Consider the following 100,503-nt stretch of genomic DNA (forward strand, 5'->3'; position numbering starts at 1 on the left):
CCCGCTTCCTCGCCCTGCATGACAAGCTGATGAGCAAGCAGGGGATGCTGACCGAGGCGGATATCAACAAGGCGCTGGCGGCCACCGGCAACGTGGCGCTCAAGCCCGTGCCGAAGGCGACCGAAGAGCTGCGCAACAGCCTGCGTATCGGCACCATTCTGGGGGTGCAGGGCACACCGGCGACCCTGATCGGCAACCAGCTGGTGCCGGGCGCCGTTCCCTATGAGGAGCTGGAGCAGCTGGTGAAGGCCGAACTGGCCAAGCTGGGATAAGGGATGGCAAGCACCAACCCTCAACCCCGTTGGCGACGCTGGGGCAAGGAGGCACTCAGCCTGCTGTTGCTGGTACTGGTCATCTCGACCCTGCTCGATCTGTGGCGCAGCCCGACCCTGCCTGAGGGGGCGATGAGCGCCCCCGTCACTCTGCAGGATGGCACCAATACGGATCTCGCCACCCTGAGCCGCGGCAAGCCGCTGCTGGTCTACTACTGGGCCAGCTGGTGCAGTGTCTGCCGCTTCACCACCCCGACCGTGCAGCAGCTCTGGCAGGAGGGGGAAAACGTGCTGACGGTGGCGCTGCGCTCCGGCAACGCAGAGCAGCTTGGCAAGGGGATGAGCAAGAAGGGGCTCACCTTCCCGACCCACAACGACGAGTCGGGGGATCTGGCTGCCCAGTGGCAGGTGGGCGTCACCCCGACGTTCCTCGTCATCAGGGATGGGACGCTTGTGAGCAGCACCACCGGCTGGAGCTCGAAGTGGGGCTTGCAACTGCGGCTCTGGTGGGCGTCGCTCTAGCCACGCAACAACATTGCCTCAACAGGGCCATCCCAACCGGATGGCCCTTTTTTATGCCTGACATTTTTATCCCGACATCAGGCGGGAAGCTGCATCCCGCGCACCTGCTCCAGTAGGGCAGTTACCGCTATCGAGCGCAACGCATCGGGGGCGTAGCAGAGCCCCACCCGCCGCTTGAAGGAAGAGGCCGCCAGCTCGGCGACCGAACAACCGGGCAAACAAAGCGAACGGGGCAACCAGGCAATCCCCGCCCCGGCGACCACCATAGTCGCCGCCAGTCGCAGCGAGCCCGCCCGCCGTGGATAGAGCGGCGCCTGATTGCCGAGGATGGCGATCAGCCGCAGGTGGGAGTCGTGGCGCGGGCAGGTGACCCAGGGTTCATCCGCCAACGCTGTCGGGGTGAGCGCCCCCTTGCCAGCCAGCGGGTGAGCCGGTGGCAGCACCAGCACGAACTCCTCCTCCAGCAGGGGGATAAAGAGCTCGTCGCCACAGCGCAGGGATTCGCAGCCCAGCCGCACATCGCCACAGCAGCCCTCCTCCAGAGTCAGCAGGATCTCCTCGTGGGCGAGCGCCCCTTGCACCAGCGCCCCCACCACGCCATCGCCAAGGTCTGCCTCAATCCCCACCGTCAGCTCGAGGCAGGGGGAGGTTTCACGAAACTCGCGGGCGAGGGAGTCGGTATCGGCGATCAGCCGCTTGGCACGGGGATAGAGCCGGTGCGCCGCTTCAGTCCCCTCCACCCCGCGCGCCTGCCGCACAAACAGGGTCACCCCCAGCTCATCCTCCAGCGTCTTGATGGTGGTGGAGAGGGTGGGCTGGGTAATGAAAAGGCGGGTGGCCGCCGCCGTGATGTTGCGCTCCTCGAAGACAGCGACAAACGCACGCAGGGTTCGCACATCCATAGAATTCACCTATACCAGACAGTCATAAAAGCCATTTTTCACGGCGACACGGGGCAAATATAGTGGCTTACCTGCCACAAGGCATCCCAATTCTCTATATCAGCGTCTATCAACACAGCCAGGAGCCATCATGCGCCATCTCTCTGTCATCGGCCTCGGGGCCATGGGCTCCGCCCTCGCCACCACCTTGCTCAAGGCGGGCCATCCGGTCACCGTCTGGAATCGCAGCGCCGCCAAGGCAGCCCCGCTGCAAGCGCAGGGTGCGACACTCGCCCCTTCGGTTGGCGCGGCCATCGCCGCAAGCGATATCACCCTTGTCTGCGTCGATAACTACGCCGTCAGCCAGCAGCTGCTGGATGAGGCGAGCGACGCCGTGGCGGGCAAGCTGCTAGTGCAGCTCTCCACCGGCAGCCCGCAGGGGGCCAGAGCGCTGGAGAGTTGGAGCCACGCCCGCGGCGCTCGCTATCTCGATGGCGCCATCCTCTGCTTCCCGGATCAGATCGGCACCAGTGATGCCAGCATCATCTGCTCGGGGGCCATCGCGGCCTTTAGCGAGGCAGAGCCGGTGCTGCGCCTGCTCGCCCCTACCCTCGACCATGTGGCCGAGGCGGTGGGCGCCGCCGCGGCGCAAGATTGTGCCGTCGCCGCCTACTTTGCCGGTGGCCTGCTCGGTGCTCTGCACGGGGCGCTGATCTGCGAGGCGGAAGGGTTGCCGGTGGCCAAGGTGTGCGCCCAGTTCAGCGAACTTTCCCCGATTTTGGGGGGCGATGTGGCCCACCTGGGCAAGACGCTGGCGAGCGGCGATTTCGATCACCCCTACGCCAGCCTGAAAACCTGGAGCGCCGCCATCAGCCGCCTCGCCGGTCACGCCACCGATGCCGGGATCGATAGCCGCTTCCCGCGTTTTGCCGCCGATCTGTTTGAGGAAGGGGTGGCGCAAGGGTTTGGTCAGCAGGAGGTGTCAGCCCTCATCAAGGTGCTGCGGGCACGCAATGGAGCGGCACAATGAACGAGCTGACCAACCAACCCCAAATTGCACTGGTCACCGGCGCCGCTGGCGGGATTGGCCGCCAGCTCTGCATCGGACTGGCCGAGGCGGGTTATCGGGTGATCGCCACCGATCTGGCCCCTCACGCTTTTGACCATCCCGAGATCCACTTTCATCCGCTCGATTTGCGGGATGAGCAGGCCATCGAACGCCTCTTTGCCGAGGTGCGCGCACAACATGGTGGCATCCATCTGCTGATCAACAACGGCGCCATCAGCAAGTTCCACACCCGCTTCGAGGAGCTGAGCGCAGCCCAGTTCGATCAGGTGATGACGGTCAATGTGCGCGGCTCCATGCTCTGCGCCCGCGCCTTTGTGAAGGCCAACCACGGGTTGTCCTATGGCCGCATCATCAATATTGCCTCCACCCGCTGGCAGCAGAACGAACCGGGTTGGGATGCCTACGGCGCCTCCAAAGGGGCGCTGGTCGCCCTCACCCAGTCCCTCGCCAACTCGCTGGCCGACTACCCCGTCACGGTCAATGCCATCAGTCCGGGCTGGATCCAGGCGGAGGATTACCACACCCTGACCGAGGCGGATCATCGCCAGCACCCGAGTGGCCGAGTCGGTCGCCCCGACGACATCACCCGCGCCTGCCTCTTTCTGGCGGATCCCCGCAACGACTTTATCAACGGCGCCAATCTGGTGGTCGATGGCGGGATGAGCAAGAAGATGATCTACCACACCTCTGCCTCCTTCTGGGAGGAGTAGCCCCTGCGGCGGCAGCCTCGCCCCGGCCTGCCGCCCGCCCCCTTCCTGCCCGTTTTTTCATCGCTTTTGCCCCGCCGCCCTTGCACTGGCCAGACCGACTGGCAACAATAGGCACTCAACTGACCCCTCTTCATTTCGCCCGTTAATTGATCGCCCAACTCATCGCGTTGGCGGGCTGTTTCCGTTAAAATGACGGGTTTTTGCCGTGCCTGGTTTGCCAATCCCCACCATCAGGCACTCGCAGCGTGAATCCTATGATGCCAGTGATGCAGGATCTGCCATGAACAACTACTTTCGGGTGCTGGGCGTCAAGTCCAACGCCAGCGAAAACGACATCAAGAAAGCCTATCGTCGGCTGTCGAACCAGTACCACCCCGACAAGCTGCACGGGGCCAGTGAAGAAGAGAAAGAGCAGGCAGCCATCAAGCTGCACCAGGTAAAGCAGGCCTATGAAGTGCTGTCCGATCCGAAGCAGCGGGCCGCCTTTATCAAGGATTTCAACAACGTCATCGTTACCGACCCCGCCTCCGCCATGCAGGAGATGTGGGATCAGTTCTACCCCTGAAACAGCAGGCAGAAAGAGCAACTATGCAAAAGAGATGGGACCAGGCGCGGCTCAAGTCGCTGCAAAGCGATGCCAGCGAAAACATCGAATCCTACCGGGATCAGGACGACCCCAAGGGGCTGGAACAGTTCACCGACCAGATGAAGAGCCTGCTGCTGGCCGATATGAGCATGCTGGAGTTTATGCCCGAGTATCTGCCGCTGGCCCTCTATGGCCGGGTGCAGTTCCCGGCCAAGGCCAAGTCGCAGTGGAACAAGTGGCTCACCAGCGGCGAGCAGCCAAGCTGGGACGAGTTCAAGATGAGCGTCGGCTTCAACAACGCCGCCCTGCCGCTGGTCAAGGCGGTGCGGGCCCAGAGCGAAGATCAGCTGATGGAAGCCTGCGCCGTGCTGTTCCTGCTCGACAACCCGCTGCCGCGCGGCAGCCACCGCGGTGATGACGACTATGAGCTGCGCGACGAAGAAGATGAAGACGGGGAAGATGCCGACGCCGACTACCATGGCGGCAGTGACCGCTATGGTGATGACGACGGCGATCAGGATATGTACGACGAAGTCCGTTTCTAATTGGGGCAAGGCATGAGCAACAGTCTGATAGAAATTACCGCCATCGAGATCAAAGAGCTGGCCGTTATCGAGCCGAAGCAGGCCAGCGAGAAGTTCGAGCTGATCGCCAAGACCATGTCTGACGACCAGCTGGCAGAAGTGATTGAAAACATTGATATCGTCACCCTGACCCAGATTAACGGCCAGCACGATATCTCCTTCCCCTCCATCATCTCCGAGCTGATGACCCCGGAGCGGATCCGTGACATCGTCTGCCAGCAGCCGCTCTATTGGGAAGAGGCGATCAAGAACAACGCCGACGAGCTGCAACAGCACACCTTCGACTTCCTCAACTACCTGATCCGCACCCAGGATAGCGAAGCCAAGCAGCGCGAGATCCTCGAGTGCGTGGCCGAAGATCCGGCCGGTCTCTTCTACCTCGCCATCCCCTTTATCGAGTTCTATCGCGGCGATCGCTATGAAGAGGACGAAGGCTATCGCGACGTGCTGCACGCCGAAGAGGAAGATCTCGAAGAGTCCTTGCGCTACAGCGAGCGCCAGCAGAGCGAGGATGTCCACGACTACGCGCTGGATGACCCGCGCAGCCTCTTGATGCTCATTCGCGAGCTGGCCCCCGAGGTGGAGAAAGCCATCAAGGCGCTGCTGCGCAACGAGCACTCAACCTGGGACGGCATCATCAACAAGTTTGCCGCCGAGCTGGTGATGCAGGCCAAAGAGAAGAACAAGGTCGAGGAAGACGAGTACGGCGACGTCGACGACATGTTCAGCTTTCTGGATTAAGGAGCCCATTCATGCAGTTAGTCATTCGCGATGCCAACCAGGGCCCCTTTCTGACTCAGGTGCTGCGCTTTGGCCGCGACAACGAACTCTTGAGTCAGCAGCAGCTGGCCGCCATCAAGGGCAAGGCGGTGCTGATGAGCCTCAAATTCGCCGACAAGTACTACAACAAGTACAAGATGCACCTGCTGGAGCAGGCGGCCCACGACGTCATCGGCGTGGTGAGCCTCGGCCTGCAGGAGCTCTCGGCGCGGGATCCGGCCAAGGCGCTGGCGCTGCTGCAGGCGCCGGAAGGCCCCATCAAGCCGTTCCAGAAGGGCTGGTCGATGCTCATTACCGTCAGCCCCAAGCAGACTGGCAACAGCCTCTACGGTGATGTGGATGCGCGGCTCTTGGACAAGATCTCGAGCCCCCCCGATGTGGAGGAGTGGCAAGGGTGGCAGGAGTACGAGAAGGCGCTGGCCGAGCACAACAAGAGCCGCCTGATGGAACTCATCGACCAGCACTTCTTCGCCTGCGAGAGCGACCACCCCACCATGGAGGACAAGCTGGCTGAAGCGCTGCTCTACCGCATCCTCTGCGGCAAGGGCAGTGGCGCCGCCCCGCTCAAGGTGAAGCAGGATCTCAAGCGCAAACTGGCGCGGGAGATTGAGCTCGACGAGAACTGGTACGACACTGACTACCTCGCCGCCCAGCTCGCCCTGATGCTGAGCGCGCTGCCCGCCGACATGGCCGCCGCCCTGCGCCAGGAGCTGAGCCCGGGCTTTGTGCCCAATCTGCTCCACACCCTCGGCTTTGTGCGCCAGTACCAGCTGCTGCAAAAAGAGAACGCCTCGCCGGAGAAGCTCGACAACATCGAGATGCGCGCCGGTCTCAAGCACCCGCTGCTCGGCTGGCCGCTCTACCACGACTTCTAAGGCCGCTTTCGCCGCCCATCAGTCGCACCACAACGCCCGGCCCGCCGGGCGTTGTTCTATCCTCCCCTCACCCTCTCCCAAGCAGATAGGTAACACGCGAAAGTCACCCCGGGGCTGTCCCTTCTCTTACCGATATTTATTCACTCAACGCCCGAAGATGAATAAACAACCTGCGATACAACCGCTTGGCGCCAGCTACGTTTCGGGACAACAAAGCGGGACACAGATCCCGCTACAGCGCAATAATCGGCACCAAATAGCCGACTGGATCACATCAACCGTGCCGCAATCGCGTGGTAAGCCGAGCTAAAACCACGGCTCAATCGCGCATAAAAAGGCGGAATAGATCAATAAAAAGCAATTAATCGCGCCGGATTAAATTTCAGGTATGGCTATTTGTACCGCTTGGCCGCTAAATGACAGACCGGCCTTCAGACCAGCATGGAAGCGCACAAGGCTAGCCGGCAGCAGACCGGTACGCTCTCAGGACGAGTTATGACTTTCTTCTCTCACAGGAGACAGACCGTGAGCGCTTCGAATCAACACCCCACCATTCCCCCCGGCTCCGGGGCGCTGTTCTTTATCCAGACCTTCTCGACCCTGGGGTTTGCCGTGCTCTACTCCACGCTGGTGCTCTACGCCACCAAGCGGCTCGGCTTTAGCGAATCCCAGGCCAACGCCATGATGGGGGTCTTCGGGGCCTTCAACTATGGCCTGCACCTGTTTGGCGGTTATCTCGGCGGGCGCTACCTCAGCAACCGCAACCTGTTCGTGATGGGGATGGTGCTGCAGGTGATCGGCTGCTACTTCATCGCCGAGATGGGGATCACCGGCCTCTACTGGGGGCTCGCCATGTTCCTTACCGGCAGCGGCCTCAACGTCACCTGCCTCAATATGATGCTGACCCAGCGCTTCGCCCCGGATGATCACCGCCGCGAGAGCGCCTTCCTGTGGAACTACGCCGGGATGAATCTGGGCTTCTTTATCGGCTTCACGGTGGCGGGCTACTTCCAGCTCACCGAGGATTACCGCACCCTGTTCCTGTTTGCGACGCTGGGCAACATCATTGCCATCATCGCTACCTTCGCCTGCTGGCCGATTCTGGCGGATATCAGCACCCCGCTGCGCCATATCAAAGGGAGCGGCTTCTACCGCCGCATGCTGGCGGGTATCGCCATTCTGGCCATGCTGGTGCCAGCGCTGCGTCTGCTGCTGACCCACGCCAGCTTCAGCGGCAGCTTCGTGCTGATCCTAGGGGCCGTGGTGCTGGTGCTGCTCTGCGTGATGGCAGCCCGCCACCCGGACGCCGCCGAGCGCAGCCGCATGGTGGCCTACCTGATCCTCGCCCTTGGCTCCCTCATCTTCTGGTCGCTCTACCAGCTGGCGCCCATGGGGCTGATGCTCTTCTCCGAGCACAACATCAACCTCAACGTGTTCGGGCTGCGGGTCGCCCCCCAGTGGATCCAGAACATCAACACCCTCGTCATCGTCATCGGTGGCCCGCTGATGGCGCTGCTGTTCAAGCGACTGCGCGAACAGGGGTGGAATATCGACATCCCCTCCCAGTTTGCCGCCTCCCTGTTCTGCATGGGGCTCGGCATGCTGGTGCTACCGCTCGGCATCCATCTAGCGGGGGCCGACGGGCTGGTCGCCTTCAAGTGGATCGCCATCAGCTATGTGCTGCAGAGCTTTGGCGAGCTGCTAATCTCCCCCATCGGTTACGCCATGATTGGCAAGCTGGCCCCCGCCAGCCTGCAAGGCTTGATGATGGGCTGCTGGATGATGGTGACCGGCGTTGCCTCGGTACTGGCGGGCTATGTCTCCGGCGCCATGCCGCAAAATATCGGCAGCACCCCGGTCGCCACCAACCCGGGTTACAGCTCGGTATTCAATATGCTCGGCTGGGGCTCGCTGGCGGGCGGCGTGGTGTTGCTACTGCTGGTGCCCCGCCTGCGCCTGCTGATCGCCTCGAAAATCACCCCGCCACCAGCGGCGACCGCCATTCCTGGCTAATTGGATTCGAGCCAGCCATTTTATTGGCCCCTGCCAATGCGGACGGTTGAATCAGCAACGCGGCTGATAATGCGAAGGGCCCCGCCATCATGGATGGCGGGGCCCTCTCTTTTGGCGGGATGGATGGCTCTTTTTCAGGTTGGCAACCTGGCACCTATTGCGGCGTTTGCCCTATTGTCAGCTTTCCCTCCCCCTAACCCTCTCCCAAGGGGAGAGGGGATCTGCACCTGCCACTCTGTAGCCGTAGCTGTCAGGCTTAGCTATCACGCCATTCCACGGTCACTATCAATGGCTGCGATCTCTGCTCCCACTCTTTGCCATAGATAAGGGGAGAAGGGTCGGGGATGAAGGGAGCAAACCACCGACAAGCAGCAGGACGTTAAAGAAAACAGAGAGAAGTAGGGTCGATTAGCGAAGCGTAATCGTCCGCACCGCAATCCCGGTGGCTATGGACATAGAGAAGAGATCAGCTGGAACACCGGTAGAATTACGGCAACCGGTTTTCGCGATCGTCTGATTACGCTTCGCTAATCAGACCTACAGGACGAATCAAATCAACAGTCTCATGGATATGCCGAGCCAGCTCACACCTTTAGCCCTAAAAGCTTCAGACAAAGCCACACTCGAGATAGAGTATAAAGATAATGAAAATGACCTCATTGATTATTTTCAACACTGGAATGGAACTCACGAGGTAGATAATATGGCATTAAAGTTTACGAGCTCTTTTGATGTTTTGAAAGAACGACTACGTTCTTTAAACGGAACTTGGGATGAAAGCCAACATAATAAAAAAGTATTTCGGCTCGGCCATGGGGTCATGAACTGGTTTGAAACTACAGGCTCTATACAATTCCAAGGGAAAAACCCTGAAAAATATAAACTAGAAACAGAAGTCCCTAATCTATTATACCCTAGCGAAAACCAACAATTAAGTGCATTCCCAAGTGTTTCTGTTGATGCACTCACTGACTCAAGGCCAAATGAAAATAACAACAAAGAATCTCAACCTCTATCTTTAGAGCTTGAGTACTTAACAAAAGGTGTCAATGAGAGTGAGTTAATAATTGGGATTGTCAGCGCAGTAGGTACAGAATACAAAAGAGTAACCGACCCATTGACAGATAGGCTACAAGGGTTCGGTTATACAGTTAAAGATATTCGCGTCTCAAGTATTCTACCTACTTACCATGGTAATACTAACGAGTACGCCAGAATTAAACATTATATGGATGCTGGAGATAGCCTTCGAGAAAAGAGCAGAAACAATGCAATTCTATCTGCAGGCGTTGCCAAAGAAATATCAAAATCGAGAACTACAAACACGTCCAAGACAGCTTATATAGTCAATTCATTAAAACACCCTAGCGAGGTGGAGTTTTTACGAAAAATATATGGTGACGGTTTCTACCTAATTGGAATACATGCAGATGAAAAAAGACGTAGACAACACTTGTGTGAAGATAAAGGTTTAAATCAAAACGAAGCTAATGAGCTCATAAAAATTGACGAGGATGAAAGTGTTGACCATGGACAAAAAACCCGTGATACCTATCATTTATCTGACTTCTTCCTTAACTTAGGTAGTAATAACGATCAAGTAAAAAATGGACTGCAACGTTTTCTGGAGTTGATATTCTCCAACCCATACAAAAACCCAACCTTTGATGAATTTGCTATGTTCATGGCTTTTAACAGTTCTGTTCGTTCAGGAGATTTGTCACGACAGGTTGGTGCTGTAATAAGTAGAGAGCAACAGATTATTGCAACAGGAGCAAATGATGTACCAAAATCAGGCGGGGGATTATATTGGGCTGAGGTAGACCCCAAAACAGGAAAAGTAGAAGATCACCCAGATGGAAAAGACTATATGAGAGAGGGTGATTCCAACAAGCAAGCCCAATCAGAAATAATAGGTGAGATTGCAGTAAATCTTCTAAACAAAGGTTTATTAAAAGAAGAAAACAAACTAGACATCATAAAGATTTTGAAAGATAGTAAAATTTCCGACCTCACCGAATTTGGGCGTGTAGTTCATGCCGAAATGGATGCTTTACTTTCTTGCGGCAGAGCTGGCATTTCCACTAATGACTCAACTATTTATTGCACAACATTCCCTTGTCACAATTGTGCTAAACATATTATAGCCAGTGGTATTAAACGTGTTGTCTATGTAGAACCATATCCCAAAAGTAGAGCTTTAGATTTTCACTCCGAGTCCATTAAATTGATCTCTGAGTTCGAAGACTTAGCTTCATCTAATCAAGATACAGTAGCATTTGAACCGTTTATTGGTATTGGCCCACGTCGATTTCTTGATCTTTTTTCCATGAGTTTAGGTGGTGGTTCCAAACTGAAACGTAAAGATAAAGGTGGTGCGATCTTAGAATGGGACAAATCAAAAGCACCAATTAGATCCCCGCTAATACCAAAGTCATACTTAGAAATAGAAACTGCAGCATCAGAGCTTTGGATGCAAATACATCAATAATCTACACTTTACGCATAAATAGAAGGGAGCGACCAATCGCTCCCTTCTCTATTAATTACCCTTCCTGATTTTCCCCGGCTACCGGTTCAGCACCGGCGGCGGGTTCAATCTCGATGCGATCGACTCGCTGCAAACCGCGGGGCAGCTTGGCACCACGACGGCCGCGCTCGCCGCGGTAGTAGTCGAGATCAGAGGGTTTGAGAGTCAGCTTGCGCTTGCCGGCAAACAGGGTGACCGACTGGCCCTGCGGGATGACGGCGGCCATCACCACAAACTCTTCCCGTGCTTTCACCCGAGCCGACGGAATGCTGATGAGCTTGTTGCCCTTGCCCTTGCCGAGCACCGGCAAGGTATTGAGCGGGAACAGCAGCATGCGCCCTTCGTTGGAGATGGCCATGCAGAGATCGGTCTCTGGCGAGCCAATCTTCTGGGGTGCCATCACCAGACCCCCTTCCGGCACGGTGAGCAGCGCCTTGCCGTTCTTGTTCTTGCCGATGAGATCGTCATAAGTGCAGACAAAGCCGTAACCGGCGTCGCTGGCGATCAGATACGGCTCGCCTTCGTTGCCCATCACCAGATGGCGCACCTCTTCCCCTGCCCCCAGCGCAAAGCGGCCGGTGAGCGGTTCGCCCTGACTGCGGGCGGATGGCAAGGTGTGGGATTCGAGGGCGTAGGTTCTCCCCAACGTGGAGAGGAACACCGCCTGCTGGTTGCTGCGGCCACAGGCGTGGGCCAGATAGCTGTCCCCCGCCTTGTAGGAGAGCCCCTCGACATCCACGTCGTGGCCCTTGGCGGCGCGCACCCACCCCTTGTCGGAGAGAATGACGGTGACCGGTTCGCTGGGAATAAGCTCTTTCTCGGTCAGCGCCACGGCGGTGGCACGCTCCACCAGCGGGGTGCGGCGATCGTCGCCGTACTTCTCGGCATCGGCCAGCAGCTCTTTCTTGAGCAGGGTGTTGAGGCGACGCTCGGAGCCCAGAATGAGCTCCAGCTTGTCGCGCTCTTCGGCCAGTTCGTTCTGTTCGGCGCGCAGCTTGAACTCTTCGAGCTTGGCCAGATGGCGCAGTTTCAGCTCGAGGATCGCTTCGGCCTGGGTCTCGGTAATGTTGAAGCGCTCCACCATCACCTTGCCCGGCTCATCCTCGGTACGGATGATCTCGATCACCTCGTCGATGTTGAGATAGGCGATCAGCAAACCTTCGAGGATGTGCAGGCGAGCCAGCACCTTGTCGAGGCGGAACTGCAAGCGGCGACGCACTGTCTCGCGACGGAACTGGATCCACTCGCTGAGGATGGTCTTGAGGCACTTCACCTGCGGCCGGTTGTCGAGGCCGAGGATGTTGAGGTTAACCCGGTAGTTCTTCTCCAGATCCGTGGTGGCGAACAAATGGGCCATCAGCCCCTCCACATCCACCCGGTTGGAGCGCGGCACGATCACCAGACGGGTCGGGTTCTCGTGGTCCGATTCATCGCGCAGATCGGTGACCATCGGCAGCTTTTTCGCCACCATCTGGGCGGCGATCTGCTCCATGATCTTGGCGCCGGAGGCCTGATGAGGCAGCGCTGTGATGACGATGTCGCCATCCTCCTCGCTCCAGACCGCCCGCTGCTTGATGGAGCCCTTGCCGGTCTCGTAGATTTTGCGGATGTCATCGCGCGGGGTGATGATCTCGGCGTTGGTCGGGTAGTCCGGCCCCTGAATGTGCTGCATCAACGCATCCAGCCCCGCATTGGGGTTGTCGAGCAGCTCGGCACAGGCGTAGGCCACTTCCCGCGCGTTGTGGGGCGGGATGTCGGTCGCCATGCCCACCGCGATACCGGTCACCCCGTTGAGCAGGATGTGTGGCAGGCGGGCGGGCAGCACCACCGGCTCCTTCATGGTGCCGTCGAAGTTCGGCGTCCACTCCACCGTGCCCTGACCGAGCTCCGAGAGCAGCAGCTCGGAGAAGCGCGACAGACGCGCCTCGGTATAACGCATCGCAGCGAAGGATTTGGGATCGTCCGGCGCACCCCAGTTGCCCTGACCGTCCACCAGCGGATAGCGATAGGAGAAGGGCTGGGCCATCAGCACCATGGCTTCATAACAGGCGCTGTCGCCGTGGGGGTGGTACTTACCCAGCACGTCACCCACGGTACGGGCTGACTTCTTGTGCTTGGAGAGCGCCGACAGCCCCAGCTCGCTCATGGCGTAGATGATGCGCCGCTGCACCGGTTTGAGGCCATCGCCGATATGCGGCAAGGCTCGATCCATGATGACGTACATGGAGTAGTTCAAGTAAGCCTGTTCGGTAAAGGTGCGCATTGGCTGGCGCTCTACCCCGTCCAGACTGAGCTCGATAGCATCACTCATGTGATTTTCTCTTTCGGTTCGGGAGCCGCCACAGGGCGACTCCGGCTAAATGCTTGCTGGCCCTGTGCGGGCCAGCCGACGGCTTAGATGATGGCGAGGTTGCCCTTCTCTTCCAGCCACTCACGGCGATCACCCGCCCGCTTCTTGGCCAGCAGCATGTCCATCAGCTGCAGGGTCTCGTCAGCCGCATCCCCTTCACTCTCCCCTGCCGGATCCATGGTGAGCTGCACCAGACGGCGGGTGTTGGGATCCATGGTGGTTTCCCGCAGCTGTTTCGGGTTCATTTCGCCCAAGCCCTTGAATCGGGTCACCATCACCTTGCCTTTCTTCTTCTCGGCTTCGACCCGCTGCAGCACGCCATTCTTCTCGTCCTCATCGAGGGCGTAGTAGACCTCTTTACCGATATCGATCCGGTAAAGCGGCGGCATGGCGACATAGACGTGGCCCTTCTCCACCAGCGCGCGGAAGTGCTTCACGAAGAGGGCGCAGAGCAGGGTGGCGATGTGCAGACCGTCCGAGTCCGCATCCGCGAGGATGCACACCTTGCCGTAGCGCAGGCCGCTGAGATCCTCGGAGTCGGGGTCGAGCCCGATAGCGACCGAGATATCGTGAACTTCTTGCGAGGCGAGCACCTGACCGGCCTCCACCTCCCAGGTGTTCAGGATCTTGCCGCGCAGGGGCATGATGGCCTGAAACTCGCGATCCCGCGCCTGCTTGGCGCTGCCGCCCGCAGAGTCACCCTCCACCAGGAACAGCTCCCCCTGCATGGGGTCGGCGCAGTTACAGTCAGTCAACTTGCCGGGCAGCGCCGGGCCCTGGGTAATCTTCTTGCGCACCACCGTCTTGGCGGCGCGCATCCGGCGCTGGGCGCTGGAGATACAGATCTCGGCGATCTGCTCCGCCAGCTCGGTGTTGCTGTTCAGATAGAGGCTGAAGGCATCCTTCACCACGCCGGAGACAAACGCCGAGCTCTGGCGGGAGGAGAGGCGCTCCTTGGTCTGACCGGCGAACTGCGGATCCTGCATCTTGATGGAGAGGATGTAGGCGCAGCGATCCCAGATATCTTCCGGAGTCAGCTTGACCCCGCGCGGCAACAGATTGCGGAACTCGCAGAACTCGCGCATGGCGTCGAGCAGGCCCTGACGCAGACCGTTGACGTGGGTGCCGCCCTGCGCGGTGGGAATGAGGTTCACATAGGATTCGGCGAGGCATTCGCCCCCTTCCGGCAACCAGCAGAGCGCCCAGTCCACCGCCGATTGTTCGGAGCTGAACGAGCCGATAAAGGGCTGCTCCGGCAGGCAGGTGAACTGCTTGACCGCGTCGACCAGATAATCCTTGAGGCCATCTTCGTAGCACCACTCCAGCTTGATGCCGGTGTTCTTGTCGAGGAACTTGATGGTGAGGCCGGGGCAGAGTACGGCCTTGGCTTTGAGCAGGTGTTCCAGCTTGGTGACCGAGAATTTGGGCGAATCAAAGTAGCTCGCCTGCGGCCAGAAGCGCACCCGGGTGCCGGTGTTGCGACGACCGCAGGTGCCGGTGATGGTCAGCTCCTGCACCTTCTCGCCACGCTCGAAGGCGATGTCGTAGACCTGACCGTCGCGACGCACCGTCACCTCGACCCGATCGGAGAGGGCGTTTACGACCGAAATACCCACCCCGTGCAGACCGCCGGAGAACTGGTAGTTCTTGTTGGAGAATTTGCCGCCCGCGTGCAGCTTGCAGAGGATCAGCTCCACCCCGCTGACCCCCTCTTCCGGGTGGATATCGACCGGCATGCCGCGGCCGTCGTCGATCACTTCGAGGGACTGGTCTTCATGCAGGATCACCTCCAGATTGCGGGCGTGACCTGCCAGCGCTTCATCGACGCTGTTGTCGATGACCTCCTGGCCGAGGTGATTGGGCCGGGTGGTGTCGGTATACATGCCGGGGCGGCGACGCACCGGCTCAAGGCCATTGAGGACCTCAATGGCATCCGCATTGTATTGAGTAGACATGGAGGGCCTTGCGAATTGACGTTTGGAGGGAATCTTAACTGCTAGGCGGGGGTAGAACAAACTCCCCGCACCGAAAGCTTGATCTGGAGAAGAACAAGCAGGGCGAGACCGCCCTTATTGACTCAAACCTGACTATAACCCGAGGAAACGGATGATCTGGGCGGGGTAGCGCTCGAACGCGACAAAGGCGTGGTTGCCGCCGCACTCCAGCGAAAGGCGGGCAAAACGGTATTCATCCAGCGCCTTGCGGTAGTCGAGCACCTCATCCCCCTGCTGTTGCAGGATCCAGAGCCGCTCCGGCGCCGTCACCGGTACCGCCAGTGCCCGCAGCTCATCCATATGTTCAGGCCGCAGTTCGTACTGCTCCCCGGTATAGGGATTGGTCTGGGGGCCAAGGTAGTCACAGAGCAGCTCGTGCGGGCGCACCGCCGGATTGATCAGCGCGGCGCGGCAGCCGTACTGCTCGCTCACCCGGGTCGCCATAAAGCCACCAAGGGAACTACCCACGGCACCGAGCTTGAATTCACTACCATAACGACTCTGCAGATCGGCAATGGTCTGTTCGATAGCCGCCCAAGCCGCCGCCGGCGTATTGGGCTGAGCCGGAATGATCACCTCGATGTCGGGCCGATTGGCGGCCACCCAGGCAGCCATCTGCTGCGCCTTGGCGGAGCCCGGTGAGGAGTTGAAACCGTGCAGATAAAGGAGAACCGACTTCATGGAATGCTCTCCTCAATAACCGGTGGCGTTGGGGTCGGGCACAAACTGTCCCACCGGCAGGCGCCACACCTCGCTGGCCACCCGCCCATCCGGATAGAGGGTGAGATAGCGCCAGCCCGGGCCGGATTCATCCAGCGCGAAGCCGTCGGATAGCGGTTTGAACTGAATGCAGGTGGAGGGGCTGGCAATCAGCCGCACCCCGCGGTGCACCTCGTCAAACTCCTGATGAACGTGGCCGAACAGGATGGTCTTCTGCTGCGGATGACGGGCCAGCACGGCGAACAGGTCATCGGCATTCTTGAGATTGTGCTGATCCAGCCAGGCGCAGCCCACCGGCACCGCCTGATGGTGCAGGGTGATAAGGGCGTGGCGATCAGGATATTGACGCAGGGCACGGTCGAGGGCGGCCAGCTGGTGATCGCCAATCATGCCGTGGGGTTTGCCGCGCACCTGGGTGTCGAGCAGGATCACCTGCCAGTGCTCGCCCACCAGCTGCTTGGATTCGCTGATCCCGGCGGCATGGAGATATTCGGTCATCAGCGGGCTGTCATCGTGATTGCCGGGCAGCCAGTAGATGGGACGGCCCAGGGGCGCCATCATGGAGGCGAAACGCTGATAGGATTCCGGGCTGTGATCCTGCGACAGATCGCCGGTCGCCAGAATCACCTCGTAGGGGTGTTCATTGGCCTGCACCTGTTCCAGCACGGCGGCCAGACTCTCTGCGGTGCGCACAGCCAACAGCCGCCCTTCGGCACTCGCGAAGAGGTGGGTGTCGGTAATTTGCAACAGGCGCACACTGCCGTCCTGCGCCTGGGGGAGCTCTGTTTCCAAAATCACGCTTCTTTTTATTTGTTCAACTGGAGATATTGATCGGGCTGGTACCATGTCTGAGACAAAATTTTAGCCATTCGGCCAGAAACAGATTTACCTGCTCCTTTTCGTCCCGCTGGTGCATCTTTTTATTGGGATAATCATAACGTGGTTGCAAACGGGAAATCTGTTGCGCTGCACACACTTCCGCCATCCGCACATCATGATACAAACGAATCTCTATCTGAGCTTGTAAATATTCGGGCAATTCGGGGTTGTGCTGGCTCAGGATCACCTGATTGGTGAAGCGACTCTCGCCAATGATGGTGAGCTGGAACTGCAGATCGTTGCCGACCCGATAGCGGCGCTCGGCCCCGACTTCCCCATCAGGCGGCAGCAGTTTCATCAACGCCATGTAATTGACCTCGCAGGTACGCTGCAAGGACATCAGATCAGGCACATAGCGCCTGCTCTGTTGCAGGGTCAGCGCCACCTCAGCGATCCGCCAGCCAGCGGGCGCGCAGCTCGCCATGGTTGAGGGCCAACCACTGCAGGGCAATGACCGAGGCAGCATTGTCGATACGTCCCTCTTTGAGCCAGGCGTAGGCCTGTTCGCGGCTCACCACGTGCACCCGGATATCCTCGCCCTCATCAGCCAGACCGTGCAGTCCCTCGGCCTTGCTGGCATCCACCTCGCCCACAAAGACCTCGATCCGCTCGGTGCTGCCGCCCGGGCTCACCAGATAGCTGATGGCATGCTCGCAGCGGGCCACCTCGATCCCGGCCTCTTCCACCGCTTCGCGGCGCACCACCGCCTCGGCGGTCTCGCCTTCGTCGATAATGCCGGCCACCAGCTCCAGCAGCCAGGGGGTCGGACTGGTCTCCATGGCGCCGATGCGGAACTGCTCCACCAGCACGATCTGGTCGCGTACCGGATCATAGGGCAGCAGCGCGGCGGCATGGCCCCGCTCGAACAGCTCGCGCACGATGGGCTGGTTCCAGCCGCCTGCAAATAACCGATGCTGCAAACGATAGACATTCACCTTGAAGAAGCCGTTATATCCAGCTGATTTTTCAATGATTTTCACATCATCGGCGGCGTAATGCCGATCTTGCGGCAAGGGTTGCTGCGACATCCGGGGCTCCCGTCAGCTTGACTTGTATCAGTTTGACCATAAAATCCGAGGAACATGAATGAACGTTCATTCACTCGGCGTGCCATGGTAATGAGGGGTGGATTTTAGCAGCCACAGACCATTTGGCTAGGCACGCGGGGAGAAAACTGCGTCCGGTTCTTGACGTTCCCGTCACCGGACCTGAGACTCTTAGCATTAAATTTTGCTTATAGTAGAGTGATTAAGCTGCAATCAAGCTTGGTCGGTGACAATATTTGCCTCTCCAGCAACCAGTTTGGGTTACTACATAAGGTTAAAACGATCTATGAAAAGAACACTTTTGTCAGTCATGGTGTTGCTGGGCGTCAGTGCCGGTGCCCATGCCGAAAACCTGCTCGACATCTACCAGCAAGCCCAGATCAAAGACCCGCAGTTGCTGCAGTCCAAAGCCGTTCGCGATAAAGCCTTCGAGCAGATCAATGAATCCCGTGCCCCTCTGCTGCCCCAGATCGATCTGGGTGCCGGGCTCAATTATCTGCAAAACAAGAACGATACCCAGAGCAATACCAACGCCAAGGGTGAAGTGACGCTGTCGCAATCCCTCTATCGTCGCAGCAACTGGGTCAATCTGGATATCAGCGAGAAGCAGGCCACCCAGTCAGATGTTGCCTACAACCTCGAAATCCAGAACCTGATGGTGCGCACCGCCAAAGCCTACTTTGATGTGCTCAAGGCGATGGATACCCTGGAGTTCGTCCGTGCCAACAAGGTTGCGGTAGAGCGTCAGCTGGAGCAAACCCAGCAGCGTTTCGAAGTGGGCCTGACCGCCATCACCGACGTCCATGAAGCAGAAGCCTCCCGTGACCAGGCACTGGCTGACGAGATAAATGCCGAAAACTCGCTGGACAACAGCTACGAGACCCTGCGCGAGCTGACCGGTATCGATCACCGCAATCTGGACGTGCTGAACACTGATCGTTTCAGCCCGCAGAAGACCGCCTTCGGCTCCGACAAGTGGCTGGAGCTGGCGCTGGACAAGAACCTGCAACTGCACAGTGCCCGCATCAGCAAGGACATTGCCAAGGAGCAGATTGATCTGGCCAAAACCGGCCATGAGCCGACGCTGGATCTGGGTGCCGGACTGCAAACCAGCAATACCGATTACAAGCTGGATAGCATTCCGGGCGGCAATGACAATCAGGCCAATATCGGTCTGACCTTCAAGCTGCCCATCTACAGCGGTGGCGCCACCAGCTCCAAGGTGAAGCAGGCTCAATACAACTACGTAGCGGCCAGCGAACTGCTGGAGAAGAACTTCCGCTCTGTGCAGAGCACAGTGCGCTCCTCCTACAACAACGTGAACGCCAGCATCGGCTCGGTACGTGCCTACAGCCAGTCTGTGGTCTCCGCCGACAGCGCCCTGAAGGCGACCGAAGCCGGTTACGAAGTGGGTACCCGTACCATCGTCGACGTGCTGGACTCCACTCGCAAGCTGTACGAGGCCAAGCAGAAGCTCTCCGAAGCCCGTTACAACTACATTCTCAATATCCTGAGCCTGAAACAGGCTGCCGGTATTCTGGAAGCGCAGGACCTGGTGGAAGTGAACCAGGGTCTGATGCCTGCCACGGCAAAAGCCAAAAGCTGATAGCCGCTATTGGACATGAAAAAGGCGACCGCAAGGTTAATGCCAGTCAGTTAAGCCTGACTGGCATTGTTTTTATTGGCTTTTTTCACACTATACCTCTGTTGCCTTGGCTTCACGCAGCGGGGGTAACTCCGCTCCCTTCGCTCCGGTAACACAAACTGCTCCGTCTGTTTCTCCAGCTCTGCCACCCGCTTCGGGATACTCCCAGGTGACAGGTACGGCATGCAGCTCAGTTCATGGATGAGGCACACCGATGCCATGTGAAAACTCAGCTGGCTCGCCGTGTATCCCTTCAGACTCGCCGCCATCTTTACCATCTGGCTGCGCAGCAGGTTATACGCCAGCAGCACGCCCCACAGCTCTTGCCGTATCCCCGTCGCCTTCTTGCTGCGCAGGGTCAGCCGGTGTTGTTGCAGGCTGTGCTTCATCTCCCGATAGCCCAACTCGATTTCTCAGCGATGGCTGTAGAGCTCGACAATATCGGCGCTCGGAAAGCGCATCGGGTCGACCATTGAGGTCAACACTTGCCGCTGATGTTGCGGGTCAGCAAGCGGGCTTCCACTGTATCCGGCAGGTGCGGCCACTTCTTCCTCGCCTGTGGGCTGGTTTTCAGCAAGACCAGTGCATCCTGGCGCCCCAGTTTGCGCACCATCTCGTATTGGGTGGCCTTTTTGAGCGGCAGCAACCAGTGCCGCTCACAGCCGGTGGTTTGCCAGGCGTGGAGCAGGCCGAGGGAGTAAAACCCCTTGTCGAACAGGGTGAGCGAGTGGTCCGGTGTGCGCGCGATGAGTTGCTCGGCCAGAACCATCTCGTTGACGGCGCAGCTCTCCATGACGGCTTGCGTGAGCAGGTGGCTGGTCAGCTCCATCTGACAGAGCATGCGCACCTGCGGATAGGCGGTCTCGCCATGCCGGGTACTGGGCTTGGCAAAGGCGGCGGCATTATCCGGGGTATCGGATGTGCGCCACATCACGCCATCGACGGCGAGCAGTTGCAGCCCGGCCCAACCGGGGTGATTAGCCTGCTGGTGCCAGCCTACGGCGGTCTCGTGAAACAGGCGCCCAATGCTCTTGTGGCCAAGCTTTTGGCGAGCTTGCAGGAAGGCGCTGGGGGCAACGAAGGGGCGGTCACCGGGCAAGAGGATATCGAGCTGATTGACCAGCTGGGTCATGGGGGGCGTGGCGGAAGATGGCCATGCCGATGATGGCCCAGACCAGACGCTCCATGGGCATGCGGCGACGGCGCAGGGTAGCGACGCCCTCTTCGCCGAGCAGCGTCATGATGAGCTCGGGAGGAATGAGGTCAGAGAGTGACTCAAACTGGGCAGCATTGCTGGCGTGGAGGAAATCAAGAGCCTGGTCGATACGCATAAAAAATCCGAAACCAATCAACAGGTTTCGGATTTTCACACATCAGGAGGATCGGTCAATGGATCCTTAACTGATCGGCATTATCCCATATCGGGAGCCCTTTTCATTGTTCACCTTGGCGAGCTGCGACCAGCTGTCAGGAGAGCGCCAACCCGATGGAGAGCAGCAGGCTGAACAGAAATGCGCTGATGGCGGTCTTCTTGAGGGAACCGGTCAGCACCTCGCCATCGTAGCTTTCGCGAAGAGTCTTGGCCGCATCGCTGAGAGGCTTCATGGCGGGCAGGAAGATCCACGGCCAGAAACTGGCGGGCTGGATCAGGATAAAGGCGATGGTTGCCAGCAGCGCCGCCCCCAACAGTACCCAGTGATAAGCGATGGCGCGATTGCGGCCAAGGCGCACCGCCAGGGTGATCTTGCCGCTGGCGGCGTCTGTCTCGATGTCGCGCACATTGTTGATATTGAGCACGGCGGTGGCCAGCAGGCCACAGGCGGTGGCGGGCAGCAGCAGATCCCACTCCAGCGTCTTGGTGAAGAGGTAGTAGGAGCCGAGCACCCCTAGCAGGCCGAAGAAGAGGAACACCGAGATATCGCCAAACCCGCGATAGCCGTAAGGGGTCTTGCCGACGGTGTAGGTCACCGCCGCGACAATGGCCGCGCCACCCAGCACCACAAATGCCAAAATCTGCAGCCACTGGCCGCCGAAGGCACAGCCCAGCAGCAGCAGGCCACTGGCCACCGCCGCCAGCGCAGTCAGCCCCATCGCCACGCACATCTGCTTTTTGGTGATAAGACCGGAGACCACCGCCCGCTGCGGGCCGATCCGCTCACCGTTGTCAGCGCCGGAGACCGCATCGCCGTAATCGTTGGCCAGATTGGAGAGGATCTGCAGCAGGATGGCGGTCAGCAGGGAGAGCGCCATGATGGTGCCATCGAAGGCACCACGACTGGCAGCCAGCCCCGAGCCCAGCAGGATAGAAGAGCAGGCGAGCGGCAATGTTCGCAAACGCGCCGCCAGCAACCAAACAGAGAAGGTATTTGTCATTTTGTGATGGCCAAACAATCGGATATTGATCGTGTTAAGGGTTATCGAACCGGATTTGGGTATACTTGGCCCCGGAGAGTGAAGCTCCCGCGGGCGATTTACATGGACGAATGGGCAGATAATATATAGGAAATCATCGCCCTTTGGCATAAACCTACGGCATCCAGCTACCGGATCGCTCGTTACTACCCGGCTCAGACAAGAATCCATGTTGGCTCAGACCCATATCAAGCAACAACTGGACGCCCTGCGTCACAGCAACGTCAGCGGCTTCGTACGGTTGCGAGTGGCGATCGAAATCCGCTCCTTTCTGGGCTGGCTCGCGGCGCAAACCCTCTATCCCCGCATCTACTGGCAGGCCCGTGGAGAGGCTCGTCCCGAGTATGTCGCGCTTGGCGCCATCCATGAACTGACCGAGCCGCACGCCATCAAGCAGGTGTGCACTAACACAGCCAACCAGCATCATGACGACAGCCCTCGCTACTATGGCGGACTGGCGTTCGATCCGGCCCAGTCCGGCTGGCAAGGGTTTGGCCCCTGCCGTTTCGTGCTGCCACGCATCGAGCTGGTGCGCCGTGGCGAGTGCGTCAGTCTCTGCCTCAACCTCTGGCTGGATGAAAACAATCTCGAGGCCGAACTGCAGGCGGCCGAAGCCGCCCTCGATGCCCTGCGCCCGGAAGCCCCGCTGCCCGTTCTGCAAAAGCAGCCCTGGCAGCGACAGGATTGCCCCGGCCCCGCCCAGTGGCAGACGCTGGTGGAGCGCGTCACCGCCCCCGATTTTCAGGCCCACACTCCCAAGGTGGTGCTATCGCGGGAGAGCGTGCTGACCAGTCCGAACCATGATGCGGATATCAATCCCTGGGCCATGCTCGACCAGTGGGCCCGCCACGCCCAGGACTGCTTCCACTTCGGTTTTCAATTCTCCCCCGAGCAGGCCTTTATCGCCTGCTCCCCCGAGCGGCTCTACCGCCGGGAAGATCGCCACCTCTTTACCGAGGCGCTGGCGGGCACCATTCGCCGCTCCGGCGATGAAGAGGTCGATGCCCAACTGGCCGCCGAACTGCTGGCCGACAGCAAGAACCGGCTGGAGAACCGGCTGGTACACGCCGACATCCTCAGCCGTCTGGCACCACTGACCCACGATGCCACCCTGACCGAGCCGCGCATTCTCAAACTGCGGCTGCTGCAACACCTCAAGTGCGATATCGAAGCCGAGCTCAAGCCCGGGGTCTGCGACTGGCAGTTGCTCGACGCCCTCCACCCGACGCCGGCGGTTGGTGGTGCACCTCGCGAGGCGGCGCTCGCCTTTATCCGCGAGTTCGAACCCTACGACCGGGGCTGGTACGCCGGAGCCTGCGGCATGCTGAGTCGGGAGACGTCCGAGTTCTCGGTCGCCATTCGCAGCGCCCGCATTCAGCCGGGCAGCGTCACCCTGTTTGCCGGTGCCGGCATTGTCGCCGGTTCCGAGCCTGTCGCCGAGTGGGCCGAACTCGACAACAAGATCGCCAATGTGCTCTCCCTGCTGGGATAGTCATTCACCCTTTTCACGCTACGAGAGCCCCTATGCCCACCCGTAAAGAGCCTGCCAGCGAAGAGTTTGCCTGCCCCCCGTTTTCGAGCCAGCACGCCACCTTCAACCACGTCTGGTCCTCCCTCTTGCTGGAGGAGCTCTTTCGCCTCGGGGTGCGCGATATCGCGCTGGCCCCCGGCTCCCGCTCTGCGCCGCTGACCATGGCCGCCGCGGCCCATCAGGGCTTTCGTCGTCACTTGCACTTTGACGAGCGCGGCCTCGGCTTTATGGCGCTGGGGCTGGCCAAGGGGAGCAACCGGCCCGTGGCGGTGATCATGACGTCGGGCACCGCGGTAGCCAACCTCTGGCCCGCCGTGGCAGAGGCCCAGCTCACCGGCGTACCGCTGATTATTCTCTCCGCCGATCGCCCTCACGAGCTTATCGACAACGGCGCCAATCAGGCGATCGACCAGCAGGGGATCTTCGGCCGCTACCCCGTCTATCAGCAGAACCTGCCGAGCCCCACCCCGACCATTCCGGCGGCGTTTGTGCTGAGCTCGGTGGATCAGGCGCTGGCCAAACAGGCGCTCACCCCCGGGGTGGTGCACTTCAACTGCATGTACCCCGAGCCCCTTTACCCGGGCGAGCACTATCAGGATTTCTCCAACTATCTGGCCCCCCTCGGCGACTGGCTCGGCTCGCGCAAGCCCTGGAGCCCGTGGCAGCAAAACGAGCCGACCTGCCCACCTCAGGCGGAGTGGGAAACCTTTCGGCAACAGCGCGGCATCGTTGTAGCTGGCCGCATTACCGACCCGAATCAGGCACAGGCCGCCGCCGCGCTGGCGGAGCAACTCGGCTGGCCGCTGCTGGCGGATCTGCAGAGCCAGATCCGCTTCGATAGCCGCAACCTCATCCACATGGATATGGCGCTCAACGACCCTGAATTCGTCGCCGAGCTGGGCCGCGCCGAGGTGCTGCTGCAATTTGGCGCACGGCTTGTCTCCAAGCGGCTCGGCCAGTTCATCAAACACCATTCATGGCAAGATTACTGGTTGGTGGATCCGCAACCGGCGCGGCTCGATCCCGACTACCGGCTGCGCAACCGGCTGCTCTGCAATGCCAGCGCCTTCGCAGCGGCCCATCCGGTCACCACACAAGCCCCTTGGCACACATTGGCCGAGCTGCAACATAACGCCAGCCAGCAGATCGCCGCTGCCTGCGAGGGCTTCTCCGAGCTTGGGGTCTGCCATCGCCTCAATTCCCTTATCGAAGGGCAACTGTTTGTCGGCAACAGCATGCCAGCCCGACTGATGGATATGCTCGGCGAAACGGGCAAGGGGCCGAGCCGGGTGATGACCAACCGTGGCGCCTCCGGCATCGATGGCCTGATCGCCACCGCCTACGGGTTTGCCCAATCAATCGAGCAGGACAGTGATGAGCCCACTACCCTGCTGCTTGGCGATCTCAGCGCCCTGCACGATCTCAATAGTTTCGCCCTGCTCAGCAAGGCGAGCCGACCGCTGGTGGTGATCCTGCTCAACAACGATGGCGGCAGCATCTTTCGTATGTTGCCGGTGCCCACCGAAGGGGAGCTGCTGGAGAGCTACTATCGGCTGCCCCACGGTCTCAGCTTTGAACATGCCGCCGCCATGTTTGGCCTCGCCTATCGGGCGCCGACCACCCTGGCCGAGTTCGAACACGATTACAGCGCCGCCCTCCAACATGGCGTTACCTTGATCGAGATCCGGGTACCGAGCGAGCAGGTAGCCGATGATCTCAAGGCGCTGGGGGCCGCCATCCGTGGCAAATAAAGATGCCAATGTGCCGCTGGTGCTGCTGCACGGCCTGCTGGGGGATAGCGGCGACTGGCAACCGGTGATCGACCGGCTGCCCGCCATCCGCTGCATCGCCCTCGATCTGCCGGGTCATGGTCAGCATCGAGTTCTCAACGTCAGCGACTTTGAGCAGAGCCACCAGTGGCTGGTCGCCGAGCTGGCCAGCCGCAACATTGAACGCTATCTGCTGGCGGGTTACTCGCTGGGTGGGCGACTGGCTCTCTATCACGCCAGCCGCGAGCCCGCCGGGCTGCGGGGGCTGCTGCTGGAGAACTGCCACCCGGGGCTACCAGACAATGAGCGGGCCGCCCGCATCCAGCACGATGAACAGTGGGCGCAGCGCTTTGAGCGTGAGCCCCTGGCTGACGTGCTGGCAGACTGGTACCGGCAAGGGGTGTTTGCCGATCTTGACGATGCGGCCCGGGCCAGCCAGATCGCCCGCCGCCTTGGCAACGACGGTCAGGGCATCGCCACCATGCTGTGCGCCACTTCGCTCGGCAAGCAGCCGGATCTCGCCCCCTGGCTCATGTCGAGCCAGCTGCCGGTCACTTGGGTGAGTGGCAAGCGGGATCACAAATTCCATCAGCTGGCTTGCCAGCTGGCGAACCAGGATCGCAGAATCAACCACTTGGTGCTGGATGGCGGCCATAATCTGCACGCCCATCAGCCTGATAACTTTGCCCGACTCCTCGCGGAGTGGGTCAACCAACAAGAAGAGACGAGTCATGATTGAAGCAATGACGGAAGCTGAACTGTATGCACCTGTTCAACATGCCGGGATTGCTCAACTCCGTGTTCAACTCGGTGCTCAACTGCACTCTCCCAGATCAGAAGGAAAAAACCATGATTGAAGCAATGACGGAAGCGGAACTGTACGCTCCGGTTGAGTGGCAGGATTGCTCCGCCGGTTACGAGGACATCCTCTATCACAAGTCCAACGATGGCATTGCCAAGATCACCATCAACCGTCCCCAGGTACGCAACGCCTTCCGCCCCCGCACCGTCAAAGAGATGCTGCAGGCGCTGGCCGATGCCCGTTATGACGATCAGATCGGCACCATCATCCTGACCGGTTTTGGCGAGAAAGCCTTCTGCGCCGGCGGCGACCAGAAGATCCGTGGCGACTACGGTGGATACCGTGATGACGAGGGGACTCACCACCTCAACGTGCTCGACTTCCAGCGCGACATCCGCACCTGCCCGAAACCTGTGGTTGCCATGGTGGCCGGTTACGCAGTCGGTGGCGGCCACGTGCTGCACATGATGTGTGACCTGACCATCGCCGCCGACAACGCCCAGTTTGGCCAGACCGGCCCGAAAGTAGGCTCCTTCGATGGCGGTTGGGGTGCTTCCTACATGGCTCGCATCGTCGGCCAGAAAAAGGCCCGCGAAATCTGGTTCCTCTGCCGCATGTACGATGCCCAGCAAGCCCTCGACATGGGTCTGGTCAACACTGTCGTGCCACTGGCGGAACTGGAGCGCGAAACAGTGCGCTGGTGCCGTGAAATGCTGCAAAACAGCCCGATGGCGCTGCGCTGCCTGAAAGCGGCGCTCAACGCTGACTGTGATGGTCAGGCGGGCTTGCAGGAGCTGGCGGGCAATGCCACCATGCTGTTCTACATGACCGAAGAGGGTCAGGAAGGCCGCAACGCCTTCAACGAAAAGCGTCGCCCCGACTTCTCCAAATACAAGCGGAACCCCTGATGACACTAGCCCTGTATCGCTATCAACTGCCTTTTACCCAGCCACTGACCTTTCACGGCAAGGTGGAGGTGGCGCGAGAAGGGCTGTTGGTGCGCATCAACGACGGCTGGGGGGAAATTGCCCCCCTGCCCGGTTTCTCGAAAGAGAGCCTGCAACAGGCAGAGGCGGAAGCCCTTGCCACGCTGGCGGCCCTGGCCGCCGGTGACACCCCGAACCCCGTGCTGCCGTCGGTGCAATTTGGCCTCGACTGCGCGCGCCGGACATGGCCCGAGCAGCGCAACCCGCTGCCGGAACCCTATCCCCTCATTCAAGGCTCCCCCCAAGAGCTGCTGCGCAACTGGAAAGAGTGGCTGCACCGCACGCCCGGCAAGGCCAAGCTGAAGGTGGCGCGCTACCCGATGCGTGACGAGCTGGCACTGATCCGCCTGCTGTGCGATCGCCTCCCCTCCCTCAAGCTGGTGCTGGACGCCAACCAGGGCTGGACTCGCGAGGAGGCGTGGACCTTCTGCGGCCACCTCGACCCGAATCGCATCGAGTATCTGGAAGACCCTTGCGCCGACTTTGCCGACATCGCCTTTGTCGCCAACCGCACCGGCATGCCGGTGGCGCTGGACGAACTGCTGGCACAAGGCAAGCCGTGGGAGCCGATCCCGCAACTGCGTGCGCTGGTGCTCAAGCCTACCCTGCTTGGTTCACTCGCCAACTGCGAAGCGCTGATCGCCCGCGCCCGCGAACTGCGGCTCAAGGTGATCATCTCCTCCTGCTTCGAATCGGATCTGGGCCTGAACCAGCTCTTTCATCTGGCAGGCGAATGGGCTCCCGAACAGGCACCGGGGCTGGATACCCGCCGCTGGATGGCAGGCAACTTGCTGGGGGAAAATGGCAAGCCGGAACTGAGCCGACTGGAGCAACTGTATTACCGTGATTGACCCCTCCCGTTCACCCGAACAGACACCTTGCCCGGTACGCCACCGGGCAATCACAGCCCCGAACCGCATTGCCATCCACACCGCCTCGCCTCTCAGTTACCGCCAGCTCGATGCCCGCCTCAACAGCCTGTGCCAACAGCTGGAACAAGCCGGAGTGCGTCGTGGCGATCATCTGGTAGCGGTGGTGCGCGGTGCGCTGGAAGATGTGCTGCTGGCGTGGGCCTGCGTGCGCAGCGGCGTGGTGTTCTGCCCGCTCAATCCCGCCTTTCCTCTCGAAAAGCAGCGCGAGCTGGCGGTACAACTCGATGCAGATGCCTTCTGGTCGGCAGGGGAGATCCCGGCCGGCAACTGGCAGCCCCTGCAGCTCGACTTCACGCGCGAGCTGCCAGCAAGCGAGGAAACATGGCCGCTGGCATCGACCCAGCTCAACAACATGATCCTCACCTCCGGCTCCAGCGGCACGCCGAAAGCTGTGGTGCACCGGCTCTGCAACCACCTGGCCTCTGCACGCGGCTCTGCCACCCTCATTCCCCTCGATGAGAAGTCCGGCTGGCTGCTCTCCCTGCCGCTGTTCCATGTCGGCGGCTACGCCATCCTGTTTCGGGTCTTTCTGGCGGGTGCAACTCTGGTGCTGGATCAGCGTGAACGCTCCCTCAAGGAGCGGCTGGAGTGCCAACCCATCACTCACTTGTCTCTGGTGCCGACCCAACTCTGGCGCCTGCTGGCAGAGGGTTTTGATCCCGCTCGCACCCGCCTGCGCGAGCTGCTGCTCGGTGGCGCCGCCATCCCGCAACCGCTGGTGAGCCACCTCTGCTCCATGGGGCTCAAACCCAAGGTGAGTTATGGTCTCTCCGAGATGGGCAGTCAGGTCTGCACCGCTATCCCCGGCGATGCAGGCATAGTTGGCAAACCGCTACCGGGACGGGAAGTGTGCATCAGGGAGCAGGAGATCTGCGTGCGCGGTGCCACCCTGTTTGCCGGTTACTACCGGGCTGGCGAGCTGGATCTGCCCCTCGATGGCGAAGGGTGGTTTCACACTCGCGACAGGGGGCGCTTCACTGCGGCAGGGGAGCTGCTGGTAGAGGGACGGCTCGATAACCTCTTCATCTCGGGTGGCGAAAACATCCAGCCCGAAACCATAGAGCAGCGACTGGTAGATCATCCCGCTGTCGCCCAGGCGCTGGTGGTGCCGGTACCGAGCGACGAGTGGGGGCAACGCCCCGCCGCCTTTATCGACTGGCACGGCGAGCCGGTTCCCGACTCAGAAATAGCTGCCTGGATCCGTGCCACCCTGCCCGGCTTTATGGTCCCCGACCACTGGCTCCCCTGGCCCGATCTTGGCGGCAATCTCAAGCCACAGCGGAAACAATTTCAGAATATCATTAGGTCGCAATAATTATTCATGCGACAAAAACTGACATCATGGAGCCATCCAAATACACATATGGCTCAAAATAAAATGCTGGTGGTATCAAAATCCTCCTCCTCAGTCTGAATAAGTGAGAACGATTACATAAACGGCCTTTTTTTTGCACATTTTTTGAACCAAATTAATTGGCTGTAGTACCATACCCTCCACCATGCATTTAGTATGAAAGCTAACCATATGATAATAAAAGAAATTGACGATTTATCATTATTTGAACAAAGACTGTGTGGTGGTAAAATGCTCTCCTTGGCAGTAAGACGAGTCACACATGAGTAACAGAATTTATAAAATTGCAGAAGATATCTTTTTCTCCGCTGCAATATTCCGAATCTCGAAAGGGGACAAGGACATCAAGCTCAGCAACAAGGAAGCCGAGCTACTCGAAATGCTGTGTGATGAGGCAGGCACTGTCATTCCAAGAAGCAAACTGCAGGATGCCTTGTGGCCAAATCAGGACAATACCGATACCAATTTGAACCGGCAGATACTCTCGTTGAGAAGAAAGCTGGAATCCTTCGGCTTAATGGATGCGATCGATACCATTCCACGGGTTGGCTATATGTTTTGTGCTCCGATTGAGCTCGCAGGGGAAAGTGAAGAACCAGCACCAGCGGAAGAAATTCATGCGCCGACGCCTTCCCCTGCACCTCAAGCCAGGCGGCAATATACTCGCCGCAAATATGACCGATATTTCAGCCCAAAGCGTATTTTGCTGTTTGCATTGTTGCTGGTCTCGCTGACTTCACTAGCCCTCGTCATTTATAACTATGCAACAGCAAATACACTACGCACTATCAATTTAGGTCAGATTTCTCTCTATATGACCAGCGAGACGGAAAAAGCACTGAATGTGAAAATAGACTCACTGACGCCCTTGATAAAACCTGTTTCACGTAAAGCTGATGAGCAGATTTCAATTCTGGTTGGAAAAGAAGCCATCAGCTATTTTTCCATCAACAATAGCAGCAGGAAATTATCCGAAAATATCTTCCTGTTGCGTAGCGGTCACCCGGTGGCCGAAGAAGTTCAATGCGTTATCACAACCATGAACCAGCAGGGAAATAATGTTTCCAACAACTATTACAATAATCAAGAAACCACTGTCAGATATCACAGAGATTGTCAGGCACCAGACAACTGGGTAGAAATGACCAGAAAGAGTAAATATATTGTGACCATGAACAGAGAAATTGTAGTGGCCACTGTGATAGCCACTGACAATCAGGGAAAGACGCTGTTCAATCTGGATTCTGTTGGAGATCTGGAGCGGGATAATGGCGATATTTCGGTCGAGATAAAAAATACCATTGTCAATTTCATTGACCAGCAGGCGCTGACCAATAACGCTATGGTCGCCACTCTGGTCGCAGCGCTAACGCCCCCCAAACAAAAAGCCAAGTTCATTCAATTGCCCGGAGGTATTTACCTTTCCAGTTATCTAGGTGGCGTCATCACCTGGCCTATCCATGGCAATACAAAAGTCATCCAGCGCAACGACTTCTGAGTTTACTCATAAGCAACGATGAAATTGGCGACGGCAGAATAGTCGCCAGGCTGGATGTTCTTGGCGGTCAATGCCGCTGGATGTCCTTCAACCCTGGCAAAAAATTGCAGCTCATTATCTGCCGCACCACCTAGCAGATAGCCGCGGGAGGCACTACCCAAATTCAGAGGTGATTGAGCCACGTCATACAGGCGGATGCCTGCCCCCTTGGCAATCCCAGCCGTGAATGCCAATCCGCCGCTTAGTTCGGTATCCTGCGAGCCAGTAAAGGTCACCTTGGCCATGCGGAAAATACCCGGCTTGCAATTGGTCAGACGAATGGAGAACGGCACTAGCTCCGCGACTCCGTTGGCATAGAGTTCCTTCACATCAACTACCCCCATCTCGACCTCCTGATCAAGGGATTCAGGAGAAACCACACAGGGCTGTTCGATGATCCTGCCATGGAGATGGACCGTATTGCCAAGCAATTCCAGATCATTGCTGGCACGGGGGGCTGCCGCTACCCCCAACAACGGGTACAGCACCAAGCCTATCCACAATGTCCGTAGCATAAAACATCTCCTCATTGGAACTCGGCAACGATGGTGGCTGTCGCATAGAAATCGCCCGCCGGAATATCTGCACCTGTCGGGGTTACCGGTGCAGCGATAAAGCCCCAATCACCGATATTTCCCTGCATGGAAACCGGATAGAAGGTATTCAATTTCAGCTGAGAACCATCCAGCTGTTTGAATTTTATCCCTAAATCGGAAATAACATTTCCACCTTGATAGCCATCCCGAGTTGTCCGCAGATAGTCTTGACTGAAAGAGGTTGGTTTTCCAGAAATACCAAGATTGATCTTCAAAGCATCCCCTTCGAAAACACCACCACGGCATTGAAATGTCAGAGGAACCGTCTTTTCAAAGTTATTTCCATCCAATCCCGACCCCGGCAAATCACCAAACTCTACTTCAATGGTCTGCCCACCATTGATCACGCACTCTTCTGGTACATATAAAATTGCAGATGTAATCGTAATTCTAGACATTGGCAAATTATTAAAGTCTGTCGTTGTAGCCCCTAGACGGCCATACATCTCTACAACTTGACGATCTGATATTTGCACACCATTAATTATTTGTTTTCTCACGCGAAAAGTTACCTTTCCACGGCTACCGCTTTCGAAATTATTTATTCTTGTCTCTTTCCCTTTAGTACAAGAGTAATTTGGGTAATCGTTACTTTCATTCGGGAATGGGGCTGTAACAAATTTTTTCTTCCAACCGGCTATCCAAATTTCGACTTTCATATCCAAAAAGTCATTCAGTTTTACAAAACCATCACCAACTTGAGGCAAGCCATCCGTCATTGTTGCTTTATAGTACACTGGAGATTGTGGAATGCTTCTATCTGGGCAGGTAACGATACCTGAGTATTGCCCTCCCAAATTCCACTCAAATGCCTTGGTAGTAAAACCAGGTCTGTTTTGAATGTCAGCCTTGTCCAACGATATATAGTAATCATGGGTTGGGTTAGGCGTCACATAGCCATTTGCCAATGCCGTTCCTGCAAACAACATAAGACTTGAACAGAAGATAGAACGTAGCATAAGGCTTACTCGCTCTTCACGGCTTTACAGGCATTGCCTGTGCACTGGTATTTGATATCCATATATCCGCCGTAGTCATTGACGTAACTGATCACAAATTCATTACCCAGTGCTTCCGGGATGGTGACCGTCTGCTCTGACTTGGGGGCAACCATAAAGGCGGAGAAACCCTTGATGGTGGTCCGCTCCTTGCCCTGTGGATGACCTAGGCCCACGTAGGTGATGTAGTAAGGGGTCGGATTGTTGACCTTGAGGGCTTTGCCCTGCTTGGTGATCAGCACCTGATCCTGCCAGACGGCTCCACGCTCCGGCAGAATAGCCTCGGGGCGGTAGAACAGCTTGATCTTGGACTGCACGGCAATCTGCATCACGTTGCTCTTCTCGCTCTTGGGCGGGATCTCGCGCAGGTTGAAGTAGTAGATGGACTCGCGATCCTTGGGCAAGCTATCGATGGCCGGCACACTGGCGATGCGCACGATGGACTTCTGGTTGGCATCCACCCGCTGTACCGGCGGCAGCACCACGAAGGGAGAAGAGATCTTCTGGCCTTGGGCATCTTCAATCCAGGCCTGCGCCAAGTAGGGCAGCTTCTGGTTCTCGTTCTTGATGTTGAGGCTGATGGACTTTGCGCCGCCCGGATAAACGGCACGAGTACGATCCAGCACAATGGCGGCACTGACGTTGAGTGAGGTCATGCCAAGCGCAGCCAGACAGATATAAGAGAGCAGCTTTTTCATCGGTATCCCATTACTTGCAAGTGAGAGTCTTCATCGACAGATCGGTTACTTGTTGCGGCGCCACTATCTTGCACTGGCGGGCCCCGCCCCAGGAGAGTTCAAACGCTTCATTCGGTTTCACCCCGGTCAGATAGACCAGGCCATCTTCATCCACCACCGAGAGCACACGGCCGGAATCCTTGACGACGGTGGCACCAAACGGCGGCACTGAGCCATCGGGTAGTCTGACATTGGCCAGCAGCTTGAACCCTTCCGCAATTTCGAAAGCATTATACCCAATTGCGCCCTCGGTCAGGGTCCCCTGCTTGATGGCATTCATCGCATCGATGTCGTCGCTCAGCTGATCCACATCGACCCGGGTGTCGCTCTTGCGATAGTCGGTCATGTCGCTGATCACCGCGACGCCAAAGCGGTTGGTCACGGCGCGGCCATTGTTGAAAGAGATGCCGGAGGTATTGTCGGTATCCACCATCATACGGGTACCGCCACGACGAGTCGCCTGGTGCAGGGCTGCACCGTGCTGGGTCGCCGTCAGACCGCCACGCAGGCTGGCACCAACCGAGGTGTATTCGCTCTGCACGCTGTAGGCATTGAGACTGACCGCTCCGATGTCGCTGTTGTGGTTGTAGTAACCCCGCGCCACGGCGTGGCCATTGCTCTGCACGCCCGCCCCCAACTGATAGGTATCATCCGGTCGACTGTAGTCCTGATAGGTGGCCAGGTGAGTCACCTTGCCGTTGGAGGACTGTACGCTGTATCCCGCGCTCTTTCTGTCCCCTATTGGCACGCTGAGGGTCAACATGACGCTCTTGTCATCCTCGTAGTTCTCGGTCTTGGTCTTGTAGGCCGACACATAGACGGAAACATCCTTGAAGCTGCCGATGTTCACGTTCTTGTTGATAGTGAGGCCGTAGCGATCCTCTGCCTCGTGATCCCAGTAGGTTCGGTGGGTGTAGTCCAGATAAACAGTCAGCGCCTTGGCTGCATCCTCCGCCCAGAAGGTCTTGTTGGCGGTGATGGTGTAGAGCTCCTTGTCACCCCAGGTGTTGTAGTCATCATTCGAGGTCGTAGTGTTGTTCTCCAACCGATCCTTGTTATTGAGGAACTGCGACATGGTCATGAAGTCATGTTGGGAGAAGCGATAACCCGCGAAGGTGATCGAGCTGTTGTATTCATCAAACTGCTTGGCGTAGTTCACCCGTACCGACTGGCCAATCTTGGTCGACAGGCCCGGCAACTTGGCGATGGACTGGGTCAGGTCGGCGGAAATAGCGCCGAAGGCATAGAGGTCACGACCGATACCCAATCCCATGGAGTTGTATTCACCCGCAATCAGGCTGCCGCCGTACAGCGACCAGGAGTTCGCCACCCCCCAGGAGAAATCACCGGTCACAAAGGCAGGGCCGTGCACATCGTGCACCGAATCCGTCTGTTCGGAAGGTGCACCAACCGCCAGGTTGTATCGGACATAGCCAGGGCGAGTCAGGTAGGGAACGGTTGCCGTGTCTACCTGGAACGAATTGACACTGCCATCTTGCTCCTCTACCCGCACATCAAGGCGGCCGCGCACCGAGCTGTCCAGCCCCTGGATGCGAAACGGGCCCGCCGGCACGTTGGTTTCATAGATGATCCGGCCGGACTGGGAAATTGTGACCTTGGCGTTGGTCTTGGCAATACCGCTCACTTCCGGCGCATAACCCTGCAGACTAGGCGGCAGCATGCGCTCGTCATTGGCCAGGTTGACGCCGGTATAGCGGAAACCATCGATTAACTGGGAGTTGAGCTGCTGCTCACCTACTGTCAGCTTGGCGGCCATGTTCGGCAGCGGACGATAGGCATAGATACGGTTCAGCTCGGTCGACGTCCGCTCATTGTCGCCCCAGTAAGAGCTGGCCTGATAGTCACCCCGCAGACGCCAGGCGCCGTAGTTGACCCCCAGCGTACCATAGCTGCTGATATTGCGATTGGAGTAACCATCGCCTTCGTTGACCTGGGCATTGATGTTGTAATCCAGCATCATCCCCGGGATCCCTTCATCCCATTGCTCGGGCGGAATCCAGTTGGGATCGCTGTACTTCATCCACGCCTGAGGGATGGCAATACGCAGCAAGCCGTTACCGATATCGTTCGAGATCACTACGCCGTCCAGCGCCAACAGGTTGGCACACTGGCCATCGTGCCAGGTATCGATCTTGGCGATAGCCTCGTCGGTCAGCGCCAGCTTGGGGATCACGTCTTGCGGCAGGCAGGCCACCCCACCCTTTCCCTTGCCAGTATCATTCTCGTAGAAAGGGATTTTCTGCAGGGGCAGCTTGTTCTTGTTGACCTCGATCTCGAGGTAGTAGTCGCCGGGCAGGATGTAGCCTTCGTCGGCAAACTGGGAGAGGTCTATCTTGGTCCGATCATCCAGATCGAGCGCATCAATATTAAACTCCGTTTCTGCCCATGCGTGATTTGCCACCGCCATCAGGCCGGACACGCATAGCATAAAAGCCATTTTTGAATAATGTTTTTTTCTCACAGAGTCTGATGTTGAAACGCTCATATTTTCACTCTAGGAATTGCATAAAGGTCTCACGTAATGAGGTATCTACACTAAGCAATTGGTTTGCTTACATATAATTGAGTTCTAACAGCGTCGTACTGTCCGGAAGAAACAGCTGACTGCTGATGAGCCCCAAATTGAATTCCAGATCACTGTTGACGATATCCGAGACAATAAAGCGCTCACCGGATACCTTGTGATATTGGCCGTTATTGAGAATGCCCAGCTCATCGCTCATGGCACCACGCACGGACATGGAAATAAAAGGCAGTGATGCCACCGTCGCCCCGTCAACCTGACAACCGCTGATTTTCAACGTGCCCGGTTGCTGAGCCTGCAGTGGAATGCTGCGCAGCACCTCCAGCGTACAGCCCGATTCGGCTAGTCCATCCGTGAGTTCGCTGGCGTGGACTGATCCCGCCATCATCACCAGCTGCAGCACCATGGCCGCCATCATTGAAGTTTTCATGATTAGGGTTCGATGTGAGGAAACAGAATGTGTGAAGTTGTGGTGGCTCGCACCACCACAACCCTTGTCACACGTTAAGGCACTCTATTACTCGTAGGAGAGAGTAAAGTTGGTCACTGCAGTGAACGCACCAGCAGTCAGCGGATGATCTTTTTGATCGGCATAACCTTTCAATACGGCGCTAAACGGTAGCTCGTTGTCACCGTTAACCAAATTAAACGCAGAGGTCGCAGCACCCAATACAATTGCGGCACCACCCGGAGCAGTCATCTTGATACCGGCACCAGCAGCTTGACCACCACCGATAACCAGCAGGCTCTGATCAACAGGATCCTTGGCACCGCTAAAGGTTACTTTTACAGCGTCAGCGTCTGGGGTGATTTCGCAGTTCTGCAGTTTGATGCTAAACGGCTTGGAGTTGGACTCGCCACCACCTGCAAGCTCTTTTGTGCTGATCTGGCCCATTTCAACTACCTGGTCAACAGACTCAGGGGCTACAGAGCAAGGGGCGTTGATGATTTCACCGTTAAAAGTGACTTTACCGGAACCGGCACCACCAGCAGCAAAAGCGGAGCCGCACAGCAGCATGGAACCAACACCCATAGCAACCAGAATCTTATTAGCTTTCATTCGTTTATACCTACATTAACGTGTGTTGTACTGCATCACTCCAATCATGCTGGAGTCACGATATTAAGCGATGCCGCGATATACTGCACAGCAACTGTTGGCGCTCGTCTCTCATTAAGCCGATGAGAAGTCATGCCAATAATAAACTGTGCCTCTTCAGGTTTATTTAAATAAGCAAAAGCAGCACACCGCATCAGGGGTAGTTCGCGCTACACCTCAACTGCACAACTACATACGTCCTTGTCGTCTGTGCAGAAAGCCGCATTCCGCTTTTGCTTGACGAACAAATTAACGACTCGTTTGATGCACATCAAATACATTTTGATTTGTATAAATTTTTTTATAAACATTTAAAAAACAATAACTTAAACAAACAATGAAACATAAAGCGATATCATGAAATAAATAAAGTTCATATAGAGGACATCTATTGCAATATTGTCAGACTATGAATTTAAAGTCGCACACAAAACTCCAACAAAAACACAACAAAGATAACCTGTCTATTTTTGACAATAGTTATCAACCACTTCATGAATCGCCCCCTAAAGAGGTAATCAGGTAATCAGGTAATCAGGTAATCAGGTAATCAGGTAATCAGGTAATCAGGTAATCAGGTAATCAGGTAATCAGGTAATCAGGTAATCAGGTAATCAGGTAATCAGGTAATCAGGTAATCAGGTAATCAGGTAATCAGGTAATCAGGTAATCAGGTAATCAGGTAATCAGGTAATCAGGTAATCAGGTAATCAGGTAATCAGGTAATCAGGTAATCAGGTAATCAGGTAATCAAATCATTGGCAGCCCACACATAAATATACATCTACTACATTACATATTAATCATAGATATGACGCGCTAATATAGAGGCTTGTCCGCAATATTCACAGGCAAGATTTGAGATAAAAAATAAATATACGTTATTAATTATGCAGACTAACTGTGATCCATCTCTCATGATTTTTAAGCCGATTGATTTCTCAAAGTGGAGTGTTATCATCTAGACATAGAGTAAAGGGCAAACCGATCGAAAGGTCGGGACGCAAAGCCACCGGTCTAAGGGTTTTGATACCTAAGACAGCGGAGCTGCCATCTGAGAAGAGTGATGTTATTGCCGATTTATTACATTACTCTTTGATTGCGTTGCCCTTTTCGTACAACACCTGTGACGAAAAGGACATAGATATGAAAGCTCAACACACCGCCTCCCGTTTAGTTCGCAAGACAGTTTTCTCTGTATGCACCTCCTTGCTGCTTGGTACCGCCTTGTTGCCATCCACAGCTTCTGCGGCTGATGGCACAGTGACGTTTACTGGCACTATCTATGAATCTCCATGTGATTTTTCTGACAGCAGCGTGACCTGCTATTCAGGCATGAACAAGCAAACCATGCCTTTGGCTCACTTGCAGCAAGCCGGCCAAATCAGCTCAATTAGCAGCACTATCAGCTACAAAGTAACCAATGCCAGCAACATGGCGATCGTGACTGTCAGCTATCTCTGATGACTCATCTGTAGTGACGCTGAAATTGGCGCGAAACAGATGAGCAGGTGGTGTTAAAAGCAACTCTTATCAGGTCGCCTGTGCTACCCATACAGGCGGCCAATATCTTTTCATCCCGCCTCCTCACGAACAAATAGCTGGCTTTGCTGATTGAGTCACCAGTCATCATGCGCCCAGATAATGTGGCTTAAGCCACAGGGACATCTCGCTTTTCCTGGTCATTTGCTGCATGTCTCGTGTTGATTAAATGAGATCTGACACGCACTTTACACAACTAACAACTTCGCCAATAAAGTCGCATGTGAGCCCTCACTACGGCAGCAGGAGTTCAAAAACAGCAAGCATATAAATCAACGCTATATCATTGATTTATATGTCATTTAAAAAATCATTGATATTCTTTTGAGTCCCTGTAAATTGCCTTGCGATTACTCGCAAGACAATACACAAACAAGAACAAAGGGATAAAAATGAACCGTTCAGGTACCGGGTGGCTGCTGCTGGCAGGCCCCCTGCTTTTGGCTACATCCTCGGCGCAAGCCAACTACTCCCCCAATGACTGGCGACAGTATCAGCTGACTGGTGAATCGAGCCGGCAACTGGCCGCGCGCATCACCGAGATCACCTACGAGCTCAAGGCGCGCAACAGCAATGCTCCTTACCAGCAGCTCAGGGTCTACCGTCGCTTCGACTGGCAGAGTAGCGATCTCGCCGCACTGGCCGAGCAACAGTGTGGCGAGCCGCAGCTCAAGGTAGATGCGGGCTGGCAGATCCGCTTCGTGCGCTGTGAAGATCGGATTCCTGCGGGCAAGCTGATCCCGGCCAGCAGTTATGACTTCGGTTATGGCCTCAAGCAGGGTCGCTGGGAGCAACTGGCTGGCACGCCGACCGCCAAGCGACAGGATCGTCTGCCGCTGCCGCAAGCCATCATCCTGGGTCAGAGTGAAAGGGAGCTGGATCGCTGCGAACTCAACGCACAAGGCCGCTGCGCAGAGTCGGAGTGGCACTATCAGCCGCAGGATTGGCAGCAGTTGCAGGTACTTGAAGAGACCCCGAGTGAGCGGGATGGCCGGTTGGAGCAGATCTTTTTCCGTCTGCAGCCGGTGGCAGGCAGTCAGGCTGCAGCTCAGGTCAGCGAGATCCACGTCTGGCGCCGCTATCAGTGGCAGCTGGATCAGCTCACGCCTCAGCAGGAGTGTGATGAGCCGCAGGAGCGCAAGGAGGGGAGCAACACCATCCGCTATCGCATCTGTCGTCAGGTGATCCCCGCTGGCAGCGAGGTTCAGGTAACGTTGCAAGATAGCGGCTACCAATACCCGGTCGCCGGCGGCGAGTGGCAGCCCCTGCCAGAGAGCAAAGAGTGGCAGGAGAGTCGGGTGCTCAATCGCCCCATCGTGCTGGCCAGCAAGGAGGAGCAGCTGGAGTGCCGCCGCGCCAACGGTCGTCCCTGCTCCGAGCCAGAGCAGCCCGATGTGGCTCTGCTCGACAGCGATGCCGCCAAACTGGTAGCCGACGTGAGCGGCCAGAACAGCCCTGCCTGGCAGGCGGATTACGGCCACGATGACGCCAAGCTGATGGCGGTGGTTCGCGGCATGCGTGCCCTGCTGGCGGCCAACCAGCCGACCCATCCGGCAATGGACAAGCTGCTCTACTATGTGCGCGCCCATAACTACCATGGCGGCGTTGGCAAGGAGAGTGATCAGGCCGCCCGGGCACTGGCCGGGGTGATGATTGATCTGCTCAACCACCCCCTGCTGCTGGGTGCCGAACCACAGGATCAGGCTGGCACAGTGCTGGAAGCCTGGAGCGTAGCGGCGCAGGGACAACTTGGCCAAGCCGCCTTCCGCCAGAGTGCCGCCCCCATGCTGGCCCAGCTCAACCAGGCGCTCGGCTATGCGGTGCAACATGCGGCACAGATCAATGGCCACAAACCCTGGGCCGATGGCCTGTTCGAGCTGCTCAATCTGGTCGATCAGAGCGCCTCTTACGGTCAGCAGGCAGACTTCAGCGCAGCTGTGCTGCAACAGGAGGCGACATTGCGCCAGAGCCTGCTGCAACTGGGCCTGAGCGAGCTGGCCCTCTGGAAACAGCGCGATGGCTCACGGGATCTGTTTATCTTCAACAACATCCTCGATGCCCATAGCCGTCTCTACCAGATGATGCGCTACCTCCATCACACCAGCCCGGATAAGGCGATTGCCTATCGCCAGCAGTTGGATAGCGATGTCATCGCCATCATGCGCCAGCAGGGGCTGATCCCGGGTGGCCAGCATCCGGCTGCCATGCTGGAAGAGGTCTCCCTGACCCTCTCCAGCTACTACCTCACCTACACGGATCGCACCAGCGAAGCCTGTATCAGCGGCGAGTTCGCCGGGCTTTGTACCCCGATCCGCATGGAAGATATTCTGCCGTTCGAGCACACCTGCTCACCCAGCCTGCGTCTGCGCGCCCAGGATCTGACCCTGGCTCAGGCCGAAGGGATCTGCCGCGAGCTGGGTGATGAAGAGCAGCGCTTCCACCAGCAGATGGAGACAGGCTGGCAACCGGTGGCCGATGATCACAACGAAGCGCTGGAGCTGGTGATCTTCAACTCCTCCGCCGACTGGGGCCGCTACGGCAGCGCGCTGTTTGGCGTCTCTACCGACAATGGCGGCATCTATATCGAGGGGGATCCGGCTCGCCCCGGCAATCAGGCCCGCTTCTTCGCCTATGAGGCGGAGTGGAAACGCCCTGCCTTCCAGGTGTGGAACCTGCGCCACGAGTACGTTCACTATCTGGATGGCCGCTTCAACCAGTACGGCAGCTTCGGCCACTATCCACTCAACCGCACTACCTGGTGGGCCGAGGGGATTGCAGAGTACATCGCCCACGGCCAGTGCTTTGCCCGGGGTCTGGATAACGTGGCAAACCGCCCCGCCAACCAGCGTCCGACACTGGCGGCGATCCTCCACCTTGACTACGACCAGGGTGGCGAGATGGTCTACTCCTGGTCCTATACCGTGCACCGCTTCCTCAACGATACCGGTCGCGGCGCCAGCTGGCTGGCGCTGGCACAGGCGCTGCGCAATCCGGATCGGCAGCAGGCGATGAGCAACTTCGAAGGGGAGCTGGACCGGCTGATCGCCAACGACAGCGATGCCTATCAGGCGTGGCTCGCCCGGGATCTGCTACCCTGGTGGCAAGCCAACAAGGAGTCAGACGCCTGCAAGGGTAACGACTCCACCCACTGATAGACCTTCACCTACCAGAGGGGCTGCCATTGCAGCCCCTCTCTTTATCCTCCCGCTCTCCCGGCCTCTGCTGCGACAACCTCTGCCCGAATGAGGTGCCCGCCCGTTATCAAGCCTGACGCCAGCGGCCGAGTTGTAATAGAATGCCGATAGCCACTCCCAACTTCAGACCCTGACCGCACCGCGCATGAAGAAGTTTGCCAAGATCCTCCTCGCCTGCCTCGTTTTGCTGCTGGCCCTGATTGCCATGCTGCTGGGCTACAGCGAGTGGATCGTCTCGGATGCCCGTCACTACACCTACGATCAGGTAGACAAGGTGCCCTACAACCGGGTTGCGGTGGTGCTGGGGACCTCCAAATATCTCTCCGGTGGCGGCCCCAACCACTACTTCAAATACCGTATCAAGGCGGCGGCCGAGCTCTACAACAATGCCAAGGTGGACTTCATCATCGTCTCCGGTGACAACGCCACCGTGCAGTACAACGAGCCACGCCAGATGCGCCGCGCCCTGATCAAGGCGGGCATCCCCGCCTCCGCCATCTATATGGATTTCGCCGGATTCCGCACCCTCGACTCAGTGGTTCGCGCCAAGGAGGTGTTCGGCCAGGAGCGCTTTACCGTGGTCTCCCAGGGCTTTCATAACGAGCGGGCCATTTTCATCGCCCGCCATTTCGGTATCGATGCGGTCGGCTTCAATGCCGAGGATCCCAGCGCCTATCAGGGGATCCGCACCCGGGTGCGGGAAGTCTTTGCCCGCCTGATGGGGTTACTCGACCTCTATGTACTGGACAAGGGGCCCAAGTTCCTCGGCGCTCCTGTGCCCATCGGTCTGCCTGTGCCTTGCCAGTCACTGAGCACCATCGGCAGCCTGCAACCCTGCCTCAAACAGCCCAAACCGGCGATGGATGAGGCCAAGCCAGCGGCAGTATCTGCCGCGGTTGCCACCGAGTCGGCTACTCCATCTTCCTCGGCCGTGACGGAACAAGTCACGCTAGCTTTATCCGCTGCGGCAACGACTGAGCCGGTCACTCCCGTCACACCCTCGGCAGAAACCACCGCCGAGACGCCCAGCACGGCCTTGCCCACATTGCCGATGACCCCTTCAGCCGCCAGCGTCAGCACTGCCACACCATAAACAGACGACCCGCCAACTGGCGGGTCTTGTTATTACAGCGCGGGTTGTGGCGGTGAGCCTGTACACCCATTCCCTGCGACTAGGTCAGCCTCGCGCCGCCTGATAGCGGCGGGCCACTTCGGCCCAATCCACCACCTGATAGAAGGCTGCGATATAGTCAGGACGCTTGTTCTGGTACTTGAGATAGTAGGCGTGCTCCCACACATCCAGCCCCAGGATCGGGGTATGGCCATGCATAAGGGGGCTATCCTGATTGGCACTGCTCTCCACCTGCAATCTGCCCGCCTTGTCCACCACCAGCCAGGCCCAGCCGCTACCAAACCGGCTCAGGGCCGCCTGAGTGAAGGCCTGCTTGAAGGCATCGAATCCCCCCAATTCCCGCTCGATAGCCAGAGCCAGCTCACCACCCGGCTCACCGCCCCCCTGCGGGCTCATCACCAGCCAGAACAGGGAGTGGTTGGCATGGCCGCCGCCATGGTTGCGAACCGCCCCCTGCAAGGTGGCGGGTAGGGTATCGAAGCGGCGCAGCAGAGCCTCAACCGGCAGTGCGGCCAGCTCGGGCGCCGTTTCCAGTGCGGCGTTGAGGTTGTTGATATAGGTCTGGTGATGACGGCTATGGTGGATCTCCATGGTCAGGGCATCGATATGGGGTTCCAGTGCGTCGTAGGCATAGTTCAGGGCTGGCAGGGTATGGCTCATGATGACCTCTGTTCGGATTAATGGAGCCGGGATGAGGGCTCGCTCTGACACAGGCAGTGACCGAGCGAACGCATGATCCCGGCGTGGCTGCCGTGGCGCTGTACGAACGTCAGCAACTCGGCACGGGTTGTGCGGGTATGGCGCAAAGCAGCCTCTCGCAGGCGAGAGGAGCAAGCGGGGGAGTGACAGGTCGCCAGCAGGCAGTCGTGCACATAGCAGAGCAGGTCGGCGGCGCGATCGGGCAGAGTCATGGCCACCAGCAGATCCGCCAGATTGTGGTGAGCCACAACCAGCGCAGCCACCGCCTCATCGGCGTCATGCCACTGCACCAATTGCTGACGAGCCAGCCAGAGCGCCTGCTGATAATGGGCCAACGCCTGATGATACTCGCCGCAGTCAAACAGCCGGTTGCCCTCTCTGGTCTGCAGTTTCCAGTGATTCATGCTGCTGCCGCCTTCGGTCGACTCGACCCACCCCTTCACCCAGGTTGCTGTCATATGCTTCACACCAACAAATGATAATAATTATCATTACATGAATCATATCCAGGAGACAAGGGGCGTCGGGATCGCAGTAAACAGCCAAAACAGCGCGGCCACTCCTTGGCAAGGAGTGGCCGCTTGAGGCAACCGGTCAGTGGATTCGACCGGCCAATGGCAAGTTAATGGCGGGTCAGATGTTGTTGGCGGGCGAAGGCGGGGCAATCCCCAGCAGCATGTGATCCATCATCCCCACCATGCGCCCTATCTCGGGCTTGGTGATGGTATCATTGGCCCCCAGTTGCAGGGCTTTCTGACGGTTGTCATCGCTCATCAGGGAGGAGAACATCACGATGGGCATCTCCTTGTAGGAGGGGGTATCCCGCAGTCGCTTGAGCAGGTGCATACCATCCATGCGCGGCATCTCCACATCGGTGATCACCGCGTTGACAAAGCCGGTCACCGGCATTCTCTCCTCCTGGGCCAGACGATCGAAATCCGTCATCATCTCCAGTCCCTCTCCCCCGTCCTTGGCCGTGATCACGTTGTAGCCAGCGGTACGCAGGGTGGTCTCGATCATCTTGCGGATAAAGGCCGAGTCGTCCACCACCAGAATGGTCTTGCCCTGGCGCAGCGCCATCATGCGATCGTCGATGAGCACCTTGCGGTCCTGGGTGACGTCGTACTTCTCCATGCTGAGCTCAGGGTTGATATCGGCGATGATCTTCTCGAAGTCGAGGATCATGATGAGGTTGCCATCGCGCCTGACCACGGCCACCACGCAGTCATTCTCCCCCGCTTCCAGAAACTGGCTGGGGGACTCCACATCCTCCCAGGAGACCCGGTGGATCCTGCTGACACTGTCGATCAGAAAACCGTTGGCCATCTTGTTGAAGTCGGTGACGATCACCACCTTGTGGCTGGGGTCGGGGTTGGTCTTGATGCCAAGCCACCCCGCCAGATCCACCAGCGGGATGAGACGATCCCGCAGGGAGAATACCCCCACCATATGACGCTGGGCATTGGGGTAATCTGTGGTCTCAGGCACCCGGATCACCTCGCGCACCTTGGCGACGTTGATCCCGTAATAAGCGGTTTTTTCACGGCCGTCCGGTAGCTGCTTCTTGAGGTGAAACTCGATGATCTCAAGCTCGTTGGTGCCACTTTCGGTCAGGATAGATTTACGCTCTTCCCCATCTTTGGACATCATGGTGACTCTCATTCTGGTTGCGCGGGCAGCAGACCGCTGCGGTTTTCCCTCAGTATAGGAATGGAATTCACCCAACGGCTCGGATCTCGGCAAGATTGCAGCGTTAACCGCTTGATCCCGCAGGCTGGCACGATCGTATCTGCCAATCAGGACAACATTGGCAGATGGAGAAATCCATCATGTACTCACAAGGAGCCTGAGATGAGTGAAGGCATAGTCGTGATTGGCGCTTCTGGCGGTATCGGGGCGGCTCTGGTGACACACTGGTTGGCGGCGGGTGTCGGGCCAGTGATTGCCATCAGTCGTCAGCCCGCACCAGCAGGAGCCTCTTCGCCAGCCCTGCACTGGCTATGTTGTGATTACAGCGATGAGCAGATGGCAACTGCGGTAGCCCGCATCGCGGAGTTGGCACCGAGACCGCACAGGGTGGTGATCTGCAACGGCATCCTGCATCAGGGGGAGATCCAGCCAGAGAAGCGACTCGAAGCAATCAATCTCGATGCCATGACCCGCTTCTACCAGACTAATGCCTTGCTGCCGCTGCGCTGGATCAGCCAGTTGTTACCGCTGTTTGGCCGCGAGCCTTGCACTCTGGCCGTTCTCAGCGCTCGGGTCGGCAGCATTGGCGACAACCGAGCGGGCGGCTGGTATGGCTATCGCGCATCCAAGGCCGCCCTCAACATGCTGCTCAAGTGTGCCGCCATCGAGCTGGCCCGGCGGGCCCCCGGCGTCAAATTGCTGGCTTTCCACCCCGGCACAGTGGATACCCAACTCTCTCGCCCGTTTCACGCCAATGTACCGCCAGGAAATGTGCAGAGTCCCGAGCTGGTAGCCGACCATCTGATTAACCTGATGAACCGGCTGCAACCGGATGGCGAGTTGAGCTTTCTCGACTGGCAGGGCAAACCTATCGAGTGGTAGGGGAACCCAAGAGACGTGCCAGCAGTGCCCGCAACCTCTTGATCACGGCGGGCTTGCCCGCCAGTTGCAACCTCGCGGCCAGCATTCCCCAATCTGCATATTGCCAGATGGCTGCGATCAGCAGATAACGCTCGTCAGGAGTCAGCGAAGCCAGCACATCCAGATTGCGCGCCAGCCACAACTGCAGGCTCGACTGGCTCAGTTCGAACGGCTTGTGATGCAGGGCAAAGCACTCAACCTCATCGCGCTCGAATTCGCCAAGCTCAGCCGCGGTGACGGTGCTGCCTTGCAAACATTGCCATACCAGCTCGGGATCCAATCCTTTCAACTCGCCCGCCAGCAAGGTCGGCAGCTGGCGTACAAAACGCTGCTGCCATTGATTCAACTCGGGCTCATGTTCGGGTTTCAGCGCTTTGAGCAGCAGGGCTGCGTGGCAGCCGCTGGCGGCATCCCGCTGCAAGCCGATGCGCAGTACCGTCAATCCAGCCTTGCGCCAGAAAGGGAGCAGGTCGGCGCTGGCCGAAAAAGCCGAGCCAAGGTAATCGATCCCCGCCTGACGATAATGCTCTTCAAGCCTGCCAAGCAGTAGCGACCCCAACCCGTGGCGATGCAGCTCGGGGTGGATGGCGATACGCATCACCCGGGCGTAGCTGCGTCCCCCCGCCGTTTTGAAACCGGCGTGGGCCAGCAGCGACTGGGGCAGCAGATGGCCGCGCGGACGGCGGCGTCCGGCCCAGATCGCCTCGGCCAGCTCGGGCTCTATTCCCCCTTCCCACGCCACCAAGGCCACACCCAGCAGGCTCGCATCCTGCTCCAGCAGATGGATGTCGAGCTCCGGGCTCTCCAGCAGGGACCTGAGATCGCTCGGCGTGGTCTGGTAGTGAGCCAGCACCAGCAAGCCGAACAGCTGGTTGAGCAACGTCTCGTCGCTCGCCAGCACCTCCTGACTGACCAAACGCCAGCTCGGGCTGGTCGGCGGCAAGGGCGTTGCCACTTCGGCATCAAGCCCCAGCAGGCGGAAAATCAGCGGCTCCAGCGGATCACGCTCACTCCAGCGAATGGGCTCAGAGAGGTGGATCTCCTGCCACTCCGGGGTCTGGCTATCGAGCACACGCTTGAAGCGCAGGTGAAAACCGCGCCCCGTCCCCTCGTAACCATGCTCGGTGGTGGCAAACACAATGCGACTGTGGCGGGCCAGCATGGCCTCGAGCAGCGGGGTCGGAATGGCGGCCGCTTCATCCACCAGCAGCAGATCGGGATTCATCGCCTCGTTCACCAGCCGATCCGGCGAGCAGTAGCTCAGTCCGGTCAGCTGTTCCGGCGTAGTATCTAGCCCGCGAGCGGCGTGGGCAAACAGGGTCGCTACCGTCGCCTGCGAGGGGGCCGTCACCACTATGTTCAGCGAGGGCTGCTGGCGCAGCAGCTCGGCGGCAGCCAGCCCCAGCAAGGCACTCTTGCCGCGACCACGGTCGGCGCTCAGCACCAGCGGCCGACGGCGATGACCATGCAATACCTTGTGGATGGCGGGCAGTGCCCGTGCCTGATCGCAGCTCAGCCTGCGTTCGGGCCCAATCGGTTGCCACGGATGCGAGCAAACCGGCGGCACCAGAGAGAGGGCAGGATCACCTTCCAGCAACCGCACCAGCCGGGCGATAAAGCCGTGGCCGGCCCGGCCCGCCTCCTCCGGCTGGGCCACCAGCCGGATCCGGTCAGGATCCGGCCATGAAGGCCACTCTACTCTTGGCGGCGTCAGCAGCAACAGCAAGCCACCGGCGCATAGAGTGCCCGCCAGCGCCCCGAAGGCGTCGGGGTGAAAGCCGCTGAAGGCGTTGAACACCAGCGTGTCGCACTCCTGACCGAGCCGCTGCAGCGCCTTGGCGGCGGGTTGCGGGGCATAACTCTCGGGCCCGACGCCCAACCAGAAGACGGTCTCGCCGAGCAGGGATTGAGCGCGGGCAATGCACTCGGCCTCCTCCCCCTCCAGCCAGATCAGGCGCCGCTCACCGGTGCGGGCCAGCGCCTCGCGCAGCAGGGTGACCTCTTGCAGAGTCATGAAGCTTGGCTGTCAGCCGGTTTGCGGGGCTCGAACATGCGATCTCCCATCTGATCGATAAAGGTGTGAGCCTTCTGCACCATGAAACGTTCGGCATCGGCCGGATTGGCAAACAGATCGGAGCGGATAAAGCGGTGAGTCTGCAGCACGCCGTCCAGCTCCTTGGTGATGCGCCCTGCCAGTCGGTACTGGCCACCTTCGGCCATGGGCTCCGGATAGATGAGATAGCCGGCATATTCGGTGGGAGTGACTTCCGGCGCCTTGGTCGGCTCGCCCCCGAACAGGGCGCTGAACAGTTTCTTGAGCATGGTGATCTCCTCTGGTTGCCAGCATTGTCCCCAAGGGGTTGCACAGTGGCAAGCAGGGGATCTTATTACCAATAGTTATTTGAACTACGAACCATTCTCATTTAGATTTCATCTCATTCCACAAGAGGTGACCATCATGTACGTCTGTTTGTGCCGCGGCATCACAGATACCCAGATCCGCAAAGCGGTGCAGTCAGGTAAAAGCGAATTCCGCCAGCTCAAGCAGTCGCTCGAGGTGGGCGCCCAATGTGGCAAATGCGTGCGCATGACCATGGAGATCATTGCAGCCGAGCTCGACAAGATGGAGCAGGAGCAACCCGTGCTCTACTACGAAGTGGCCTGATCCGGACACCTCCTTTCTGATGCGACCCGCCAACAGGGTCACCCCTTTTCTCAGGCGAGCTGGCTCGCCAGACCTCTTGTTGTCACTTTTCTGGACTAAGCTCTAACGATCGAAGCCTCAGGCACGAACCAAGGAGCACTGTCGATGAAAGGAGATCCCAAGATCATTGCCCACCTCAACAAGGTGCTGGCCAATGAGCTGATTGCCATCAACCAATACTTCCTGCATGCCCGCATCTACGATGACTGGGGCCTAAAGGCGCTCGGGCACAAGGAGTATCACGAGTCTATCGATGAGATGAAACACGCCGACGAGCTGGTCAAGCGCGTGCTGTTTCTCGAAGGGCTGCCCAATTTGCAGGATCTGGGCAAGCTGCGCATCGGCGAGACCGTCGAAGAGATGCTGCGCTGCGACCTCTCGCTGGAGATGGATGCCATCCCCGACCTCAAGGTAGCCATCGCCTATGCCGAGTCGGTGCAGGACTACATCAGCCGCGACCTGTTCCAGGAGATCCTGGAGGATGAGGAGGAGCACGTGGACTGGCTGGAGACCCAGCTAGACCTTATCGATCGCATCGGGCTGGAGAACTACCAGCAGTCGCAACTGCACCACGGCTCCTGAGCCAGCAGGCCAGCAAGCCAGCAAGCAAAGAGACCCGCCAGCGCGGGTCTCTTTATTTGGGCCGCCATATTTGAGTTGCATGACCCGAAAACTTTTCGACAGGATCACAGTTAATACGCCCGACACAGCATCTGTCATGGCTTTCGATTAGGATACGGCTCTCTTCCAATAACAATGCTACGGACGATTTCCATGGAACAGATTGCACGCGAGATGGCACCCCACAAACGGGTAGCACTGGTGGCTCACGACAACATGAAGACCCCTCTGCTGAACTGGGTGATGCGGCGCAAGGAGGAGCTCAAGCTCCACCATCTTTACGCCACCGGCACCACCGGCACCATGCTCGGCAAGCAGGCACAACTGCCCATCACCTGCCTCTTCTCCGGCCCCATGGGTGGCGACCAGCAGCTCGGCGCCCTGATCGCCGAAGGGAAGATCGATGTGCTGATCTTCTTCTGGGATCCCCTCAATGCAGTACCCCACGATCCGGACGTGAAGGCGCTGCTGCGGCTGGCGGCGGTCTGGAACATCCCGGTCGCCACCAACGAGGCGACCGCCGACTTCATCATGGACAGCCCCCATATGCGGCAAGCGTTCAGCGTGCAGATCCCGGATTACGCCGGTTATCTGAAGGCGCGTACCGAGTGATCGGCTAACCCGTCATACAAGAGGGCCGCAACAAGCGGCCCTCTTTAATTGGGAAAATGCATCAACCAGGGAAACAAATCGACGCTGGCTTATAACGCTCGGGCGAGGATCCGCGCGACCTGATCCGGGTCGATATCCTGCTGCTCACCGAGCGCGGTGCGCCCCACCCGCTTGAGGTTGGAGCAGACCGCCGGAATGCAGCTTTCGCTGAGGCCATAGTCGGCCAGCCGGGTACCCAGTCCCATCTTCTGGAAGAACTGCTCGGTGCGGATGATCGCCTCCTCGATGCGCAGGGCCTTGTCCTCGCGGGTCGAATGCCACACCCGCTCGGCAAACTGGGCCAGCTTGTCCTGCTTCTGGCTCGCCCGCTCACGCAGCAGTGAGGGGAGCACCACCGCCAAGCTCTGGCCGTGATCCAGCCCGTAGAGCGCCGTCAGCTGATGGCCGATGGCGTGAGAGGCCCAATCCTGCGGCACTCCGCAACCGATAAGGCCGTTGAGCGCCAGACTGGCCGCCCACATCAGATTGGCCCGCACCTGATAGTTGGTCGGCTCCGCCAGCGCCCAGGGGCCATTCTCCACCAGCACCTGCAGCAAACCTTCCGCCAGCCGATCCTGTACCTCGCCTCCCACCGGAAAGGTGAGGTACTGCTCGGCGATATGGACGAAGGCATCCACCACTCCGTTACCGGTCTGGCGCGGCGGCAAACTGTAGGTGGTCGCCGGATCGAGCACCGCAAATTGCGGCTGCACCAGCGGGCTTCTGAAGGAGATCTTCACATCCCCGCGGCTCACCACCGAAGTGGGATTGCTCTCGGAGCCGGTGGCTGGCAGGGTCAGCACACAGCCCATCGGCAGCGCCTTGTGCACACTCGCCTGTTTACCGCAGATATCCCAGGGATCATCCCCCTCGTAGCAGGCCGCCGCCGCAACAAACTTGGTGCCATCGACTACCGAGCCGCCACCGACCGCCAGCAGGAAGTCGATGCGCTCGCGTTTCACCTGCGCCACCGCCTCCATCAACAGCTCGAATCTGGGGTTGGCGCCGATGCCGGAGAACTCCTGCCACGTCACCCCCTCCAGCGCCCGGGTCAGCTGCTCATAGACGCCGTTTTGCTTGATACTGCCTCCGCCGTAGAGCACCAGCAGCCGGCTGCCGGGCGGGATCAGTTCGGGCAGGCTGGCGATCTGCCCCTCGCCGAAACAGATGCGGGTCGGATTGGCATATTGGAAGTTGTACACGGCGGACTCCTCGACTGGCTCAATGCGCGGACATTGTGCGCTTGTGGGGAGGTGAGGTCAAAAGAGGTGGCAGAAGCTTGCCCATCGGCGGTCGACACTGGCCCATCTGTGCCGACCGGGCATCTCTCACAACAGTGACGGGATCAGGCGGTTTTGGCCTTATCTGTGGATGAGCTCTTCTTGCCGGTCAGGCGATCCATTGCCTCTTTCAGCATCGCATCTTTCTGCTCGTTGAGCGGCTTGCTCTGCTCCGCACGCTCTTCCGGCGTCAGCTTCTTGTTATCGGCGATGGTCTTGAGCTTCTCTTCGATCTCGTTGAACTTCTTGCGATCGAAACCAAGCGCCTTGTCCACCAGCTGCTGCACCACGCCCCCCTTGTCGGAGCTCATATCCAGCGCCGGTGGCAACTTGTTGTTCTTGGCCAGATGTTCGTAGGTCAGCACCTGCTGGGCCTGACCGGTCATGCGCTGGGTGGAGAGGCTGACCATCTCCTCCCAGCCACCGCCCTGACCGCCGCTACTGGCACTGTTGAGGGTAGCGAGGGCGCGGTTGTTGGATGCGCTCTGGGCAAGCTGCTGGCTGTAGGGTTTGATATCCATGGGGGCTCCAATTCAGTGCGCATCTGCGGCAATGGGCACAGGCTGATCCGGTCACATGGGGCGTCAGGCCCCACCATTATCAATTAAACCAGCAAGTTACAGGCCAACTTGTCAGATAGTGCGAGATCCAGAGATATGGCGGATCTCACCACGTCCCCCACGCAAACTGGCGTCAGAATCATGACTCATCTGCTGCCAGTTCACGCTGTTTTGGCACATTTCGCCGTCCGCGTACCACGACGCCAGAGAAAAGTCAGGAACCGCAGCTCGATCACAAAATAAACAACCACTCGGGAATACAATTTTGGCGCACATCACAACCAGCCAGCCGTGTCATGGATGATCTGTTCGAAAAACCAATAACAGGCAGACCAATCTGCCGTGCTCACTCCGCTGCCAGTTCGGAGTTGCAGCCTCCCCACACCTCATCCCCTCGCCTGACTCTCACTCACCGCAACCCTTCAGGTACACCTATGAAAAAACACACCTTGAGTCTTCTCTCCGCCACCCTGCTCACCCTGCTTGGCACCAGTGCCGACGCCTGTACCGGCCTCATCGTCGGCAAGGGGGCCAGTGCCGATGGCAGCGTGATGATCGCCAGAAACGAGGATTTTGGCGTCAACAACTGGAACAAGTACCTCGCCTTCCGGCCCGCGCAGCAGAACGAGGGCAAACTCTGGAAACTGGGCAACGGGCTGGAAGTGCCGATGCCAAAGGCGTTTTTCGCCTACTCAGCCATTCGTGACTGGGATGCTACGTCCAGCGACCCGGCAGGCAAATATTACGAGGAGCGCGGCATCAACGAGTTCAACGTCGCCATCTCGGCCACCACCAGTGCCGAGGTCAACGACAAGGCCCAGAAAGCCGATCCGCTGATCGAGAAGGGAGTGATTGAAGCCATCATCCCGACCCTGATCCTGCCGCAGGCCAGGGCGGCCAAAGAGGGGGTCGAGCTGCTCGGTCGCTATGTGGAGCAATATGGCGCCGGTGAGGGCAACAGCCTCTATCTGGCAGATGTGAACGAAGCCTGGCTGATGGAGATCGGCTCCGGCCACCACTGGATCGCGGTGCGGGTGCCGGACGACAGCTACGCCATGGTGGCCAACGGCCTGCGCATCCACGGCGTCAATCTCGACAGCGCAGATGTGCTGCACTCGCCTAAGCTGCTGGAATTTGTACGCGAACACAAACTGCTGGATAACGCCGACCCGAAAGAGTTCAACTTCGCCAAGGCGTTCGGGGTGATTGCCGACCCCTACAACGTGGATCGGGAGTGGCTCGGCCAGAACATGCTGACGGCCTCCCACAAACAGGCGACCCGGCAGGCGCAATATCCACTGTTTATGAAGCCGGATGCCCCCATCGCCGTGCCGGACGTGGCCAAGGTGCTGAGCGCCACCTATGACGGTACGCCGCTCGCGGGCAAGGCGGAGCGGCCGATCCGCGTCGATCGCCAGCTGGAATCCCACGTCATCCAGCTGCGCAAGGAGATGCCCAAAGAGCTGCAGGGGCTCATCTGGCAGAGTTACGGCGTGCTGGCCGAATCTGTGATGGTGCCGCTCTACAACACCCTGGAAAACTATCCCCTACCCTATCGCACCGGCAGCGACAGCTACTCCGACGATTCCGCCTACTGGCAGCTCCGCAGCCTGACCGCGCTGGCCAGCTCCGATCCGGACAAATACCTGCCGCTGCTGCGCGGCGTCTGGAGCAAGGAGAGCGCCAAGCTCTACAAGGAGGTGGCGCTGCTCGACAAGAGCCTGAAGCAGGCCTATGCCAGCGACAAGGCTACCGCCATCGGGCTGGCTGCCGACTACTCCTATGGCCAGTTGGAGCAGACCTATCAGATGGCCAAAGCGCTGCGCTACAAGCTGATGACGGATCTCACCAAGCGCACCGAGAAGAAGTATTCAGAGGAAGAGTTCAAGAAGATCATGAGCCTGTGACCGGCTCGCCAACGCAAAGAGGCTCCCAGGGGAGCTAATGCCAGTCAGTTAAGCCTGATTGGCATTGTTTTTATTGGCTTTTTTCACACTATACCTCTGTTGCCTTGGCTTCACGCAGCGGGGGTAACTTCGCTCCCTTCGTTCCGGCAGCACAAACTGGCCCGCTTGTTTCTCCAAGTCAGCTACCCGCTTCGGGATAGTACCCGGTGATAGGTACGGCATGCAGCTCAGTTCATGGATGAGGTACACCGATGCCATGTGAAAACTCAACTGGCTCGCCGTGTATCCCTTCAGACTCGCCGCCATCTTTACCATCTGGCTGCGCAGCAGGTTATACGCCAGCAGCACGCCCCACAGCTCTTGCCGTGTTCCCGCCGCCTTCTTGCTGCGCAGGGTCAGCCGGTGTTGTTGCAGGCTGTGCTTCATCTCCCGATAGCCCAACTCGATTTCTCAGCGATGGCTGTAGAGCTCGACAATATCGGCGCTCGGAAAGCGCATCGGGTCGACCATTGAGGTCAACACTTGCCGCTGATGTTGCGGGTCAGCAAGCGGGCTTCCACTGTATCCGGCAGGTGCGGCCACTTCTTCCTCGCCTGTGGGCTGGTTTTCAGCAAGACCAGTGCATCCTGGCGCCCCAGTTTGCGCACCATCTCGTATTGGGTGGCCTTTTTGAGCGGCAGCAACCAGTGCCGCTCACAGCCGGTGGTTTGCCAGGCGTGGAGCAGGCCGAGGGAGTAAAACCCCTTGTCGAACAGGGTGAGCGAGTGGTCCGGTGTGCGCGCGATGAGTTGCTCGGCCAGAACCATCTCGTTGACGGCGCAGCTCTCCATGACGGCTTGCGTGAGCAGGTGGCTGGTCAGCTCCATCTGACAGAGCATGCGCACCTGCGGATAGGCGGTCTCGCCATGCCGGGTACTGGGCTTGGCAAAGGCGGCGGCATTATCCGGGGTATCGGATGTGCGCCACATCACGCCATCGACGGCGAGCAGTTGCAGCCCGGCCCAGCCGGGGTGATTGGCCTGCTGGTGCCAGCTTGCGGCGGTCTCCTGAAACAGCCGCTCAAGGCTCTTGTGGCCAAGCTTTTGGCGAGCTTGCAGGAAGGCGCTGGGGGCAACGAAGGGGCGGTCACCGGGCAAGAGGATATCGAGCTGATTGACCAGCTGGGTCATGGGGGCGTGGCGGAAGATGGCCATGCCGATGATGGCCCAGACCAGACGCTCCATGGGCATGCGGCGACGGCGCAGGGTAGCGACGCCCTCTTCGCCGAGCAGCGTCATGATGAGCTCGGGAGGAATGAGGTCAGAGAGTGACTCAAACTGGGCAGCATTGCTGGCGTGGAGGAAATCAAGAGCCTGGTCGATACGCATAAAAAATCCGAAACCAATCAACAGGTTTCGGATTTTTACACATCAGGAGGATCGGTCAATTGATCCTTAACTGATCGGCATTACCCATATTGGGCGCCTTTAGGGTCTCTTTACAGCTTGCCTTTGACCAGCCACTTGTCGAGGGCGTTGGCGAAGCGCTGTTTGTCGGCGGCATTGAAGGGGGCGGGGCCGCCGGTCTGCACGCCGGCCGAGCGCAGCTCTTCCATAAAGTTGCGCATGCCGAGCCGCGCCTTGATGGTCTCGCGGGTGTAGATCTCGCCACGGGGATTGAGCGCCTCGCCACCTGCATCGATCACCCAGGAGGCGAGAGGAATATCGCCAGTGATCACCAGATCGCCGGGTTGAACCTGCTGGGCGATGACATGATCTGCCACATCGAATCCCTTCTCCACCTGCTGGGTTTTGATGAAGGGCGAGGGGGGCACCCGCAACCCCTGATTGGCCACCAGGGTGGTGACGACCTGGGCGCGGTGGGCGGCGCGGTAGAGGATCTCCTTGACCGGAATGGGGCAGGCATCGGCATCAACCCAGATGGGCATGGCATGGTTTCCTGTAGTGAAAGCGGATGGAAAACGAGAGCGGCCATGTTAACACAGGCCTCCCCTTCCAGGCGCGGGGCTGAGTCGGCCCCGCCTTTGGTGTAAGCTGGGGCCAGCACATGAAACGAGAAGGAGACGAGATGGATCGGGTGCCCGGTGAAGTGATTTATGCCCTGACCCTGGATGGCAAGGGTGGCATGGCGCCGCTGACGGCGGGAAGCGAAGTCCCGGTGGCACATCCCGGCTGGCTGCATCTGGATTACGGCAATCCCGATTCGGCGCGCTGGCTGTTGCAGACTCCCTTGCTCAGCGAGGCGGCCAGGGAGTCGCTGCTCGGCCAGAGCAATCGTCCCAAGCTGGTGCGGATGGGGGAGACGGTGCTGCTGATCCTGCGCGGCATCAACCACAACAAGGATCACAGGCCCGAAGAGATGGTGGCGCTGCGCATCTTCATCACCCCGGATCTCATCATCAGCAGCCGTCGTCGTCCGCTGCTCTCCGAACAGGATGTCTTCAACCAGCTCAAGCTGGGGGGCGGCGCCGATACCCCGGCCGACTGGCTGGTGGAGATCTGCGATGCCCTGACCGATCGGGCGGGGGAGTTTGTCGAGGAGCTGCACGACAAGATCCTCGATCTGGAGGAGATGGTGCTGATGCGCGACATGCCCGCCAATGGCCGCTTGGCGCTGATCCGCAAGCAGCTCATCATGATCCGCCGCTACCTCTCCCCCCAGCGGGATCTGGTGGCACGGCTGGCCAACGAGAAGATCAGCTGGCTGGATGAGGATGACCGCCGCCGTCTGCTCGATATCGCCGACCGGCTGCGGCGCTGGCTCGATGACCTCGATGCCGGGGTGGCGCGCACCGCTGTGCTGGCAGACGAGATCAACAATCTGATGGCGGAGGCGACCAACCGCCGCGCCTACCAGATGTCGGTGATGGCGCTGCTCTTTTTACCTGCCAGCTTCCTGACCGGTCTGTTTGGCATCAACCTCGGCGGTATCCCCGGGGCCGAGAATCCGACTGCCTTCTGGGTCTTCTGTGGTTCGCTGGTGGCGCTGGCAAGCGGGCTGGCTATCTGGCTCAAGCATCGGCGCTGGTGGTAAGGAGGCATAACCCATGTGGCAATCAATTGGCCTGACCCTGCTGCTGTTGCTGGGTCATACCCTGATCCGGCGGCTGATTCACAAGAGCCTGCTGGCGCTCGGTCAGAGCAGGCAGGTGAGCGAGAACCGGGTGCTCTACGTGGCCCATGTGTTCCACTTCCTGCTCGGCTGCGCCACCTTGCTGGTACTGGCCGGGGTGTGGGGGCTCGACTTCTCCCGACTGGTGGTGCTCGCCTCCTCCTTCTTTGCGGTATTGGGGGTCGCCATGGTCGCCCAGTGGTCGATCCTCTCCAACATCACCGCCAGCATCACCATCTTCTTCGCCTTTCCCTACAAGATTGGCGATCGGATCCGTATCCTCGACAAGGATGATTCGGTCACTGGCGTCATCACCGAGATTGGTCTCTTCTATGTGCGGGTGCGTGATGACAACGGCGATCTGGTCACCTATCCGGCCAACCTGATCCTGCAAAAGCCGGTCAGGAAGCTGGAGGGCAAGGTGGTGGAACCGCTGCAACCGGAATAACAAAAGGCTCCCTCGGGAGCCTAATGCCAGTCAGTTAAGCCTGAATGGCATTGTTTTTATTGGCTTTTTGCACCGCATACTTTTGTGGTCTTGCCTTCACACTGCGGGGATACTCCGCTCCCTTCGCTCCGGCAACACAAACTGCCCCGCCTGCTTATCCAGCTCCGCCACCCGCTTCGGGATACTCCCAGGTGACAGGTACGGCATGCAGCTCAGTTCATGGATGAGGTACACCGATGCCATGTGAAAACTCAACTGGCTCGCCATGTATCCCTTCAGACTCGCCGCCATCTTTACCATCTGGCTGCGCAGCAGGTTATACGCCAGCAGCACGCCCCACAGCTCTTGCCGTATCCCCGTCGCCTTCTTGCTGCGCAGGGTCAGCCGGTGTTGTTGCAGGCTGTGCTTCATCTCCCGATAGCCCAACTCGATTTCTCAGCGATGGCTGTAGAGCTCGACAATATCGGCGCTCGGAAAGCGCATCGGGTCGACCATTGAGGTCAACACTTGCCGCTCCTTGCCGCTGATGTTGCGGGTCAGCAATCGGGCTTCCACCGTGTCCGGCAGTTGCGGCCACTTGTTGCGTGCCTGTGGACTGGTCTTGAGCTGCACCAGCACATCCTGACGCCCCAGCTTGCGCACCACCTCATACTGCGTGCCCTTTTTGAGCGGCAGCAACCAGTGCCGCTCACAGCCGGTGGTTTGCCAGGCGTGGAGCAGGCCGAGGGAGTAAAACCCCTTGTCGAACAGGGTGAGCGAGTGGTCCGGTGTGCGCGCGATGAGTTGCTCGGCCAGAACCATCTCGTTGACGGCGCAGCTCTCCATGACGGCTTGCGTGAGCAGGTGGCTGGTCAGCTCCATCTGACAGAGCATGCGCACCTGCGGATAGGCGGTCTCGCCATGCCGGGTGCCGGGCTTGGCAAACGCGGCGGTATTGTCCGGGGTATCGGATGTGCGCCACATCACGCCATCGACGGCGAGCAGTTGCAGCCCGGCCCAGCCGGGGTGATTGGCCTGCTGGTGCCAGCTTGCGGCGGTCTCGTGAAACAGCCGCTCAAGGCTCTTGTGGCCAAGCTTTTGGCGAGCTTGCAGGAAGGCGCTGGGGGCAACGAAGGGGCGGTCACCGGGCAAGAGGATATCGAGCTGATTGACCAGCTGGGTCATGGGGGCGTGGCGGAAGATGGCCATGCCGATGATGGCCCAGACCAGACGCTCCATGGACATGCGGCGACGGCGCAGGGTAGCGACGCCCTCTTCGCCGAGCAGCGTCATGATGAGCTCGGGAGGAATGAGGTCAGAGAGTGACTCAAACTGGGCAGCATTGCTGGCGTGGAGGAAATCAAGAGCCTGGTCGATACGCATAAAAAATCCGAAACCAATCAACAGGTTTCGGATTTTTACACATCAGGAGGATCGGTCAATTGATCCTTAACTGATCGGCATTACGACCGCAAGGTCGCCTTTTTGTTATCCGTATTTCTGTCGGCTTGCTACCGCCGATAATGAGCCCCGCCAGATTGCGGGGCCAGCGGCGCTTTAGCCGCGCTCGCGGATCGTCTTGATGATGTCGGTGGTGGAGCAGCCATCCTCGAAGTTGAGAACGCGCACCTCGCCGCCATTGGCGGTCACCTCGGCGTAACCGGCGATATCTTCCGGCTTGTAGTCGCCGCCCTTGACCAGCAGATCCGGCAGGATCTCGGCGATCAGACGCTGCGGGGTATCCTCGGAGAAGGGCACCACCCAGTCCACTGCGCCCAGCGCAGCCAGTACGGCCATGCGGCGCTCGGTCGGGTTGACCGGACGACCCGGCCCTTTCAGGCGGCGAACCGACTCGTCGGTGTTGACCGCCACGATCAGGCGATCCCCCAGCTTGCCAGCGTTGGCCAGATAGGAGACATGGCCAGCGTGCAGGATGTCGAAGCAACCGTTGGTCATCACCACCTTCTCGCCACGCAGACGGGCGGCACGAACAGCTACTTTCAGCTGGGCTTCGGACATGACGCCAAAGCCGGTCTCCTGCTCGGTATAGAGGGCGTTGGCCAGCTCGACCGGACTGACGGTAGAGGTACCCAGCTTGCCGACCACGATACCGGCTGCGGTATTGGCCAGCGCACAAGCTTCGTCCAGGCTCTTGCCTGCCGCCAGCGAGGTAGCCAGGGTCGAAATCACGGTATCACCGGCACCGGTCACATCGTAAACCTCATGGGCCTGAGCTGGCAGATGCAGCTCTGGCTGACCTTCGCGGATCAGAGTCATGCCGTTCTCGGAACGGGTGACCAGCAAGGCATCCAGCTCGAAACGCCTGACCAGATCCAGCCCCTTGGCGACCAGCTCCTCTTCGCTCTTCACCTTGCCCACCACGGCCTCGAATTCGGACATGTTGGGGGTCAGCAGAGTGGCACCGCGATACTTCTCGAAGTCGGTCCCCTTGGGATCGACCAGCACCGGAATGCCGGCGGCACGGGCGCGCTGGATCATGCCGGGCACATCGTTGAGAGCACCCTTGCCATAGTCGGAAAGGATCATCACGTCGCTGTTTGGCAGCGCCTGCTCGACCTTGCTCATCAGCAGAGTGGCATCGACGGAGTGGAAGGGCTCTTCAAAGTCCAGACGCAGCAGCTGCTGGTTGCGGGACAGCACCCGCAGCTTGGTGATGGTCGGGAAGTCGGCCAGACGAACGAAATCACAGGCCACCTTGACGCCAGCCATCTGGCCAGCCAAGGCATCGGCAGCCTCGTCCTGACCGGTCAGGCCAAGCAGCACAGCGTGAGCGCCAAGGGCGGCGGAGTTGAGGGCCACGTTGGCCGCGCCACCCGGGCGCTCCTCAATGTGTTCAACCTTGACCACGGGCACCGGCGCCTCGGGGGAGATCCGACCGGTAGGGCCATGCCAGTAACGGTCCAACATGACATCGCCAACGACCAGAACGCGGGCTTTTTCAAAATCGGGCAGGGTGATCTTCATCTGTATCGACTCTCAAAACCTGAAAAATCAGCGGGCGATTTTATCACACTCTTTTATCCGGTGTAGAAAAAGCCGACCGCAGTTGCCGCCGCTGTCACGCTAACCGGACGCAGGCTACCCCTCTGACCAGCACACAGCCATTCGCCCCCGCCCCCCCTTTTCGGCTAGAATCCCCCGATTGTGTTTGCGAACAAGAGATTAGCCATGGCCCATGACAACGCTCCCCGCCTGGAGCCCCGCCTGTTTCATCCCCGTTACTGGGCCAGCTGGTTCGGCCTCGGCCTGCTCTGGCTGCTGACCCTGCTGCCGTGGCGCAGCCAGATGTGGCTGGGCCGTCAGCTCGGTCGTCTCGCCGCCAGGATATTGAAGTCCCGGGTCAAGATTGCCCGTCGCAATCTGGAGCTGGCGATGCCCGAACTGACCCGGGATGAGCGGGAGAAACTGCTTAAGGCAAACTTCGAGAGCGTGGGCTGCGCCGTGTTCGAGGTGGGGATCGCCTGGTTCTGGCCAGACTGGCGGATGCGCAACCTGATGAAGGTGGAAGGGGAAGAGCACGTCATCGCCGCCATGGAAAAAGGTCAGGGCATGCTGCTGCTCTCCTGCCACTTCCTGACGCTGGAACTCAACGCCCGCTGTTTCGGGCTGGTTCGCCCAGGGGTCGGGGTCTATCGCCCCAACACCAACCCGGTACTGGAGTATGCCCAGTACCACGGCCGCTGCGCCTCCAACAAATATCTGGTAGACCGGATGGATGTGAAGGGGATGATCAAGGCGCTGCGCAACGGCGACGCTCTCTGGTATGCACCGGATCACGACTACGGCAGCCACGCCAGCGTGTTCGTGCCCTACTTCGCGGTAGAGCAGGCGGCCACCATCACCGGCACCGCCACCCTGGCGCGGGTGAAAAATACCGTCACCCTGCCCTGCTACAACATCCGCACCAGCGAGGGTTACACCCTGCATATCGGCGCGCCGCTCGCCGACTACCCCAGCGGGGATGACATGGTTGATGCCGCCCGCGCCAACCGCGAGATTGAAGCCGCCGTGCGCAAGGCGCCGGAGCAGTACATGTGGCTCCATCGCCGCTTCAAGACCCGCCCCTCCCCCGAGGATGCCGGTTTCTACTAAACCGCAGCCCCCGACAGGGGATAGCTCGTAAAAACCGACAAACCGCCTGCTGGCGGTTTGTTTTTATCTGCAGTCTGGCCTGCGCGGCAAACAAGCGCTCCGAACATCTGCCGCTCGATAACATCCTGCATGTTGGCGCCCATTCCCATCGGCCAGCAGCAAAAGAGACCTCATCACCAACCGTAAAAACTGAAAGCGGGTTACAAATTTATTGATTCATTGGTAAGCAATGGGGTGTTTCGATAGATCCATCGTCACTACCCGCTGATGAGTAATTGAGTGATTTGTCCCATTCGAATACAAAAACTAAATTTGTGATGCAAATCACCTTTGCATGAAGGAACGGTAAAGCTGAATTAGTGATATCAATCACAAAAAATGGTCATTAAAAACAGAAAAGATCGAAATGTAGCCGAATTACAGCATGGGAATGTGATGTGGGTCACTGGCTATGGAGGGGGTATCGTTGGGTATCTGAGAGTTGGATCACAAGACACCCCGTTTTCAGCCTAATTTGATATCAAGCTGGTAGATTGAAGTTGCTTAGACGACCGGGATGGCGGTTCGGCAAAACCGGCCATCCCGACTACCACTTTTAATCAAACAGGCTTAAAACGGGGTCCCGACATGTTATCACCGGATACCAAAGTCAAGATACAGAATTTTGGACGCTTCCTGTCCAATATGGTCATGCCCAACATAGGCGCCTTTATCGCCTGGGGCTTTATCACCGCCCTCTTCATCCCCACCGGCTGGCTGCCCAATGAAACCTTGGCCAAGCTGGTCGGCCCCATGATCACCTACCTGCTGCCGCTGCTGATTGGCTACACCGGCGGCAAACTGATTGGCGGCGAGCGCGGCGGCGTGGTCGGCGCCATCACCACCATGGGTGTCATCGTGGGAACCGATATCCCCATGTTCATGGGAGCCATGATGGTCGGCCCGCTCGGTGGCTGGGCCATCAAGCGCTTCGACAAGGCGATGGACGGTCGCGTCAAGAGCGGCTTCGAGATGCTGGTCAACAACTTCTCCGCCGGCCTTATCGGCATGCTGCTGGCCATCCTCGCCTTCTTCGTGATTGGCCCCTTCGTCAAGGTGCTCTCCGGCCTGCTGGCCGGTGGCGTCGGCTTCCTGGTGGAAAACCACATGCTGCCGCTCACCTCCATCTTCGTCGAACCGGCCAAGATCCTGTTCCTCAACAACGCCATCAACCACGGCATCTTCTCGCCGCTGGGGATCCAGCAGGCGACCGAGCACGGCAGCTCCATCTTCTTCCTGATTGAAGCGAACCCGGGCCCGGGCATGGGCGTGCTGCTGGCCTACATGGTGTTCGGTCGTGGTGCCGCCAAGCAGTCCGCGGCTGGCGCCTCCATCATTCACTTCTTCGGCGGCATCCACGAGATCTACTTCCCGTATGTGCTGATGAACCCGCGCCTCATTCTGGCGGTGATCGCCGGTGGCATGACCGGGGTCTTTACCCTGACCCTGTTCAACGCCGGTCTGGTCTCCCCTGCCTCACCGGGTTCCATCTTCGCCGTGTTGTTGATGACGCCGAAAGCCTCCCTGATCGGGGTCGCCCTCTCCATCATCAGCGCCACCCTGGTCTCCTTCCTGGTCGCCGCCGTGTTCGTGCGTGCCCAGCAGCCGGAAGCGGACGAGGCCGATGCGCTCGGTGAAGCCACTCGCAAGATGAAAGCCATGAAGGGCGGCAAGCCCGAAACCGCAGCGGCCAAGAAGCCGGGCGGCGAACTGATGGCGGTACGCAATATCGTGGTCGCCTGCGATGCGGGCATGGGCTCCAGCGCCATGGGCGCCGGCATGCTGCGCAAGCGGGTGCAGGCCGCAGGGCTCGATATCAGCGTCACCAACCGCGCCATCGATCAACTCGACGATCAGGTGGACTGGGTCATCACCCATAAGGATCTGACCGAGCGGGCCCGTCGCCATGCGCCGAACGCTCACCATATCTCGCTCACCAACTTCCTCGACAACGGCCTCTATCAGGAGCTGGTACAGAGCCTGAGCCGCGCCGCCAACGATGATGTCGCCAACCCGCAGCTGCTGGTGGCCGCCAACGACGACAGCTACGAGCCGCAAGCAGCCGAAGTCTTTACCCTGAGCCGTCATGACGTGCATCTGGGACTGAAAGCGGACAACAAGGAGGCCGCCATCCTGACCGCAGGCCGACTGCTGGCGGAGCGCGGCTATGTGGCGCCCGACTACGTCAACGCCATGCTGGAGCGCGAACAACTGGTCTCCACCTACCTCGGCGAATCCATCGCCGTGCCCCACGGCACCATCGCCGCCAAGGAGTTTGTGAAGCGTACCGGCATCGTCATTTGCCAGTACCCGGCCGGGGTCACCTTTGGCGAGGCTGCCGATGAGGTAGCGCGGCTGGTGATCGGCATCGCCGCCCGCAACGACGAACACATGCAGGTGATAACCCGCCTGACCAATGCACTGGATGAACCCGGTCTCATCGACCGGCTGGCCAGCACCACGGATCCCCAGGCCTTCCTGGATCTGCTGGGTGCCGAACAGGCTGCGTAATCATCTTTCATCGTCTTTGGTTCAAGAGGTTAATATCATGAAAACATTGCATTTTGGTGCTGGTAACATCGGTCGCGGCTTTATCGGCAAAGTGCTGGCGGATGCCAGCCATCAGGTCACCTTCGCCGACGTCAACGACACCCTAATCGACCAGCTCAACCACCGTCAGGAGTACAAGGTACATGTGGTGGGTGCGGATCAGAAGCTGGACGTGGTGCGCAACGTGGCGGCGGTGAGCTCCGCCGGTCACGAGGTGATCGCCCGTATCATCACTGCCGATCTGGTCACCACGGCAGTGGGCCCCAACATTCTGGACAAGATTGCCAGCACCCTGGCCAAGGGGCTGCAGGCCCGCTTCGATGCCGGCAACCTGACCCCGCTCAACGTCATCGCCTGCGAAAATATGGTGCGTGGCACCAGCCACCTCAAGCAGGAGGTACTCAAGTACCTGCCGGTCGCGTATCATGCCACGCTCGAATCCTGTATCGGCTTCGTCGACTCGGCGGTGGATCGCATCGTGCCGCCCGCCGCGGCTGCCAACGATGATCCGCTGGAAGTGACGGTCGAGAGCTTCAGCGAGTGGATCGTCGACCAGACCCAGTTCAAGGGAGAGCTGCCACAGGTGGCGGGCATGGAACCCACCGACAACCTGATGGCCTTCGTCGAGCGCAAGCTGTTCACCCTCAACACCGGCCACATCGTCACCGCCTATCTCGGCAAACTGCGGGGCTACCGCACAGTGCGCGAGGCGATCGAAGATCCGGTGATCCGCAGCAAGGTGCGCCGCGCCATGGAGGAGAGCGGTGCCGTACTGGTGAAACGCTACGGCTTCGACCCGCGTCTGCACGCCGCCTACATCGAGAAGATCCTGGCCCGCTTCGCCAACCCCTATCTGGTGGACGAGATTGACCGGGTCGGTCGTCAGCCGCTGCGCAAGCTGGCGGCGGGAGATCGACTGGTAAAGCCGCTGCTGGGCACCCTGGAGTACGGCCTGCCGAGCGATCAGTTGCAGGAGGGGATCGCCGCGGCGCTCCACTATCGCAATGCCGATGACCCGCAGGCGGTGGAGTTGCAAGCCCTGCTGGCGGAGCTTGGCCCGGCCAAAGCGTTGGCCCGCGTCACCGGACTGGATGAAGAGAGCGAGGTGGTTCGCGCCATCATCGCCCGTTACGAAACCCTGTAATGACCCTGCTTGCGGCGCATTCAGCCACCACTGATAGCGCGCCAAGCGCTTGAATGGCAAGGGAATGTGCCCCATATGATAAAAACCGGGAGAGAGGCCCACTCTCTCCCTGTCAGCTGGACCCAATGCACCTATGACCACACACCAGGAAGATGAAGTACTGGAACGACTGAACGAGCAGGATGGCCCCCGCGGCTTCTTTCTCGAAGCCGTGACCATCCTGGAAGAGGCGGTCGACTCCCTGATGCGACGCGCGTTCCGTCAGGAGGAGTATGCCGTCAAATACGCCATCGAACCCCTGCTCAACCAGAGCGGCCCCCTCGGCCAGCTGGAGGTGCGCCTCAAGCTCATCTTCGCCCTCGGCCTCATATCACTCGAGCGCTATCAGGATATCGAAGCCTATATCAAGATCCGCGACTTTCTGGTGCGCGACCCCAAGGATTACCGCTTCAGCGACAAGCCGATCCGCGATCTGCTCGACCGCCTGCACGGGGTCAATCAGGGCGGCATGATGAAGCTGGAGCCCCCCGCCAGCGAAGAGGATTGGGCCTTCTACCAGATGCAGCTCAACCGGCTCGATCAGATGGTGCGCTCCGCACTGGTACTGACGCTGGCCGACTGTGTCGGCGAGCTCCACAAGGAGAGCCCCATCTAATCCGGCCCCAAGGCCACCCCATCACCACGGTTGGCGTCTGGCTGGCGCCCTTCACACCACCGCCAGCCATCATGACGCCGACTGTCGCACATCTCCCCATCCCGGCCATGACGCCCGCACCTTCGGGTGTCAATCTGACCAACTTAGCCACTACACTAGCTCCATACTCACTGCCTGAATCGAGGTCTGCATGATTGCCCTCTCTCTGGCCGGGATCGCCCTGGTCTCCGTGCTGGCCCAATGGCTCGCCTGGTCGCTGCGGGTACCCGCCATCCTGTTTCTACTTCTTACCGGCCTGACTCTGGGCCCGGTCAGCGGCCTGCTCGACCCCGATGCCCTGCTCGGGGATCTGCTGTTTCCGCTGGTCTCCCTGTCGGTGGCCATCATCCTGTTCGAGGGGGCGCTGACCCTCCATCTGGCCGAGCTCAAGGGGATCGGCAAGGTGGTGCGCAATCTCTGCTCCACCGGCATGCTGGTCAGTTTCGCCGTCATCGGCAGCGCCGGTTACTTCCTGCTGGGGCTGGACTGGCGGGTTGCCACCATGCTCGGCGCTGTGCTGGTGGTAACGGGCCCTACCGTGATCGCCCCCATGCTCAACGTGATCCGCCCCACCCGGGAGGTGGACCGCATCCTGCGCTGGGAGGGGATCGTCATCGACCCTATCGGCGCCCTGTTTGCGGTGCTGGTGTTCGAGGCGGTACGCCTCGGCAGTCAGGGGGATCTCATCAGCCATACCCTGCTGGCGCTGGGCAAGACAGTGCTGGTCGGCTCCCTGATCGGGGTGGCGGCAGGCTGGCTCACCACCCTGCTCATTCGCAAGGACTGGCTACCGGTCAGCCTGCACAAGTTCGGGGTGCTGGCGCTAGTGCTGGTCACCTTCAGCCTCTCCAACTGGCTCAGCCACGAGTCCGGCCTGCTGGCGGTGACCGTGTTCGGCATCTGGCTCGCCAATCAGGAGGGGCTGGATCTGGAGGAGGTGCTGGCGTTCAAGGAGGATCTCGCGGTCATCCTTATCTCCAGCCTGTTTATCCTGCTGGCGGCCCGCCTCGATCTGGCACAGCTCTGGCAGCTCGGCCCCATGGTGCTGGCGCTGCTCTGCGTGGTGCAGTTCGTGGCGCGCCCGCTCTGTATTCTGGTCTCGACCTGGGGCTCGGATCTCTCCTGGCGGGCTCGCGCCCTGCTGAGCTGGATCGCCCCGCGCGGCATAGTCGCGGCGGCAGTCAGCGCCTCGTTTGCCATCAGCCTGCATCAGGCCGAGATCCCCGATGCCGACAAGCTAGTGCCGCTGGTATTTGCGGTGATCATCTCCACCGTGGTGTTGCAGAGCCTCACCTCGGCACCGCTGGCCAGCCTGCTCAAGATGCGCCAGAGCGCCCCCAACACCTGGCTCATCATAGGGGCCAACTCGGTGGCGCGGGCCATAGGCCGGGCGCTGGCGGATCAGGGGGTGCCGGTACAACTCTGCGATCCCGCCTGGGAGTTCTGCAAACAGGCGCGGATGAGCAACCTCCCCTGCTATTTCGGCAACCCCCAGTCGGAACATGCCGAGCTGCATCTGCCGCTTACCAGCATCAGTACCGTGCTGGCGCTCTCCCCCAATCGCCACAACAACGCCCTCGGGGTGCTGCACTTTGCCCACCTCTACGGCGAGGAGCAGGTCTACTCCCTGCGATCCAGCGAGCAGCACGGCAAGGCCAACCGGGAGAGTGCCACCTTTCGCGCTCGCCAGAACCTGTTCGGCCCCGACATCAACTATGCCAAGCTGAGCGGCTTGCTGAGCCGGGGTGGCCAGATCAAGGCGACCCGCCTGAGCGAGGCGTTCGACTGGGCCCAGTATCAGACCGCCAATCCCGGCGCCATCCCGCTCTTCATCATGGATGGCAAGGGCAAGCCCCAGATCGTTACCGGCCCCGTCACTCCGCAAGCGGGTGAGCTGCTGATCGCCCTGCAGCCGCCCAGGGAGCAGGGCGCCGAATGAACGAAGCCAACCACAATCCGCTGATCGCCCCTCTGCTGGTGCTATTGCAACAGGCGGCGGGCAGCTACAAGGTGCATGAACTGATGGCGGCTCTGCGCCAGCAGGGGGCAATTCCGGTACTGGCCGACGATGAACAGCTGCAGCTGTTTCGGGTCAACTTCCTGATCATGAACGCCCTCTACCAGTTGCAGGCCGAACTCTGGCAAGAGGGGTGGTGGCTGGTGATCAGCACCCTGGATATCCGGCTCGAACCGCTGGCCGGGAATCAGGAGGCCAACCACGGCTTTGCCCTTGGCGAAAATCTGCGTAGCTACTATCTCGACTGGCAGGTGTTCTGGCAGACCGACCGTGCCGAAGTGGAGGCCCTGCTCAACCGCTTCTGGCGCGCTTATGACGGTGAGGGGCACAAAGCCGAGGCGCTGGCCCTGTTCGAGTTGAATGAGGGGGCGAGTCAGGAGGCGCTCCGCCGCCGCTGGCGGGAGCTGGCACTGCAACACCATCCGGATCGGGGCGGCAATGCCGAGACTTTTGTCCGCATCCGCTGGGCATGGGAGGTCCTGCGGGGATGATCCCGTTGCCGCACCACTGTTGCCGCACATAAAGGGCAGGCATAGACTGGAGCTGGATATTCCCCACAGGAGAGCATCATGACAGTCAGTGAACTTCGTAAGCTCTATCAGCAACAGATCCTGCAAGAGGCCGAAATACTCCACGACGTGGCTATTCCCGGCTGGCTCATCGAATTCAGAGGCAAGGATGGCGCCCTCTACGAGCTGACCGACACCCTCGGCTGCCCGGTCAGTTTCGGCACCGTCGAGCAGGCCCGCGAACATCTGCATCAGGTGGCCGACTGCCCGGTTCAGGTGGAGCACCTCTACCGCTTCTTCGAACGCTAGCGCCACCCACCGCACAGTAAAAAGGCTCCCGAGGATAATGCCGATCAGTTAAGGATCCATTTACCGACCCTTCTGATTTGTGAAAATCCGAAACTTGTTGATTGGTTTCGGATTTTTTATGCGTATCGACCAGGCTCTTGATTTCCTCCACGCCAGCAATGCTGCCCAGTTTGAGTCACTCTCTGACCTCATTCCTCCCGAGCTCATCATGACGCTGCTCGGCGAAGAGGGCGTCGCTACCCTGCGCCGTCGCCGCATGCCCATGGAGCGTCTGGTCTGGGCCATCATCGGCATGGCCATCTTCCGCCACGCCCCCCATGACCCAGCTGGTCAATCAGCTCGATATCCTCTTGCCCGGTGACCGCCCCTTCGTTGCCCCCAGCGCCTTCCTGCAAGCTCGCCAAAAGCTTGGCCACAAGAGCATTGGGCGCCTGTTTCACGAGACCGCCGTAGGCTGGCACCAGCAGGCTAATCACCCCGGTTGGGCCGGGCTGCAACTGCTCGCCGTCGATGGCGTGATGTGGCGCACATCCGATACCCCGGATAATGCCGCCGCCTTTGCCAAGCCCAGTACCCGGCATGGCGAGACCGCCTATCCGCAGGTGCGCATGCTCTGTCAGATGGAGCTGACCAGCCACCTGCTCACGCAAGCCGTCATGGAGAGCTGCGCCGTCAACGAGATGGTTCTGGCCGAGCAACTCATCGCGCGCACACCGGACCACTCGCTCACCCTGTTCGACAAGGGGTTTTACTCCCTCGGCCTGCTCCACGCCTGGCAAACCACCGGCTGTGAGCGGCACTGGTTGCTGCCGCTCAAAAAGGCCACCCAATACGAGATGGTGCGCAAACTGGGGCGCCAGGATGCACTGGTCTTGCTGAAAACCAGCCCACAGGCGAGGAAGAAGTGGCCGCACCTGCCGGATACAGTGGAAGCCCGCTTGCTGACCCGCAACATCAGCGGCAAGTGTTGACCTCAATGGTCGACCCGATGCGCTTTCCGAGCGCCGATATTGTCGAGCTCTACAGCCATCGCTGAGAAATCGAGTTGGGCTATCGGGAGATGAAGCACAGCCTGCAACAACACCGGCTGACCCTGCGCAGCAAGAAGGCGACGGGGATACGGCAAGAGCTGTGGGGCGTGCTGCTGGCGTATAACCTGCTGCGCAGCCAGATGGTAAAGATGGCGGCGAGTCTGAAGGGATACACGGCGAGCCAGCTGAGTTTTCACATGGCATCGGTGTGCCTCATCCATGAACTGAGCTGCATGCCGTACCTATCACCGGGTACTATCCCGAAGCGGGTAGCTGACTTGGAGAAACAAGCGGGCCAGTTTGTGCTGCCGGAACGAAGGGAGCGAAGTTACCCCCGCTGCGTGAAGCCAAGGCAACAGAGGTATAGTGTGAAAAAAGCCAATAAAAACAATGCCAGTTAGGCTTAACTGACTGGCATTATCCCGATATGGGAGCCCTTTTTGGTTTTGGCGGGTTTAGCTGGCGCGCGCCACCCTGAGGGGGCGGCGGGAGAAAATCAGGGTATCCAGCAGCCAGATGGCGACCATGGAGGTGCCCACCAGCGGGAAGGCGATCCCCAGCAGGATCAGCAGGGCGATGGCACCGCGCATCGGCGGGAGTTTGGCAGGCAGCGGCGGCGCGGCGAGACGGCCCTGCGGACGGCGGCACCACCAGATCCACAGACCACTCACGGCGCTGGCCAGCACCATCAGGCAGATAAGCAGCATGGCGAGCTGGTGGGGCCAGCCGTAGAGCTTGCCCATGTGCAGCATGACGCCGCTCTCCACCGTCTTGGCGACCGGGCCGTAATCCTGCCAGCGCACATCGGCCAGCACCTTGCCGCTGTATTGATCGATATGCAGGGTGGCGTCGTTGCGCGGATCGTCGGCAAACAGGGCGATGGTGTAGACGCCGGTGGCGCCGACCGGCGGGGTGATGCTGTAACCCGGTTGAACTCCCCGCTCATGGGCGATCTCGACCACCTGTTGCAGCGGGATCCGCTGGCTGGCCATCACCATTCCCTCGTGCTCGCCGTGGTTCATGGCACCGTGATCGTGCCCCTCATCGACCGGCTGCGAGCTGGGCATAGGGGTGTTCTCCACCGCCCAGGGAACGGTCTGCTCGTGGGCCTGATTCAGGCTGCGGGCCAGCGGTGCCGATTTGGGCACCTCATTCCACATGGCGGCCGGGAAGCGGTTCCAGACCGCGGCAAACTGATCGCCCCAGAAACCGGTCCAGGTCATGCCGCTCAACAGCAATAGCAGCAGGAAACCGGCGCCCCAGAAGCCGACCACAGCGTGCAGATCCCGCCACCAGAGGCGTCCGCGCTGGTTCACTCTGGGCCAGAGAATACCGCCCACGCCGGGCCCCTTGCGCGGCCACCAGAGATAGAGGCCGCTGATGAGCAGCACTATCCCCCAGCCGGCAGCCAGCTCGATCAGCCGATCTCCGGTGGTACCGAGCAGCAGCTCTGCGTGCAGAGCGCGAGCGACTGCCTGCAGATTCCACTTGTTATCCATGGTGCCGAGCAGGGCGCCGCTGGCGGGATCCATAAACAGGGTCAGCTCGCGATCCCCCTGATTGACGATGAACTGGGCGCTCTGGTCGGGTGCGGCAGGCGGCAGGTATTTACGCAGGCTGGCATCGGGCATGGTCATCATCGCCTTGGCCAGCAGTTGGTCGGCACTCAGGGTCTGGCTGGCGGGGGCGACCTTCATCAGCTCGGGGTACATCAGGTTGTCGAGCTGGGGTTTGAACAGATAGACGATCCCGGTCAGTGACAGCAGGATCAGGAAAGGGGCGACAAAGAGACCGGCGTAGAAGTGCCAGCGCCAGATCCGTTGGTAATGACTCGAGTCCCTGTTTTTCATTGCACATCCTTGTTGGGGTGCCAAACCTTTCGGCTGGTGGAATGTTTGTGGCGGCGCGGATAATAGCAGTAACGTTTCGTTAACTGCAATCACACATCTTGAGACCGATTCAGTGCGGGATGTGGGTAACATGAGGTGCCGACGGTTTGCTGGATAGGATGATCACGCTTTGGGGAAAGCCTGTTTGCTGCTGGACTTTTCCTTATAAATTATTACCTTGTGGTAACAATTTGCAGGCGATGGTGGTGGTAACGGAATGGGAGCAGTCATGCAGCCACATGGGCAATTTGACATGGAGTGCAGGGGCCAGATGCTGATCTGCCGCCCGAGTGGCCCCTTCAATCTGGCAGGTGCCATGGCCTATGAGGCGCGTTTTCGTCACGAACTGGCCGGATTGATGGATGGCCCCTGGGGGATTGTCGAGGTCGCGACCGAGTTTGAAGCGGCCGGGCCCGAGGTGCTGGCCCGTTTTCGTCGCCAGTTTGGCTGGTGTGCCGAGAGTGGCTGTCAGTTTCTGGCGGTGGTTTTCGTAGGGGGCTTCAAGCGCTATCTGGCGGATAACATCTTCAAGGGGTTACCCTTTCGGGCGGTACGTTACTTCGAGCAGGAGGCTGCGGCCATCCAGTGGCTGGGGGAGCAGCTCAACACCGCTCCCTGTGAACCTGCGAGCGCTTGACGACCCCGCATTCTGGTTGGCTCGGGTTTACTCCAGCTTGATAAACCACTTGTCCCGCTCGTCAACGCAGTCTGGTTCACCCATTTCGAATTCGCGGCAGATCAGCGGCCGCACCTCGTAGATACGGCACATCATGGTGTTGCGGTCGAGGGCGGCGCACCAGCCATCGTCCAGCCGGCGCATGACCGGTATCTCGCCATCCCGTTCCAGTACATAACGGTCCGGCACGCCGGTATCGGTAAAGAGCATCACTTCGAGGCGGCAGCAGCAGGCTTCGCAGTTCTGGCAGCTCACATCGGTTTGGATTGCTTGGGTCATGGTGCCTGTCTTGCCGCATGGCGGCATCGGAGATATGAAACAGGCGCCTGTCAGGCGCCTGTGGTCTGGCTAACAGCTTGCAAAAAACCTTAGCCCAGTTTGCGGGTGCGGTAGCTGCGACCCTTGATTTTGCCTTCCTGCAACCGCTTGAGTGCGGCGCTCGCCACGCTGCGCTTCACGGCGACGTAGGAGTACTGCTCGGAGATCTGGATCTTGCCCACATCGGCGCCGGCAATGCCGCCTTCACCGGTCAGGGCGCCCAGAATGTCACCGGCCCGCACCTTGGTCTTGCGGCCTGCATCGATGGAGAGGGTCACCATTTGCGGGGCGATCGGCTTGATGTCGCGGCCGATGCTGTCGAGATCACCCAGCGGCATCGGAGCCTGCTGGTACTCTTCGATAAAGTTGACGCGCTGGGCTTCGTTCGGCTGATAGAGGCTCAGGGCCAGACCCTGCTGGCCGGCACGACCGGTACGGCCGATGCGGTGCACGTGCACTTCCGGATCGTAGGTCAGCTCGTAGTTGATGACGGCGCCCAGCTCCTTGATGTCGAGGCCGCGGGCCGCCACATCGGTGGCCACCAGAATGGTGGCGCTGCCGTTGGCAAAGCGCACCAGCACCTGATCCCGCTCGCGCTGTTCCAGATCGCCATTCAGCGCCAGCGCCGAGAAGCCCTTGGCGGCCAGATGGTCGGCCACGTCGTTACAGGCGCGCTTGGTGTTGCAGAACACCACGCAGGAGCTTGGCTGGTAGTGACTCAGCAGCCAGGTGAGGGCGTCGAGGCGCTGACCGGCCGGCACTTCATAGAGCTTCTGTTCGATGGCGCTCCCCTCGTGCAGGGACTCCACGCTCACCTCGACCGGATTGCGCTGCACGCCGCGGCTCATCTGGGCGATCCCTTCCGGATAGGTGGCGGAGAAGAGCAGGGTCTGACGCTGCTGGGGGGCATAGCTGATGACCCGGTTGATATCTTCGCCAAAGCCCATGTCCAGCATGCGATCCGCTTCATCCAGCACCAGCGTCTTGAGGCCGGAGAGCTCCAGCGTGCCTTGCTCCAGATGTTTGAGAATGCGACCCGGGGTGCCGACGGCGATGTGGGCACCAAAGCTCAGGGTGGCGGACTGCGGTGCGGTCGGGGTGCCGCCGCACAGGGTCACCAGCTTGACGTTGGGCAGGGCGCGCGCCAGACGACGGATCTCCTGAGCCACCTGATCCGCCAGTTCGCGGGTCGGGCAGAGCACCAGCGCCTGCACTTCAAGGCGGTTTACGTTGAGCTTGGCCAGCAGGCCGAGGCCGAAGGCGGCGGTTTTGCCGCTGCCGGTTTTTGCCTTGGCGATCAGGTCTTTGCCATCGAGCACCAGGGGCAGGCTCTGGGCCTGGATCGGGGTCATCTGCAGGTAACCCAGGCTGGTGAGGTTCTCTTGCAGGGCGGGGGAGAGATTGAGGCTGCTAAATTCGCTGTTGTTCACAAAAGGACTCTATTTCGGAGAAAACGGGGATGCGCGAGCGCTAAGGCCGCGCATCATACCAGAATGTGGCACCGGATGTGGCGGATTTTTGAACGGCTGGCCACGAGGGGCCATGAAAGGTTCATTTGTTGCCAAACCAATCGCGGGCGAGCACTGACAATGTAATAAGGACTATTTTTCAAACACTCATCTAATTATTTATCATGGATAAACGTTTTCTATTTTCAGTATTTTAATATAATAACTGGAAAATATTATGCGAGCAGTTACTGCGCCACAAGGAATGTTGCGAAAATGCTGATTAAATATTTTCAAAGAATATAAGAACGGCGCCACCACTGCTCAACATGATGTTTTTAAAAGGATTTATTTTATCTGTGTTGCGCGATTAATATCAGTTCATTGCACAATTAATTTAAAAACGTTTGTATTATCCTGCCTCCATAATATTGCGCGGGATTGTGATGGCTATCTGATTTTTAAATGTGCAAATGTCTATGATGGCGCCGGTCAAAAATTACAATTTACTCAGGTGCTACAGGTATGGAATACGTTCACTTTGTGCTCGGACTGGTGATGGTCCTTGCTCTCTCTCTGCTGGCTAACCGCCACAACTGGAAACAGATCAAACTGCGTTATATCGGCCAACTGCTGGTGGTCGAACTGGCGCTGGCCTGGTTCATGCTGAACTCTGAAGTGGGTCTGGCGGTGGTGGGTGGCTTTGCGGCCGGCTTCACCAAGTTGATGGAGTTTGCCAAACAGGGTACCGACTTCGTGTTCGGTGGCCTGGTCAACGAAGGGGCCTTCTCCTTCTTCCTGATGGTGCTGATGCCCATCGTCTTCATCTCCGTGCTGATCGGTATTCTGCAGTACATCCGCCTGCTGCCGCTGGTGATCCGCGGTATCGGTACCGTGCTGGCCAAGATCAACGGCATGGGCAAACTGGAATCTTTCAACGCCATCAGCTCGATGATCGTCGGCCAGTCCGAGAACTTCATCGCCCTCAAGAACATCCTGCCGCACCTGAACGAGAAGCAGATGTACACCCTGGCTGCGACGGCCATGTCTACCGTCTCCATGTCCATCGTCGGTGCCTACATGCAGCTGATCGAGCCGCGCTACGTGGTTGCCGCGCTGGTGCTCAACATGTTCAGTACCTTCGTCGTGCTGTCGCTGATCAACCCCTACGAGCCGGATAACTCCGTGACCGACATCAAGGCCATTGCCGAAGGTGACGAGCACCACACGCCGAAGAAAGAGAACTTCTTCGAGATGCTGGGCGAGTACATCATGGCCGGTTTCACCGTTGCCGTGATCGTGGGTGCCATGCTGGTGGGCTTTATCGCCCTGATCGCCCTTATCAACTACCTGTTCGAGATGGCATTTGGCGTGAACTTCCAGTTCGTCATGGGCTACCTCTTCTACCCGATCGCCTGGATCCTGGGTATCCCGAGTGGTGAAGCGCTGCAAGCGGGCTCCATCATGGCAACCAAGCTGGTGACCAACGAGTTTGTGGCGATGATGGATCTGGGCAAGGTGGCAGCCGAGCTCTCTCCGCGCACCGTCGGCATCCTCTCCATCTTCATGGTCTCCTTTGCCAACTTCAGCTCCATCGGCATCATCGCCGGTGCGGTAAAAGCGCTGAACGAAGAGAAGGGCAACATGGTTTCCCGCTTCGGTCTGAAGCTGGTCTACGGTTCCACCCTGGTCAGCCTGCTCTCTGCTGTTATCGCAGGCATCATGATCTGATCCTCTAGTGGCATCCGCTACTGCTTGGGCCCCTGACTTTGTCAGGGGCTTTTTTGTTTCTGGCTCATAGCCGCCAGCCGCACCACCAGCCGGCGACCAGCAGAGTGAGGGTGCAAAAGCCGGTTTCGATGGCGCCGCCGCTGCGCAGCGGCCAGCCCGGCAGGCGGTAACGGCGCTTGATGGGCCAGAAGAGCGGAATGCCTGCCGGGGTGAGCCAGTCCCCCAGCAGATGGCTGAGGTAGCCGACGATCAGGGCATCCTTGACTCCCATGGGCAGGGTGTCCGGCGGCAGGCTCTGGTTCAGCCCCCAGATAGCGGCGGCGACCGCCAGCAGACTGTGGGTGAAGCCACGATGGCCGAACAGCCGCGACAGAGGTTTCGAGATCCACGGCAGGCGCTGCCCTAGCACCGATTTGGGGTGGTCGAGGTCGGGCAACAGGGCGCTGGCCAGCGCGGCAGGGATTGTCTGCCACAGGCTGGCATCGGCCAGTGCCGGAGTGAGCTGCAGTTTGTGGGCGATCAGGGTGCAGGTAACGGAGAAGAGCAGGTGCCCTTGGGCGGTCATGATGATTACGGCGTGGACAAGATGGCGGCGCATCTTACCAGCCTGATAGTTGTGGTCAGCTCTTATTTTAAAAATCAGGATGTTACGGCGAAAAAGCGCCCATATTGGGTAATGCCAGTCAGTTAAGCCTAACTGGCATTGTTTTTATTGGCTTTTTTCACACTATACCTCTGTTGCCTTGGCTTCACGCAGCGGGGGTAACTTCGCTCCCTTCGTTCCGGCAGCACAAACTGGCCCGCTTGTTTCTCCAAGTCAGCTACCCGCTTCGGGATAGTACCCGGTGATAGGTACGGCATGCAGCTCAGTTCATGGATGAGGCACACCGATGCCATGTGAAAACTCAGCTGGCTCGCCGTGTATCCCTTCAGACTCGCCGCCATCTTTACCATCTGGCTGCGCAGCAGGTTATACGCCAGCAGCACGCCCCACAGCTCTTGCCGTATCCCCGTCGCCTTCTTGCTGCGCAGGGTCAGCCGGTGTTGTTGCAGGCTGTGCTTCATCTCCCGATAGCCCAACTCGATTTCTCAGCGATGGCTGTAGAGCTCGACAATATCGGCGCTCGGAAAGCGCATCGGGTCGACCATTGAGGTCAACACTTGCCGCTCCTTGCCGCTGATGTTGCGGGTCAGCAATCGGGCTTCCACCGTGTCCGGCAGTTGCGGCCACTTGTTGCGTGCCTGTGGACTGGTCTTGAGCTGCACCAGCACATCCTGACGCCCCAGCTTGCGCACCACCTCATACTGCGTGCCCTTTTTGAGCGGCAGCAACCAGTGCCGCTCACAGCCGGTGGTTTGCCAGGCGTGGAGCAGGCCGAGGGAGTAAAACCCCTTGTCGAACAGGGTGAGCGAGTGGTCCGGTGTGCGCGCGATGAGTTGCTCGGCCAGAACCATCTCGTTGACGGCGCAGCTCTCCATGACGGCTTGCGTGAGCAGGTGGCTGGTCAGCTCCATCTGACAGAGCATGCGCACCTGCGGATAGGCGGTCTCGCCATGCCGGGTGCCGGGCTTGGCAAACGCGGCGGTATTGTCCGGGGTATCGGATGTGCGCCACATCACGCCATCGACGGCGAGCAGTTGCAGCCCGGCCCAGCCGGGGTGATTGGCCTGCTGGTGCCAGCTTGCGGCGGTCTCGTGAAACAGCCGCTCAAGGCTCTTGTGGCCAAGCTTTTGGCGAGCTTGCAGGAAGGCGCTGGGGGCAACGAAGGGGCGGTCACCGGGCAAGAGGATATCGAGCTGATTGACCAGCTGGGTCATGGGGGCGTGGCGGAAGATGGCCATGCCGATGATGGCCCAGACCAGACGCTCCATGGACATGCGGCGACGGCGCAGGGTAGCGACGCCCTCTTCGCCGAGCAGCGTCATGATGAGCTCGGGAGGAATGAGGTCAGAGAGTGACTCAAACTGGGCAGCATTGCTGGCGTGGAGGAAATCAAGAGCCTGGTCGATACGCATAAAAAATCCGAAACCAATCAACAAGTTTCGGATTTTCACAAATCAGAAGGGTCGGTAAATGGATCCTTAACTGATCGGCATTATCCCACGGGAGCCTCTTTTGTTTCAGCCAATGCAGCGATCAGCGACGGCTGATATTGAGCGGGCCGAAGGTCTGCGCCACCGGCATGATCTCGATGCTGTTGATGTTGACGTGGGCCGGTTGCTGGCTCACCCAGAGCACGGTATTGGCGATATCTTCCGGCTGGATAGCCTCCACCCCCTGATAGACGGAGGCCGCCTTGGCATCGTCACCGTGGAAGCGCACGTTGGAGAACTCGGTGCCGCCGCACAGGCCAGGCTCCACGTTGGTGACGCGAATGGCAGTGCCCGCCAGATCGGCACGCAGGTTGAGGCTGAACTGCTTCACGAACGCCTTGGTGGCACCGTAGACGTTGCCGCCCGGATAGGGGTAGGTGCCCGCGATGGAGCCGATGTTGATGACATGGCCGCGATTGCGCGCCACCATGCCCGGCAGCAGCAGGCGGGTGAGCAGAGTCAGACCGCTGATGTTGGTGGCAATCATCTGCTCCCAATCTTCCAGATCCGCCTTGTGGGCCGGCTCCAGCCCCAGCGCCAGACCGGCGTTGTTGACCAGCAGATCCACCTCGCTCCACTCGGCTGGCAGAGCGGCGATGGCGGCGCGGGTGGCCGCCTTGTCCTGCACATCGAATGCCAGCGGCAGGAACTGTTCGCCCAGCTCGTCAGCCAGCGCAGCCAGCCGCTCTGCACGGCGACCGGTACCGATCACCTTGTAGTCCGCCTGCACCAGCTGGCGGCTGATGGCTTCACCAAAACCGGACGAGGCGCCCGTTACCATTGCAATCATCTGAACCTCCATATCTACACCGATATTGTTATTTATGTTGTTGAAACCAATCTGATTTATTCATCGCTCAATTCACGTCCGGTCGCCTTGCGCCAGACAAATACCACCAGATGGAGCAACAGCAGGCCCGAGCCCCCCAGCGCAAACAACAGGCCGGTGAGGGCGTTGACCGAGGTGTCGGCGCCGCACCACCACCAGACCAGCCAGCCAATCAGGCCGATGACGAAGGTCTGGCCAGCGCAGACCGGACAGCGCCCCAGCTTGGCCCTGATAGCGGTGGCAAGACAGTTGTCGCAGCTCATCCTGCTCCTCGATTCTGCTCGTTCAATATGGTCAGTTGGCCTGTGAAGAGGGCTTGCGCGCCTGAGTGCGAGCCACTCTGCGCCGCTCACGCTCCTCGTCGCTCACCAGCGGCAGCACCAGCCGGTGGGCGTGCTGGTCGCGGCCATAGTAGTCCGCCAGCCGCTGCTGGGGACGAAATCCCAATCCCTGATAGAGCGCCAGCGCCTCTTCGTTGGCGTCCGCCACCTCTAGCCGGATCGCCCCCCAGCCAGCGGCCTTGCCCTCGCGGATCACCTGCTCCAGCAGGCGGCGGGCCCAGCCCAGACGGCGCACCGTCCAGCGGATGGCCAGCGCCTGAATGACCAGCCGATCCCAGCCTCTGTGCTCCAGCAGGCAGAGATAGCCCATCAGCTGATGCTTCTCGTCCAGCAGCAACAGGGTGCGCCCCTTGGCGTGGGCCAGCAGATAGTGCCAGCGGCTGCGGCCAAAGGCGACTTCGGGAGGAAAACAGTAGCGTTCCAGATTAACGATGGCGCCCAGATCATCGGTTCGGGCCGCACGTACGGTCAACACGGGGAGTCCTTGTTCGGTTATTTATCCTCAGCACCAAAAATGCGACTTGTATCACAAGTTACCAAGGCGTCATATTAGGCACTGTAACCTCTTGTTTCCCCTCGCGCCATTGTCGTGCTTGTCGGTGCATCGAAGCCCACTGGGGATCCTGCCTGTTCAGGCAGTCTGATCTGTGGAGCCGAAAATATGAGTACCTATGTCATCGTCGAAGAGCTGGGCGACTGGCCTTGCCATGCCGATTATCTGCTGACCGCCCGCACCTATCTGCAACATGGCGTGCCGACCACCGGCGGCCGACCCCGCATCATCAACCTCTGCCGCAATCTGGAACACCTTAGCGCAGGCTACTACTGCTCACTGCTGGCCCAGGCCCGCGGCCACCACTGCCTGCCGGGTTTGCAGGCCATCAGCAGACTGCAACCCCAGCAGCCACCGGTCAAGCTGTGGCGCAAGGCACAAGGGTGGCTGGCCCAGCAGAACGAGGACAGGATCCGGGTGCGCGCCATCTTCGGCCAGTGTGAACAGAGCGAGCTCGCGGGGCTGGCCCGCTACTACTATGGCCTGAGCCAACTGCCGCTGCAGGAGCTGACCCTCAAGCGCGGCCGCCACGGCTGGTCGGTGCGCCAGCAGCAGAGCCTGTCGCCGCTGGAGCTGAGCCCAAGCGAGAAAGAGCTGATGCTGCACCACGCTCAGGCGCTGGTGGGGACCGGTGATGAGGAGCAGGCGGCGCCGCTCTACCAGCTCGCCATTCTGGTCGACCCCGATGATGGCCGTGCCAGCAGTGACGGGCTGGCGCTGGAGCGCTTTATCCGGGCTGCCGCCGCCCAAGGCATCCGGGCCGAGATCCTGCCACCGTCGGCCATCGAGCGGCTGCCGGAGTTCGACACCCTCTGGCTGCGTGCCGAAACCGCAGTCGGCCACTACACCTTCGAATTTGCCCATCGCGCCGAACAGCTCAAGATGCCGGTGATCGACAGCTCCCGCGCCATCCTCGCCTGCAGCAACAAACTCTATCTCTACGAGCTGATGGTGCGCAGCGGCGTGCCCATGCCGCCCACCATGGTGGTGACCCGCCGCGGCCGCCACCATGTGGACGAGCTGGTACAGCGGCTCGGCCTGCCGCTGATGGTGAAAGTGCCCGACGGGGCACAGGGGCGCGATCTCGCCATGGCCAGCGACGAGCAGCAGCTGGCCCGGCTGCTGGACGAGGGGCTGGGCCGCTCCGCCCTGCTGCTGGTGCAGAGCCGGATCCCCGCCGAGTTCGACTGGCGCATCGGCTTTCTCGATGGCTCGCCGCTGTTTGCCTGCCGCCGCTACCGGCCCGAACCCGGCAACCGCATCCGCCGCCGCAAGCACCCCCTCGACATGAGCAGCATCGAGGCGCTGCCACTCAACGAGGTGCCGGAGCGGGTACTGCAGACCGCTCGCCGCGCAGTGCATCAGCTCGGCAATGGCCTCTACGGGCTCGATTTGCGCCAGCAGGGGCGTGACTGCGTGCTGCTGGAGATCGTCGACAACCCCTGGATCCGCGGCGATATCGAAGACAAGGAGGCGCAGGATCTCTACGAGCGACTGGCCCGTGCCTTCCGCCAGCGGCTGGAAAACCGGGGCCAGACAACCGCATAACCCGCCACGACCTTGTCGCCCACAATGACAGAGAGGGCCCCGCGATGGGGCCCTCTCTCGTATCAAAGCGTGCTGCCGCAGACTTATTGCAGACGCAGGAAACGCCCGCTCAAGGGGGGAAGCTCCACCGTCACGCTGCTGCCGCCGATGGCCAGACTCTCGCCGCTTTGCAGATCCACCAGCGCGCTGCCGCTGCGCAGTTTGCCCGTCGGCAGGTTGTAGCTGAGCGCCGTGGTGGAGAGGTTAAGCAGGTAGACTATCTGCTCCCCTGCCGTCTGCTTGATGTCACCATAGAGGCTGCCATCGGCCACCAGTTTGACTCGCTCTCCCTGATAGAGAGCGGGGTGCGCGGCACGCATCTCCAGTAGCTGGGCCAGCCACTCTTTCAGCTCGGCTTGTTCGCTACTTGGCACAAAGCCGGTGACAGCGGGCACCTTGCCGTCGCTGCGGGCCACATGATCGTCGCACAAGCCCTGCGCTGCGCAGTCACCACCGACCTTGGCGGCAAAGCCCGGCACCTCGTCGCCAAACTCCTCGCCATAGTAGAAGGTGATGGGGCCGGAGCGGGCCGCCATAAAGCTGAAGGCTGCCTTGTGGCGCTGCCAGTACTCGGTCGATTTGAAGTTGCCGCGCTCCAGCAGATCGCCAAAACGCACCAGATCGTGGTTGCCCAGCATCAGGTTCGGCATGGCATGATTCGGGTAGTTCTCCACCTTGTTCCAGCTGGCGTCAAGCACGCTGGCCCCCTGCCCGCCCTTGCCGGACTCCTCGACCGCCAGCGCCTGCACGATGCCGTAGCGCAACGGGAAGTCAAAGGCCGAGGAGAGCGCCGGATTGTCGCTGCTGCCGTAAGCCTGGGCGCGAATGTCATCAGCCCCCTTCCACACCTCGCCCACCATGTAGCCAAGGGTGCCCCACTGCTGACCGGCGGCCTTGCGCGCCGCGCTGGCCTGCTCCACCTCGCTGCGAATGGCGCGCCAATCATCCAGCCCAAGCTGATAGGCCTGATCGAGGCGCCAGCCGTCGATACCGTACTGCTCGACCCAATAGCGGGCCACCTCCTTGAAGTAGGCGAGGCTCTCCGGCTTGCTGTAATCCACCAGCTGGCCGGGATAACCCGCACCGCCGCTGGTGAGGGCTGGCAGACGCCCCTCTGGCGAGGGCTTGCTCACCCCCACCTTGTTGACGTGGCCAAACACCCCGTCGAGGAAGACGTAGAGGCCGCGCTGATGCGCTGCATCCACCAGCTGTTTGAGCTTGGCATTGCTGCCAAAGTTGGGATCCACGGTAAAAAAGTCGCAGGCGAAGTAGCCGGTGGCATCGAGCTGGTTATCGCCGCCTTGCCCCGCGCAGGAGTCGAACACCGGGGTGAGCCAGATGGCGTTGACGTTGAGACTCTTGATGTGGTCGAGACTGTCGATGATCCCCTGCAGATCGCCGTTGTGCTGGGAGGGGCCATAGCCGACGCCGTAGTTGGCACTGCCGTCACCATCGGCAAACGACTCCACCATTACCTGATAGATGCGCAGGTTGCAGGCAAGTTGATCGTCGCCATAGCAGGCACGACTGGCCGTGGCGACCGGAGGGTGGGTGACCGGCGGATTGACGACGGGGGGAGAACTCTCCCCACCTGAACTACCGCTGCCGCCGCAAGCCGCAAGTAACAGGGCGGCCCCGAGCAGGCCGCCATAGCGTAACGTTCCCTGTTTCATTGTTATGTTCCCGCTGTGAGAGCAGGCGTCTGATACGCCTGTTTTTCACCATGATAGCGATGCTCACACAGCGGTGTCTGTGACTGAAAACGTTATCTGACTCAACTGGTTAGAGCACCCCTGCCGAGGCAAAACGGTAGTTGAGCGAGAGCCAGTAGGAACGGCCCGGCTCGGGGATGCGGCCGCTCTGCTCGTAGCCCAGCCCGGCCTGACTGCTGTGCACCGACTTGGAGAGGTGCTCGTAGTAGAAGGTGTCGAACAGGTTGTCTACCCCGGCCGAGAGCTGCCACCCCTTGGCAAACTGCCAGGCGCCGCTCAGGTTCATGGTGAAGAAGCCCGGGGTCTCCCCCTGATCCTGACCCGCAACGGTACCGGACCAGAGATCTACCCGATCCTGCGCCGCCACCGCGCGCCCCAGCAGAGTGAAGTTCAGCGCTTCGTCCGGCTGCCAGCCCAGCGCCAGTTTGCCATCGAGCGGTGGCATCTGGGCCAGCGGTTTGTTGTCGCTCTGGTTTTCGCCGTAGACCACCGCCAGACCACCATCGAGACGCCACTGCTCGGCAAACTGCCAGCGCCCCTCCAGCTCGCCACCCCGGGTCTGGGCATCGATATTGCGCACCTGGTTCGACTTGCTGTTGTAGAGCAGGTAGTCCTTGATATCGGCGCTAAAGAGGGAGAGGGTCAGGTCCAGCTCGCGACTGCGCAGGGCCAACCCAGCATCCCACTGGCGACTGCGCTCCGGGTTGAGGGTGAACGGGGTACTGTCCTTGCTGCGCTCCCAGTAGTCCGGCGCACGCTCTGCCTGCCCCCAGGCCAGATAGCTGGACCAGCGGGGCGACCACTGGTACTCGTAGCGGCCAAATCCGCTGTTCAGGACCAGGGTATCGCTGTAGAGGGTCTGTTCACCGGCGCCATAACGGGTGGTCTCTACCCTATCCTGCCGGTAACCGCCCTTGTAGCTGTGGGCTCCCTGCTGACGGCCCAGCTCGGCGAAGCCGCCCTGCTGCTCGAAACGCAGGGTGCGCTGACGATCCTTGGTGGCATAGTCGACCCCACTCCGACTGCGATGCTGATCCCGGTTGCTGTCGAGCCCGGCTGTCAGCAGCCAGTCTGCTGGCAAGGCGATGTCGTTGGCCCAGCGACCGCCGGTGTTGCGGCGATCCGGGTTGGAGAGCATCTTCATGCCGCTGTTTTGCCGCAGGCTGAAGTTGTCCATGATGTGGTCGATGTAGTTGTCCCACAGGGTCAGCTCGCTGCGCTGCCAGTGAGTGGTGATCTGCTCCTGCTTGAGCTTCAGCCCGAAGGATTCGCGATCAAACATGGGGCCATCCATGGTGCGGTCCGCATAGGCGGCACGGGCATTGCTACGCTCGGCGGTGAGTTCCAGCCAGGTGTGCTCCCCCGGCGTCCAGCCCAGCTGGGCGGTGCCGTTCTCGCGGCGATAGAAAGATCGCACCTCGTTGCCGTGACCATCGCGGTAATCGTCGCTGTCGGAGTGGGTGAACTGACCGCGCAGATAACCGTCGGTCGAGCCCGCCGTCATATCCACCATCTGATCATCACGGCCAAAGCTGCCATAGAGGGCCGAGGCATCGGCCTTGAGGCCCGGTGCGGTGAACTCGGGTCTGTCCCGCTCGAACAGCACAGTTCCCGCCAGGGTGGCACCCTGCTCCAGGGATTGCGGCCCCTTCAGCACCCGGATCCGGTCAAAGGATTGGGGAAACACATAGGCGGTGGGCGGGTCCATTCGGCCGCCACACCCACCGGCCAGCATGCCGCCATCCATCTGCACGTTGAGGCGGGACATCCCCATTCCCCGCAGCACGGGATCGCCACCGAGCCCCCCTTTGCGCACCATGCTCATGCCGGTGACATTCTTCAGATAACCGGCGCCGTCGGCAGCGGGCATGGGGGAACCGGGCTTCTTGGGATCCAGCGTCACTTCAAGTGTGCTGGCGGGGCGGGTTGCCACCACCACCATGGGATCCAGCTGTTGCACCGGTTCCTGACCGGCAGCGCCGTGACAGGCGAGCCCGCCCACCAGCAGGGCAAGGGGTGTGCGCATATGACAAGCCATACATTTTCCTTATGTATTTGTTTGTTTTGTTATTTTCATTCAATCAATCAAACCTTTCAGCAAGGGAAAGGTTTGCCGTCAGGCCGCAAAAAAGGCCTGCGGCGCGAAAGCGGCAAGCCTCTGTCAGGTGAAGCGAAGGCAAGTTGGCAAAATGTTGCGCAGGTTTTACCCAAGTTGGCTCAGAAAGGCAAACGGGCAAACATTCCAGCTACAGGAATCTGGCGTTGGCTCACAAAAAATGGGGATTAGCTGAAGGCTTCCCGCTCATCGATGGGAGAGATGAGGTGATAAACCTCATGAGCTGACAAGGTACATCCGACGGGCCACTCCAGCTGGTGGTGACGGTTGATGAAGACCCGGGCGCAGTGACGCTCGCTCTCCAGCTTTGCAAATAGCGGCTGGGTTCGCCAGGGGGTCAGATCCAGCACCCCCGTGGTGCCATCCGATAACACCAGAAACAGGCGCCATCCCCGCACATACTCGACATCGATAAAGACCGGCATCCCTTCGGCTCCGATTGAGATAATTCGCGGCAATTATAAACACCAGCGCTCCATCCATACACGCTGTGGCTCACATTTTACCCAGCAGATTATGCTGTGCTCATTAGTGGCGCGACATCACATTTTTAGATGATAAATGTGTTAATTCCGGTTTTTAACAAAATTGAATGCAACCTTAACCAGTTCGATCTGTCATAACCTCACAACAAGTAAAAAACGTCTGTGGACAGGCGCTTACAGTCTCATTCAGGAACAAACATGACAGATCTAAAACAGCGACTCGGCCCGTTCTGGCCCTTCGCCGTCTTCTGCGCGCTCGCGCTTTTTTCTCTCTCTTTCAGCCGAATCGCCCTCGGTCTCTGGCAACTGGAACGGGTGGATGCCGTGGCCGGTTGGCAGGAGATGCTGCTGCAAGGGATCCGGGTCGACTTTGCGACCCTCTGCTGGGTCTGGGGTGTCCCCGCCATGCTCACTCTGCTGCTGGCAGGCCCCCATGCCATCGGCCGGGGCTGGCTGCAACTGATGCGCGTCTGGCTGACCGTCGGACTCTGGCTGATGCTGTTCCTCGAGATCTCCACCCCCTCGTTTGTCACCGAGTATGGCGTGCGTCCCAACCGTCTCTATGTGGAGTACCTCATCTATCCGAAAGAGGTGTTCGCCATGCTGTGGGCGGGCCGCAAAGCCGAGCTGCTGCTGGCGTTACTCTTCAGTGGCGCCGCGCTGACCGGCGGTTGGTGGCTGAGCGGCCGTCTGGTACGTGGTCTCAGCTTCCCCCGCTGGTATCTGCGTCCGGCCTTCGCCCTGCTCATTCTGGCCATAGGTTTTCTCGGTGCCCGCTCCAGTCTCGGCCACCGCGCCCTGAACCCGGCCATGGTCGCCTTTGCCGAGGATCCGCTGGTCAACTCACTCACCGTCAACTCCGCATACTCCCTCTTCTTTGCCATCAAACAGATGGGCGCCGAGGAGGATGCCGGCCAGTTTTACGGTGAGATGACCCCTCAGAAGGTGCTCGAGGTCATGCGTAAGGAGAGTGGCCGCCCGGCCAGTGATTTCAGCTCCGATCTGCTGCCCAGCCAGACCTTCAACCAGGCGAGCTTCCAGGGTAAACCGAAGAATCTGGTGATCCTGCTGCAGGAGAGCCTGGGCGCCCAGTTTGTCGGCTCCCTCGGCGGTCTGCCGCTCACCCCCAACATCGATGCTCTGTCGCAGCAGGGCTGGGCCTTCGAGCAGCTCTACGCCACCGGCACCCGCTCGGTGCGCGGTATCGAGGCGGTACTGACCGGCTTCACGCCGACCCCGGCACAGGCGGTGGTCAAACTCGGCAAGAGCCAGACCAACTTCTTCACCATCGCGGACCTGCTCAAACAGCGGGGCTACGACACCAGCTTTATTTACGGCGGCGAGAGTCACTTCGACAACATGCGCAGCTTTTTCCTCGGCAACGGCTTCACCACCATCGTCGAGCAGAAGGATTTCGACAATCCGGTGTTCAAGGGCTCCTGGGGCGCCTCCGATGAGGATCTGATGGCCAAGGCCGACGAGACCTTCAAGGCGCTGCACAAAGAGGGCAAACCCTTCTTCAGTCTGGTGTTTAGCTCCAGCAACCACGATCCGTTCGAATTCCCGGACAACCGCATCGAACTCTTCGAGCAACCCAAACAGACCCGCAACAACGCGGCCAAGTATGCGGATTACGCCATCGGCGAGTTCTTCAAGAAGGCTAAACAGTCCGAATACTGGAAAGACACCCTGTTTCTGGTCATCGCCGACCACGATAGCCGGGTCGGTGGCGCCAGTCTGGTGCCCATTCCCCGCTTTCATATTCCGGGGGTTATCATGGGCGACGGTATTGCGCCGAGAAAGGATCCGCGCATCGTCAGCCAGATCGACATGGCGCCGACTCTGCTCTCCCTGATGGGGATCAGTGCCGACTACCCCATGCTCGGCAAGGATCTGACCCGCATGCCCGCCGACTGGCCGGGGCGCGCCATCATGCAGTACGACAAGAACTTCGCCCTGATGCGCGGCAAGGATGTGGTGATCCTGCAACCGGAACGGGCGGCAGAGGGCTATGTCTACGACAATGCCAGCGAGAAGCTGACCCTGGCGGCGCAGCCGGACGCCTTGAAGGAGGATGCCCTTGGTCTGGCCCTGTGGGGCAGCATGGCCTATCAGAAGAGCCTCTATCAGACGGCCAAGGATGAACGCACCGCCGCCAATTGAGCCCCCCGTGCAAATTCAATCGATAGCAGAATGGAAAAAACCGCCAGCTGGCGGTTTTTTCTATCTATTCATACTATCGGCCCACTGGCCGTTATGGCTGGGGAAAGCAGGGCAGGGAGCGGCTGAACTTGTGCTCGAACACCAGCGAGGTTTCGAGGTGCACCACCTCCTCGCGGGAGGTGAAGTGATCGAAGACGAAGTTGCGCAGGTGCTCGGTATCGGAGACACAGAGGTGCACCAGAAAATCATCCTTGCCCCCCATGTGGAACAGACTGATCACTTCGGGCAACGCCAGAATGGCATCGCGGAAGGCATCGATGATCTGGCGGCTGTGACGGGCCAGCTGCAGGGAGACCATGGCCTGAATGTGGCCACCGAGGGCCTGATAATCCACTTCACAGTGCGCCCCCTTGAGCACGCCATCCTGCTGCAACTTGCGCACCCGCTCCAGACAGGTGGAGGGGGCAACGCCCACCAGCGCGGCCAGATCCTTGTTGGTCATGCCAGCATCCCGAAACAGATGGGCCAGGATATCCAAATCCAGTTGATCCAGGTTTCTCATCTTAACTCCTTGAACCGCTCAATTTTTTAGACTCTGCCCGTAAACCGGGGCAAACACAACGGCCATTGACATCCCCCCTGCCCCGCCTATCCTTGGCGCCATTCACCGGTCGCAGCCCTGCGGCCACCACGCGAGGATCCGCCATGCACCCGTATCACCCCTTCTGGAGCCTTGAGGTTCCCCGTGTCGATGGTCAGCTGCTGCTGACCCCCTGCCCCGGCACCCAGCAGGTGCCGCTGATCCTGGCGCTCGATCAACTGCGGCTGGCCGGTGCCCACGGGGTGGTGACCCTGATGACAAGCGCCGAGTTGATCCGACTCGAACTGGCGCAGCTCGGCCAGCAGGTAGAGCACGAAGGGATGCGCTGGTTCCATCTGCCCATCGAGGATGATCTGGCCCCCGATGCCGACTTCGAGGCTGCCTGGCAACAGGCGCTGCCACAGCTGCGCGAGCTGCTGGGGGATGGCAAACATCTGGTCATCCACTGCAAAGGGGGCAGCGGTCGTACCGGTCTGGTCGCCGCCGCACTGCTGATGACCCTCGGCCAGCCACAGCAAGAGGCGATGGCCGCCATCAAGGCCCACAGACCCAAGGCGTTTACCCTGGCCTGCCACCGCCAATGGCTCGACCAGCTGGCCGAGCGGCTGGCGCAGGGCGACTGACTATTTGCCTCCCTGGTCGTAGGTAAAGACCTTGCCGATATCTTCCACCCGATAGCTGGTGAGCTGATAGACGTAGTAGTTGAGCCAGTTGGCAAACAGCAGATGACCGTGGCTGCGCCAGCTGGCGCGCGGGGTCTTGCCCGGATCGTTATTCGGGTAGTAGTTGACCGGAATGGCCGGTTCGAGCCCTGCCGCCAGATCCCGCTGATACTCTCCGTCCAGCGTCAGGGCATCGTACTCCGGGTGGCCGGTGACAAACACCTGACGACAATCCTTGGTCGCCGCCAGATAGACCCCCGCCTCTTCTGACTCGGCAAAAATCTGCAAGTCGGTCTGGGCACGGATCAGATCGCCATCAAACGCCGCGTAACGGGAGTGGGGGGCGACGAACTCGTCATCGAAACCGCGCAGCAACGGCTCGTGCTCATCGAGGCGATGGTGGCGGTAAACCCCGGAGAGCTTCTCGCCGTGGGTCTGCTTTTCCATGCCATACAAGGCTTTCAGCGCCGCCTGCACCGCCCAGCAGAGGAACAGGGTGGAGGTGACATGCTGATGGGACCACTCGATGATCTCGACGATGCGCGGCCAGTAGACCACCTCCTCGAACTCCACCAGCCCGAGCGGCGCCCCGGTAATGATCATGCCGTCGTAGTTATTGCCACGCACCTGCTCGAAGTCGTGATAGAAGTTCTCCAGATGGGCCTGCGGCGTGTTCTTTGACTCCCTGTCATCGATGCGCAGCAGATCCACATCCACCTGCAGCGGCGAGTTGGAGAGCATCCGCATCAGCTGGATCTCGGTCTCAATCTTCTTTGGCATCAGGTTGAGGATGAGCACCCGCAGCGGGCGGATGTTCTGGGTGACGGCCCGGGATTCCGTCATCACGAAGATGTTCTCCTGCCCCAACACTTCGGCGGCGGGTAACTGATCCGGGATCTTGATCGGCATGCTTACTCCCTGTACTGCATCAGTAAATATGTCTGGACATCCAGAAGCCTATAATAAAGCTCCAGCCCTGTCATCAGATACCTTTTGTATTCACCCCCGCCTTTGACTAGCATACGGCTCAGTGTGTCTCCTGCTTCCAAGATAATGACCGGTATCAAGATTTCCGTAGATCGACTGCAAGTCGGCAACTATGTATCCCTGCCACTGGGGTGGCGCGAACACCCGTTCCTGTTTTCCAGCTTCAAGATCAAGAGTGAAGAAGAGATCGAGCTGATCCGCCGTCTCGGCCTGAAACTGGTCACCATCATTCCCGACAAGAGCGACGTTCCGCCCAAGCCTCTCAATCAGGTACAGCCTCAGCAACAAGAGAGCGCAGACGCCGCCCAGCGTCAGGCCCAGATGCAGCAGGAGAAGGATCGCCGCATCGAGCAGTTACAACTCTATCGCCGCAACCTGCAGCAGTGCGAGAAGCAGTTCCAGCAGTCGCTGGCGCAGGTGCGCAGCGTGATGAGCAAGATCCAGTCACGCCCCCTCAATGCCATCGGCGAGGCGCAGGAGCTGGTCAACGCCATGACAGAACAGCTGCTCTCGGTGGACGAGATGGTGCTCCATCTGGTCTCCGACAGCGAGGATGGCAACAACCTCTACTTCCACTCCCTCAATGTGAGTGTGCTCAGCATGCTGCTGGCCAAGGAGTGTTGCATGACGGCCGACGAGATCCGTCAGGTCGGCATGGGGGCGCTGTTCCACGATATCGGCAAGTTGAAGATCCCGAGCCAGATCCTGCGCAAGACCGAGCCGCTGACCAAGCCGGAGCAGAACCTGATGGCCCAGCACCCGCGCTACGGGCTGGATCTGCTCAATCTGGCCAAGGATTTCCCGGCCGAGGCGAAGGGGATCGTGCTCCATCACCATGAATATCTCGATGGCAGCGGGCCGGAAGGGCTCAAGGCTGGCCAGCTCGATCCGCTGACCCAGATGGTGTCGCTGATCAACGAGTACGATAACCTCTGCCACATGCAGGCCAAGGTGCCCTACTCGGCCCTGAGCGGCCTCTACAAGCAGCGCAAGGCGCAGTTCAATCCGGAGTACCTCAGCATGCTGATCCGGTTGATGGGGATCTATCCCCCCGGCAGCGTGGTGCAACTCTCCAACGGTCAGGTGGGGCTGGTGATGTCGGTCAACGCTTCCCGCCTGCTCTACCCCTCGGTGCTGGTCTACGATCCGCGCATTCCCCGTCAGGAAGCGGCCATCATCGACCTGCAGCAAGCCGAACTGTCGATCGCCAAGGTGATCCACCCCAAACGGCTGCCGCCCGCCGTGTTCGAGTACCTCAATCCGCGTACCCGGATCAGCTACTACTTCGAGCACAACAAAGCCTGATTGTGTTGGCCCGAGGCCAACCGTTGCCATCCGTTTAATCCAAGGAGCCTGCCATGCGTATCGAGATCATCAGTACCGGAGACGAGATAGTGACGGGTCTGGTGGTGGATACCAACGCGGCCTGGCTCAGCGCTCTGCTGCTGGAACAGGGGTGGCAGGTGCGCCGTCGCCTGACGGTGGGTGACAACCTCGCTGACCTGAAAACGGTGCTGCAAGAGAGTGCCAGCCGCGCCGAGGTGGTGCTGGTGTGTGGCGGGCTCGGGCCCACCGCCGACGACCTCACCGCTCAGGCGGCAGCCGAGGCCTTTGACCAACCGCTCACCCTCTTCCCCGACTGGCTCGCTACCATCGAAGCGCGCTACGCCAGCCGTGGCCGCCCCATGGCACAAAGCAATGCCAAACAGGCCTGGTTGCCGCAGGGGAGCGAAATCCTCGACAACCCGGTCGGCACCGCCTGCGGCTTTGTGGTGCGAAGTGGCCAGAGCCAGCTCTTCTTCACCCCGGGCGTGCCGTTCGAATTCAAGCAGATGGTACGCGAGCAAATTCTGCCGCGCCTCAAACAGCTGGCCGGGGCACAGATCGATACCGAGCTGCGTCGCTTTTACACCTTCGGCGTCTCGGAGTCGGCGCTCAGCGATATGCTGGATGCCGAACCCTGGCCAGCCGGCATCGAGCTGGGTTACCGCTCCTCCATGCCCCTTATCGAGCTGAAACTGATCGGCCACAGCGCCAGTGCCGCTGACATGGAGAGTGCCGAACGCCGACTGCTGGATACGATCCGCCCCTGGCTGGTTGGCAGCGGAGATACGGAACCGGCGCAGCAGATCCTCGCGCTGCTGCAAGGCAAACCGCTGGCTCTGCTGGAGGGAGATAGTGGCGGCGCCCTGCTGGCGCTTTGTCACGGCCATCCCCGGCTGGAGGCCAACTTCAGTACGCAACTGGCCGATGAGCTGGCGCAACTGCCGACCGTCGATGCTGGCCTGCAACTAACCATAGGGCGAAAAGGGCCGGAGGGGGTCCCACTGCTGTTCAGCGCCGATGGCATGCACATCGGTCAGACGGTCAAGGTCAGCCACCCCGACCCGGAGAGCCGCCGCAAGATCCTCGCCTTCGTCGCCCTCGACATGCTGCGCCGCCATATGCTGGGTGAGCCGGTGCTCGGCGATTACCTCACCCTGGCCAGAACAGCCCAGCGCAGCTGATAAGAACCGCCATTCACCTGCCAGCGACCCTATGTCGCTGGCGCTGCGATCCGTCTTTTCACTCCGTTTCCAAACAGCGCCCACATTTATCTGGCCGCCATCACCGATTTGACTTCAATTCATTGACCATTCAGAGGAAATATCTGAATACTGCCCACTCTCAGGGTTGGCGACTCGCTTTATTAATCATTGAGAGATTAAATGACAGTAGAGGAGCGAGCCGATCGTTCCGTTCTCATCCAGCAAGGAGATGCGGTGTTAAGCAAAGAGTGGTTGCTGCTATCAAGCGATATGGAACTGGTCTGCCTGCGGATTGCCGCCGGTCTCACCAAACCTGTCACGGAACAGGATGTGCAGGCTCTGCTGCTCGCTTCCAACTGTCGCCGCTATCAGCCGCTGCCCGAGGGGATCAAACAGGCCATCAGCCTGCTCAATACCCTGCTCACCAACCCTGCCGCCCCCGTCCCCGCCAACCCCATCCCTGTCGGCAAGCGTCAGGATGCCCGACTCGCCGTAATAGTGGAGAAGGATCGCATGAGCGCCATCGCCCAGATCACTGCCGACTGGGGGGGCAAGTATGTGACGCTGGAACAGCTGCAAGAGGCGATCGCCATCAGCGAAATCAAACAGGGGGTGAGTGAGCAACTGCTCACCGCAGCCATCCAGTCAGCCAAGGAAGCCGCCCCCGGCAGTCAGCTCAAGCTGGTGATTGCCAACGGCCAGCCTGCCGTCAATGGTCAGGACACTCGCTATGAGCGGCTGGTGGAGACCCCGGCCGAACGGATCCTCAAACCGCAGGAGCTGGGTCATGGCAAGGTCGACCTGCGGGATCTCGGCTCCATCGTCACCGTCAAGGCCGGCGCTCCGCTGATGCGCCGTCATCCGGCCACCGTCGGGGTACCCGGTTTTACCGTGACCGGTCAGGACCTGCCCGCCAAGGATGGCAAAGACAGTCCAATGAGCGCTGGCGAGGGCACCTTTATCTCCCCCGACGATCCCGACCTGCTGATTGCCGGTCGGGCGGGCCTGCCCTGTCAGGAGAAAGCGGGCATGAAGGTGGACGAGGTGCTCAGCGTCAAACAGGTGGATGCCCGCCACGGTCACATTGATTTTGAAGGGGGCTTAATCGTCAGCGGCGACGTCAACCCGGGCATGAAGATCCGGGTCAGCGGTGACATCGTCATCGGCGGCTTTATCGAAGGGGGCTGGATTGAGGCAGGGGGCAGCATCACGGTACGCCACGGCATCATTGGCCGCCGCAACGAGCAGGGAGAGTACCTTTGCCAGCTCAATGCACAAGGGGAAATCCACGCCAGCTACGCCCAGTATGCCCAGCTGGAAGCGGGGGGGGATATCCAGATCCAGAGCCAGCTCAGCCACTGCTACTCCCGCAGCGGACAAGATATCAAGGTAGGCGATAGCAACATGCGCAAAGGCACTCTGCTGGGGGGTACCAGCATTGCCAATCGCCTGATCATGGCTCCCAGCCTGGGGGCCGAGGCCGCCAACCATACCCGGCTGCAGATCCTCGGCGGCTACTTCACCCACAAGGAGCAGGAACACCAGCTCAAGCTGCGCCAGCAGGCGTGTCAGGCCCAGCTGGAGAAAATCAAGGAGCTGGTCATGAAGTTGCTGCAACTGCCCGGCGACAAGCGCAATCCGGATACCCTGCGCAAGCTCAAACCGATCCGGGACCATCAGCTGGCTGAACTGGCCCAGCTCGATGAGCAGCTCACCGCCAACCAGGAGGAGCTGCGAAACTTGATGGCTCAGATGGAGGTCATTGCCACCCAGCACCTCTACTCCGGCATCGAGGTCGAGATGGCCAGCTTCAAACGCAAGGTTACCATTACCCGAGGCCCTACCCGCCTGACCATCCATGATGAAACCCTGGAGATGACTCCTTACGAGGGACACAAATAGCTCAACCGGCACGGCCCCATCGCTGAACCGGCCGTGATCCCGCCGCCGATTTTCGCTACACTCGCCACTTCCTTGGCCCCACCGGGCGGGCCACCCAGACTCAGGTAGTGAGAGATGTACAAGCTGATCGCATTGGATATGGATGGCACCCTGCTCAACCCGCAGGGCCAGATTACTCCCCGCACCCACGCCGCCATCAGCGCCGCGCGCGCCAAAGGGGTAACCGTTGTGCTGGCCTCCGGCCGCCCGCTGGAAGGGATGAGCTGCTATCTGGAAGAACTCGGCCTCACCACAGAGCATGACTACGTCATCTGCTACAACGGCGCTCTGGTGCAACAGGTGGCCGATCAGCGCATCATCCGCAGCCAGCTGCTGACCGGCAGTGACGCCAGCGCCGTCGCCAAACTGGCTGACGAGCTGGAGGTGAACGTCCACGGTTTCTCGGTCACCCGTGGACTGATCAGCCCCCGTGTCAGTACCTACACCGAGCACGAATCCCGCCTGATCGGCATGCCGATCAATCTGATCGACTTCGCCACCCTGCCTGCCGACGAGCAGATCATGAAGGTGATGATGATCGACGAGCCGCCCCAGCTCTCCCGCGCCATCGAGCGACTGCCTGCAGAGCTCTATGAGCGCTATACCGTGGTACAGAGCGCCCCCTTCTTCCTCGAGTTCATGAACAAGAAGAGCAACAAGGGAACCGGCGTGGCCGCACTGGCCGATCACCTTGGCCTGACCGCCGATCAGGTGATCTGCGTCGGGGATGCGGGCAACGATCGCCACATGATCGAATACGCAGGCCTCGGGGTTGCGATGGGCAATGCCACCGACGAGATCAAGGCTCTCGCCCAGCACACCACTGCCCGCAACGATGAAGATGGCGTGGCTCAGGTGATCGAACAGTTCGTACTGAACGCCTGATCGCAATCGAGCGCCGCTGCGCCCGATGAGGAAATAAAAACGGGGAGGCTGTCAGCCTCCCCGTTTTTTCTGGTCAGTTATCTGCGTGATGAGCGGTAATTCGTGCGCATCACTGGTTCGCCAGACACTGGGTATGGGAGCCCGGTTGCAGGTAAGGCGTCAGCAGGGGAGCCATCCCCTTGAGCACCTGCACCGGCAGCGCCGAGGTGAAACGGAACTTGTCAGACTGGCTACCCGGTACATAGGCGGTCAGGGTACCGAAGTGATCCTCACCCAGATAGAAAACGAAGGTCGCGGTGCGGTTGCGCGCCAGCGAGCTGGTCACGTTGCCATAACGGCCCACTGTTTCAATCCGGTTATCCCCGGTCCCGGTCTTGCCCCCCATCTGCAGCACAGTGCCATCCGGCAGGGTAAAGGCACCGGCGATACGTCTTGCCGTGCCCCCTTCAACGACCTTGGAGAGCGCACTGCGCAGGGCTGCCGCCACCTCTGCCGGCATCACTCGGGTTCCCTCGGTGTGCTGCGGCTCAAACTCGGTCTCGAAGGGCGTCCCCTTGGCGAACGAGAGGTGCTCGATACGCAGGGTTGGCGAGCGGACACCGCCATTCTGGATAATCCCCATCAGCTCGGCCAGTGCAGCCGGACGATCGCCGGAGCTGCCCAAGGCGGTCGCCAGCGAAGGCACCAGATGGTCGAACGGGTAACCGAGCTTGGCCCAGCGCTGATGGATATCGAGGAAGGCTTCAACCTCCAGCATGGTGCGGATCCGGCTGTCACGGGCACTGCGATGACGGGTCTTGAACAGCCAGCTGTAGACCTCTTGTCGCTCGTCACGACTGGCCGCCACCGCGTCGGCAAAGGTCGCCTTGTCGAACTCCTTGAGATAGGCCAGCAACCACAGCTCCAGCGGGTGAACCCGGGCGATGTAGCCCTGATCCGGCAGTGAATACTTGCCCGGGCCATAGCTCACATAGAGCTGATTGATCCGTTTCGCACTCAGCTTCTCCCGCGGCAACCGCTCCGCCAGGAAGGCAGCAAATGCGGCTTCGCTGGCTTCCGGCATCAGGTAGCGGTGAACCGCCGCCAGACGTACCGCACTCGGCTTGAGACCGTCGAGGAAGGTATCGAGTTGCTCCTCGGGAGTCTTGCCGCGATATTTGCGCCAGAAGCGCAGCAGATAGGTCTGCCCCTCCTTGTCGGCAAATTTGGCCAGATACTCCTGACGACGGGGATCCTTGTCATCCTTCAGCAACTGGGCACGGTTGCCCTCCTTGTAGAGGCTGTAGCGCACGATATCGCGCATCAACCGCACAAAGGGCAAGTTAATCGACTCACGCAGAGAGTCACGCAACGTCGGAATACGATTGTTATCCTCGCGGCGGAAGTTGTTGAAGGTGTGCATGCCGCCACCGGTAAAGAACCCTTCGTTGGGGCTGGCGGAGTATTTGCGATCCAGCGCCGCTTCCAGCATTACAGGCAGGCTCTTGTCCTGAGCCGTCATCAGATAGGAGATGGCCCAACGGCTGAGGTTGTCCTGAGAGACGGCAGCCAGCTTGCGCAGTTTCTCGACCGGCATCCCGGCATAGTTGTCGTGCAGCTCGGCCGCAATCTCCAGATAGGTAGTCAGCACCCGCAACTTGGCGGTTGAGCCCAACTCCAGCTTGGAGCCTTCATTGATATCAAACGGCTGATCGGTGTTGTCGGTCTGCACTCGCACCTTGAACCCTTCCGGCGATTTCTCGAACAGAGTGAAGCTGTAGCGCACATCGCCGGTCTTCTCCGGCGAGAGCAGGCGCTCACCAAACAGCCCTACCTGGGCGGCAAACGTCGGGTCGGCCAGCTGTTGCAGATAACGGGAGATTTCGTTCTGCAACGGCATGTTGAGGCTGGTATCGGCGGTCAGATCCATACGGTCGAGGTCATAGAGCTGCACCCCGAGTTGGCGGCTCAGGCGAGTACGGGCAACCTGCAACCCCTTGTTGTTGTTCACCCGGGTGATAGCAGGGGACTGCAGGAAGTCACGGAACGTAATCTTGGCCTTGAGCGCCGCCTCCATCAGTGGCGGCGTGATCATTCCCTCCTGCACAAACAGGCGCAGATAGCTGTCGGTCAGGGTAGCCAATGCCTCTCGCCCCTGAGCCAGATAGTAAGAAGGACGGCGGTGCGCAATCATCAGCGAGACCACCTGACGCAGGGCAAGCCCCTGTTCGGCCAGCGGCGCATTCTGGTTGCGGGCGGGATCCAGCAGACGGTTCACGTCATCGACATTGGCACCAAACCAGACCCAAAGGCCATCCCCCAAACCATGCACCTCACCATATCCCGGCGCAGCCGAGAGCGGTACCGAGTTGAGGTAGGCCCAGGCGACCAGCTTGCGCGCTTCGAGGGTTTCCGGCCCGAGACGATAGGCCCGCACGCTGGCAGAGGCCATCTGACGGATCTTCTCGGTCGGCGACAGGGTCAGGCCATCCGGCGAGTGGCGATACTTCTCCACCTGGGTCGCCAGGGTACTACCACCGGCAGATTGATCCTGCATATCGAGCGCCTTGCCCACCTGAGATAGCGCGGCCTTGGCAAAACGGGGCCAATCGACCGCCGGGTTGGCCAACGGCTCTTCGTTGCTCAGCAGATCGCGGTTCTCGATAAACAGCAGCGACTGGATGACGAGCGGCGGAATGGAGTCAAAATCCGGATAGTGATGGGTCGGATACTTGAATTGATAGAAAGGTTCTGCGCGGCAATCGTGCAACGTCAGGCCAGCCTGCACCTTCTCGGTATAGGGCACGAAGAAGCCACGACTGGCGTAGTCATAGAGCGCGTCGGAGAAATGCACCTGCTTGCTGACTTCATAGCCCCGCTGAAGCAAACGCTCCTGCATCATCGGCAGTTGCACATAGCCGAGCCGCTTGTCGAACGGGCCATCCTCAGGGAAGGCGATCTGCTTGCTCTGGCCAGGCTCGACCTGATAGGTGAGCTTGGCAGCATAGCGGGAGATCTCCTGAGATTGCAGCTTCGAGGTTTTCATCTCATAGCCAACCAGAGCGATCACCGCCCCCAGACACAATAAAAAGAGAAAACAGAACAGCCAACGCCACCAGGGACGGCGCTTGCGCTTTGGGTTCCCGTCCGAGGTCTGGACAGATGAATCTTGAGATGCCACTTGTGTCAAATCCGTCTGTTCTGATGCGCCCATATCAGCCCCACCATGGTTGCGCAATTTATTGTGTTTCACTCAAGCTTAGTCTTTTCAAGTCAATGGCTTGAAACTATTGACCGCTTTGTGGTGATGGTAACAGGGCAATTCTAAAAAGGGGAGCCGATTGTTGCAGGAGTGGCAGAGATCCGAGCTGATAACAAAACACCGGCCAGTGGCCGGTGTCTCTGAAGCGAAAGCTGAACGCTTATTTGTGAGAGCTCATGCCCTTCAGTTTGCTGCTCAGCTCTTTACGCTCTTTGGATAGCTCGGCGTTCTTGATGATGTGGTCATCCACGCGCTCTTCATAGTCGGCGCGCATGTTGGCGATGATCGCCTGCACATCATCAATGCTCATGCCCGGCTTGATATAGTCGCTCAGGTTGTCGAGCAGCAGCACGCGCTTCTGATTGTCACGGATCTTCTTCTCGTTATCCGCAATTTCACGCTTGAGTTTGTTCTGGCGACGGGACATACGCACATATTCCAGTACATCGCTGAAGGTGGACTTGTTTACTTGTTCCATATCGATACCACTGACTTAAGGTTGATAAAAACTGGCCAAGTTACACCTGGAACCCGGCAAACTCGGCGCGGGACAGGCAAACTCAAGATGCCCTTACTCTACCGAGTTATAAGCGAGATACAACCCTAATCGCGCGCCATGAACAGAGTTTGGCCAAAAGTAAACCAGTTGAAATGGCCAGTAATCCATCAGATAAGAGCTTGATATAGATAAAAAATGAGATGACAGGCTTTTTAGTTCTCTTCCTGCAGATAAATGCTAACACTGGCTGTTTAACACGCTAAAAACACCAACTCCCTGTCGAGAGACTGGGCTTTGTGTTGGTTCCGGCGTGCAAACCTGTGGGTCTTATGGACAAAAACGCCCATAGCAAAAAGGCCTTCCCAATCGGGAAGGCCTTCAAATTAATGGCGGAGCGGACGGGACTCGAACCCGCGACCCCCGGCGTGACAGGCCGGTATTCTAACCGACTGAACTACCGCTCCGCATTCGGTTAGCTTGCGCTAAATCTTCTGCTGCTTCTTCTGAGGTGTCATCCTCGCAGCCAGTGACGTGATTCTTCACATCGCTGTTTAATTGGGTGCCTGGCAGTGTCCTACTCTCGCATGGCGAATGCCACACTACCATCGGCGCTACCGCGTTTCACTTCTGAGTTCGGCATGGGATCAGGTGGTTCCACGGCGCTATGGCCGCCAGGCAAATTCTTAATCTAGAAAGCTGACGTGAGTAGTGATGTTGCGCTTGGCTTGTCACTATCACTGAATTTGAGTAGTTCGTTCTATTTGCTACAAGCCTTAGAACACTTCTTGGGTGTTGTATGGTTAAGCCTCACGGGTAATTAGTATGGGTTAGCTCAACACGTCGCCGCGCTTACACACCCCACCTATCAACGTTGTGGTCTCCAACGGCCCTTTAGGACCCTCAAGGGGTCAGGGATGACTCATCTCAGGGCTCGCTTCCCGCTTAGATGCTTTCAGCGGTTATCGATTCCGAACTTAGCTACCGGGCAGTGCCACTGGCGTGACAACCCGAACACCAGAGGTTCGTTCACTCCGGTCCTCTCGTACTAGGAGCAACTCCCTTCAATCATCCAACGCCCACGGCAGATAGGGACCGAACTGTCTCACGACGTTCTGAACCCAGCTCGCGTACCACTTTAAATGGCGAACAGCCATACCCTTGGGACCGACTTCAGCCCCAGGATGTGATGAGCCGACATCGAGGTGCCAAACACCGCCGTCGATATGAACTCTTGGGCGGTATCAGCCTGTTATCCCCGGAGTACCTTTTATCCGTTGAGCGATGGCCCTTCCATTCAGAACCACCGGATCACTATGACCTACTTTCGTACCTGCTCGACCTGTCCGTCTCGCAGTTAAGCTGGCTTATGCCATTGCACTAACCTCCTGATGTCCGACCAGGATTAGCCAACCTTCGTGCTCCTCCGTTACTCTTTGGGAGGAGACCGCCCCAGTCAAACTACCCACCAGGCACTGTCCGCGAGCCCGATTCAGGGCCCTGCGTTAGAACATCAAACATACAAGGGTGGTATTTCAAGGACGGCTCCAGCGCAACTGGCGTCACGCCTTCAAAGCCTCCCACCTATCCTACACATGTAGGTTCAATGTTCAGTGCCAAGC

At 59.5% G+C, this 100,503-nt stretch carries 83 protein-coding genes, 1 tRNA gene, 2 rRNA genes, 5 pseudogenes and 1 riboswitch (2 of these 92 running past the window's edge); of the genes and pseudogenes, 47 read left to right on the forward strand and 44 right to left on the reverse strand.

Going from position 1 to position 100,503, the window contains the following annotated elements:
* Both I6L47_RS10940 and I6L47_RS10945 read left to right on the forward strand, forming a co-directional pair.
* Positions 1 to 272: the end of a DsbA family protein gene (locus I6L47_RS10940; RefSeq protein ID WP_216947412.1), read on the forward strand. It extends 472 nt beyond the left edge of the window; the window shows 272 of its 744 coding nt (coding positions 473–744); its start codon lies beyond the left edge, outside the window; it ends in the stop codon at positions 270 to 272.
* Between the two features lie 3 nt (positions 273 to 275).
* Positions 276 to 794 (forward strand): protein disulfide oxidoreductase, encoded by a 519-nt coding sequence (locus I6L47_RS10945; protein WP_216947413.1) that lies wholly within the window; start codon positions 276 to 278, stop codon positions 792 to 794.
* A gap of 77 nt (positions 795 to 871) precedes the next feature.
* Here I6L47_RS10945 and I6L47_RS10950 read toward each other — a convergent pair whose 3' ends face one another.
* Positions 872 to 1,696, reverse strand: coding sequence for a LysR family transcriptional regulator (locus tag I6L47_RS10950; protein ID WP_216947414.1), 825 nt, complete (start codon positions 1,694 to 1,696; stop codon positions 872 to 874).
* Positions 1,697 to 1,826: 130 nt separating this feature from the next.
* Between I6L47_RS10950 and I6L47_RS10955 the strand changes: the two genes are divergently transcribed.
* From I6L47_RS10955 to I6L47_RS10990, 8 genes are all read left to right on the forward strand, one after another.
* Positions 1,827 to 2,705: an NAD(P)-dependent oxidoreductase gene (locus I6L47_RS10955; protein WP_216947415.1), complete on the forward strand. Its 879-nt coding sequence runs from the start codon at positions 1,827 to 1,829 to the stop codon at positions 2,703 to 2,705.
* Positions 2,702 to 3,454 carry an SDR family NAD(P)-dependent oxidoreductase gene (locus I6L47_RS10960; RefSeq protein ID WP_216947416.1) on the forward strand — a complete coding sequence of 251 codons (753 nt, stop codon included), beginning with the start codon at positions 2,702 to 2,704 and terminating at the stop codon, positions 3,452 to 3,454. The genes I6L47_RS10955 and I6L47_RS10960 overlap by 4 nt, the downstream gene beginning before the upstream one ends.
* Positions 3,455 to 3,734: 280 nt before the next feature.
* Positions 3,735 to 4,019, forward strand: coding sequence for a DnaJ domain-containing protein (locus I6L47_RS10965; protein ID WP_005343121.1), 285 nt, complete (start codon positions 3,735 to 3,737; stop codon positions 4,017 to 4,019).
* Positions 4,020 to 4,042: 23 nt separating this feature from the next.
* On the forward strand, positions 4,043 to 4,585 hold the full coding sequence (locus I6L47_RS10970) for a hypothetical protein (RefSeq protein ID WP_216947417.1): 543 nt from the start codon (positions 4,043 to 4,045) through the stop codon (positions 4,583 to 4,585).
* Between the two features lie 12 nt (positions 4,586 to 4,597).
* Positions 4,598 to 5,365, forward strand: coding sequence for a hypothetical protein (locus I6L47_RS10975; RefSeq protein ID WP_005335887.1), 768 nt, complete (start codon positions 4,598 to 4,600; stop codon positions 5,363 to 5,365).
* Positions 5,366 to 5,376: 11 nt separating this feature from the next.
* Positions 5,377 to 6,279 carry a hypothetical protein gene (locus I6L47_RS10980; RefSeq protein WP_216947418.1) on the forward strand — a complete coding sequence of 301 codons (903 nt, stop codon included), beginning with the start codon at positions 5,377 to 5,379 and terminating at the stop codon, positions 6,277 to 6,279.
* Between the two features lie 525 nt (positions 6,280 to 6,804).
* On the forward strand, positions 6,805 to 8,292 hold the full coding sequence (locus I6L47_RS10985) for a peptide MFS transporter (RefSeq protein WP_254204728.1): 1,488 nt from the start codon (positions 6,805 to 6,807) through the stop codon (positions 8,290 to 8,292).
* 565 nt (positions 8,293 to 8,857) lie between these two features.
* Positions 8,858 to 10,783 (forward strand): anti-phage dCTP deaminase, encoded by a 1,926-nt coding sequence (locus I6L47_RS10990; RefSeq protein WP_254204729.1) that lies wholly within the window; start codon positions 8,858 to 8,860, stop codon positions 10,781 to 10,783.
* A gap of 55 nt (positions 10,784 to 10,838) precedes the next feature.
* Here I6L47_RS10990 and parC read toward each other — a convergent pair whose 3' ends face one another.
* The 6 genes from parC to nudF all read right to left on the reverse strand — a co-directional run bounded on the left by parC (position 10,839) and on the right by nudF (position 17,793).
* Positions 10,839 to 13,133, reverse strand: a complete 2,295-nt coding sequence (gene parC / locus I6L47_RS10995; protein ID WP_216947420.1) for a DNA topoisomerase IV subunit A — start codon at positions 13,131 to 13,133, stop codon at positions 10,839 to 10,841.
* Positions 13,134 to 13,216: 83 nt separating this feature from the next.
* Positions 13,217 to 15,127, reverse strand: a complete 1,911-nt coding sequence (gene parE, locus I6L47_RS11000; protein ID WP_204420236.1) for a DNA topoisomerase IV subunit B — start codon at positions 15,125 to 15,127, stop codon at positions 13,217 to 13,219.
* Positions 15,128 to 15,259: 132 nt separating this feature from the next.
* Positions 15,260 to 15,847 carry a YqiA/YcfP family alpha/beta fold hydrolase gene (locus tag I6L47_RS11005; protein ID WP_216947421.1) on the reverse strand — a complete coding sequence of 196 codons (588 nt, stop codon included), beginning with the start codon at positions 15,845 to 15,847 and terminating at the stop codon, positions 15,260 to 15,262.
* Positions 15,848 to 15,859: 12 nt separating this feature from the next.
* Entirely contained in the window at positions 15,860 to 16,678 is an 819-nt protein-coding gene (cpdA, locus tag I6L47_RS11010) for a 3',5'-cyclic-AMP phosphodiesterase (protein WP_069526926.1), read from the reverse strand.
* Positions 16,679 to 16,700: 22 nt separating this feature from the next.
* Positions 16,701 to 17,150 (reverse strand): DUF1249 domain-containing protein, encoded by a 450-nt coding sequence (locus tag I6L47_RS11015; RefSeq protein WP_005335899.1) that lies wholly within the window; start codon positions 17,148 to 17,150, stop codon positions 16,701 to 16,703.
* Between the two features lies 1 nt (position 17,151).
* Positions 17,152 to 17,793: an ADP-ribose diphosphatase gene (gene nudF, locus I6L47_RS11020; protein WP_005335901.1), complete on the reverse strand. Its 642-nt coding sequence runs from the start codon at positions 17,791 to 17,793 to the stop codon at positions 17,152 to 17,154.
* A gap of 304 nt (positions 17,794 to 18,097) precedes the next feature.
* Between nudF and tolC the strand changes: the two genes are divergently transcribed.
* Positions 18,098 to 19,417 carry an outer membrane channel protein TolC gene (gene tolC / locus I6L47_RS11025; protein WP_216947422.1) on the forward strand — a complete coding sequence of 440 codons (1,320 nt, stop codon included), beginning with the start codon at positions 18,098 to 18,100 and terminating at the stop codon, positions 19,415 to 19,417.
* A gap of 50 nt (positions 19,418 to 19,467) precedes the next feature.
* Here the strand turns inward: tolC and I6L47_RS11030 are convergent.
* Positions 19,468 to 20,787, reverse strand: a pseudogene (locus tag I6L47_RS11030) (IS4 family transposase).
* A gap of 136 nt (positions 20,788 to 20,923) precedes the next feature.
* On the reverse strand, positions 20,924 to 21,829 hold the full coding sequence (locus I6L47_RS11035; protein ID WP_005363134.1) for a 1,4-dihydroxy-2-naphthoate polyprenyltransferase: 906 nt from the start codon (positions 21,827 to 21,829) through the stop codon (positions 20,924 to 20,926).
* Positions 21,830 to 22,037: 208 nt separating this feature from the next.
* Here I6L47_RS11035 and I6L47_RS11040 point away from each other — a divergent pair, with 208 nt between their 5' ends.
* From I6L47_RS11040 to I6L47_RS11070, 8 genes are all read left to right on the forward strand, one after another.
* Positions 22,038 to 23,360 carry an isochorismate synthase MenF gene (locus tag I6L47_RS11040; RefSeq protein ID WP_216947423.1) on the forward strand — a complete coding sequence of 441 codons (1,323 nt, stop codon included), beginning with the start codon at positions 22,038 to 22,040 and terminating at the stop codon, positions 23,358 to 23,360.
* A 32-nt stretch (positions 23,361 to 23,392) separates the two neighbouring features.
* Positions 23,393 to 25,150: a 2-succinyl-5-enolpyruvyl-6-hydroxy-3-cyclohexene-1-carboxylic-acid synthase gene (gene menD / locus I6L47_RS11045; RefSeq protein WP_216947424.1), complete on the forward strand. Its 1,758-nt coding sequence runs from the start codon at positions 23,393 to 23,395 to the stop codon at positions 25,148 to 25,150.
* Complete coding sequence (gene menH / locus I6L47_RS11050) at positions 25,110 to 25,907, forward strand: 2-succinyl-6-hydroxy-2,4-cyclohexadiene-1-carboxylate synthase (RefSeq protein ID WP_216947425.1); 798 nt, start codon at positions 25,110 to 25,112, stop codon at positions 25,905 to 25,907. The genes menD and menH overlap by 41 nt, the downstream gene beginning before the upstream one ends.
* Positions 25,900 to 26,025 carry a hypothetical protein gene (locus I6L47_RS22600; protein ID WP_265114016.1) on the forward strand — a complete coding sequence of 42 codons (126 nt, stop codon included), beginning with the start codon at positions 25,900 to 25,902 and terminating at the stop codon, positions 26,023 to 26,025. Before menH ends, I6L47_RS22600 begins: the two co-directional genes overlap by 8 nt.
* A gap of 4 nt (positions 26,026 to 26,029) precedes the next feature.
* Positions 26,030 to 26,878: a 1,4-dihydroxy-2-naphthoyl-CoA synthase gene (gene menB, locus I6L47_RS11055; RefSeq protein ID WP_197971580.1), complete on the forward strand. Its 849-nt coding sequence runs from the start codon at positions 26,030 to 26,032 to the stop codon at positions 26,876 to 26,878.
* Entirely contained in the window at positions 26,878 to 27,807 is a 930-nt protein-coding gene (gene menC / locus I6L47_RS11060; RefSeq protein WP_005354935.1) for an o-succinylbenzoate synthase, read from the forward strand. The genes menB and menC overlap by 1 nt, the downstream gene beginning before the upstream one ends.
* A complete protein-coding gene (gene menE, locus I6L47_RS11065) occupies positions 27,800 to 29,203 on the forward strand; it encodes an o-succinylbenzoate--CoA ligase (protein ID WP_216947426.1) in 1,404 nt (467 codons plus the stop codon). The genes menC and menE overlap by 8 nt, the downstream gene beginning before the upstream one ends.
* 301 nt (positions 29,204 to 29,504) lie before the next feature.
* The gene (locus tag I6L47_RS11070; RefSeq protein WP_216947427.1) at positions 29,505 to 30,740 is read left to right on the forward strand and encodes a winged helix-turn-helix domain-containing protein; all 1,236 of its coding nucleotides are present in this window, start codon (positions 29,505 to 29,507) and stop codon (positions 30,738 to 30,740) included.
* 2 nt (positions 30,741 to 30,742) lie between these two features.
* On the opposite strand, the gene I6L47_RS11075 is transcribed toward I6L47_RS11070, so the two are convergent.
* The 6 genes from I6L47_RS11075 to I6L47_RS11100 all read right to left on the reverse strand — a co-directional run bounded on the left by I6L47_RS11075 (position 30,743) and on the right by I6L47_RS11100 (position 36,715).
* On the reverse strand, positions 30,743 to 31,294 hold the full coding sequence (locus I6L47_RS11075; RefSeq protein WP_216947428.1) for a fimbrial protein: 552 nt from the start codon (positions 31,292 to 31,294) through the stop codon (positions 30,743 to 30,745).
* Between the two features lie 11 nt (positions 31,295 to 31,305).
* Positions 31,306 to 32,334, reverse strand: a complete 1,029-nt coding sequence (locus I6L47_RS11080; protein WP_124928459.1) for a fimbrial protein — start codon at positions 32,332 to 32,334, stop codon at positions 31,306 to 31,308.
* Between the two features lie 5 nt (positions 32,335 to 32,339).
* Positions 32,340 to 33,071 (reverse strand): molecular chaperone, encoded by a 732-nt coding sequence (locus I6L47_RS11085; RefSeq protein ID WP_019445470.1) that lies wholly within the window; start codon positions 33,069 to 33,071, stop codon positions 32,340 to 32,342.
* A gap of 10 nt (positions 33,072 to 33,081) precedes the next feature.
* Complete coding sequence (locus tag I6L47_RS11090; RefSeq protein WP_216947429.1) at positions 33,082 to 35,616, reverse strand: fimbria/pilus outer membrane usher protein; 2,535 nt, start codon at positions 35,614 to 35,616, stop codon at positions 33,082 to 33,084.
* A gap of 67 nt (positions 35,617 to 35,683) precedes the next feature.
* Positions 35,684 to 36,073 (reverse strand): hypothetical protein, encoded by a 390-nt coding sequence (locus I6L47_RS11095; RefSeq protein WP_216949344.1) that lies wholly within the window; start codon positions 36,071 to 36,073, stop codon positions 35,684 to 35,686.
* 99 nt (positions 36,074 to 36,172) lie between these two features.
* Entirely contained in the window at positions 36,173 to 36,715 is a 543-nt protein-coding gene (locus I6L47_RS11100; RefSeq protein ID WP_139495131.1) for a fimbrial protein, read from the reverse strand.
* A 1,007-nt stretch (positions 36,716 to 37,722) separates the two neighbouring features.
* Positions 37,723 to 37,809, forward strand: a riboswitch (cyclic di-GMP riboswitch).
* Positions 37,810 to 37,900: 91 nt separating this feature from the next.
* On the opposite strand from I6L47_RS11100, the gene I6L47_RS11105 reads away from it, so the two are divergent.
* The 3 genes from I6L47_RS11105 (at position 37,901) to I6L47_RS11115 (ending at position 42,583) form a co-directional block, all read left to right on the forward strand.
* Positions 37,901 to 38,218 carry a fimbrial protein gene (locus I6L47_RS11105; RefSeq protein ID WP_216947430.1) on the forward strand — a complete coding sequence of 106 codons (318 nt, stop codon included), beginning with the start codon at positions 37,901 to 37,903 and terminating at the stop codon, positions 38,216 to 38,218.
* A 470-nt stretch (positions 38,219 to 38,688) separates the two neighbouring features.
* Positions 38,689 to 41,448: a collagenase gene (locus I6L47_RS11110; protein ID WP_216947431.1), complete on the forward strand. Its 2,760-nt coding sequence runs from the start codon at positions 38,689 to 38,691 to the stop codon at positions 41,446 to 41,448.
* A 187-nt stretch (positions 41,449 to 41,635) separates the two neighbouring features.
* Complete coding sequence (locus I6L47_RS11115) at positions 41,636 to 42,583, forward strand: vancomycin high temperature exclusion protein (protein ID WP_100644992.1); 948 nt, start codon at positions 41,636 to 41,638, stop codon at positions 42,581 to 42,583.
* 84 nt (positions 42,584 to 42,667) lie between these two features.
* On the opposite strand, the gene I6L47_RS11120 is transcribed toward I6L47_RS11115, so the two are convergent.
* The 3 genes from I6L47_RS11120 to I6L47_RS11130 form a co-directional block, all read right to left on the reverse strand.
* The gene (locus I6L47_RS11120; RefSeq protein ID WP_005354952.1) at positions 42,668 to 43,282 is read right to left on the reverse strand and encodes a superoxide dismutase; all 615 of its coding nucleotides are present in this window, start codon (positions 43,280 to 43,282) and stop codon (positions 42,668 to 42,670) included.
* Positions 43,283 to 43,299: 17 nt separating this feature from the next.
* Entirely contained in the window at positions 43,300 to 43,779 is a 480-nt protein-coding gene (locus I6L47_RS11125; protein ID WP_216947432.1) for a tetratricopeptide repeat protein, read from the reverse strand.
* A gap of 175 nt (positions 43,780 to 43,954) precedes the next feature.
* Entirely contained in the window at positions 43,955 to 44,971 is a 1,017-nt protein-coding gene (locus I6L47_RS11130; RefSeq protein WP_005335957.1) for a chemotaxis protein, read from the reverse strand.
* Between the two features lie 201 nt (positions 44,972 to 45,172).
* Between I6L47_RS11130 and I6L47_RS11135 the strand changes: the two genes are divergently transcribed.
* Entirely contained in the window at positions 45,173 to 45,892 is a 720-nt protein-coding gene (locus I6L47_RS11135) for an SDR family NAD(P)-dependent oxidoreductase (RefSeq protein WP_100644987.1), read from the forward strand.
* Here the strand turns inward: I6L47_RS11135 and I6L47_RS11140 are convergent.
* Positions 45,879 to 47,945, reverse strand: coding sequence for a tRNA(Met) cytidine acetyltransferase TmcA (locus I6L47_RS11140; protein ID WP_216947433.1), 2,067 nt, complete (start codon positions 47,943 to 47,945; stop codon positions 45,879 to 45,881). The genes I6L47_RS11135 and I6L47_RS11140 overlap by 14 nt on opposite strands.
* A complete protein-coding gene (locus tag I6L47_RS11145; protein ID WP_005354958.1) occupies positions 47,942 to 48,253 on the reverse strand; it encodes an HlyU family transcriptional regulator in 312 nt (103 codons plus the stop codon). Before I6L47_RS11145 ends, I6L47_RS11140 begins: the two co-directional genes overlap by 4 nt.
* Before the next feature lie 136 nt (positions 48,254 to 48,389).
* Here I6L47_RS11145 and I6L47_RS11150 point away from each other — a divergent pair, with 136 nt between their 5' ends.
* The 3 genes from I6L47_RS11150 (at position 48,390) to I6L47_RS11160 (ending at position 49,868) form a co-directional block, all read left to right on the forward strand.
* Positions 48,390 to 48,596 (forward strand): bacterioferritin-associated ferredoxin, encoded by a 207-nt coding sequence (locus tag I6L47_RS11150; protein WP_005335965.1) that lies wholly within the window; start codon positions 48,390 to 48,392, stop codon positions 48,594 to 48,596.
* A gap of 144 nt (positions 48,597 to 48,740) precedes the next feature.
* Entirely contained in the window at positions 48,741 to 49,217 is a 477-nt protein-coding gene (bfr, locus tag I6L47_RS11155) for a bacterioferritin (protein ID WP_005354959.1), read from the forward strand.
* A 192-nt stretch (positions 49,218 to 49,409) separates the two neighbouring features.
* On the forward strand, positions 49,410 to 49,868 hold the full coding sequence (locus I6L47_RS11160; RefSeq protein ID WP_005354960.1) for a methylglyoxal synthase: 459 nt from the start codon (positions 49,410 to 49,412) through the stop codon (positions 49,866 to 49,868).
* Between the two features lie 89 nt (positions 49,869 to 49,957).
* On the opposite strand, the gene I6L47_RS11165 is transcribed toward I6L47_RS11160, so the two are convergent.
* Together I6L47_RS11165 and I6L47_RS11170 are read right to left on the reverse strand one after the other, a co-directional pair.
* Positions 49,958 to 51,109 (reverse strand): iron-containing alcohol dehydrogenase, encoded by a 1,152-nt coding sequence (locus I6L47_RS11165; RefSeq protein WP_216947434.1) that lies wholly within the window; start codon positions 51,107 to 51,109, stop codon positions 49,958 to 49,960.
* Between the two features lie 143 nt (positions 51,110 to 51,252).
* Positions 51,253 to 51,708, reverse strand: coding sequence for a hypothetical protein (locus I6L47_RS11170; RefSeq protein ID WP_216947435.1), 456 nt, complete (start codon positions 51,706 to 51,708; stop codon positions 51,253 to 51,255).
* 473 nt (positions 51,709 to 52,181) lie between these two features.
* On the opposite strand from I6L47_RS11170, the gene I6L47_RS11175 reads away from it, so the two are divergent.
* Complete coding sequence (locus I6L47_RS11175) at positions 52,182 to 53,654, forward strand: C69 family dipeptidase (RefSeq protein WP_216947436.1); 1,473 nt, start codon at positions 52,182 to 52,184, stop codon at positions 53,652 to 53,654.
* Positions 53,655 to 53,702: 48 nt separating this feature from the next.
* On the opposite strand, the pseudogene I6L47_RS11180 reads toward I6L47_RS11175, so the two are convergent.
* Both I6L47_RS11180 and I6L47_RS11185 read right to left on the reverse strand, forming a co-directional pair.
* A pseudogene (locus tag I6L47_RS11180) lies at positions 53,703 to 55,021 on the reverse strand (IS4 family transposase).
* A gap of 110 nt (positions 55,022 to 55,131) precedes the next feature.
* Positions 55,132 to 55,581, reverse strand: coding sequence for a YaiI/YqxD family protein (locus I6L47_RS11185; RefSeq protein WP_005335916.1), 450 nt, complete (start codon positions 55,579 to 55,581; stop codon positions 55,132 to 55,134).
* A gap of 140 nt (positions 55,582 to 55,721) precedes the next feature.
* On the opposite strand from I6L47_RS11185, the gene zntB reads away from it, so the two are divergent.
* Both zntB and I6L47_RS11195 read left to right on the forward strand, forming a co-directional pair.
* Positions 55,722 to 56,687 (forward strand): zinc transporter ZntB, encoded by a 966-nt coding sequence (gene zntB / locus I6L47_RS11190; protein WP_216949345.1) that lies wholly within the window; start codon positions 55,722 to 55,724, stop codon positions 56,685 to 56,687.
* 13 nt (positions 56,688 to 56,700) lie between these two features.
* A complete protein-coding gene (locus I6L47_RS11195; protein ID WP_005335914.1) occupies positions 56,701 to 57,213 on the forward strand; it encodes a mechanosensitive ion channel domain-containing protein in 513 nt (170 codons plus the stop codon).
* A gap of 34 nt (positions 57,214 to 57,247) precedes the next feature.
* On the opposite strand, the pseudogene I6L47_RS11200 reads toward I6L47_RS11195, so the two are convergent.
* Positions 57,248 to 58,575: pseudogene (locus tag I6L47_RS11200) on the reverse strand (IS4 family transposase).
* A gap of 174 nt (positions 58,576 to 58,749) precedes the next feature.
* Positions 58,750 to 60,177 carry a bifunctional D-glycero-beta-D-manno-heptose-7-phosphate kinase/D-glycero-beta-D-manno-heptose 1-phosphate adenylyltransferase HldE gene (gene hldE / locus I6L47_RS11205; RefSeq protein ID WP_139462352.1) on the reverse strand — a complete coding sequence of 476 codons (1,428 nt, stop codon included), beginning with the start codon at positions 60,175 to 60,177 and terminating at the stop codon, positions 58,750 to 58,752.
* 204 nt (positions 60,178 to 60,381) lie between these two features.
* Here hldE and lpxL point away from each other — a divergent pair, with 204 nt between their 5' ends.
* From lpxL to I6L47_RS11245, 8 genes and pseudogenes are all read left to right on the forward strand, one after another.
* Positions 60,382 to 61,305 carry an LpxL/LpxP family Kdo(2)-lipid IV(A) lauroyl/palmitoleoyl acyltransferase gene (lpxL, locus tag I6L47_RS11210; protein ID WP_021231687.1) on the forward strand — a complete coding sequence of 308 codons (924 nt, stop codon included), beginning with the start codon at positions 60,382 to 60,384 and terminating at the stop codon, positions 61,303 to 61,305.
* 627 nt (positions 61,306 to 61,932) lie between these two features.
* Positions 61,933 to 63,855: a PTS mannitol transporter subunit IICBA gene (locus I6L47_RS11215; protein ID WP_216947437.1), complete on the forward strand. Its 1,923-nt coding sequence runs from the start codon at positions 61,933 to 61,935 to the stop codon at positions 63,853 to 63,855.
* 37 nt (positions 63,856 to 63,892) lie between these two features.
* Positions 63,893 to 65,038 carry a mannitol-1-phosphate 5-dehydrogenase gene (locus tag I6L47_RS11220; RefSeq protein ID WP_216947438.1) on the forward strand — a complete coding sequence of 382 codons (1,146 nt, stop codon included), beginning with the start codon at positions 63,893 to 63,895 and terminating at the stop codon, positions 65,036 to 65,038.
* 133 nt (positions 65,039 to 65,171) lie between these two features.
* A complete protein-coding gene (locus tag I6L47_RS11225; RefSeq protein WP_047436914.1) occupies positions 65,172 to 65,693 on the forward strand; it encodes an MltR family transcriptional regulator in 522 nt (173 codons plus the stop codon).
* Positions 65,694 to 65,883: 190 nt separating this feature from the next.
* The gene (locus tag I6L47_RS11230) at positions 65,884 to 67,671 is read left to right on the forward strand and encodes a sodium:proton antiporter (RefSeq protein WP_216947439.1); all 1,788 of its coding nucleotides are present in this window, start codon (positions 65,884 to 65,886) and stop codon (positions 67,669 to 67,671) included.
* Positions 67,668 to 68,240 carry a DNA-J related domain-containing protein gene (locus tag I6L47_RS11235; RefSeq protein WP_216947440.1) on the forward strand — a complete coding sequence of 191 codons (573 nt, stop codon included), beginning with the start codon at positions 67,668 to 67,670 and terminating at the stop codon, positions 68,238 to 68,240. The genes I6L47_RS11230 and I6L47_RS11235 overlap by 4 nt, the downstream gene beginning before the upstream one ends.
* 78 nt (positions 68,241 to 68,318) lie before the next feature.
* Positions 68,319 to 68,567, forward strand: coding sequence for a hypothetical protein (locus tag I6L47_RS11240; protein ID WP_005363113.1), 249 nt, complete (start codon positions 68,319 to 68,321; stop codon positions 68,565 to 68,567).
* Between the two features lie 118 nt (positions 68,568 to 68,685).
* A pseudogene (locus I6L47_RS11245) lies at positions 68,686 to 69,999 on the forward strand (IS4 family transposase).
* A 54-nt stretch (positions 70,000 to 70,053) separates the two neighbouring features.
* On the opposite strand, the gene I6L47_RS11250 reads toward I6L47_RS11245, so the two are convergent.
* A complete protein-coding gene (locus I6L47_RS11250; protein WP_216947441.1) occupies positions 70,054 to 71,448 on the reverse strand; it encodes a PepSY domain-containing protein in 1,395 nt (464 codons plus the stop codon).
* A gap of 268 nt (positions 71,449 to 71,716) precedes the next feature.
* Here I6L47_RS11250 and I6L47_RS11255 point away from each other — a divergent pair, with 268 nt between their 5' ends.
* On the forward strand, positions 71,717 to 72,124 hold the full coding sequence (locus tag I6L47_RS11255; RefSeq protein WP_216947442.1) for a hypothetical protein: 408 nt from the start codon (positions 71,717 to 71,719) through the stop codon (positions 72,122 to 72,124).
* Positions 72,125 to 72,151: 27 nt separating this feature from the next.
* Here the strand turns inward: I6L47_RS11255 and I6L47_RS11260 are convergent, their stop codons facing one another.
* Together I6L47_RS11260 and dbpA are read right to left on the reverse strand one after the other, a co-directional pair.
* The gene (locus I6L47_RS11260) at positions 72,152 to 72,442 is read right to left on the reverse strand and encodes a YkgJ family cysteine cluster protein (RefSeq protein WP_005335921.1); all 291 of its coding nucleotides are present in this window, start codon (positions 72,440 to 72,442) and stop codon (positions 72,152 to 72,154) included.
* Between the two features lie 89 nt (positions 72,443 to 72,531).
* The gene (gene dbpA / locus I6L47_RS11265; RefSeq protein ID WP_201953403.1) at positions 72,532 to 73,911 is read right to left on the reverse strand and encodes an ATP-dependent RNA helicase DbpA; all 1,380 of its coding nucleotides are present in this window, start codon (positions 73,909 to 73,911) and stop codon (positions 72,532 to 72,534) included.
* A 543-nt stretch (positions 73,912 to 74,454) separates the two neighbouring features.
* Here dbpA and I6L47_RS11270 point away from each other — a divergent pair.
* The gene (locus I6L47_RS11270) at positions 74,455 to 75,660 is read left to right on the forward strand and encodes a NupC/NupG family nucleoside CNT transporter (protein ID WP_005363118.1); all 1,206 of its coding nucleotides are present in this window, start codon (positions 74,455 to 74,457) and stop codon (positions 75,658 to 75,660) included.
* A 64-nt stretch (positions 75,661 to 75,724) separates the two neighbouring features.
* On the opposite strand, the gene I6L47_RS11275 is transcribed toward I6L47_RS11270, so the two are convergent.
* The 5 genes and pseudogenes from I6L47_RS11275 to I6L47_RS11295 all read right to left on the reverse strand — a co-directional run bounded on the left by I6L47_RS11275 (position 75,725) and on the right by I6L47_RS11295 (position 79,399).
* Positions 75,725 to 76,225: a metal-dependent hydrolase gene (locus I6L47_RS11275; RefSeq protein WP_041235223.1), complete on the reverse strand. Its 501-nt coding sequence runs from the start codon at positions 76,223 to 76,225 to the stop codon at positions 75,725 to 75,727.
* 128 nt (positions 76,226 to 76,353) lie between these two features.
* Positions 76,354 to 77,676 (reverse strand): annotated as a pseudogene (locus tag I6L47_RS11280) (IS4 family transposase).
* 121 nt (positions 77,677 to 77,797) lie between these two features.
* Positions 77,798 to 78,544, reverse strand: coding sequence for an SDR family oxidoreductase (locus I6L47_RS11285; RefSeq protein WP_216947443.1), 747 nt, complete (start codon positions 78,542 to 78,544; stop codon positions 77,798 to 77,800).
* 56 nt (positions 78,545 to 78,600) lie between these two features.
* Positions 78,601 to 78,846 carry a DUF3624 domain-containing protein gene (locus I6L47_RS11290; protein WP_005363187.1) on the reverse strand — a complete coding sequence of 82 codons (246 nt, stop codon included), beginning with the start codon at positions 78,844 to 78,846 and terminating at the stop codon, positions 78,601 to 78,603.
* Between the two features lie 31 nt (positions 78,847 to 78,877).
* Positions 78,878 to 79,399 carry a GNAT family N-acetyltransferase gene (locus I6L47_RS11295; RefSeq protein WP_106844032.1) on the reverse strand — a complete coding sequence of 174 codons (522 nt, stop codon included), beginning with the start codon at positions 79,397 to 79,399 and terminating at the stop codon, positions 78,878 to 78,880.
* A 186-nt stretch (positions 79,400 to 79,585) separates the two neighbouring features.
* On the opposite strand from I6L47_RS11295, the gene I6L47_RS11300 reads away from it, so the two are divergent.
* Complete coding sequence (locus tag I6L47_RS11300; protein WP_216947444.1) at positions 79,586 to 81,025, forward strand: RimK family protein; 1,440 nt, start codon at positions 79,586 to 79,588, stop codon at positions 81,023 to 81,025.
* Positions 81,026 to 81,108: 83 nt separating this feature from the next.
* Here I6L47_RS11300 and I6L47_RS11305 read toward each other — a convergent pair whose 3' ends face one another.
* Positions 81,109 to 82,737 (reverse strand): alpha-amylase family glycosyl hydrolase, encoded by a 1,629-nt coding sequence (locus tag I6L47_RS11305; RefSeq protein WP_216947445.1) that lies wholly within the window; start codon positions 82,735 to 82,737, stop codon positions 81,109 to 81,111.
* A 109-nt stretch (positions 82,738 to 82,846) separates the two neighbouring features.
* On the reverse strand, positions 82,847 to 84,814 hold the full coding sequence (locus tag I6L47_RS11310; protein ID WP_216947446.1) for a TonB-dependent copper receptor: 1,968 nt from the start codon (positions 84,812 to 84,814) through the stop codon (positions 82,847 to 82,849).
* Between I6L47_RS11310 and I6L47_RS11315 the strand changes: the two genes are divergently transcribed.
* Complete coding sequence (locus I6L47_RS11315; RefSeq protein ID WP_201974514.1) at positions 84,803 to 85,063, forward strand: hypothetical protein; 261 nt, start codon at positions 84,803 to 84,805, stop codon at positions 85,061 to 85,063. The genes I6L47_RS11310 and I6L47_RS11315 overlap by 12 nt on opposite strands.
* Here the strand turns inward: I6L47_RS11315 and I6L47_RS11320 are convergent.
* Positions 85,060 to 85,317, reverse strand: a complete 258-nt coding sequence (locus I6L47_RS11320) for a DUF2442 domain-containing protein (protein WP_005335997.1) — start codon at positions 85,315 to 85,317, stop codon at positions 85,060 to 85,062. The two genes, I6L47_RS11315 and I6L47_RS11320, sit on opposite strands and share 4 nt — an antisense overlap.
* 258 nt (positions 85,318 to 85,575) lie before the next feature.
* Here I6L47_RS11320 and I6L47_RS11325 point away from each other — a divergent pair, with 258 nt between their 5' ends.
* Positions 85,576 to 87,540, forward strand: a complete 1,965-nt coding sequence (locus I6L47_RS11325; RefSeq protein WP_216947447.1) for an LTA synthase family protein — start codon at positions 85,576 to 85,578, stop codon at positions 87,538 to 87,540.
* 91 nt (positions 87,541 to 87,631) lie between these two features.
* Here I6L47_RS11325 and I6L47_RS11330 read toward each other — a convergent pair whose 3' ends face one another.
* On the reverse strand, positions 87,632 to 88,102 hold the full coding sequence (locus I6L47_RS11330) for an Lrp/AsnC family transcriptional regulator (protein WP_005336001.1): 471 nt from the start codon (positions 88,100 to 88,102) through the stop codon (positions 87,632 to 87,634).
* Between the two features lie 143 nt (positions 88,103 to 88,245).
* On the opposite strand from I6L47_RS11330, the gene I6L47_RS11335 reads away from it, so the two are divergent.
* Positions 88,246 to 88,764: a cyclin-dependent kinase inhibitor 3 family protein gene (locus I6L47_RS11335; RefSeq protein ID WP_216947448.1), complete on the forward strand. Its 519-nt coding sequence runs from the start codon at positions 88,246 to 88,248 to the stop codon at positions 88,762 to 88,764.
* Here I6L47_RS11335 and metA read toward each other — a convergent pair whose 3' ends face one another.
* On the reverse strand, positions 88,765 to 89,712 hold the full coding sequence (gene metA, locus I6L47_RS11340; protein WP_005363203.1) for a homoserine O-succinyltransferase: 948 nt from the start codon (positions 89,710 to 89,712) through the stop codon (positions 88,765 to 88,767).
* Positions 89,713 to 89,856: 144 nt separating this feature from the next.
* Between metA and I6L47_RS11345 the strand changes: the two genes are divergently transcribed.
* The 4 genes from I6L47_RS11345 to yidA all read left to right on the forward strand — a co-directional run bounded on the left by I6L47_RS11345 (position 89,857) and on the right by yidA (position 95,144).
* Positions 89,857 to 91,095 (forward strand): DUF3391 domain-containing protein, encoded by a 1,239-nt coding sequence (locus tag I6L47_RS11345; RefSeq protein ID WP_019446227.1) that lies wholly within the window; start codon positions 89,857 to 89,859, stop codon positions 91,093 to 91,095.
* Between the two features lie 53 nt (positions 91,096 to 91,148).
* Positions 91,149 to 92,297: a CinA family nicotinamide mononucleotide deamidase-related protein gene (locus I6L47_RS11350; RefSeq protein WP_216947449.1), complete on the forward strand. Its 1,149-nt coding sequence runs from the start codon at positions 91,149 to 91,151 to the stop codon at positions 92,295 to 92,297.
* Between the two features lie 255 nt (positions 92,298 to 92,552).
* Positions 92,553 to 94,220 (forward strand): DUF342 domain-containing protein, encoded by a 1,668-nt coding sequence (locus tag I6L47_RS11355; RefSeq protein ID WP_174218996.1) that lies wholly within the window; start codon positions 92,553 to 92,555, stop codon positions 94,218 to 94,220.
* 114 nt (positions 94,221 to 94,334) lie between these two features.
* Positions 94,335 to 95,144, forward strand: a complete 810-nt coding sequence (yidA, locus tag I6L47_RS11360; protein ID WP_216947450.1) for a sugar-phosphatase — start codon at positions 94,335 to 94,337, stop codon at positions 95,142 to 95,144.
* A 109-nt stretch (positions 95,145 to 95,253) separates the two neighbouring features.
* Here the strand turns inward: yidA and I6L47_RS11365 are convergent, their stop codons facing one another.
* The 5 genes from I6L47_RS11365 to I6L47_RS11385 all read right to left on the reverse strand — a co-directional run.
* Complete coding sequence (locus I6L47_RS11365) at positions 95,254 to 98,337, reverse strand: transglycosylase domain-containing protein (RefSeq protein WP_216947451.1); 3,084 nt, start codon at positions 98,335 to 98,337, stop codon at positions 95,254 to 95,256.
* A 208-nt stretch (positions 98,338 to 98,545) separates the two neighbouring features.
* The gene (gene tmaR, locus I6L47_RS11370) at positions 98,546 to 98,863 is read right to left on the reverse strand and encodes a PTS system regulator TmaR (protein WP_216947452.1); all 318 of its coding nucleotides are present in this window, start codon (positions 98,861 to 98,863) and stop codon (positions 98,546 to 98,548) included.
* A gap of 408 nt (positions 98,864 to 99,271) precedes the next feature.
* Positions 99,272 to 99,348, reverse strand: a tRNA-Asp gene (locus tag I6L47_RS11375).
* A 97-nt stretch (positions 99,349 to 99,445) separates the two neighbouring features.
* A 5S ribosomal RNA gene (gene rrf, locus I6L47_RS11380) occupies positions 99,446 to 99,560 on the reverse strand.
* A 120-nt stretch (positions 99,561 to 99,680) separates the two neighbouring features.
* Positions 99,681 to 100,503, reverse strand: a 23S ribosomal RNA gene (locus I6L47_RS11385); it runs 2,067 nt beyond the window's last position.

It is taken from the genome of Aeromonas sp. FDAARGOS 1417, from assembly GCF_019046985.1.
GTDB classification, from domain to species: Bacteria; Pseudomonadota; Gammaproteobacteria; order Enterobacterales; family Aeromonadaceae; genus Aeromonas; species Aeromonas veronii.

Coding starts and splice junctions, on each gene's coding strand:
- I6L47_RS10945 (WP_216947413.1), top strand. CDS start 276: ATGGCAAGCACCAACCCTCAACCCCGTTGGCGACGCTGGGGCAAGGAG.
- I6L47_RS10950 (WP_216947414.1), bottom strand. CDS start 1,696: ATGGATGTGCGAACCCTGCGTGCGTTTGTCGCTGTCTTCGAGGAGCGC.
- I6L47_RS10955 (WP_216947415.1), top strand. CDS start 1,827: ATGCGCCATCTCTCTGTCATCGGCCTCGGGGCCATGGGCTCCGCCCTC.
- I6L47_RS10960 (WP_216947416.1), top strand. CDS start 2,702: ATGAACGAGCTGACCAACCAACCCCAAATTGCACTGGTCACCGGCGCC.
- I6L47_RS10965 (WP_005343121.1), top strand. CDS start 3,735: ATGAACAACTACTTTCGGGTGCTGGGCGTCAAGTCCAACGCCAGCGAA.
- I6L47_RS10970 (WP_216947417.1), top strand. CDS start 4,043: ATGCAAAAGAGATGGGACCAGGCGCGGCTCAAGTCGCTGCAAAGCGAT.
- I6L47_RS10975 (WP_005335887.1), top strand. CDS start 4,598: ATGAGCAACAGTCTGATAGAAATTACCGCCATCGAGATCAAAGAGCTG.
- I6L47_RS10980 (WP_216947418.1), top strand. CDS start 5,377: ATGCAGTTAGTCATTCGCGATGCCAACCAGGGCCCCTTTCTGACTCAG.
- I6L47_RS10990 (WP_254204729.1), top strand. CDS start 8,858: ATGGATATGCCGAGCCAGCTCACACCTTTAGCCCTAAAAGCTTCAGAC.
- parC (WP_216947420.1), bottom strand. CDS start 13,133: ATGAGTGATGCTATCGAGCTCAGTCTGGACGGGGTAGAGCGCCAGCCA.
- parE (WP_204420236.1), bottom strand. CDS start 15,127: ATGTCTACTCAATACAATGCGGATGCCATTGAGGTCCTCAATGGCCTT.
- I6L47_RS11005 (WP_216947421.1), bottom strand. CDS start 15,847: ATGAAGTCGGTTCTCCTTTATCTGCACGGTTTCAACTCCTCACCGGGC.
- nudF (WP_005335901.1), bottom strand. CDS start 17,793: ATGTCGCAGCAACCCTTGCCGCAAGATCGGCATTACGCCGCCGATGAT.
- tolC (WP_216947422.1), top strand. CDS start 18,098: ATGAAAAGAACACTTTTGTCAGTCATGGTGTTGCTGGGCGTCAGTGCC.
- I6L47_RS11035 (WP_005363134.1), bottom strand. CDS start 21,829: ATGACAAATACCTTCTCTGTTTGGTTGCTGGCGGCGCGTTTGCGAACA.
- I6L47_RS11040 (WP_216947423.1), top strand. CDS start 22,038: ATGTTGGCTCAGACCCATATCAAGCAACAACTGGACGCCCTGCGTCAC.
- menD (WP_216947424.1), top strand. CDS start 23,393: ATGCCCACCCGTAAAGAGCCTGCCAGCGAAGAGTTTGCCTGCCCCCCG.
- menH (WP_216947425.1), top strand. CDS start 25,110: ATGATCTCAAGGCGCTGGGGGCCGCCATCCGTGGCAAATAAAGATGCC.
- I6L47_RS22600 (WP_265114016.1), top strand. CDS start 25,900: ATGATTGAAGCAATGACGGAAGCTGAACTGTATGCACCTGTTCAACAT.
- menB (WP_197971580.1), top strand. CDS start 26,030: ATGACGGAAGCGGAACTGTACGCTCCGGTTGAGTGGCAGGATTGCTCC.
- menC (WP_005354935.1), top strand. CDS start 26,878: ATGACACTAGCCCTGTATCGCTATCAACTGCCTTTTACCCAGCCACTG.
- I6L47_RS11070 (WP_216947427.1), top strand. CDS start 29,505: ATGAGTAACAGAATTTATAAAATTGCAGAAGATATCTTTTTCTCCGCT.
- I6L47_RS11075 (WP_216947428.1), bottom strand. CDS start 31,294: ATGCTACGGACATTGTGGATAGGCTTGGTGCTGTACCCGTTGTTGGGG.
- I6L47_RS11080 (WP_124928459.1), bottom strand. CDS start 32,334: ATGCTACGTTCTATCTTCTGTTCAAGTCTTATGTTGTTTGCAGGAACG.
- I6L47_RS11085 (WP_019445470.1), bottom strand. CDS start 33,071: ATGAAAAAGCTGCTCTCTTATATCTGTCTGGCTGCGCTTGGCATGACC.
- I6L47_RS11090 (WP_216947429.1), bottom strand. CDS start 35,616: ATGAGCGTTTCAACATCAGACTCTGTGAGAAAAAAACATTATTCAAAA.
- I6L47_RS11095 (WP_216949344.1), bottom strand. CDS start 36,073: ATGATGGCGGCCATGGTGCTGCAGCTGGTGATGATGGCGGGATCAGTC.
- I6L47_RS11100 (WP_139495131.1), bottom strand. CDS start 36,715: ATGAAAGCTAATAAGATTCTGGTTGCTATGGGTGTTGGTTCCATGCTG.
- I6L47_RS11105 (WP_216947430.1), top strand. CDS start 37,901: ATGAAAGCTCAACACACCGCCTCCCGTTTAGTTCGCAAGACAGTTTTC.
- I6L47_RS11110 (WP_216947431.1), top strand. CDS start 38,689: ATGAACCGTTCAGGTACCGGGTGGCTGCTGCTGGCAGGCCCCCTGCTT.
- I6L47_RS11115 (WP_100644992.1), top strand. CDS start 41,636: ATGAAGAAGTTTGCCAAGATCCTCCTCGCCTGCCTCGTTTTGCTGCTG.
- I6L47_RS11120 (WP_005354952.1), bottom strand. CDS start 43,282: ATGAGCCATACCCTGCCAGCCCTGAACTATGCCTACGACGCACTGGAA.
- I6L47_RS11125 (WP_216947432.1), bottom strand. CDS start 43,779: ATGACAGCAACCTGGGTGAAGGGGTGGGTCGAGTCGACCGAAGGCGGC.
- I6L47_RS11130 (WP_005335957.1), bottom strand. CDS start 44,971: ATGATGTCCAAAGATGGGGAAGAGCGTAAATCTATCCTGACCGAAAGT.
- I6L47_RS11135 (WP_100644987.1), top strand. CDS start 45,173: ATGAGTGAAGGCATAGTCGTGATTGGCGCTTCTGGCGGTATCGGGGCG.
- I6L47_RS11140 (WP_216947433.1), bottom strand. CDS start 47,945: ATGACTCTGCAAGAGGTCACCCTGCTGCGCGAGGCGCTGGCCCGCACC.
- I6L47_RS11145 (WP_005354958.1), bottom strand. CDS start 48,253: ATGCTCAAGAAACTGTTCAGCGCCCTGTTCGGGGGCGAGCCGACCAAG.
- I6L47_RS11150 (WP_005335965.1), top strand. CDS start 48,390: ATGTACGTCTGTTTGTGCCGCGGCATCACAGATACCCAGATCCGCAAA.
- bfr (WP_005354959.1), top strand. CDS start 48,741: ATGAAAGGAGATCCCAAGATCATTGCCCACCTCAACAAGGTGCTGGCC.
- I6L47_RS11160 (WP_005354960.1), top strand. CDS start 49,410: ATGGAACAGATTGCACGCGAGATGGCACCCCACAAACGGGTAGCACTG.
- I6L47_RS11170 (WP_216947435.1), bottom strand. CDS start 51,708: ATGGATATCAAACCCTACAGCCAGCAGCTTGCCCAGAGCGCATCCAAC.
- I6L47_RS11175 (WP_216947436.1), top strand. CDS start 52,182: ATGAAAAAACACACCTTGAGTCTTCTCTCCGCCACCCTGCTCACCCTG.
- I6L47_RS11185 (WP_005335916.1), bottom strand. CDS start 55,581: ATGCCCATCTGGGTTGATGCCGATGCCTGCCCCATTCCGGTCAAGGAG.
- zntB (WP_216949345.1), top strand. CDS start 55,722: ATGGATCGGGTGCCCGGTGAAGTGATTTATGCCCTGACCCTGGATGGC.
- I6L47_RS11195 (WP_005335914.1), top strand. CDS start 56,701: ATGTGGCAATCAATTGGCCTGACCCTGCTGCTGTTGCTGGGTCATACC.
- hldE (WP_139462352.1), bottom strand. CDS start 60,177: ATGAAGATCACCCTGCCCGATTTTGAAAAAGCCCGCGTTCTGGTCGTT.
- lpxL (WP_021231687.1), top strand. CDS start 60,382: ATGGCCCATGACAACGCTCCCCGCCTGGAGCCCCGCCTGTTTCATCCC.
- I6L47_RS11215 (WP_216947437.1), top strand. CDS start 61,933: ATGTTATCACCGGATACCAAAGTCAAGATACAGAATTTTGGACGCTTC.
- I6L47_RS11220 (WP_216947438.1), top strand. CDS start 63,893: ATGAAAACATTGCATTTTGGTGCTGGTAACATCGGTCGCGGCTTTATC.
- I6L47_RS11225 (WP_047436914.1), top strand. CDS start 65,172: ATGACCACACACCAGGAAGATGAAGTACTGGAACGACTGAACGAGCAG.
- I6L47_RS11230 (WP_216947439.1), top strand. CDS start 65,884: ATGATTGCCCTCTCTCTGGCCGGGATCGCCCTGGTCTCCGTGCTGGCC.
- I6L47_RS11235 (WP_216947440.1), top strand. CDS start 67,668: ATGAACGAAGCCAACCACAATCCGCTGATCGCCCCTCTGCTGGTGCTA.
- I6L47_RS11240 (WP_005363113.1), top strand. CDS start 68,319: ATGACAGTCAGTGAACTTCGTAAGCTCTATCAGCAACAGATCCTGCAA.
- I6L47_RS11250 (WP_216947441.1), bottom strand. CDS start 71,448: ATGAAAAACAGGGACTCGAGTCATTACCAACGGATCTGGCGCTGGCAC.
- I6L47_RS11255 (WP_216947442.1), top strand. CDS start 71,717: ATGCAGCCACATGGGCAATTTGACATGGAGTGCAGGGGCCAGATGCTG.
- I6L47_RS11260 (WP_005335921.1), bottom strand. CDS start 72,442: ATGACCCAAGCAATCCAAACCGATGTGAGCTGCCAGAACTGCGAAGCC.
- I6L47_RS11270 (WP_005363118.1), top strand. CDS start 74,455: ATGGAATACGTTCACTTTGTGCTCGGACTGGTGATGGTCCTTGCTCTC.
- I6L47_RS11275 (WP_041235223.1), bottom strand. CDS start 76,225: ATGACCGCCCAAGGGCACCTGCTCTTCTCCGTTACCTGCACCCTGATC.
- I6L47_RS11285 (WP_216947443.1), bottom strand. CDS start 78,544: ATGATTGCAATGGTAACGGGCGCCTCGTCCGGTTTTGGTGAAGCCATC.
- I6L47_RS11290 (WP_005363187.1), bottom strand. CDS start 78,846: ATGAGCTGCGACAACTGTCTTGCCACCGCTATCAGGGCCAAGCTGGGG.
- I6L47_RS11300 (WP_216947444.1), top strand. CDS start 79,586: ATGAGTACCTATGTCATCGTCGAAGAGCTGGGCGACTGGCCTTGCCAT.
- I6L47_RS11305 (WP_216947445.1), bottom strand. CDS start 82,737: ATGAAACAGGGAACGTTACGCTATGGCGGCCTGCTCGGGGCCGCCCTG.
- I6L47_RS11315 (WP_201974514.1), top strand. CDS start 84,803: ATGACAAGCCATACATTTTCCTTATGTATTTGTTTGTTTTGTTATTTT.
- I6L47_RS11310 (WP_216947446.1), bottom strand. CDS start 84,814: ATGGCTTGTCATATGCGCACACCCCTTGCCCTGCTGGTGGGCGGGCTC.
- I6L47_RS11320 (WP_005335997.1), bottom strand. CDS start 85,317: ATGCCGGTCTTTATCGATGTCGAGTATGTGCGGGGATGGCGCCTGTTT.
- I6L47_RS11325 (WP_216947447.1), top strand. CDS start 85,576: ATGACAGATCTAAAACAGCGACTCGGCCCGTTCTGGCCCTTCGCCGTC.
- I6L47_RS11330 (WP_005336001.1), bottom strand. CDS start 88,102: ATGAGAAACCTGGATCAACTGGATTTGGATATCCTGGCCCATCTGTTT.
- I6L47_RS11335 (WP_216947448.1), top strand. CDS start 88,246: ATGCACCCGTATCACCCCTTCTGGAGCCTTGAGGTTCCCCGTGTCGAT.
- metA (WP_005363203.1), bottom strand. CDS start 89,712: ATGCCGATCAAGATCCCGGATCAGTTACCCGCCGCCGAAGTGTTGGGG.
- I6L47_RS11345 (WP_019446227.1), top strand. CDS start 89,857: ATGACCGGTATCAAGATTTCCGTAGATCGACTGCAAGTCGGCAACTAT.
- I6L47_RS11350 (WP_216947449.1), top strand. CDS start 91,149: ATGCGTATCGAGATCATCAGTACCGGAGACGAGATAGTGACGGGTCTG.
- yidA (WP_216947450.1), top strand. CDS start 94,335: ATGTACAAGCTGATCGCATTGGATATGGATGGCACCCTGCTCAACCCG.
- I6L47_RS11365 (WP_216947451.1), bottom strand. CDS start 98,337: ATGGGCGCATCAGAACAGACGGATTTGACACAAGTGGCATCTCAAGAT.
- tmaR (WP_216947452.1), bottom strand. CDS start 98,863: ATGGAACAAGTAAACAAGTCCACCTTCAGCGATGTACTGGAATATGTG.